Below are 111,072 nucleotides of genomic sequence, written 5' to 3' on the forward strand. Positions count from 1 at the left end.
TAAGCCTGACAGCGCCGATGGTACTGCAACCGAAGGGTTGTGGGAGAGTAGGACACCGCCGGACTAAAATTAAAGAATAAAGGGGCCCAGGTCGGTCGAGAACCCAGAGTTCTCCCGACCTGGGCCCTTTTCTCATGTCTCCAAACCCGTCACACGCGTGCCTGAACCCGGGACATGCGTGCTCAGAGACGGAACACCCCTGATCACGCGAGTTCCGGCTCTGAGCACGTGAGTTCCGCGTTCAGGCACGCGAGTGACGGGGCTGGGCACGTGAGGGGCGGGGCGGCCGGACGCATTCAGAGGACTAATTGCGGGAGCGGACGAGGGCGGGGAGGGATTCGGCGAGGGGGCCGCGGACGACAGCCGTCGCCATGGAGTCGTAGGGTGTCTCGGAGCCGTTGCAGATCACCACGTCGGCCCCGGCCCGGGAAGCGACACTCACCAGCGAGGCCGCCGGCTGCACGCTCAACGAGGACCCGGCGACGAGCAGGAGATCACCGGAGGACACCGCGGCCCGTGCGGCCCGGAGCAAATCCTGGTCCAGGTGCTGGCCGAAAGAGACGGTGGCCGACTTCAGGATGCCGCCGCACATCAGACAGGGCGGATCGGCCTCACCCGCCCGGACGCGTTCCAGCGTCGACCACATGTCCCGATGATCGTCGCAGGACAGGCAAACGGACTCGAACATCGTCCCGTGCAGTTCCAGCACCTGCTCCGGTGGGGAGCCCGCCTTTTGGTGCAGCCGGTCGATGTTCTGGGTGACGATGTGAGTCGGAGAGAGGCGCTCGAGCGCGTAGTGCGCCGCGTTCGGTACCGCGTCCCAGCCGGGGTGCACCAGCCGCGCCTGCCAAGTCCGTTCCCGGACTTCGCGGCTGCTTCGATACGCCTGGAGGTTGGACATCTTCTCCGCGCCCGGATCGCGGGTCCACAGGCCCTGCGGACCGCGGAAGTCCGGGATCCCCGAATCGGTGGAGATCCCGGCGCCGGTCAGAGCGACGATCCGGCCGGCGCCAGCCACGAGTGAGCGGGCCGTGCTCAGGGTGCTGGTCACCGGCCCATCATGCCGCTATTTGAGCGCGCTGCCCGCCTGCCAGTCCGCCCACGACTTCGACCAGTCGCCGTAGAGGTCCCACACCGGAAGCTGCGGGCCACCGGAGTTGGTCACCTCGACTACGTCGCCGAGCCCCAAGTTCTGGAAGAACCACTGGGCGTTGGCGGCGTTGAGGTTGATGCAGCCGTGCGACACGTTCGAGCTGCCCTGCGCGCCGACGCTGTTCGGGTTCTCGTGGACGAACTCACCGTCGTTGGAGATGCGGAGCGACCACTTCTCGTTCGACTTGTAGTACCCCGGCTGGCCCTGGCAGACGCCGTAGGTGCACGAGTCCATCGTGTAATTCTCGTGTTTGTCCGAAATGACGTGCGCGCCCAAATGCGTCGGCGTGGCGTCCTTGCCCATGGAAATGGGCATCGACTTCACCATCTGGCCGTTGTGGAAGATCTGCATCTGCTCGGTGTTGCCGTCGGCCTTCGCGACCCAGGAATCGTGCACTTTGTACGTTTCGGTGCGGTCGGTCGCGCCGTACACGCCATTGCCGAAATCGACGCCGTAGATCATCGCCGACACCTTGAGTGTCGTCCCCGGCTGCCAGTACACCTTGGGGCGGTAATGAACGTTCTTGTCGTCGATCCAGTACCAGGAGCCCTCCTGTTTCGGCGTGGACTCCACGGACAGCTTCTTCTCCACCTCGGCCTTGTTCTTCACCGGCTGACCGAAAGCGAACACGATCGGCTGCCCGACGCCGACACCACCGGAGGCGACGGCTGACGGAGCCGGGATGAGGTTCGGGTTCGCCTGCTGCTTCGGGCTCAGCGTGGAGACCCTGCTCTGCTGCTCGACAGGCTTCCCGTCGGCGCCCTGGGCATGCGCCACGATCTTGTAAGTGCTGCCGTAGCCGAGCGGTTCGGTGGTCTTCCAGCTGAGCCCGTCGCCCGCCAGTTCGCCCTTGACCTTGGTGCCTTTGTCGGCGTTGCTGACCGTGACGTCGATCAGCTTGCCGTGCTCGGCCTTGACCACCACGGGGGTCGCCGGATTGACGTTCGCCCCGCCCGCCGGATCAATGGTCACCGAAACCTGGCTTTTGTCCGATCCCGCACTGGTGCTGGATGAATTCGGAGTACCAGGGTCGCCCGAGGACGAGCAGGCCGAGATCAGCAGTATCGCGGCGAGTATTCCGGCAGTCGAAAGTAATGTCTTCTTGGGAAACATGAGGTTCTCTCTTTAAAAGTAACCAGTTACGTCGCTCGATCTCCGGAATGTTCTCTCTTTCAAAACTACGCGAGGAAGAAGACGTGACCGATGCCGGATGGTTGCTTGTCACGCCACGACGAGACCGGGGGCACCATAAAGACCGGGGCCGTCGACGCTCAATTCACCCAAATAGGTCTTCGCGGCATGGTAGGCCTCGGCGGTCAGCGTCGTGGTGTGGCTGAAGTCCAGCGGGCTGACCCGCACCGGCTTCGGCCCCGGCACGTACACCACGGGCACTTCGGCCGCGGCGATCGGAGCCTCCAGGACCGCCTGGTTCCGCATGCTGATCATCGCGGTGAACATCATCACCTCGGCGAAGGTCTGCGGGGTGCCGGGCATCTTGCCGGGGAAGGCGCAGTCGAGGACGACGAGCGACTTCGCGCCCATGGCGAGCGCCTGGCGCATCGGCACGTTGGCGACCAGGCCGCCGTCGTACAGCATGCGCTCCCCGAAGGGCACCGGCGGATAGATCCCCGGAATCGCGCAGCTGGCCAGCAGGGGCGCCAGAACGGGCCCTGAGCGGATGAGGAGCGGCTCGGCGGTGTCGACGTCCGTCGCGACGACGCCCAGCGGCAGCGCGAGATCCTCGAACCGGGCACCGTCGCCGATGTGCTCGTCGACGATCGCGGCGAGACCGGTGTTGGGAAACAGGTTGGTCTTGCTGTGCCGGAGGGTCCGCACCTGGCTGAGCACGCCGCCGGGGAACGCCTCGTGCCGCGTCATCCGCGACCAGATCCGGTCCAGCCGGTCACCCGCTTCGCCGCCGAGCGCGAGGACGGCGGCGTTCAGTGAACCCACCGAGGTGCCGACGACGAGGTCGGGGGTGATCCCGGCTTCCGTGAGCGCCCGCAGCATCCCGACCTGCATGGCCCCGAGACTGCCGCCACCACCGAGGACGAAACCGATCGGCTGGGGCAGGTTCAGGGCGGCCATGCCCGGAATCTAGTCTGCCGCGCCGATCTTCGCCGGGGTGGCTTCCTCGGCCGTGACGGCGAGCGCCTTCTTCTTTTTGTAGCGCAGCAGGAAGAACACGGCGACGCCGACGAGCACGCCGACGATGACCAGACCACCGGTGTTGAGCGCGCCTTCGACCTTCTTGGCGGCCTCACCGAGGGCGGCGCCGATGCCGATGTGGATGGCCGACCAGCAGGCCGCGCCCGCCGCGGCGGCGGGCAGGAACTTGCGGAACGGCAGGCCCGAGGTCCCGGACGCCGCCGGGGTCAGCGTGCGGATCACCGGGAGGAACCGCGCGAAGAACACCGCCCACGCGCCTCGTCGTTCGAGTACACCCGTCGCCTTGTCCCAGGCGTCGAGGCCGTATTTGCGGATCAACTTCGTCTCGCGCAGACGCGGACCGAAGCGTTTGCCGATCGCGTAGCCGAGCGAGTCACCGAGTGCGGCGCAGACCGTCACGACGGCCCATAGGGTCAGGAAGCGCGAGACCGACGTCGCCGTCGTGGCCGCGACCAGCAGCCCCGATTCACCGGGGGCGATGAAGCCGAGCCCGATGGTGCATTCGGCGAACACCAGTCCGCCGGTCGCCGCGACCAGTCCCGGTTCCGGGAGTCCTTGCAGCCAAGTGAGAAGATCGGTTACCAACGCCACCAGGTCACTTTACTGATCCGTGACCTGGTGGGTGGCGATGTCGCGAAGAGGGTGACCGGAGTCACCGGGCCAGCAGTGAGCTGGCTTCCTGGGCCGCGGGGCCTTCGGCGGCGAGGTGGGCCAGGTTCTCCGACAGCGGTTCGCCGCGGTGAGCCTTCGTCTGCGCGAACAGCCGTCCGGCACGGTACGAGGAGCGTACGAGCGGCCCGGCCATGACGCCGGCGAAACCCATCGCTTCGGCGGCTTTCGAGTGCTCGACGAACTCTTCGGGCTTGACCCACCGATCCACCGGATGATGCCTCGGCGAAGGCCGCAGGTACTGGGTGATCGTCAGGATCTCGCAGCCCGCGTCGACCAGGTCCTTCATGGCGGGTGCGACCTCGTCGGGGGTCTCGCCCATGCCGAGGATGAGGTTCGACTTCGTCACCAGACCGGCCTCACGGGCCTTCGTGATGACCTCCAGCGACCGCGCGTAGCGGAAACCGGGCCGGATGCGCTTGAAGATCCGCGGCACCGTCTCCACGTTGTGCGCCAGCACCTCGGGGCGGGAACCGAAGACTTCGGCGAGCTGCTCCGGATCCGCGTTGAAGTCCGGGATCAGCAACTCGACACCGGTGCCGGGGTTCAGCGCGTGAATCTGCCGGACGGTCTCCGCGTACAACCACGCACCACCGTCTTCGAGATCGTCACGGGCGACGCCGGTTACCGTGGAGTAGCGCAGGCCCATCGCCTGGACGCTCTCGGCGACCTTGCGCGGCTCGGTGCGGTCCAGCTCGGCGGGCTTGCCCGTGTCGATCTGGCAGAAGTCGCATCGGCGCGTGCACTGGTCGCCACCGATCAGGAACGTCGCCTCACGGTCTTCCCAGCATTCGTAGATGTTGGGACAGCCGGCTTCTTCGCAGACGGTGTGGAGGCCTTCGCGGCGCACCAGGCCTTTGAGTTCGGTGAACTCCGGACCCATCCGGGCGCGCGTCTTGATCCACGACGGCTTCTTTTCGATGGGAGTCTGGGAATTCCGGACCTCGAGCCGCAACAACTTGCGGCCATCTGGGGCAGCACTCACACCGCCACCCTACGCCCGCCGGAGTAGTGGTCGCCGCTCACGCGGGGTCGGGGGTGACGCCCGTCAACTTGGTGGTCACGTCCCATAACGCGGCGCCGAGCGATTCGCTTCTCGCGGGGGCCAGAGGGCGCACCTTGACCGGGGCACCGCGAAGTCCGCCGAGCCCGCGCGGGCCGATGTAATCGCCGCCTTCGACCTCGGGGGAGGTCGCCGCGAACAGCTGCGGGAGCGTGCCCTGGCGGGTGTTCTGCGCGATGAAGATCTCGCCGATTCGGTTGCCCGCGGCGATGAGCGTGCGCACCACCGGGTTGCGGTACGAGCGGGCCATCCCCGAACCGAGTCCGGTCCACGTGTAGCCGGGGTGCGCCGCCACGCTGATGACGTCCTCGCCCGCGGCGCGCAGTCTGCGGTCGAGTTCGAGCGCGAACACCTGATTGGCGAGTTTCGACTGGCCGTAGGCCGAGCCCGGGTTGTACATCCGGCGTTCGAAGTTCGGGTCGGCGACGTCGATGCGCGCGCCTGTCGCCGCGACGCTCGACAAGGTGACGACACGCGCCCCCGAGCCGTTGCGCAGTGACGGCATCAGCAGCCAGGTCAGCACCGCGTGCCCGAGATGGTTCGTGCCGAACTGGGTTTCGAAGCCGTCCATGGTGTGGCCGCGCGGGGTCGCCATCACGCCCGCGTTGTTGACCAGGAGGTCGAGCTTGCCGCCCGACAACTCCTGGACCTTCTTCGCGGCTTCGCGGACCGAGTCGAGGTCGGCGAGGTCCAGCGGGACGAGTTCGGGCGCTTCCCCGGTCGCGGCCGCACGCACCTGCTCCAGCGCCTTGGCGCCGCGCTCCGGCGACCGGCAGCCGAGCAGCACGCGGGCCCCCTTGCCCGCGAGTACCTCGGACATCCGCAGCCCGAGTCCCGAGTTCGCCCCGGTGACGAACACGGTCCGGCCGGTCTGATCCGGGATGTCGGCCTCGGTCCAGCGCGCGTGAGCAGCCATGCCGGTCACCTAACTACATAGTCGGCTGTGCCGCTACGCCCACGTCAGGCGCTCGGCGCGAGCAATCGGAGCAGGTGCCCCATCGGGCTGCGGCGGCGGGCGGGCTTCGCGTGCCGTCCGTGCCGGAGCAGGGTGGCGAACGCGCTGCCGACCTTGGTGATCTCGTCGGCCGGTTCCTTGCCGTCGGCCAGCCCCGCCGTCAGCGCGAGAGTGCGCAGTTCGGCTTCGTGCGACGGGATCAGCGCGGGGCACCGTTCGAGGGCCGCGTCGAGAACGGCGCGGAGCGTCTCGTGTTCGGCGATGGCGCTGTTCCAGGCGCGGGTGACGGCTTCGACCCTGTCGAGCGCGAGGTCCTGGTCGGCGTAGTCCGGATCGGTCATCTCGGCGCGGAGGCGACCGGCGAACACCTGGTTCCACTTGTACTGAAGCGCGACCAGAAGCTCGTCTTCGGTCGCGAAGTACTTGGTGGCCCCGGGGATTTCTTCGAGTGAGATCGCGTCCGACGGGTGGTGACCCGCCTGGCGCAGTGCGGCTTCGAGGATGTCGCGCCGCTGGTAGAAGTCGTTCCAGCTCATGATGTGGGCTCCCCTCCGTGACCCGGTTCATACCGCAGGTTTGCGGCATACTCCCGGTACGGACCTGACAGCAGCCAACATACCATGGGTATGGAGTGGGACCGGCGGCGTAAAGTTGTGAAGGTGGCGACAATGAGGTCAAGGCGGCTGGACTATTCCGAGTCCACCCGGTCGGCACTCGTCGAGAGTGCCGTGGAGCTGTTCACCAAACGCGGGTACGCCGGCACGTCTCTCGACGAGATCGCCAAGCGGGCCAGGGTGACGAAAGGCGCGCTCTACCACCATTTCAGTGGGAAACAGGCGCTGTTCGAGGCTGCCTTCGACACGGTCGAGAGCCACGTCTTCGACAGGCTCGAAAAGATCATGAACGGCCCGGCCTCACCGTGGGAGCGGGCGCTCGCCGGGTTGCGCGGCTTCCTGCAGAGCTGCCTCGACCCGGCGTACCAGCGCATCGCGATCCACGAGGCGCCGGTGGTGATGGGCTGGGAGCGCTGGCGCGAGGCGGAGGAACGGTGCAGCTTCGGCCTGGTCCGCACCGGGATCCAGTCGCTCATCGAGGTCGGCGAGGTCGACGACGTCCCGGTGGACGTCACCGCGCGGCTGCTGTTCGGCGCGCTGTCGAGCGCCGCGATCGAGATCGCGAGTTCGCCGGAACCGAAGAAGGTCAGCGCCCAGGTCGAAGAGGTCCTGGTGCGGTTGCTGGTCGGTTTCCGCCGCGTTCCGCCCGCTGAGCACGGGAAAGCGAGCTGACGGAGCCGCGTCTATAGAGTGGCTTCGTGGACCTCAGGATCTTTACCGAGCCCCAGCAGGGGGCCAGTTACGAAGACCTGCTCCGGGTGGCGAAGGCCACCGAGGACGCGGGCTACGACGCCTTCTTCCGCAGCGATCACTACTTGAAGATGGGTTCGGCGACCGGGCTGCCGGGGCCGACAGATGCGTGGATCACCCTCGCGGGTCTCGCCCGTGAGACCCGCCGTGTCCGGCTGGGCACTCTTGTCACCGCTGCCACGTTCCGGCATCCGTCGGTGCTCGCGATCTCGGTCGCGCAGGTGGACCAGATGTCCGGTGGCCGCGTCGAACTCGGCCTTGGTTCGGGCTGGTACGACGACGAGCACACCGCCTACGGCCTCGACCTGCCGCCGATCAAGGAGCGCTTCGACCGCTACGCCGAGCAGCTCGCCGTCGTCACCGGGCTGTGGGAGACGCCGGAAGGGGAGACGTTCTCCTTCGACGGCGAACACTACAAGCTCGCCGACTCGCCCGGCCTGCCGAAGCCGGCGCAGCGGCCCCGGCCGCCGGTGATCATCGGAGGTGGCGGCAAGAAGCGCACTCCGGCGCTCGCCGCTCGCTACGCGGATGAGTTCAACCTGCCCTTCGTGGGCACGGAGTTCGCCGCCGAGCAGTTCGGCCGCGTCGACGACGCCGCGCGCGAGATCGGCCGCGACCCCAAGGAGATCATCCGCTCGGCCGCGCTCGTCGTCGCCGTGGGCCGTGACGAGGCCGAGGTCGCGAAGCGCGCTTCGGTGATCGGGCGCGAGGTTTCCGAGCTGCGGGAGAACGGGCTCGCGGGGACGCCGTCGGAGGTCGTGGAGAAGATCGGGCAGTGGCGGGAGAAGACCGGGATCACCCGGCTCTACCTGCAGCTACTGGACCTCTCGGATCTGGACCAGATCGACCTGATCGCGTCCGAGATCGCGCCTCAGCTGGACTGAAGTACATGAAGGCCCCCTTCCTTGCGCCAGGCGCAAGGAAGGGGGCCTTCATGTACTGGCGGGTCACTCGATCTCGACGCCGATGTCCAGGATCTTCGCCGGCCAGGTGATGGTGAGGTGGGACTCCGCCCCGTGGACTGCCCATTCGCCCAGCGCGTTGCCGCAGACCGGGCTGCAGTTGTACGCGGTCACCCGGTACCTGTGGTCGCCGTACGCGGTGCAGCTCGCCCAGGCATACTTCGCCCCGTCGTGGCCGCCGGTGCAGCCGGGCGGTGGCGTGGCCGACGCCGCCGCGGGCAGACTCACCGAAGCGGCGACCGCGATACCGGCCGCCGCCAGAACGCGCGAAAACTTGCGCATGACTTCCTCCCAGTACGACCACCGGCGTTTCCGGCGGTCTTACCGGTGATCTTCGCAGAGGTCAGTTCCGCAGGGCGAACGTGACGCCCGGCGCCGCGGGGGCCTCGGGGCGCGGCAGCCAGCGCTCGTCGCTCACCGGCAGGTCGCCTTCCAGCGCCGCGAGCACGGCTTCGCGCGCCATCGGCAGCACCGACGCCACGGTGACCTCGCGGTCGAGCTCGTAGGAAAGCGACGTCACGCCCGCGTCCCGGATGCCGCACGGGACGATCTTGTCGAAGGCGCCCAGGTCGGCGTTGCAGTTCAGCTCGAAACCGTGCATGGTCACGCCGCGCTGGACGCGGATGCCGATCGCGGCGATCTTCCGCTCCACGCCGCGATCGTCGGCGGGGATCCAGACGCCGCTGCGGCCCTCGACCCGGCCGGTGTGCACGCCGAGCTGGTCGCAGACGGTGATCAGGGCCTCTTCGAGACGCCGCACGTAGTGCACGACGTCGATCGGGTCGGCGAGTTTGATGATCGGGTAACCGACCAGCTGGCCGGGTCCGTGCCAGGTGATCTTGCCGCCGCGGTCGACGTCGATCACCGGGGTGCCGTCGGTCGGCCTGTCCTCCGCTTCGGTGCGCTTGCCCGCGGTGTACACCGACGGGTGCTCCAGCAGCAGCATGGTGTCGGGGCCTTCGCCGTCGGCACGGGCTGTCACGTGCCGTCGCTGGAGTTCCCAGGCTTCGGTGTAGTCGATCGTCCCGATCTCACGGACGTCGACGGGCTCGGTGGCGGCACGGCATGACGTGGTCGAAGAGCTCACGTCAGCGACACTACGCCGGGTCTTTCGGCAGGGGGAGCAGGCCCAGCCCGGCCGCCGAAATCAGGCCGACGCCGCCCACCGCGAGCACGGATCCCGCGGTGTCGGTCAGCCAGTGCACGCCCAGCACGATGCGGCAGAGGGCGCCGATCACCGTCGCCGCGGTGACGATCGTGATCGCGAGGCGCGTGAGGTGCGGGCGGGTCCACGCGCACAGCAGTACCGCGACGAACCCGGTGCACGCGACGGCGACCACGTGTCCGCTCGGATAGCTCAGATCGGGGAATTCGCGAGGCCGCTCCCGGTAGAAGGCCGGTTTCGCGATCAGGCTGGTCATGCGGCACAGCAGCAGGACGACGGCCAGCTTGACGCACAACACGGTCAGGTCCCGGCGGCGCCAGGCGATCACCACCAGCACCGCGCCCAGCGCGAACGGCAGGACCGGGCCGAGGACGTTCGTGATCAGGCCCGCCACCTGCCCGGCGGGCCGGGTGTGCTGGTCGCGGAACGCGTCGGCGAGGGCGACGTCCACCGGTGGCGGCCGCTCGTCGACGAACAGCCCGAGTGTGACGAAGCCGACCAGCAGCAGTAATCCGGCAAGGGTGTACAGGCCGCGCCGCAAGGTCATGTCGCGGCGGCCAGGGCGTCCTCGAGGGTCGGATGGCGGAACGCGTATCCCGCCTCCTCCAGTGCACGGGGTATGGCACGCTGCCCGAACAGCGCCATCTCCTCGGCCGCCTGTCCGAGGGCGATCTTCATGGCGAACCCCGGTACCTGCCAGATCGCCGGCCGGTGCACGGCGTGGCCCAGTGCCTTCGTGAACGCGGCGTTCGTGGCGGGCTGCGGTCCCGAGAGGTTCACCGCGCCCGACAGCGATTCGTTCTCCAGCGCGAACACGATCGCGCCGACCTCGTCGTCGAGCGAGATCCAGGGCATGTACTGCTTGCCGTCGCCGAGTTTCCCGCCGAGGCCCAAGCGGAACAGCGGCCGCAACACGTCCAGGAGCCCGCCCTCGCGCGCGAGCACCAGCCCGGTGCGGATTCGCACGACACGGGCACCCGCGGTGGCCGCGGTCTCGGTGGCGCCTTCCCACGCGGTGCAGAGTTCGGCGAGGAAACCGCGTCCCGCCGGACTCGTCTCGTCCACAAGGGACGGACCGGGATCGCCGTAGTAGCCGACGGCGGACGCGTTGACCAGCACGGGGATCCCGTGTTCGGCGACGGCTTCCGCCAGCACCTCCGTCGGTTCGACCCGGCTGTCGAGGAGGACCTGTTTGCGGGCCGCGCTCCAGCGTCCGGGCAGCAGTGGCGCGCCCGCGAGGTTCACCACGCCGTCGACGCCGTCGAGCGCGCCGTCGGCGATCTCCCCGGCGGGAGGATCCCAGCGGCGCTCGTCGCTGCTTCGCTCCTCTCGGCGCACCAGGCGGACCACTTCGTGTCCGGAGCCGCGCAGCCGCTTCGTCAGGGAGGTGCCGATCAGTCCGCTCGCGCCCGCGATCAGAACTCGCATGATCCGATCGTGTCCTATCCGCGATCCGGCCGCACGCTCAGGTTCTTCAGTGGCCCGGCGACGTCCGATGCGGGTTCGATGGCGGGGCGAGGGTGGCGAGTGCCCAGTGGTTGCGGGTCCGGGTGCTCGCCGTACCGCAAGCAGGTGACGAATTGCGGGGGGAGAAAGGCGAAGGCCCCCGCCCCGCCGAAGCGGGACGAGGGCCTTCACGGACTACCGGAGGATCAGAGACCGAGCTCGTCCTCGAAGTTGCCCTCTTCCAGACGCTGCTTGATCGTCGTGACGAAGCGGCCCGCGTCGGCCCCGTCCACCAGGCGGTGGTCGTAGGTCAGCGGCAGGAACGCCATCGACCGGACGGCGATCGTGTCGTTGCCGTCGGCGTCCGCGATCACGACCGGGCGCTTCACGACCGCGCCGGTACCGAGCATGCCGGACTGCGGCTGCACGATGATCGGCGTGTCGAACAGGGCGCCGTTGGAGCCGATGTTCGTGATCGTGAAGGTGCCGCCCGACAGCTCGTCCGGCTTGATCTGGCCCGAACGCGCGCGGCCGGCCAGGTCGGCGATGCGGTGCGCGAGACCGGCGAGGCTGAGCTCACCCGCGTCGTGGATGACCACCGACAGCAGACCCTTTTCGGTGTCCACCGCGATCCCCAGGTGCACCGCACCGTGGTAGGTGATCTCCTTCGTGTCCTCGTTGTAGGACGCGTTGACGTTCGGGTGCTGCTTGAGCGCTTCGACGGTGGCCTTCGCGAAGAACGGCAGGAACGTCAGGTTGACGCCCTCGCGCTCCTTGAAGGCCGCCTTCGCCCGCTGGCGGAGCTTGGCGATCTTCGTGACGTCCACCTCGTGGACCTGCGTGAGCTGCGCGGAAACCTGCAGCGACTCGCGGGTCTTCGTGGCGGTGATCTGCCGGATCCGGCTGGCCTTCTGCACGGTGCCGCGCAGGGCCGCGAGCTCCGGCGAAACCGCGGCCTTGCGCGGAGCCGACGGGGCGGCGGCCGGGGCGGCGGCGGGCTGGGCGGCGGGCTGCTCGGCGGGAGCCGGGGCGGCCTTCTGCTTGGCCTCGGCGGCCGCGAGCACGTCCTGCTTGCGGATGCGGCCACCGACACCGCTGCCGGTCAGCGACGACAGGTCGATGCCGTGCTCCGAAGCGAGCTTGCGGACCAGCGGCGTCACGTACGGCGCGTTGTCCGAGCCGTTGTCGCTGCTCGCCGCGGCGGGCTTCGGCGCGGGCTGGGCGGCGGGCTTCGGCGCCTCGGCGGGCTTCGGCGCGGGAGCGGCTTCGGCCTTGGGCTCGGGCTTCGGTTCCGGCTTGGGTTCCGGCTTCGGCTCGGGCTTGGGTTCCGGCTTGGGCTCGGCCTTCGGGGCCGGAGCGGAACCGGCGGCACCGATCACCGCGAGCACGCCGCCGACCTCGACGGTTTCGTCCTCACCGGCGCGGATCTCCAGCACGGTGCCGGCGACCGGGGACGGGACCTCGGTGTCGACCTTGTCCGTGGAGATCTCGAGCAGCGGCTCGTCGACCTCGACGCTCTCGCCGACCTGCTTGAGCCACCGGGTGACGGTGCCCTCGGTGACGCTCTCGCCCAGCTCGGGCAGCTTCACCTCGGTGCCCTCGCCGCCCGAAGCCGGCGCGGTGTCCGGCTGGGACGGCGCGGAGGCCTGCTCCTGCGCGGGCTCCGGCTCCGGCTCGGGCTGCGCCTCTTCGGCGGCCGGCTCGGCGGAACCGGAGGACTCCGGCACCCCGCCGGTCCCGTCGTCGATGACGGCGAGCTCGCCGCCGACCTCGACGGTCTCGTCTTCCTGAGCGCTGATCTTCACGACCTTGCCGGCCACCGGGGACGGGACCTCGGTGTCGACCTTGTCCGTGGAGATCTCGAGCAACGGCTCGTCGACCTCGACGGTGTCGCCCTCCTGCTTCAACCACCGGGTGACGGTGCCCTCGGTGACGCTCTCACCGAGCTCCGGCAACGTGACGGAGTAGGCCATCGTTCGCTGACTCCCTTGATATGTCTTGCTTGGTCTGGTTCTTCGACGGTGAGACGTCAGCTGTGGACGTGCAGCGGCTTGCCCGCCAGGGCGAGGAACGCTTCACCGAGGGCCTCGGTCTGGGTGGGGTGCGCGTGGATGAGCGGGGCGACGTCCTCGGGGAACGCCTCCCAGCTGTAGATCAACTGCGCTTCGCCGATCAGCTCGCCGACGCGGTCGCCCACCATGTGCACGCCCACCACCGGCCCTTCCGGAGCCTTGATCAGCTTGACCCCGCCGGAGGTCTTGAGGATCTGGCTCTTGCCGTTGCCGCCGAGGTCGTAGGTGAAGGTGGTGACGTCGGAGCCGTACTTCTCCTTCGCCTGCGACTCGGTCAGGCCGACCGAAGCGACCTCGGGGTGCGAGTAGGTGACGCGCGGGATGCCGCTCTCGTCGATCACGCGCGGCTCCTGACCGGCGATCTCTTCCGCGACGAAGATGCCCTGCTGGAACCCGCGGTGCGCGAGCTGCAGGCCGGGGACGATGTCACCGACGGCGTAGACGTTCGGCAGGTTGGTGCGCAGGCGGTCGTCGGTCAGGACGAAGCCGCGCTCCATCTTGACGCCGGCCTCCTCGTACCCGTGCCCGGCCGAGTTCGGGCCGCGGCCCACGGCGACCAGCATCAGGTCGGCTTCGAGCGTCTCGCCGGACTCCAGCGACACGCTGACGCCGTTGTCGTCCTGCTTGGCGCCGGTGAACCGGACGCCGGTCTTGAACGCGATCTTGCGACGGCGGAAAGCGCGCTCGAGCTGCTTGGACGCGTACTCGTCCTCGTTCGGGACCAGGCGGGGCAGCGCCTCCACGATGGTGACGTCGACGCCGAAGGACGCCCAGACGGACGCGAATTCGACACCGATGACACCACCGCCGAGGACGATGGCCTTCTTCGGGATGTAGTCCAGCGAAAGCGCCTGCTCGCTCGCGATGATGCGGCCGCCCAGCTCCAGGCCGGGCAGCGTCTTCGAGTACGAGCCGGTGGCGAGGATGACGTTCTTGCCGGTGTAGCGGGTGCCGTCGACCTCGACGGTCGTGCCGCCGACGAACGTCCCGGTGCCCTCGACGAGGTTCACCTTGTGCGCCTTGGCCAGGCCCTGGAGGCCCTTGTACAGGCGCGAGATGATCCCGTCCTTGTACTTGTTGACGCCGGCGATGTCGATGCCTTCCAGCACGGCCTTGACACCGAAGGTCTCGGCGTCGCGGGTCTCGTCGGCGACCTCCGCCGCGTGCAGGAGGGCCTTGGTCGGGATGCAGCCTCGGTGGAGGCACGTCCCGCCAAGCTTGTCCTTTTCGATCAGGGTGACGGAAAGGCCCAGCTCGGCCGCGCGGAACGCGGCGGCGTAGCCGCCCGATCCGCCACCCAGGATCACAAGGTCGGCGGAGGTGTCGGTCACTTCAATAACTCCTCGGCAAGCGGTAGGGGTGGTGCTCTGGCGCCGCTTCGCGCGGTATACGCGCGCGCGGACACTCGCCATCTTGTCACTACGTGCGGAGAGGCTGCGACCTAGGCCGCGTCGTGTGACCCACGGGACACGGCCTGCCCGGGTCGCCACGGTGAGCACACGCCGGAGTCGGGATAATGGACATTGGACGCGAGTGGGAAGTGAGGTGGTCGGGGTGGGTCTGTTCGACTCGCTGCGCCGGCGCTCTAAAGGCGGGCAAAAGCCCGGTACGCTGCGGAAAGCCTCGTCAAACGACTTCAAGCATCTCGAAGAGTGGGCCTCTTCACGGACCGGTGTCGAGGCCTACGTGGAGCCCAAGACCAACGTCACGGAGACCACTGTCGTCCTCATCGCCCATGACGGTGAGTGGACCCGGCGCCGGATCGAGAGCCTGGACGCGGCGCAGCAGTTCGGCCACAAACGGTCGATCCCCGTGTACGAGGTGGCGCGGGTCGGCTACCCGAAGCGGATGCGGGAGTACACCGAGCGGAAGAAGCGAGGCGAAGCCTGACGTCTCGTGAGTGGTGAGGACGGTTCTGGCGGACCGGTATTCGCTTACCTGCTGGGCCTGACCTCGTCTTGGTGCCGTGGTGGAGCTGGTGCGGGTGGGGGTGTCGGCCGCCGGGTTTGAGCGGCACAGCCTTGATCAACGGAGGATTCGGGACGGTGAGCGTCCCGGATCTTCCGTTGATCAAGGTCCGGGGCGGGGGTCACCTCGCGTTGATGAAGGAATCGGGACGTTGAGTGTCCTGATTCCTTCATGGACGATCCCCATACCCGCTGGGATCGTCGCCCTCGTGCAGGTCAGCAGCAGGTAGGCAAACACCGGTCCGTTCTAACCGTCCTCACCACTCACGAGACCGGACCGATGCGCGCCCGGCGGATTTCACGCGGATTGCGCCAGAAGGAGCAGGTGCCGCTCCAGCAGTGCCCGGAACGTCGGATGCACCGTCGTCCCCAGTGCCGGGTCGATCTCGACCGTCCGCCACTGCTCGCCGGCGGCCGTCAGCAGCACGACGGCCGGGTCCGCGATCACGACGACGCCGCCTTCCGCGCGCAGTTCCGCCGTGCCGAGCAGACGGGGGAAGACGACGTCGGCGGGCAGACCGTCGCAGGTCAGGAGAAACTCGCGGTAGTCGTCGGGCAGCCGGAGCCCGAGTCGTGCCTCGGCCGCGCCGATGGTGCGGAGTGACGCCGCCGGGGGAGCGGTGCCTCCGCCGCGCAGCCGGAGAATGCCCGCGATCATCTCGCGCCAGGAGCCGGTTTCGGGTGGATAGCGCTCGTACAGCGCCGCGACCAGCGCCCCGGCGCACAGTTCCGTCCAGCCGCCGAGCCCGAGTGGGTCGGCTCCCGCGATCAGGCGTGGCGCGAGGCGTCTCGACGCGGCCGGCACGGCGACGTCCGGGCGGCCCTGTCGGGCGGCGATCCCGGCCCAGGCGTCGAGGTCGCCTCGTGCGACGGCCTCGCGCAGCCGATCCGGGCGCGACGGCCCGAGGTGGGAGACGGCCTCGCCGATCGGGGAGCCGCCGAGCAGACCGTCGAGATCGGACACCCGCCGGGTGAGGTAGTCCTCGTGGGCGCGCTCCTCGGCGTCGAGATCGAGCGGAGTCAGCGCCGCGGCCCACTCCGGCCGCGCCCCTCGCGCTTCGAAGAGCATCGCCCACGCGCGGGCCTGCACGGCGCCGGGGACGAGCGCGGTGACGGGACGTTCGGTGAGCGCGTGCCAATGCGTGATCAGCCTGTCGGCCTCCGGCATCGCGCCGGACGCGGCGAACAGCAGCGCCGCGTGCCCGATCCGGTCGTCGAGCGTCGCGTCGTCACCGCTCAGCACATCCCTGATCGCGCCTTCGAGATACGCGTCCCTGTCCACGGAATCGACCTTGCCACACCGGGTTCTTCTCCGGCGCGCACCACGGTGTCCGGCCATTTTCCCGCACGGCGACCTGCATGTCACGCGCACCGGGACACCGCCGCTCAAGGTTTCCTTCCACGCTCAGGTGTGTTCGGCTTTCTTGCACCGCACAAACCGGTCGGGCAGCGATTCGACGGACTGCCTTCGATCAATCCGGCGACGGAGATGGTCACTCCTGGGGATCCGGGTGTCCACCTGTTCCAGGTCCGCTGGGGCAACGTCCATCCGGTCGGGCGACTTCGGTGTCGTGGTCAGCGGCTGGGGTGAGCTTTCCCTGTGGCGGAGGGGTTTTCGCCGTCGTCGTGAAGTACATGAAGGCCTCCTTCCTTGCGCCTGGCGCAAGGAAGGAGGCCTTCATGTACTTGGGGCCTTTGCGAGCAGGTCAGCCGTTCGCCGCGATGTCCGCGAGGACCGCGGCGATGGTACGGACCGGGACGCCGGTGCCGCCCTTGCCGGTGTAGCCCCACGGGCCGGCGGTGTTGAACGACGGGCCCGCGATGTCGATGTGCGCCCAGGGCAGGCCCTCGGTGACGAACTCGCGCAGGAAGATGCCCGCGGCGAGCATGCCGCCCCAGCGGTGCCCGGTGACGTTGGCCAGGTCGGCGAGGCGCGAATCGAGGTCGGCGCGCAGTTCCTCCGGCAGCGGCATGGCCCAGCCGCCCTCACCGGTGGCCTGCGCGATGGAGGCGACGCGGTCACGGAACTCGTCCGAGCCCATGACACCCGCGGTGCGGTTGCCCAGCGCGACCACCTGCGCGCCGGTCAGCGTGGAGGTCTCGATCAGGTAGTCGGGGTTCTCCTCGCCCGCGCGCACGATCGCGTCGGCCAGCACGAGGCGGCCTTCGGCGTCGGTGTTGAGCACCTCGACGGTCTTGCCGCCGTACATGCTGAGCACGTCGCCCGGCCGGTACGAGGTGGCCGAGGGCAGGTTCTCCGCCAGCGGGATGTGCGCGACGACCTCGAGCGGGTACTTCAGCTTCGCGGCCAGCACCACGGAGGCGAGCACGGCGGCCGCGCCCGACATGTCCGAGGTCATGTGGTCCATGTTCGCGGCGGGCTTGATCGAGATGCCGCCCGAGTCGAAGGTGATGCCCTTGCCGACCAGCGCGACCTTCTTCGAAGCCTTCGACGGCTTGTAGGCGACGCGCAGCAGGCGCGGCTGCCGCGACGAACCGCCGCCGACGCCGAGGATGCCACCGAAGCCCTTGCGCTTGAGAGCCTTCTCGTCGAGGACCTCGAAGTCGAGGTTGTTCGCCTCGGCCAGGGTCTTCGCGCGGTCGGCGAAGGAGGCCGGGAACAGGTCGTTCGGCGGGGTGTTGATCAGGTCGCGGGCGATGATCACCGACTCCGCGATCAGGCCGGCGGCCTTCAGCGTCGCCTTGTGGTCCTTGGCGGTGCCCTCCTCGGGGCTCACGAAGTCGACCTTGGCGACCGGGCCGTCACCCTTCTCGGAGCGGTACTCGGTGAAGTCGTAGGCGCCGAGCGCGGTGCCCTCGACGGCGGCCTGCAGGTCGATCGCCGACAGCGTGACGAACGCGCGGTCGGTTCCGCTCAGCGCCCGCGCGGCGGCACCGGCGCCCCGGCGGACCTGCTCGGCGGTGACGCCGTCCGCGCCGGCCTTGCCGAGGCCGACGGCGAGCACGACACCGGCGGACAGTTTGCCCAGCGTCGGTACCTTGACGATCTCGTCGGCCTTGCCGGACGCGCCGAGCGTGCCGAGGACCTCGGCGAGCTTGCCGTCGAAGGCGGCGTCGGCGACGGAGGAACCGGCGGCGAGGGCCAGACCGTCCTCGCCCTCACACGTGCCGATGACGACGACGTCGGCGCGCGTCTTGGCAAGCGCCGCTTCGGCGTTCTCGGTCAGGGCAAGCTTCGGCACGGTCACTTCTGGCTCCTCGCGCGTTCGCGGTGGTACCGGGCGGCCGCCCGGTTGGATCGTGAGCCATGCTAATGACAGCAGGACCTGGGGGAACAGCGGGGCCGACGGGGTCACTCGGTGTACAGGAAGGGAGACGGCGTGCGGCTGGCGGGCGGTCTGCTCATCGCGCTGGCGGTGGGCACCTCCGGAGCGGATTACTGGGTACTGCTCGCCGCCGTGGTCGCGGTCGTGCTCGCCGTCGCGGCCGAGGCAGTGCTGCCGCCGGTGGGAGACACCCGGCCCGAGCGGATCGCGGGCTCCGTTTCACGGCTGGGCCTGGTCCTGGTTTTCGCGGCGACGTTCGGGCAATACCTCTTCCCCTCGGCCCCGGGACTCGCCGCCGCGGTTTTCGTCGTCGTGGTCGCGGTCGCCGACCTGGCCGGGGTCCGCCTCGGCGACTACGCCGCCCGCTGGGTCACCGGCCTGCTTCTGGCCGCGGCCGCGTCCCTGATCGCGATCTGTGTCGGCATCCCGCCCTTGGCGCAGTTCATCGCGCCGGATCCGCCGTCCGTACCCGGTCTCGGCCTCGCCGTGCTGGTGCTGCTGCCGTTCCTGCTGCCCCGCCGTCCCGGCGCGGGCCGCGCGGCCGCGGTGGGCGCGGTGGCCGTGGCGATCACCGCCGTCGCCCTCTACCAGCTGGGACCGATCCGGCTGGGGCTCTCGGCGACGTCGTTCCGTGAACTCCTCGCCGCGGCCGACGCGGTCTCGCTGCTGCCGGTGCTGACCGTGGTGGTCGCCGTGGCGACCGTGCCGGTCGCGGTGGACGCCTTCACCGACGGCCGGGAGCGGCTTTCCCCGGAACGTCCGAAGGCGACACTCGCTTGTGGACTGATCGTGGCCGTCGCCGCGGCCTTCGCTGGGCCGGTCGTGGCCCTCGGGCTCGCGGGAGTGGGAACGCTCGCCGAACTGGTTCTGCGGGTCCGCGCCCGTCGGTACCGTGCAAGGCGTGCGTGATCCTCTCTGGACCCCGGGCGACACGGTCGTCGAACGCTTCCTGCGACCGGACGGCTCGATCGGCCAGCATCACCCGCTGCGTGTCATCGCCGACGACGGCACCGTGCTGCTCGGCTGGCTGCCCGCGGACACCCCGATCGTCGGCAGCAGGCTCGCCGACGGGCGGCTCTTCCGTGAGGCGCCGCTCGAGGAGAGGTTCCGGGTGCCGAGGGTGCGGGTGGCCGACTTCTGGCGCGACACCTCGACGCTGCGCCGCATCGCCGACGACGAATGGTCGTCGGTCTGGTGGTTCTTCGACGCCGACGGCCACTTCCTGAACTGGTACGTCAACCTCGAGGTCCCGCTGGGGCGCACGCGGTCGGGACCCGACCGGATCGACGGCATCCTCGACGTGGCCGTCGAGCCCGGCGGACGCTGGCAGTGGAAGGACGAGGACGAGGCCGAGGAGGCCGTCCTCGCCGGCCGCATCACCGCCGGTCAGCTCGAGCGACTGCGCGCCGAGGGCGAGCGGATCGGGGCGCTCGCGGACGCCGGGCGTTTCCCCTTCGACGGGACGTGGACCGACTTCCGGCCCGACCCGGACTGGCCCGCGCCCGGTCTGCCCGACGGGTTGCTCTAGCTCACCTGCAGAAGCAGGAGCAGCACCAGCACGACGTTGATCACCGTGAGGATGACAACCGATTTGGTGGACAGCTCGCGCGGGAACACCTTGCCGTGAATGCTCTTCCACCAGAAGATGCCGAAGAAACCGGCGATCAGGCCGAGAAACGCGCCGAAGCCGCTGTCGAGCAGGGCCCACCCGTCCATCATCAGCACGCCGGTGCCGAAGGTGAGCAGCACGGCCGTCACGAACGTCTTCACGTCGGCCCCCGCGCCGGGGGTGGCGGGCTGGGCCGGGTGGGCGGGCTGCATCTGGTTGTACGTCACGCCGCCATCCTAGGGGCGCGAGGTCTCTCGTGTTCGTCGCAACGGACAGTTCGAAGGCGGTAAAGATATGCGGACGTCCGACTAACGTGGGTCCGACCAAGCGTTATCGTCTAACCATGACGACCTCGACGCAGTTCACCCATCTCCCGCACCCGAGCCCCGCGAGCCCGGAACGCGTCGCGGACGTATTGGCCGCACCCGGTTTCGGGCTGCACTTCACCGATCACATGGTGACCGTGAAGTGGAGCGCCGAGAAGGGCTGGCACGACGCGACCGTCGGGCCGTACGCGCCGTTGACGCTCGACCCGGCGACTTCCGTGCTGCACTACGGCCAGGCGATCTTCGAGGGCCTCAAAGCCTACCGCCAGCCCGACGGCACGATCGCGGCGTTCCGGCCCGACGCGAACGCGATCCGGTTCCGCAACTCGGCCGAGCGCCTCGCCATGCCGCAGCTGCCGGTCGAGGTCTTCCTCGACTCGATCCGCGAGCTCCTCGCGGTCGACAGCCGTTGGGTCCCGACGAAGCCGGGCGAGTCGCTGTACCTGCGGCCGTTCATGATCTCCACCGAAGCCGGGCTCGGCGTCAACCGGCCCGCGAACGAGTACCTCTACGCGCTGATCGGCTCGCCCGCCGGCTCGTACTTCTCCGGCGGCGTCAAGCCGGTGAGCGTGTGGCTCTCGACCGAGTACGTGCGCGCCGTCCCCGGCGGCACCGGCGAGGCGAAGTGCGCGGGCAACTACGCGGCGTCCTTCGTCGCGCAGGCGCAGGCCGTGGAGAAGGGCTGCGACCAGGTCGTGTGGCTCGACGCGGTCGAGCGGCGCTGGGTCGAGGAGATGGGCGGGATGAACCTGTTCTTCGTCTTCGGCTCCGGTGACGAGGCCCGCGTCGTGACCCCGGAACTGACCGGTTCGCTGCTGCCGGGCGTGACCCGCAAGTCGCTGCTGGAGCTGGCGAAGTCCTTCGGGCACCAGGTCGAGGAGCGGCGCATCTCCACCGACGAGTGGGAGAAGGCGGCGGCTTCCGGCGAACTGACCGAGGTGTTCGCCTGCGGGACCGCGGCGGTCATCACGCCGGTCGGGCACGTGAAGCACGCGGGTGGCGAATTCTCCGTCGCGGGCGGGCGGCCGGGTGAGCTGACGATGAAGCTGCGCGAGGCGCTGACCGGGATCCAGGAAGGCACCAGGCCCGCTCCGGAAGGTTGGATGTACCCGCTGGGCTGAGCCTTCGGCCCGGAAAGTCCGACAAGTCCGTGAAGGCCTCCTTGAGGGACCCAGAGTCCCTCAAGGAGGCCTTCACGGACTTCCGCATTTAGAAGACTAAATGCGGTGGGGTCAGGAAGGGGGTGCCTCGATCAGTGGCCCGCTCACCCCGGCCTGCTCGTGCGTGGCCATCTCCGCGAGCACCCGCGTCGCCATGAACACCAGCGGCAGCGCGGCGACCGCGCCCGTCCCCTCACCGAGGCGCACGTCCAGATCCAGGATCGGCTCCAGGTCGAGGTGCTCCAGCGCCAGCGCGTGCGCGGGTTCGCCGCCGCGCTGGCCGGCGGTCCACCACTGCCGCGCGCCCGGCACGAGTTCCTCGGCGACCAGCGCGGCCGCTGAGGCGACCAGGCCGTCCAGGATCACCGGCGTCTTCCGGAGCGAGGCCTGCGCGAGGAAGCCCGCCATCGCGGCGATGTCGGCGCCGGCGGCGGTGCGCAGCAGCGCGACCGGGTCGGCCAGCACGGTCCTCGCCCGACGCAGCGCGTCGCGGACCGCCGCGGCCTTGCGCATCCAGGCGTTGTCGTCGATCCCCGAACCGCGGCCGACGACGGCCACCGGTTCGCTGCCGGTCAGCGCCGCGACCAGGACCGAGGCCGGGGTGCTGTTCCCGATCCCGAGGTCGCCCGCGATGAGCAGGTCGGCCCCGCCGTCGACCTCGGCGTCGGCGATCGCCCGGCCCGCGCGGACGGCGGCGCGCGCCTCGTCGTCGGTCAGCGCGTCCTCGACGTCGATGGAGCCGGACCCGCGCCGCACCTTGAACTCGCCGATCGACCGCGTCGCGGGGGCGTCGCTGTCGACGGCCATGTCGACGACCCGGACGCTCGCGCCCGCCGAAGCCGCCAGGACGTTGATGGCCGCGCCACCGGTCAGCATGCTGCCGACGAGTTGCGCGGTGACTTCGCCCGGGTACGCCGAGACGCCCTTCGCGGCGACGCCGTGGTCCCCGGCGAACACCACGACCCGAGGCCGCGTGAACGGACGCGGCGGCGACTGGCCCTGGCAGGCCGCGACCCACACACCCAGTTCTTCGAGCCTGCCCAGCGAACCGGCCGGTTTGATCAGTTTCGAGTGCAGGGCGATCGCCGCCGAACGCGCGTGTTCATCAGGCTGCTCGACTTCGGCGAACTCGAGGATTTCGTCGTCCAACGCCTTGCCCCTTCGGATCACTTTGGTGGCCGGGCCCAACCTACCCACCCGCCTGTGCCAGAGTTGCCTGTGGCTCAGACGAAGGCCGCCGGGGTGGTGCTCGCGAGCGGAGCGGGTACCCGGGTCGGCGCCAAGCTCAACAAGGTCTACCTGCCGGTGGCGGGCAAACGGGTCGTCGCGTGGTCGCTCGACGCCTTCGCCCGGGTGCCCGGAATCGACGTGCTCGTGCTGGTCATCCGGCCGCAGGACACCGAACTCGCGCGGGAGGTGCTCGCCGCGCGGCCGGGCGAGGTCGAACTCGTCCACGGCGGCGCGACGCGCCAGGGTTCGGAGCTGAACGCCTTGCGCCACTTGGCTTCCCGCATCAAGAGCGGCGAGATCGACGCGGTACTGCTGCACGACGCGGCCCGTCCGCTCGTCACGCCGGAACTGATCGCGGACGTCCTCGCCGACACACGGCGCCACGGGGGAGCGGTGCCCGGGGTCGCGGCCGACGACATCGTGCGTGTCGACGGCGACACCGTTTCCGGCGCGCTGCCCGGTGCGATCAGGGTGCAGACACCGCAGGGTTTCCGCGCCGCCCCGTTGCTGGAGGCGTACGAAACGGCCGAGCGTGAGGGTTTCGTCGGCACGGACACGTCTTCGTGCATGGAAAGGTTCTCCGCGCTGCCGGTGCGGTGGGTTCCGGGCAGCGCGGAGAACCTCAAGATCACCTACCCGCACGACCTCGTTGTCGCCGAGCAGGTGATCGGCCGAGGTTAGGGATCTCCCTGGTCGGCCTTGGCCGGTATGGCGGGCAGGATGGTGACCGGACGGCGCGCTTCCATCGGGATCACGCAGTCCGGATGTGGTTGCAGCAGCTGGATCGGCGCGGCGGACTCGCCGGGAGCCGGGATGGTGAGCACGGCGCGCAGGGTCCAGTCGGCCGTGGAGTGGTACTGCCACGAGACGAGTGCCGGCCGGAAGACATCCGTGTCGGCGGCCGTGGCGACGCGGAAGGCGCTCGCCCGTTCCTCGCCGCGGAGGATGAGGACGTCGGCGCAGGTGTCCCACTGGAACACCGCGGCCCAGACCTCCGGTTCCTCCCGAGGGCCGAAGATGTAGACGACCCACCGGCGTCTTCGAAGCTCTTCGAGCAGTTCGTCGATGCTCAGATGGTTCATCGAGCCCCCCAACGGGTTTCGGGAACTCTGCGGAGAGTAACAGGTGTACTAGAGCACAGTCCAGAATGTGTACTAGTACGTAATAATGGTGTGTGAGCAGGATCCTTGGTGCTCGCCCATTGGTGTGCTAGAACGCTTGTGCGCACCGCGCGACCTTGTGAGGAGTCACCTTGCCCGCCGTCGATCGACCCGAACCGCCGTATCTCCAGATCGCGGGGAACATTCGCGACGACATCGTTTCGGGCAAGCTCAAGGAAGGCGACACGGTCCCGTCCGCGCGTGAGATCGCCAGGAACTGGAACGTCGCGATGGCGACGGCGATGAAGGTGCTGTCGACGCTTCGCGCCGAAGGTCTGGTCCGCGCGGTACGCGGGGTCGGGACAGTGGTGCAGACCAGGTCGCTGCACCGCTCCGCGCACGATCGGACGATCTCGATCGCGCGAACCGGCAAGGTCTATCCGCCGGGCCACTACGCGAAAATCCGCGAAGCCGGCCTCATGCCGGCGCCGGACAGGGTGGCGGGCGCGCTCGGAATCGATGAAGGCGCCCCGGTGATCCGGCGGCGACGGACCACGTACGCGAGCGAAGGCCGACCGGTGTCGACATCGGTCTCGTGGTTCGACGGCGCTGTCGCGTCGAAAGCTCCTTTGCTGTTCGAGCCGGTGCGGATCGTCGAAGGCACGGTCAAATACGTGGCGGACCGGACAGACCGGGTTCTGACCTCGACTCATTCTCAGCACGCCGCGGGGCTGGCGGGTGCCGAGGAGGCGACGGAACTCGGCGTGGCCGAAGGTTCGGCGATTCTGTTGAGTCGCAACAGGTTCTTGTCCGCCGAGGGTGACGTACTCGAGTACGGCGAATCGGCGGCCTTGCCGGACCACTGGATTTTCTACGAATACAACATCGAGGACGGGGAATGAAGCACATTCACGCGGGTAAGGTCCGGGACCTTTACGAAATCGACGGCGACATTCTGCTCGTCGCGTCGGATCGCGTTTCGGTCTACGACGTCTCGCTGCCGACCCCGATCCCGGACAAGGGCGCGCTGCTGAACCAGCTTTCCGCCTGGTGGTTCGAAAAGATGGCCGACGTGGTGCCGAACCACGTCGTTTCCACGACGGACGTCCCCGCCGAATTCGCGGGCCGCGCCATGCGCTGCAAGCCGCTGAAGATGATCCAGGTCGAGTGCATCGCGCGCGGATATCTCACCGGTCTCGGAATGCGCGAGTACCGGCGCGACGGCAAGGTCTCCGGTGTCGAACTGCCCGCCGGTCTCGTCGAGGCCGACAAGCTGCCCGAGCCGATCTTCACGCCCACCACGAAGATCTCCGACACCGGCCACGACGAGTTCATGACCTTCGCCGACGTCGTGAACGAGATCGGCCAGGAGACCGCGGACCGCATCCGTGACCTGACACTGGAGGTCTATACCAAGGGCGCGGAGCACGCGGCGAAGAACGGCATCATCATCGCCGACACCAAGCTCGAATTCGGTTTCGACGCCGACGGTGTGCTGACGCTCGGGGACGAGGTCCTCACGTCGGACTCGTCGCGTTTCTGGCCCGCCGACGAGTACGAGCCGGGCCGGACGCAGCACGCGTTCGACAAGCAGTTCGTCCGCGACTGGTCCACGACCACCGGCTGGGACAAGACGCCGCCCGGCCCGGCCATCCCGGACGAGATCGTCGAGGCGACCCGCAAGCGCTACACCGAGGTTTACGAGAGGATCACCGGGAAGACCTGGGTTCCCGGCGGTGGGCATGCCTGAACAGCAGGTCTACGACCCGTACCGGCTGATCGACGACGTCGAGGGCCTGCTGATCCAGCGGGGCCACCGGCCGGAGCGGCTCGACGGCCGGACCGGTGACCGGGTCGCCGGCGCGAGCAGGTTGTTGCGGGGCTTGGGAATCGATCCCTTGCGCGCCCCTGGTGACGCCCTCGACCTCGACGGTCAGATCGCGTACCAGTCCCGTCTGCACGGAGACTGACGCAAGTAGGTGACTAATTGCGGGAAAAGCGCCCGCGATTAGTCACCTACTTGCGAGGGATCAGGGGGAGCGGGTGAGAGTGGGGTCGGTCTCGGCGACGCCGTCGAGGGCCTCGTCGATCGCGGCGAGCAGATCCGCGTCCAGCTTCACGCCGGCCGCCTTTACGTTCTCGTGCACCTGCTCCGGCCGCGAGGCGCCGATGATCGCCGAGGCGACGTTCGGGTTCTGCAGCACCCACGCCACGGACAGCTGGGCCATCGTCAGGCCCGCCTTGTCCGCGATCGGCCGCAGCCGCTGGACGCGCTCGAGGACGTCGTCGTTGAGGAAGCGGGCGACCATGTTGGCGCCGCCCTTCTCGTCGGTCGCGCGGGAGCCCTCGGGAAGCGGCTGACCGGGCTGATACTTCCCGGTCAGCACGCCCTGCGCGATCGGCGACCAGACGATCTGGCTGAGCCCCTCGCGTTCGGAAGCCGGGATGACCTGAGCCTCGATGACCCGCCACAGCGCGTTGTACTGCGGCTGGTTCGAGATGAGGGGCACCTTCAGCTCGCGTGCGATCGCCGCGCCCTGCGTGATCTGCTCGGCGGTCCACTCGGAGACGCCGACGTAGAGCACCTTGCCCTGGCGGACGAGGTCGGCGAAGGCGAGGAACGTCTCTTCGAGCGGGACGGTCCGGTCGAACCGGTGCGCCTGGTAGAGGTCGACGTAGTCGGTGCCGAGCCGCTTCAGCGAAGCGTTCGCCGACTCCATGATGTGCTTGCGGCCGAGGCCCTGGTCGTTGGGCCCCTTGGGGCCGGTCGGCCAGTAGACCTTGGTGAAGATCTCCAGGCTTTCGCGGCGCAGGCCCTTCAGGCCGCGGCCGAGCACCGATTCGGCGGCCGTGTTCGCGTAGACGTCGGCGGTGTCGAACGTGGTGATGCCGGCGTCGAGCGCCGCCTTGATGCAGGCCTGGGCCTGGTCCTCTTCCACCTGGGACCCGTGGGTGAGCCAGTTGCCGTACGAGATCTCACTGACATTGAGGCCGCTGCGGCCCAGTCGTCGAAACTCCATGGGCGCGACTCTACCCCAGACCGTTAGGCTGGCTAACGACCTGGGTTTCGCCTGCTCAGACCTTGTCGCCGGGGCTGACCCGCGGCTTGGGGACCCGCAGTTTGCGGATCTGGCTCGCCCGGATGAAGGAGTACCAGCCGACGGAGGTGCCCTTGATCGTCTCGTTCGGGAACTTCAGGCGGACCATCTTCGCGATCCGGCGGCCGCTGAGCACACCCTCGACGATCATGCCGAGCAGCATCACGGTGCACAGCAGCGTCGCGTACCGCTGGACCTCCGGGTACGGCAGGATCAGCGCGACGAACACCAGGATCGCCAGCGGCATGAACAGGCCGAGCAGGTTGCGCCGCGAGTCGACCAGGTCGCGGATGTAGGCCTTGACCGGGCCGCGGTCACGGGGGAGCAGGTACTTGTCCTCGCCCGCCATCATCCGCTCACGGCGTTCCTTGGCGGCGTTGCGCTGCTTCTGCTTGTACTCCGGGTCGGCCTTCGCGGACTTGCGGAGCTCCTTGTTGCGCTTCATCGCCTCACGCATGGTGGTCGGCGGGGGCGCCACCGGGCCGCGGCGCTTGGCCTCGGCCTCACGCCGCTTCGGCGTGGCCTTGCCCTTCCCCGGCGTATACGCCTTGGCCTGGACCTCGACGGCCTGGGTGTCGGGCGTCTCGGTGTCCGTCGTGGCGGAGTCTGTGGTGCTACGGCGCAGGAACCTCACCTCACCAGGGTAGTTGCAGGCGTCACGGTGCCACGCACCAGGCCGAGCGATATGTCACCATGGAGGGGAACAGATCGGGACTCCGACGTGTTGGACCATATGCAAGACGAGTACCCGCAGCGAGTTCGACCAGAGGGAGAACCATGACGACCGCTGAGCAGGCAGCCGCAGCTCAGGCCGAAACCGCCGAGGAGACCCACGGCGTCACGTTGACCGACGCCGCCGCCGCCAAGGCGAAGGCCCTGCTCGAGCAGGAGGGCCGTGACGACATGCACCTGCGCATCGCCGTCCAGCCCGGTGGGTGCGCTGGCCTGCGCTACCAGCTGTTCTTCGACGAGCGCACGCTCGACGGCGACCTGTTCCGTGACTTCGACGGGCTCCGCGTGGCCGTCGACCGGATGAGCGCGCCGTACGTGTCGAGCGCCGTGATCGACTTCGTCGACTCGATCGAGAAGCAGGGCTTCACGATCGACAACCCCAACGCGACCGGCAGCTGCGCCTGCGGCGACAGCTTCCACTGATCCGCGTCGAGGCATGAAGAAGGGCCGCGAACCTCACAGGTCGCGGCCCTTCTCCATGCCGGGACGGGATCAGACGTAGGCGTCCAGATCGGCGACCTGTGCGAGACAGTGCTCGTCCACGGTCCAGGGTGGAGCGATCTGCCGGGGCAGCGGCAGGTTCTCGGCCTGGAGGGACGACGGGATACCGGCACAGTCGGCGATGAGCTCGCCGATCGATTCCGGTTCGAGGTGATACGCGGAAGTGGTCACGAACGACAAGCTAATGACCGAGGTTGGAGTAGGACACCACTACCAACCGGTAGTGTTGATGGCCGTGCCTGAAGCAACCCATATGGGGCATGACCTGCGGGTAACTTAGCCGTCCTCGCCTCGGCGGGGCCGACCGATCAAGGAGAACCGGTGGCAGACAGCGCCAGGATCGCAGTATCCGGCAGTATCGCAACCGACCACCTCATGCACTTCCCGGGAAGGTTCGCCGAGCAGCTCATCGCCGAGCAGCTGCACCGGGTGTCCCTGAGCTTCCTGGCCGACGATCTCGTCGTCCGGCGGGGCGGGATCGGCGCGAACATCGCCTTCGGCCTCGGTGTGCTGGGCAAGCGCCCGATCCTGGTCGGCGCGGTGGGCTCCGACTTCGCCGACTACCGCTCATGGCTCGAGCGGCACGGCGTCGACACCGCCGGTGTGCTGGTTTCCGAGATCGCGCACACCGCCCGCTTCGTCTGTACCACCGACGAGGACCTCTGCCAGATCGCCACCTTCTACGCCGGCGCGATGGCCGAATCCCGCAACATCGAACTCGCGCCGGTCGCCGCGCACGCCGGTGAGCTGTCGCTCGTGCTGATCAGCCCGGACGACCCCGAAGGCATGGTCCGGCATGCCGAGGAGTGCCGCCAGCGCGGCTACACCTTCGCCGTCGACCCCTCACAGCAGCTGGCCAGGATGGACGGCGCGCAGGTGCGTGCCTTCATCGAGGGCGCGAAGTATCTGTTCAGCAACGACTACGAATGGGAACTGCTGCTGCAGAAGACCGGCTGGTCGGAGGCCGAGGTCCTCGAGCGCGTCGGCATGCGGATCACCACGCTCGGGGAGAAGGGCGTCGAGATCATCGGCAAGGACGGCCTCGCGCTGCAGATCGGCGCCGTCCCGGAACGCGGCAAGGTCGACCCGACCGGTGTCGGCGACGGTTTCCGCGCCGGGTTCATCGCCGGTATCGAGGGTGGGCTGGGCCTGGAGCGCTCGGCGCAGCTGGGCTCGCTGATCGCCGTACTGGTCCTGGAGACCGTGGGCACGCAGGAATGGTCCTTCGACCGCGCTGACGTCCTCGGCCGTCTCAAGGAGGCCTTCGGCCCGGAGGCCGCCGAGGAGATCGCGGCGATTCTGCCCGCGTGAGCCTCCGGTAAGTCCGTGAAGGCCTCCTTGAGGGACTCTGAGTCCCTCAAGGAGGCCTTCACGGACTTTTACGCAGAACGCCGTGAACCGGTCAGGATCCCGGAGATCTCGGCCGGCCGGGACATGTGCGGACAGTGTCCGGCGTCGATCTCGATCGCGGTGACGCCGAGCCGCTCCCGGGCGGCCCGGCGCATCCAGTCCGGCCGAAGCGTGCGGTCGCGGGTGGAAACGATCACCGTCGACGGGATCTCCGGCGCGGCTCCTGCCGGATGCGACGCAAGCACCGCGGGGTCGAACAGCCGCAGACTGTCCAGCGCCAGCCGTTCGGTCTCGGGATCGCAGTCGTGGAAGAGGAATTCCGACGCCTTCGCGGGATCGGCTGCCGGGTCCACACCGATCCAGTCCGGTTCGAGCAAGGCCGGTGCCTCGTCCCGCAGGCTTCGCCCACCGGCGAAGTCGGGAATGTAGGCGGCGACCCACACCATCGCCCGCGCGTCGAGCGCTTCGGCGATCGCGGGAAGCAGGACCCCGGCTCCGGAGTGGGCCACGACCACCGGCCGCTCGCCGTCGTACTGGTCTCGCGCGTGCTGCACGTAGCCTTCGAACTGCAGACCCGCCGGAGTCAGCAGGTCCACCGCGATCGGCCGGTGCCCGGCGGCGGTGAGCAACTTGGCCACCCGGCCCCAGCCCGCCGGGCTCTGCGTCGTGCCGTGCACGAGGACGAAGTCCATCCCTCCATGCTGGCCTTCACCGGGTGAACGGTGAAGGCCGGCATGGGGAGTCGTGACTAGAGCTTCACCGGGTAGACGGGTTCCGGCACCTCGGGCTTGATGCGGTTCTCCACGAAGATGCCGTGCCACAGCATGAACACCAGCAGCGCCCACAGCTGACGGCTGCGGTCGAGCTGACCGGCCTTGTGCTCTTCGAGCAGCGCCAGGACGGCCTTCTTGTCGAGCAGCGCGTCGGTCCGCGAGTCCGAGATGATGCCCTTGGCCCAGTCGTACATCTCGTTGCGCAGCCACAGCCGGATCGGCACCGGGAAGCCCAGCTTGCGCCGGTTCAGCACGTGTCCCGGGATGATCTTCGCCAGCGCCTGGCGCAGCGCGTACTTCGTGGTGCCGTGCGCGAGCTTCTGGTCGAGCGGGATGGTCGACGCGACCTTGAACACCTCGGCGTCGAGGAACGGCACCCGCAGTTCCAGCGAGTTCGCCATGGTCACCTTGTCGGCCTTGACCAGGATGTCGCCGCGCAGCCAGGTGTAGAGGTCGACGTGCTGCATCCGCGCGACCGGGTCCCAGTTCTCCGAGATCTTGTACCAAGGAGCGGTGACGTCCTTGAAGCCGATCCCGTCCTCGTACGTGCGCAGCACCTTGCGGAGCTGGTCGTCGCGGAAGTTGCGGGCGTTGCCGTAGTAGCGGTCCTCCAGCGGCAGCGCCCCGCGCCGCAGCAGGTCCTTGCCCCGGGTGCCCTCCGGGATCTTCGTGGAGACCTTGCCGATGATCTTCCGCATCCCGCCCGGGATCTTCTCGAACGGCGCCAGCGAGATCGGCTCGTTGTAGATCGTGTAGCCGCAGAAGAGCTCGTCGGCGCCTTCACCGGACAGCACCGCCTTGACGTGCTTACGTGCTTCGCGGGCGATGAACCACAGCGGCACGAGCGCCGGGTCGGCCACCGGGTCGTCGAGGTACCAGACGATGAGCGGCAGAGCCTCCATCATCTCGTCCGCCGACACGGTGCGGACCACGTGCTTCACGCCGATCGCGGCGGCCGATTCGGCGGCGACGTCGACCTCGGAGTAGCCCTCGCGCTCGAACCCGGTGGTGAACGCGATCAGGTTCGGGTTGTGCTCCTTGGCCAGCGTCGCGGTCGCCGTGGAGTCGATGCCGCCGGAGAGGAACGCGCCGACCGTGACGTCCGGGTCGGAGATCATGTGCTTGCCGACCGAGTCGCGCATCACATCGGCGATGCGCTCGTACAGCTCGTCGGCCTCGGCCTGGCTGTTCACCGGCTTCGCGTTGAACTGCGGGTGGAAGTAGCGCGTGAACCGCACGTCACCGCCGGGCACCACCCGGAACGACGTGCCGGACTCGACGCGGCGGATTCCGGTGTGCATCGACTCGGGTTCCGGCACGTACTGCAGCACCAGGTAGTGCTGCAGGGCCGTCTTGTCCAGCTTCTCCTCGACCCCGAGCACGCCCGAGAGCTCCAGCAGGCTCTTCTTCTCGCTCGAGAAGGCGACCTTGCCGGGACCGGCGGAGTAGAACAGCGGCTTGATGCCGAACGGGTCGCGCGCGCCGAAGACGACCTTCTCCTGGGAGTCCCAGATCATGAAGGCGAACATGCCGCGCAGCTTCTTCACCGCGTCGTCGCCGAGGTAGTGGTACGCCGCGACGATCGCCTCGCCGTCACCCTCTGTGGCGAATTTCGCACCGTGCTCGGCGGCCAGCTCCTCACGCAGCTCTTTGTAGTTGTAGATCTCGCCGTTGAAGTTCAGCGTGTAGCGCTCGGGCGCCTCCGGCGGGCCCCACACCAGCGGCTGGTGGGCGTGGTCGACGTCGATGAAGGCCAGCCGGTTGAAGCCGTAGACCACCTCGGCGTCGGCCCAGGTGTCGTGCTCGTCGGGGCCGCGGTGCCGCTGGCAGCGCATGGCCGCGTCGACGGCGTCACGGGCGCTCGCAGCGTCGGCTTCGGTCGAACAGATCAGTCCAAGCAGGCCGCACACGTCTAGTTCACACACCTCTTGTTGGCCGAGCGGGGAGAAGTGCCCAGTATGCCGGTGGGTGTGTACACCCGGATGTGGTGGGGGATACGCGTGTTGGGGTTACCCCTTAGTCAGCGCGGCGCCGCAACTCGGCTAGGCTCCGGCTGTCACAAAGATCGGTCGAGGAGGCTCTGGGTGAAAGGGCAAGGCGCAGTGGGAAATCCAGAGCGCATCCCGGTTAAGCGGGCTGGTCGCGTCGCAGCGCTCGCCGCGCTGGTGATGCTGACCGCGACGGGCTGTTCCGGGGACGAGATCCTCCGCTTCGGCTGGCCGGTCGGGGTGACCCCGCAGGCGCACGACATGCGCACCCTGTGGACGTGGACGGTCGTCGCGGCGCTGGCCGTCGGTGTCATCGTCTGGGCGCTGATCTTCTGGACCGCGATCTTCCACCGCAAGAAGAAGACCGCCGACGGCGCGGAAGAGGAACTGCCCCGTCAGTTCCAGTACAACATCCCGCTGGAGATCTTCACGGTCGTCGTCCCGACGATCATGGTCTGCGTGCTGTTCTTCTTCACCGCGACCACCGAGAACCGCGTGCTCGCCGAGACGGACAACCCGGACGTCACGGTCGACATCGTCGCGTTCCAGTGGAACTGGGAGTTCAAGTACAAGAGCGACTCCAAGAACCACGACGACCCCGAGATCACCACGGTCGGCAGCTCGACCGAGATCCCGCTGCTCGTCCTGCCGACGAACAAGACGATCCAGTACAACCTGCGGTCGGCCGACGTCATCCACTCGTTCTGGGTGCCGGAGTTCCACTTCAAGCGGGACGTCATGCCGGACCCGGAGAAGAACAACCAGGACTTCACCTTCCAGAACTCGATCGACAAGGAAGGTTCGTTCGTCGGCCGCTGCGCCGAACTGTGCGGCACCTACCACTCGGGGATGAACTTCGAGGTCAGGGCGTTGTCGCCGGACAAGTACGCGCAGTACATCCAGCTCCGTGGCACGGTGAACCCGAAGAGCGGCAAGCCGAACACGGCTTCCGAGGCGCTGACGGCGATGAACTGCGGCGAGCTGTGCGCGCCCTACGCCGTCACCACCACCCCGTTCAACACCGACCGCACCGCGCGGGTCGCGTCCAACTGACCCGGCTGTTCGAGCCCGAAACAGGAGTGAGGCAACGTCCATGAAGGTCGAAGGACGGATTTTCTTCCTCGTCGCGGTCTTCTCCGTCGTCGTGGCGGGTATCTACGCGTACATGACCGGAACGATGACCCGGGACGGCGTCGAGCCGGTCGGTGTGGTGGCCCTGATCCTCACCGGTGGCCTGGCCTTCCTGGCCGGGAGCTACCTGCAGTTCGTGGCGCGGCGCATCGAGCCGCGGCCGGAGGACCGGGAAGACGCCGAGATCAGCGATGGCGCCGGTGAGCTGGGCTTCTTCAGCCCGGGCAGCTACTGGCCGATCGGTCTCGCGGCGGCCGCCGCGCTGACCGGTGTCGCGCTCGCGTTCTTCCACGTCTGGCTGCTCATCATCGCGCTGGGCCTGGTCATCGTCGCCATCGGCGGGCTGGTGTTCGAGTACCACACCGGTCCGAACCACGAGTGACGTTCTGACGCCGAAGCGGCGCCTTGCTCCGGGAACGGAGTGGGGCGCCGCTTTCGTCTGTGCCGGCCCTCGTGAGTGGTAAGGATGGTTCTAACCGTCTTTACCACTCACGAGGCTGGGGCGGACGGTCACTGCCGCCTTCTCCGCTCCGGGGGCCGCTGCCCGCTTCGGGGCCAGCGCCGCCACCAGGACGGCCAGCATCCCCAGGCCCTCCGGCCACGTCGGCCGGTGCCCGTAGGCGAGGACGTCCACCACCACCGCGACCACCGGATAGACGTAGGACAGCAGCGCCACCGTCGTGGTCGGCAGCTTCCCGATGCTCGCGTACATCAGGACGTACATCAGCGCGGTGTGCACGGTCCCGAGCAGAACCAGCCACAGCAGCCCTGAGGTGTCCGCGGGCAGCGGCGTGACGAGCAAGGCGGGTGCGAGCACGATCGTGCCGGTCACCAGCTGTACGGCCGCCAGGACGTGCGGGCGCAGGTGCTTGAGCTGCTTCGCGACGAACGAGGCGCCGGAGTAGAGCGCGGCCGCGCCGAGGGCGAGTGCGATGCCTTCCAGGCGCACGGCCTTGCCGTCGGCGCCGTGCGCGGACAGTGAGATGAGCGTCACGCCGCCGAACGCGATCAGCGCCCGGACCAGCTGGCTCTTCGCCATCTTCTCACCGAGGAACGCGGCGGCGAGACCGACCAGCATCAGTGGCTGTGTGTGGTACACGACCGTGCTGACCGAGATCGACGACAGCGCGTACGAAGCGAACAGCAGCACCCAGTTCCCGACCAGGAACAGCCCGCCGAGGACGGCGAGCAGCAGGTCGCGGCGGGTGAGTGTCCACGGGCGGAGCCAGCCGCGAGCCGCGCTCCACACCAGGAGCAGCAGGCCGCCGACGAGGCTCCTCGCGAACGCCACGGCGGGCGCGTCGGCACCGCTTTCGAGGACGACGGCGCCGATGGTGCCGGAGAGTGCCATCGCGGCGGTCCACTGGAGCAGGGGGTTGTTCTTGTTCATGGCGACCACTTTCTGCCTCGCCTGCCGGACCGGCCAGTGTCAGAGATGACATCGACCGCAAAACTTGTGACACACTGCCCGGATGGACGTGAAGAAGGTCGCAGTGGTGCTCGCCGATCAGGTCTCGCCTTTCGAGCTGGGCGTCGCGTGCGAGGTCTTCGGCACCGATCGCAGCGCCGACGGCATCGAGGGCTGGGACTTCGCGGTCTGCTCACCCGGTGGCGAGAACGTCCTGAGCTGGTCCGGATTCGGGCTCGACGGCCTGGAGAGCCTGGACTTCGCGGCGTCCGCCGACCTGCTGATCGTCCCGACCTGCGCGCCGCGCAGTGCGAGCCCGCCGGAACCGGTGCTCGAGGTCCTGCGTGACGCGGCGAGCCGGGGCGCCTGGGTCGCGGGCTTCTGCGCGGGCGTCTTCTCGCTCGGTTACGCGGGGCTGCTCGACGGGCGCGACTGCACCGTCCACTGGGTCTACGAGCAGGAGTTCCGGTCGCGCTTCCCGGCGGCGAAGGTCGATCCGAAGGCGTTGTACGTCGACGATGACGGCGTCCTCACCAGCGCCGGCACCGTCGCCGCCGTCGACCTGTGCCTGCATCTGGTGCGGGAACTGCGCGGTGTCGCCGCGGCCACCACGCTGGCCAGGCGGATGGTCGCGGCCCCGCACCGGGCCGGCGGGCAGGCGCAGTTCGTGCAGGCGCCGGTGCCCGAGACCGCCGCGCCGGACGACACCGTGCTCGCCGAGGCGCTCGAATGGATCGAGCGGCGACTGGACCGGCCGTTCACCGTCGCGGAACTCGCCCGGCGCAGCGGATTGGGGGAGCGCACGTTCCTGCGCCGGTTCTCGGCGGCCACCGGTACGACGCCGCACCGGTGGCTCACCGAACGCCGCCTCGACCGCGCGCAGTCGCTGCTCGAGGAAGGTCGTCTGTCCATCGAGGACATCGCGGTCGCCTGCGGATACGCCTCCGCCGCGGCGCTGCGGCACCAGTTCGGCAAGCTGCGCGGGACCAGCCCGAGCGCTTACCGGAAGACGTTTTCCGTTGGCTAGAGGGAGATTTCCTGCCCGACGGTGACCTGGACATGGTCGGGGACCTCGTCGTGCTCGTCACCGACGGAGAGCGTTCCGGTCGGCTCGAACAGCAGAAGCGACGCACCGTCCACTGAGGACGGTTTGTGGTACGTCCCGCGCGGGACGACGAACACCGAGCCGCGCGGCAGGGTGACGACCCGTTCGCCGCCGTCCTCGCGCAACGCGATGGCCAAGGTGCCGTCGAGGACGAGGAAGAACTCGTCGGTGTTCTCGTGGACGTGCCAGACGTGCTCGCCCGCGACCTTGGCGAGACGGACGTCGTAGTCGTTGACGTGGGCGACGATCCGCGGGCTCCAGATCTCGTCGAACGCGGCCAGCGCGGTTTCCAGGTCGATCGGCTGCTTGCTCATGATCCGATCCTGGCCGCTGGACCACGGGAGGCGTGAGTGCTAGGAATCGCATATGCCGCATGATTTCTCGCACGAGGTCGCCGTCCTGGTCGACGAGGGGTCCAACCCCTTCGAAATGGGCGTCGCGACCGAGCTGTTCGGACTGCGGCGGCCGGAACTCGATCGGCCTTGGTACGGCTTCACACTGTGTGCCGCCGAGTCGTCCGTGCGCATGCACCTGGGCATGTTCACCCTCACCGGGGTCGCCGGGCTCGAAGCCGTGGAGGCCGCCGACACGGTGATCGTGCCCAACCGGCCCGATCCGGAGCGTCCGGCCAAGGAGCCGGTGCTGGAGGCCATCCGCGCCGCGGCCGCGCGGGGTGCGCGGCTGGTGAGCTTCTGCACCGGTGCCTTCACGCTCGCGCAGGCCGGTGTCCTGGACGGACGGCGCGCGACGACGCACTGGAAATGGGCGGGGCTTTTCCGAGAGTCGTATCCCGGCGTGCTGCTGGAGCCGGATGTTCTCTTCGTCGACGACGGTGACGTCCTGACCGCGGCCGGCAGCGCGGCGGCGCTCGATCTGGGGCTGCACCTGATCAGCCGCGACCACGGCGCCGAGATCGCCAACGCGGTGAGCAGGCGGCTGGTGTTCGCCGGGCACCGCGATGGCGGCCAACGGCAGTTCGTCGAGCGCCCGCTGCCGCCGGTTCCGGACACCTCGCTGGCGCCGGTGCTCGCATGGGCGCGTGAACGGTTGGACCGCCCGCTCACCGTCGCCGACCTCGCCGCGCGGGCGGCGGCCAGCCAGGCGACGCTGCACCGGCGGTTCCGCGCCGAACTGGGGACCACGCCGCTGGCGTGGCTCACGACGGAACGGATCGCGCTGGCGTGCCGGCTGATCGAGCGCGGTGAGCAGCGGCTCGACCAGGTGGCGCGGGCTTCGGGGTTCGGTACCGCGGCGAACCTGCGGACCCGGCTTCGCCGGGCTACGGGGCTGACTCCTACGGCTTACCGGGCGCGGTTCAGCACGGCTTCGTAGGGCTGGTCGCCAGTGCTAAGCGAAGGCGATCCACCGGTTCAGCAGGTCGGCCGCCGCACCCGAGTCGATGGCCGAGGCGGCCCGCGCCAGCCCGGCCGCCAGATCGTCTTCCAGCGACCCGGAGAACCCGGCGAAAGCCGCCAGCGCGGCCGCCGAGTTGAGCAGCACCGCGTCCCGCACCGGCCCGGTCTTCCCGGCCATCACCTGGTGGAACACGCCGGCGTTGTGCGCGGCGTCCCCGCCGCGCAGGTCCTCCGCGGTCGCCCTGGCGATGTCCAGCGACGCGGGATCGAAGCTCCGCTCGATGATCTCGCCATCGGAGACCACCCACACCGAACTCGTGGTCGTGGTGGTGATCTCGTCCAGCCCGTCGTCGCCGCGCACGAGCAGCACGGTCATCCCGCGCCGTGCGAACACCTCGGCCAGCACGCGCGTCTTGTCTTCGTACGCGCAGCCGATCAGCGAACTGCGTGGTTGCGCGGGGTTGGTGAGCGGACCCAGCAGGTTGAACGTCGTCGGCACGCCGAGTTCGCCGCGTGTCGGGCCGGCGTGGCGCAGAGCGGGGTGGAACTTCGGCGCGAAGCAGAAGCCGATGCCCAGTTCGTTCACGCTGCGCTGGACCGTCTCGGGCGGCAGGTCGATGGTGACGCCCAGCTCCTCCAGCACGTCGGCCGCGCCGGACTTCGACGACGCGCTCCGGTTGCCGTGCTTGGCCACCGGGGCACCGGCCGCGGCCGTCACCACCGTGGCCATGGTGGAGATGTTGACCGAGTTGGACCGGTCGCCGCCGGTGCCGACGATGTCCACCGACGGCCTGTCGATGGTCACCCGTCTGGCGTGCGCCAGCATGGCGTCGGCCATGCCGGAGATCTCCGCCGGTGTCTCACCCTTCGCGCGCAGCGCGACGGCGAACCCGGCGATCTGGGAGGGCGTCGCCGCCCCGCTCATGATCTGGTCCATCGCCCACGCGGTGTCCTCCTCGGACAGGTCCGCGCGCGCGATGAGCTGGTTGAGCAGGGACGGCCAGGTCTTAGTGGTCACCATCGGAAGTCCTCCGGGGATCTCGACGGCCCAGCTTCCCGCTGGACGCACGGGCCGCGAGATCCGAGTACAGCGCCGGTACGAGGACCTCGCGGCCGCACGCCCAGCGGAAACCTGGATCCGCCGAATACCCCCGAAGGGCTTCCGATGGCAACCACTTGGTGGCCGCGCTCATCGGTTCAGCCGTGCACGGCCGGCACCCGCCGGGCGCGCAGCACGTCGGCGACGGTCTCGGCGGCGGTCAGCGGGTCGAGCGGGTGGACCAGCACCGCGTCGGCCTGCGACCAGGTCGCGAGCCAGCGGTCGTCCTTGCGCCGGACCGAAACCACGATCGGCGGGCAATCCTCGATCTCGTTCTTCAGCTGACGGGTCAGCCCGATGCCGCCGGTCGGCTGCGCCTCGCCGTCGAGGATGGCCAGGTCCACGTTGCCCGCGTCCATCTCGACGAGGACCTCGGAGATGCCGGACGCCTCGATGTAGTCCACCCGGCCGAGGTCGGCGGCGGGCCTGCGGCCGACGGCGTTGATGATCGCCTCGCGCACCTCCGCCTTGTGGCTGAACACCAGGATCCGCATCGCCTGCTCGCCCATGAGCGCGCCTCCGCCTCGTCTAGTCATGTCGACCCCGCGATGTTATCCGCCATGACCGACATCACGTGGACGCACCCGACGGCTGGAGCGCGTCCCAGCCCAGCGAATCCCCGCCGAGCCGCTGCGCGAGTCCCGCCATCCGTGACCGTTCCTGCGCGCAGTGCAGCGCGTCGAGGGTCTGGACGCGCACCGCGTGCGCGAGGGCGAAATCGCCGTCAGGACCCTGTTCTCGCAGCTCCCAGCCGTCCTGAGCGAGGATCGAGGTCGCCTCCGCCACCTTTTCGGGCGGAAGCTTCAAGTGATGGCGCAGGATCGCGGGCGCTTCGGCGACCCAAGCGGGTGATCTCGCCAACGCCGAAGAATCCGCCTCTGCCGGATCGAAGGCCTCGACGACGATCTCCACGCCGGGCGTGTCGACCGTCAAGCCCGGGACGGCAGGCTTCCTGACCAGGTCACGAAGCCGATCTAGTAAACCCATGAGTAGCCCGGTTCCCACTTTCGTTCAGATGTGACCCGACACGCACGCGACCCGCCGTGGACCCACCCGGCGGGCCCCGTGCATGAGAGGACATAATGCGACGCGTGACAACGGCAGCTCCCACCATCAGCCAGCGGGTCCACTCGCTGAACCGGCCGAACATGGTCAGTGTCGGCACCATCGTGTGGCTGTCCAGCGAACTGATGTTCTTCGCCGGACTGTTCGCCATGTTCTTCACCGTGAAGGCGCAGAACGCGACCGGCCAGTGGCCGCCGCCGCTGCACGGTGAGCCCTTCGCGTTGAACGTCGGCCTGGCGATCCCGTTCACGGTGATCCTCGTGGCCTCCTCGTTCACCTGCCAGTTCGGCGTGTTCGCCGCCGAAAAGGGCGACGTCTTCGGCCTTCGACGCTGGTACATCATCACGTTGATCATGGGCGCGATCTTCGTCGGCGGCCAGGGTTACGAGTACCTCCACCTGATCGACGAGGGGATGACGATCCCGTCCGGCCCGTTCGGCACGGTCTTCTTCCTCGCGACCGGGTTCCACGGCCTGCACGTCATCGGCGGGCTCATCGCGTTCGTGTACCTGCTCATCCGCACCAAGCTGAGCAAGTTCACCCCGGCCCAGGCCACCTCGGCGATCGTCGTGTCGTACTACTGGCACTTCGTCGACATCGTGTGGGTGGGTCTGTTCGCGGTGATCTACATCCTTCCGTGAACGAAGCCGCCACCACGACCTATCGGCCTGAACTGACAGCAAGGGTTGCCGCAAGATGACCTCCAGCAAGAACAACACGGAGCGCCGCTTCCGCAAGCGGTCGAAGGCTCGCAGGCGGTTCGCCGGCGCGCTGGCGCTCGGGATCGCGCTGCTCAGCGTGGGCGGGTTGTACGCCATGTTCGCCCCGGAGCCGCAGACCGCGCAGGCGCAGGGCGAATCCGCCCTCCTGCGCGAGGGCGAGAAGCTCTACAACAACACGTGTATCGAATGTCACGGGCCGAAGCTCGAGGGTGTCACCGACCGTGGCCCGAGCCTCATCGGCATCGGCGACGCGGCCGTGTACTTCCAGACCTCCACCGGCCGTATGCCCGCGGTGCGTCAGGAAGCCCAGGCGCAGCGGAAGCCGCCGAAGCTGTCCGAGGCCGAGATCAACGCGCTGGGCGCCTACATCCAGGCCAACGGCGGCGGCGCGCAGCGTCCCGCCGAGAAGGGTGACGCGCTGCGCGGCAAGGACGTCGCGCGCGGCAGCGAGCTCTTCCGCCTGAACTGCGCCTCTTGTCACAGCTTCACCGGTCGCGGTGGCGCGCTCTCCTCGGGCAAGTTCGCCCCGAACCTGGACCCGGCCACGGAAGAGCAGATCTACACCGCGATGCTCACCGGGCCGCAGAACATGCCCAAGTTCTCCGACCGGCAGCTGTCGCCGGAGGAGAAGAAGGACATCATCGCGTTCGTGAAGTCCGTGAGTCACGGGAACAACTCACCCGGCGGTAACTCGCTCGGCGGTCTTGGCCCGGCCTCGGAGGGCGCGATCGCGTGGATCGTCGGGATCGCCGCGCTGATCGGCGTGACGTTGTGGATTGGATCGAAGGCATGAGCGCCGAAGGGCCGAAGCCGCCGACAGAGGCGGAGTTGGCGGACATGGATCGCGACCAGCTGGTCAAGCTGGGTACCGCGCTCGACGGTGTCGAGATCGTGGAGTACCCGAAGCCGTGGCCGGTCGAGGGGACGAGGGCGGAGAAGCGCGCCGAGCGTGCTGTCGCCCTCTGGTTCGTGCTGGCCGCGCTGTCCGGCCTCGCGTTCGTGGTCCTCATCGCGTGGCCGCACTGGTTCGAGTACAAGGAGCCGGGTACGACCGGCTACACCAAGTACACGCTGTACACGCCGCTGCTCGGGATCACCCTCGGGCTCGCGGTGCTCAGCCTCGGTGTCGGTGTGATCCTCTACACCAAGAAGTTCATCCCGGCCGAGGTCGCGGTCCAGGAGCGTGGGGACGGCGGGTCGAAAGAGGTCGACAAGGCCACGATCCTCGCCCAGCTGGCCGACTCGGGTAGCCGCAGCACCATCGCGCGCCGTTCGATGATCAAGCGGTCCGCGGGCGCCGGTGCCGGCGTGCTCGGCCTCGCCGTCGCGGCGCTGCCGGTCGCGTCCTTCATCAAGGACCCGTGGAAGGACACCGAGAACCGCGACTCGCTGTGGCACTCGGGCTGGAAGAAGAACTTCCCGGAAGAGAAGGTCTACCTGCGCCGCAACACCGGCCGTCCGCACGAGATCTCCCTGGTCAAGGCCGAGGACCTCGACGCGGGCGCGATGGAGACGGTGTTCCCGTACCGCGAGTCCGAGAAGGACGACGAGCACGCGCTGTCGGCCGCCTTCAAGCGGGTCGACAACCCGGTCATGCTGATCCGTCTCCGCCCGACCGACGCCGCCAAGGTCGTCAAGCGTCAGGGCCAGGAAGACTACAACTTCGGCGACTACTACGCGTACACGAAGATCTGCAGTCACGTCGGCTGCCCGACCTCCCTGTACGAGCAGCGGACCAACCGCATCCTCTGCCCCTGCCACCAGTCCCAGTTCGACGCGCTCCACTACGCCAAGCCGATTTTCGGGCCGGCGACCCGGCCCTTGGCCCAGCTTCCGATTACAGTGGACTCTGAGGGCTACCTGATCGCGCGCGGAGACTTCAACGAGGCCGTCGGACCGGCCTTTTGGGAGCGTAAGTCATGAGTTCACTCACCACCCCGACGAAGGGGACGAACCCGGTCGAGAAGGCCGCGGGTGCTGGTGCGAAGTGGGCCGACGACCGGTATCACCTGGCCAAGGGTATGCGGCACCAGTTGAACAAGGTGTTCCCGACGCACTGGTCGTTCCTGCTCGGCGAGATCGCGCTGTACAGCTTCATCATCTTGTTGCTGTCGGGTGTGTATCTGACGTTGTTCTTCGATCCTTCCATGGAGGAGGTCGTCTACAACGGCAGTTACACCGGGTTGCAGGGTGTGGAGATGTCGCGGGCGTTCGCGACCACGCTGGACATCTCGTTCGACGTCCGTGGTGGGTTGTTCGTGCGCCAGTTGCATCACTGGGCGGCGCTGATTTTCGTGGCGTCGATGATGGTGCACATGTTCCGGATCTTCTTCACCGGCGCGTTCCGGCGTCCGCGTGAGGCGAACTGGGTCATCGGTGCGTTGCTGCTGGTGCTGGGGATGTTCGAGGGTTTCTTCGGTTACTCGCTTCCGGATGATCTGCTGTCCGGTACCGGTATCCGCGCGACCTTGTCGGGCATCGTGCTGTCGGTGCCGGTGATGGGCACCTGGATCCATTGGGCGTTGTTCGGTGGGGAGTTCCCCGGCAACGAGATCATCCCGCGTCTGTACACGATTCACATCCTGCTGCTGCCGGGCATCATGCTCGGTCTGGTGGCCGCGCACCTCGCGCTGGTCTGGTATCAGAAGCACACGCAGTTCCCGGGTGTGCGGCGTAAGGAGACCAACGTCGTCGGCGTCCGTATCATGCCGGTGTTCGCGCTCAAGGGTGGTGCGTTCTTCGCGCTGGTCACCGGCATCATCGCGTTGATGTCGGGGCTGTTCCAGATCAACCCGATCTGGAACATCGGCCCGTACAACGCCGCGCAGGTTTCGGCGGGTTCGCAGCCGGACTGGTACATGGCCTGGGCCGACGGCATGCTGCGGATCTGGCCCGCGTGGGAGCTCTACCTCGGGAACTACACGGTCCCGGCGGTGTTCTTCCCCGGCGCGGTCGGGATGCCGCTGCTGATCGGGTTGCTGGTGATGTATCCCTGGATCGAGCGAAAGCTGTCCAAGGACACCGCGCACCACAACCTGCTGCAGCGTCCGCGCGACGTCCCGGTCCGGACCTCGCTGGGCATCATGGCCCTGACGTTCTTCGCGGTCATCATGCTGTCGGGCTTCAACGACATCATCGCGTTCGCCTTCGACATCTCGCTGAACGCGACGACGTGGGCGGGCCGGATCGGTGTCCTGCTGCTGCCGCCGATCGCGTACTACATCACCTACCGGATCTGCCTCGGTCTGCAGCGGGCCGACCGCGAAGTGCTGGAGCACGGTGTCGAAACCGGCATCATCAAGCGCCTGCCGCACGGTGAGTTCATCGAGATCCACCAGCCGCTCGGCCCGGTGGACGACCACGGCCACCCGATCCCGCTCGAGTACCAGGGCGCGTCGGTGCCGAAGAAGATGAACAAGCTCGGCTCGGCCGGACACGCCGTCGCCGGTTCGACCTGGTCCCCGGACCCGGTCGAGGAGACGATCGCGCTGGAGCGCGCCCGGGCAGGCGGGCACGGCAACGGCAAGGTCGACGACATCGGCGGCGAGCCCTCGGCGGACCGCAAGGAGATCACCTCCGGGCACTAGCTCGTCACAAGTACATGAAGGCCCCCTTCCTTGCGCCAGGCGCAAGGAAGGGGGCCTTCATGTACTTGGGGGAGGCTGCTCAGGCGCCCTCGACGCCGATGTCGAACGCGGACTCGCTGTCGGCCTTCGAGTACGAGCGGAACGCGATGTGCGTGACCGTGCTCAGCACGCCGGGGACCTTGCCGATCTTCGCCGGGATCAGATCCGCGAGGTCTTCGTGGGCCGCGACGCGGACCGAGGCGATCAGGTCGACGTCACCCGCGCAGGAGTAGACCTCGCGGACGCCCTCGATGTCCGCGATCGCCTGTGCCGCCTCGGGAATGGCATCGGCTTCGACCTGGACCAGCACGATCGCGGTGATCACTACAGCGCCTCCTACATCAGTGAATCCGGTGCCGGAATCCTAGCCCGCCACGTGCTCCAGTGCCGTCGCGCTCGCCACCAGGTCGAGCCACTCCTGCCAGCCGCCCGCCACGGCGGCAGGCTCCGCCCAGGGGTGCGTGGTGCGCACGAGCCGGACGCCCGGGCGGGTCAGCCAGCGCAGGAGGATGCCGATCTCCTCCGGGATCGCGCCGAAGAGCGGGCCGGGCCCCGGGATCACCGTCTCGGCCGACGCCACGAGCATCTCGACGACCGGCATCGGCGGCACCCCGCGCCGCGCGACACCCGCCGACGCGAGCCTGCCGTACCGGATCACCGCCAGTTCCCAGCCGCCGTTCCCGTCCGGCCCGGCGGCGATCAGCTCCGGGATGCCCGCCAGCGCCGACTGCCGGTGCGCCCGGCCGACCGCGCGGATCAGCCCGGCCAGCTGATCGCGATGCTGGGCGGCCTGTTCGTAATGCTCCGCCGCGGAGAGCCGGGCCAGCTGATCGGCGGCGGCCCGCAGCGGACGCCCGTCCGTCCCGGCGATGAGGCCGGACACCGCCAGCACTCCCGGCCGGTACGCCTCGACCGTCTGCTGACCGGCGCACGGCGCTCCGCAGCGGCCGAGTTCGGCGAGGACGCAGGGCTTCCCGCTCGGCGCGGTGGCCGAGATGCGCTGGGTGCACGTCCGCAGGCCCGAGGCGCCGGCGAGGGTGTCCGCGGCGGACCTGGCGTCGGCCTGGGTGCGAAAGGGCCCCAGCATCCCTTCTCGCGGCACGCGGACCACCGACAGGCGCGGGAACGCCTCCTCGGTCAACGCGACCCACCACGCGTGCCGTGGGTTCTTGGAACGGCGGTTGTACATGGGACGGTGGGCGGCGATCAGCCGAAGCTCCCGGACGGCGGCCTCCAGCGCGTGCGCGCATTCGACCGCGTCGACCCGCTCGGCCAGCGCGACCATCTCCCGGATCCGCCCGCGGCTCTCCGAACCGGTGAAGTACTGCCGGACCCGGCGGCGCAGATCGGACGACGTGCCGACGTAGAGGACCTCGTCGCTCGGGCCGCGGAACAGGTAGACGCCGGGCCTCGACGGCAGATGCTCGGCCAGCGACCGTTTACGGCGCTGGGCCGCGGTCACCTCGGGCAGGTAGTCCAGCAACTCCTCGAGGGTGTGGACGCCGAGGTTGCCCACCCGTTCGAGCAGTGCGTGCAGGACGTCGACGGTGGCGCGCGCGTCCGCGAGCGCGCGGTGGTTGGGCGTCGTACGCGCCCCGAACAACGCGGCCAGCGCGGAAAGCCGGTAGCTGGGCGTCTCGTCACGGGAGATGACCCGGCGGGCGAGCCGGACCGTGCAGACGACGGCCGTCTTGGGCCAGTGGTAGCCGTGGCCTTCACAGGCCGCGCGCATGAAGCCCGTGTCGAAGGCGGCGTTGTGCGCCACGAGCACGGCGCCGGAGATGAATTCCAGGAAAGCGGGCAGTACGCGTTCGATCCGGGGAGCGTCGTAGACCATCGCGCCGGTGATGCCGGTCAGCTCGACGATCTGCGGCGGAATCGGCATCCCGGGATTGACGAAGGTGGCGAACTCGCCGACGACCTCGCCGGCCCGGATCTTGACCGCGCCGATCTCGGTGATTCCGTCCGGACCCGGTTTCGTGCCGGTGGTCTCCAGGTCGAATACGACGAAAGTGGTGTCCCGCAAAGGAGTTCCCAGCTCGTCGAAGGCGAGTTGCGCCGCGCCGGGCCGCCGTCCGGTGTCCATGGTCGGGCACAGTAGGGGCGGGCACCGACAATCCCAGGATCCGCACACGCCGTCCCATCGAGCGCGCCCCGAGGGCATGGGGCCTACGCTGGAGCGATGCAACCGCAGCCCGCAGTGCCCGAATTGCCCGAGGACGCCACCGGCGGCCCCTCGGGTGTCGTGGCGTCGGCTGGCGAGCAGGAGACGTCCGAGGAGGTGCCGGCCGAAGGCTGGACGGCCTTGCCGGAGACCGTGCGCGAGCGGATCGCCGAGCTGGCGGCCGCCGCCGTCGGCAAGCTGCCGGTCGCCGACGTGCCGAGGCAGCTGCGCCCGGTCGCGAAGTTCGCGCCTGCGAAGCGCGCGAAACTCGGCGGGACAGCGTTGCTTGCCGCGCTGGGGGAGTCATCGCAGTTCCGGGTCGCGGTCACCGAATGGCTGCGTGACCACCGCAAAGACGCCCTCGACCCGAACGCCCCCGATTCCGTCGCCGCCGCGGCCGCCGCCGTGCTCCTCGGCGAGGCGGGCGCGGCCGGACGGGTCCGGCTGGTGGCGAAGAACGCCGAGGAGACGGCGTTGCGCGCCGAACGCGACGCCGCGCTGGCCCGCAACCAGCGGCTCGAGACCGAACTGGCCCAGCTGCGTGAAGAGTTGCGCGAAGCGAAGGAGATCGCCGGTAATGCGCGGGGAGAACGCGACGCCGAGGTCGAGAAACTGTTGAAGCGCTTGCGGGAACAAGGTGTCCAGCTGCGCCAGGCCAAGGACGCCGTCGCCGAGGCTCACGCTCGGCTGGAGAGCGGAGGCGCTGAGAGCGCCGAGGAGATCAAAGCGCTGAAGGCCCAGTTGGACCGCGAGAGGCAGCGTGTCGCGACAGAGCGGGCGCGGGCGGAGAAGGCCGTCACGGACGCCGAGATCGCCCGTCAGTCCGCCCGCGAGGCGCGCCAGGCCGACGAGGTGAGGCTCGGGCTGCTGCTGGACACGATCGAAGGCGCCGTCGGCGGGCTGCGCCGGGAACTTTCGGTGAGCGCGCGGGGTCAGCGTCCGGCGGACATGGTCCGCGGCGCGACGTCGGGGCTCGGGTCGGGCGGCAAGATCCAGGACGTCACCGCGCTCGACCGGCATCTCGCGCTGCCCAACGTGCACCTGATCGTCGACGGCTACAACGTCACGAAGACCGGATATCCGGAGCTGGCGCTTTCCGACCAGCGCGACAGGCTGATCCACCAGCTCTCCGCGCTCGCCGCGCGGACTTCGGCCGAGGTCACCGTGGTGTTCGACGGCGCCGGCGTGCTCTCCGTGCCCGCGGCGGTGCCGCGCGGGGTGCGAGTGCTGTTCTCCGAACGCGGCGTGCTCGCGGACGACGTCATCCGGTCCCTGGTCGCGGCCGAGCCGCCCGGGCGGCCGATGGTGGTCGCGAGCACGGACCGGGCGGTGGCGGACTCGGTGCGGCGCAAGGGCGCGCATCCGGTGCCGTCCGCCGTGCTGGTGTCGCGGCTCAGCCGGGTCTAGACGGTGACGGCAGGCCGTGGGCCTCGTGAGTGGTTAGGACGGTTCTAAGCGTCCTAACCACTCACGAGCACCTCGGGCATGGGGCGCGCTCGGTCGCCGGTCGCCATCCCTCCCGGATGAGGACCGCGCGGACCTCGGCCGCGACCTGGCACGGCGAATTCCGGACGTCTTGCCAGCCGTAGACCAGACGTGCCCGGCCGGCGAGTTCGGCGGCGTTGTCCCGTCGACGGTCCCGGAACGCGACGGAGGCCATCGCGTGGGTCGCCCGCCCGTCCAGCCGGACGGTCAGCGTCGCTCCGCGTGAGTCGTAGGTGACGTCCTCCCACAACGTCTTCCCGTCGACTTCGACCGCTGTCTGCCGGTCCCCCGGCGGTAGACCGTGTCTTTCCTCGACCTGTTCCTTGAACTCCACCTCGAGTGCCGACATGAGGCCTCCGGCCACCAGTTCGAGACCTCGCTGGATCTCGGCGCGGAAACGGAAAGGCGGACGCAGCAAGACGCAGTCACGCATCGCGAACACCGGGACTTCGCTCCGGCTCACCAGATCGACCACGACGTTCACCGCGTCTCGTGCGGTGGGCTGGGAGACCGCCAGATCGACGATCGTGTCCGTGGGCTTGGTGCGAGGCGGCCATGCCTCGGCCGTGGAGTACGGGAGCGCCCGCGATCGGTGCACCTTCACCAGGGGTGACTGGGAAATCGCCGAACTGGAATAGGGCACGGTGATCTCGATCGGTCCCTCCTCGACCGGAAGGAGACGCCATTCCTCCGCCGCCGTGCGATGACTCAATACCGCGTGCCCGCCTCCATAACGGAGGGCGGCGTGAATTCTCGCCGCCCTCGGGAGAAGGCCCGTGAAGGTCGCGTAGACCCGAGGCAGCACACGCTGCCAGCGCCCGGCGTCCAGATTGGCGACGATGTCGGCCTTGGTGTGTCCGTAGGCGAGGAGCTGGGCTCTGGTCACGATCCCGTGCTGCTCCCGCAGCAGGACCGGCCAGCTCGGCCGTTGTTCGGCCGGGATGACTTCCTCCGACCAGCGTTTGTGTAGAGGCACACCTTCACAGTCGCCCGAGAGAGGCGGCCAAAGGGCACGGCGGGCGAAAATTGTGGATGGAGGAGGCGGTTGTGGACAACTCACGCCTCGTGAGTTGGTTAGGACGGTTCTAACCGTCCTAACCACTCACGAGGCCCGAAACTGTCGGTGGTCGCTCTTAATGTGCACCTCACCACTGAAAGTGAGGAGCCGAAATGGACGACAAGGCCATCGCCGATATAGCGGACATAGAGACGCTCGTCATCGATTGCGACCGGTGCGCGGTCTGCGGTGACGCATGTCATGACTGTGTCGTCAGTGTCCTCCTCGGCGCGCCGCTCGCGCTCGAATGGGACGCCGACGAGCGGAAAGCGGTCGACGCGCTCGCGGAAGCCGGGATGGTCCCGCGTCTCCGGATGGTCGAGATCGTGGAGCAGGAGTGTCGGAAGTCGGCCTGAGACACGCCGCGACCGGGACATTCGACGAGTGGTCGATCCGATCAGGTGAACGGTAGGTAGTCGCGATCAGTCCCAGGATGTAACGCCCGTCACAACTTTCCACTCATGCTGGTCCGAAGGTGTTTCGGCGCATCACGGAGAGTTTTTGAGGCGGGCATGGTGGACGCGGTGGCCCCTGTTTCGTAACCTGTCCGAGATCTCGTGGCCGGAAGTCGTCGCCAGACGGCGACACGGGATCGCCACCGAAGCAGCTTTGTCGGGGAGTTGCGTCAGAACCATCCGTGCGCCAAACCTGTTGCGATAGCACCCGGCCAGGCGCAAGGCGGGAACGCGGGGGACCGCGCGGGCCTCACGGTCGGCGTCGCGGCCTCGCCGAAGAGGGCCCCCGACCTCTTCGTCCCGGTTCCGAGTCGGTGGCCGACAGCAAAGGAGACACGCGCGACCGTGCAGTCGCATCCAGTCAAGCGCGTGGTGTCAGGAGCTTTGGCCGCGGCCGCGGTGATCACCGCCGTGACAGTCGCCCAGCCTTCCGCCACCGCTGCCCCAGGCCCCGCCCTCCAACAGCCCCCGTCCGGCTCGGACGCGCTCGCCAAGTACCGCGACCTCGCGGCACAGGCGGAGAAAGCGAACGAAGACCTTCTCAAGGCGAAGGACGACCTCGCCGCGAAGCAGGGTGAGCTCGACAAGGCGACCGCCGACGCCGCCGCCGCCAAGGAACTCGGTGTCAAGGCGGCCGGTGACGAGAAGACGTTCCAGGCAGAGGTGAACAAGTTCGCCGGCGCCTCCTTCACCAGCGGTGTGCAGCTGAACAAGCTGTCGTCGCTGCTGTCGGGCGCGTCGACCCAGGACTTCCTGGATCGCTCCTCGGCGCTCGAGGTCCTCGCCGCGAACAAGAACACCGCCCTGAACAACCTGAGCGGTGCCGTCGCCCAGGCCGCGGCCGCGGCGAAGCAGGCGGCGGACGCCCAGAACGCGGCCACCGCCGCCCGTGACACGGCCGCCAAGCTGACCACGGACATCGAGGCGCGCCAGAAGACGCTGAACGACCAGATCGCGGAGATCCAGCGGGCCAGCGGCAACCTCAGCGCCTCGGATCGCAACGCCCAGAAGGACAAGGGCGGCGCGTTCCCCAACGTCCCCGCTCCGGGTCCCGCCGCGGCGAGCGCCCTCGCGGCCGCGAAGAGCAAGCTCGGCAGCCCGTACGGCTGGGGCGACGTCGGTCCGTCGTCCTTCGACTGCTCCGGTCTGATGCTGTGGGCGTACAAGCAGGCGGGGCTCACCCTGCCGCGGTCCAGCCGTCAGCAGTCGACCTTCGGCGCCGCTGTGCAGCGTTCACAGCTCCAGCCGGGCGACCTGGTGTTCTACAACTCGCCGGTCTCGCACGTCGGCATGTACGTCGGCAACGGCATGATGGTGCACGCGCCGACCACCGGTGACGTCGTCAAGGTGTCGCCGCTGCAGAACAACTACGTCGGCGCCCGTCGCCCGACGGCCTGACGAACAGACGAAAAGGGGCGGTACCGCGCAGGCGGTGCCGCCCCTTTCGCGTGCCCGGGGCCAAGTAGCCTGCAGGGGTGCTGAGGACCCTGCTGGTGACCAACGACTTCCCGCCCCGGCCAGGCGGCATCCAGAACTACCTGAACTCGCTGGCCACCCGCCTTCCCGCCGACGACCTGGTCGTCTACGCCCCGTCCTGGGAATCGAGCACCGGCTCGCACGGCGAGTTCGACGCCGCCGCCCCGTTCGAGGTGGTGCGCCATCCGACGTCGCTGATGCTGCCGACCCCGGACGTGCTCAAGCGGGCGAAGGAGATCATGCGTGCCCGCGAGTGCGAGGCCGTCTGGTTCGGCGCCGCGGCGCCGCTGGCGTTGCTGGGGCACCCGCTGCGGTCCGCGGGCGCCCGCCGGGTGCTGGCGTCGACACACGGCCACGAGGTCGGCTGGTCGATGCTGCCGGGTTCCCGGCAGGCGTTGCGGCGGATCGGCGACACCGTCGACGTGATCACGTACGTCAGCAAGTACACGCGCTCCCGGTTTTCGGCCGCTTTCGGCCCGATGGCGGGGCTGGAGATGCTCCCGTGCGGCGTGGACACCGCGCTCTACCGGCCGGACCCGGCCGCGGGCAAGGAGATCCGCGAGCGGCACGGTCTCGGCGACCGTCCGACGATCGTCTGCGTTTCGCGGCTGGTACCGCGAAAAGGCCAGGACAGGCTGATCAAGATCCTGCCCGAGCTCCGCAAACGGATCCCGGACGTGGCGCTGCTGCTCGTCGGCGGCGGCCCGTACCGCAAGACGCTCACCGGGCTCGTCGAGGCGCTGGGCGTGGAAGACAGCGTCGTCATCACCGGATCGGTGCCGTGGAAGGAGCTGCCCGCGCACTACAACGCGGGCGACGTCTTCGCGATGCCGGCGCGGACGCGCGGGAAGGGGCTCGACGTCGAGGGCCTGGGCATCGTGTACCTGGAGGCCTCGGCGACCGGGCTGCCGGTCGTCGCCGGAAATTCCGGTGGTGCGCCGGAAACGGTGCTGGACGAGGTCACCGGGCACGTCGTCGACGGCCGTGACGAGCAGCAGTTGAGGGAGACGCTGGCCGCGTTGCTCGCCGATCCGGTGCGGGCGCGGCGCATGGGGGCCGCCGGTCGCGAATGGGTCGGCGAGAACTGGCGGTGGGACACCATGGCGAGCAGGCTTTCCGGGCTTCTTGACGGCGACTCCTTCGCGGCGGTGCGCTGACCGTCAGGGTTCGTAGCGCGCCGGATGCTTCGGATCGTCGACGCGGATCACCACGTCGGACAGCGCCGAAGGGTCGACTTCCCGTTCGTAGCGTTCGTAAGCCGGGAGCGCCCATGCGTCGGGCACTCGCCGCTTGAGCGCGGCGGGCGAGAGCCACAGGTGCACGCTCAGGTCGAAAGCGAGCCCCGCGCCGAACAGGAACTCGCCGTCCAGCAGGACGACGCCGCCCTCGGGCAGTTCGACGCGTTCGGCTCGGGTGGCGCGATCGCGGACCGGGTCCCACAGCGACGGCAGGACAAGACCGCTGCCGTCGTCGGCGAGCGGGTCGAGCACCTCGCGGCGCAGGGCGCCGAGATCGAGCCAGTCGCTGTAGCGCGAGTCCGGATCCTCTTTGCCGCGTTCGAAGCGCAACGACGCGGGGCGGAGGAAGTCGTTCGCCGAGATCCGCAACGCCGCGTGACCGGCGACCCGCAGGGGATCGACCAGGGCGTCGGCGAGTTCTGTGGTGTTGGTCGCACCGGCCGCGCCGTCGACGGCGACCGCGATCCGGCGGCGGCCCGTGATCGCCGTGATGCGTTCGGTCAGTTCGGAGACCAGCAGGGCGGGAGAAATCGGACGGTAGCGCACGGAAAGAGATCCTCCACCCGGACCGGTGACTGTCGCACGGTACACCCGATGGGATGATGGCCCGGTGACCAAAGCATCGGCCAAAACAGCCGGAAGTGGTTGGCAGGTAGGCGTTTCCCAGACGGTGCCGTACACCAGCACCCAGGTGTGGGACTTCCTGGTCGGACGCGAGGGCGTGGGGATCTGGCTCGGTCCGGGCGCCGAACTCGGCCGTGAGGTGGGCGCGGCGTACGAGACGGCCAACGGGACGACCGGCGAGATCCGCGGTCGCTCCGAGGGCGACAAGCTTCGGCTGACCTGGCGTCCGAAGGACTGGGACCACGACTCGACGCTGCAGATCACGGTGAGCGGTACCGATCAGAAGACCACGCTCCGTTTCCACCAGGAGTGGCTCGCGGGCGCCGACGAACGTGAAGAACAGCGGGCATACTGGACCGAAGTGACCGAGCGAGTGGTGGCCGCGCTGGCCGAACGCTGACCAGCGCGCTGGGAGGTGGGCCGATGCGGGCGTCTGACGATCCGAAGGATCTGGGCGAGGAGCTCATCCAAGAGCCGCACAGGATCTCTTCGCTGCTGCGAGAAGGCGGCCCGGTCCGGAAGGTGCGCATGCCTCGCGGCCTGGACGTATGGATCGTCACCGGGCACGCCGAGGCCCGCGCGGTGCTGTCGGATTCCCGGATGGCCAAGGATCGGAAAGCGATCCGGCGGCTCTTCGAACGCTTCGGCTTCGAATCCGCGGGCGACAACGCCACCCGGTCACTCAGCGCGCATATGCTCAACCTGGATCCGCCGGACCACACGCGGCTGCGCAAACTGGTCAACCAGGCCTTCACTTCGCGGACCGTTTCCCGGCTGCGGCCGAGGGTCGAACAGATCACCGCGGACCTGCTGGACGGCATCGGCGACGCCGAGCACACCGATCTGCTGCCCACCTTCGCCGTTCCGCTCCCGATCCGGGTGATCTGCGAACTGCTCGGTGTGCACGCGGGCGATCAGCCCGCGTTCGTCAAGTGGTCGAACACGATGGGCTCCTGGTCGACGCCGGAGGAACTGCGTACCGCGGCGGCGAAGATGCGCGCTTATCTCGTCGACCTCATCGCGTCGAAACGCGTCGAGCCCGCCGATGACCTGCTTTCGGGTCTGATCCAGGCCGGCGACGAGAACGACTCGCTCTCCGGGGACGAACTGCTTTCGATGGCGTTCCTTCTGCTGTCCGCCGGATTCGAGACGACGGTCAACTTGATCGCCAACAGCGTGTTCGCGCTGCTTCGCGATCCGGAGCAGCTGGCCGCGCTGCGCGCCGATCCCGCGTTGCTGCCCGGCGCGATCGAGGAGTTCCTGCGCTACGACGGCCCGATCCACCTGGCGACCCTGCGGTTCACCACCGAGAGCGTCCCGATGGGCGACGTCGAGATCCCGGCGGGGGAGTTCGTGCTCGTCTCCCTGCTCGGCGCGAACCGGGACGCGGAGCGCTTCGGCGACCCCGACCGGCTGGACGTCACCCGCGCGGCGTCCGGGCATCTCGCGTTCGGGCACGGGATCCACTACTGCGTGGGCGCCCCGCTGGCCAGGCTGGAGGCAGAGATCGCCCTGGGTGCCCTGCTGAGGCGGTTCCCCGGCCTGAGCCTCGACGCCGATCCGGAAACCTTGCGATGGCGGGAAAGCACGCTCATCCACGGCCTCGAAACCCTCCCTGTGCGCCTGCGCTGAGCGGGGTGTGTCGTAGGGTCGCCGGATGGACGCCGCCGAACTTCTCGCCCTCGACGCGGAACACGTCTGGCACCCGTACGGGCCGATGCCGAGCCCAATCGACTCCCTGCTGGTCCGCGAGGCGAGCGGGGTCCGGCTCACCCTCGACGACGGCCGCGAGCTGGTGGACGGCATGTCGTCCTGGTGGGCGGCGATCCACGGCTACCGGAACCCGGTGCTGGACGCGGCGCTGGCCGAGCAGGCGGGCCGGATGAGTCACGTGATGTTCGGCGGGCTCACCCACGAACCGGCCATCAGGCTGGCGAAGACGCTGGTCGACCTCGCGCCGGACGGCCTGCGGCACGTCTTCCTGTGCGACTCCGGCTCGGTGTCGGTCGAGGTCGCAGTCAAGATGTGCCTGCAGTACTGGCAGTCGTTGGGGCGCAAGGAAAAGCGGCGCCTGATGACCTGGCGCGGCGGCTACCACGGCGACACGTTCACGCCGATGAGCGTCTGCGACCCTGAGGGCGGGATGCACTCGCTGTGGCGTGGGATCCTGCCGGACCAGCTGTTCCTGCCCAAGCCTCCCGGCGGTTTCGCCGACGAGCCGGATCAGGACTATCTCGAGTTGCTCGCGACCGAGATCGAGCGGCACGCGGGCGAACTGGCCGCGATCATCGTCGAACCGGTCGTGCAGGGCGCCGGCGGTATGCGGTTCCACCCGCCCGCGTACCTGCGCGCGCTGCGCGAGATCACCGAGGCCAACGACGTTTTGCTCATCTTCGACGAGATCGCCACCGGTTTCGGCCGCACCGGCAGGATGTTCGCCGCCGAGCACGCGGGGGTCACGCCGGACGTCCTGTGCCTCGGCAAGGCGCTGACCGGTGGTTACCTGACGATGGCGGCGGCGTTGTGCACGCCGGAGATAGCCGACGGGATCTCGCGCGGTGAACTGCCGGTGCTGGCGCACGGCCCGACGTTCATGGCGAATCCGCTGTCCTCGGCCGTCGCCAACGCCTCGCTGGGGATCCTGGCCGAAGGCGGCTGGAAGTCCGACGTCCCGCGGATCGAGGCGGCGTTGAGGGCAGGGCTCGAACCGGCTCGCGAGCTGTCTTCGGTCGCCGACGTGCGGGTGCTCGGCGCCATCGGCGTGGTGGAGCTGGACCATCCCGTGGACATGGCGGTGGCGACCGAGATCCTCACGGCGAACGGGGTCTGGCTGCGCCCGTTCCGGAACCTGATCTACACGATGCCGCCCTACATCTCCGAGGCGGAGGACCTCGCGACGATCACATCCGCAATGATCTCGGCCGCACGAAAAGCGTAAAAACGGCAAATTCATCCCAAAGGGTGTGACAGCGGCCACAGCAATCAGGAAAGGCCACGCTGAGTACAGAGCGTGGTCACGAGTTGATCTTGGTCAGGCGAACGGGCGAGTCCGATCGAGGCCCTTCTCGGGTGCTTTGTCGCGAAAGTGTGTTATATCCTAGTTCTTCGGCGCACAAGCAAACCTGAGAAACCTTTGCGTAGCGGACTTTTGCGCGCCGATCGGGTTTCCTGCCCCCATGATCGACATCGTTGGTGACGAGCACGACACCGGGCCCCCGGGCCGCCGCAATCCCGCATCGACCCTCCTGAAGAACCTTCGCCACGACCTCCCGGCTTCGGTCGTCGTCTTCCTCGTGGCCGTCCCGCTCTCGCTCGGCGTCGCACACGCCGCCGGGGCCCCCTTGCTCGCCGGACTCATCTCCGCCATCGTCGGCGGACTCGTCGCGAGCCTCTTCGGCGCCTCCGCCCTGCAAGTCAGCGGTCCCTCCGCCGCGCTGACCATCGTCATCGCGGAGACCATCGCCACCTTCGGCTGGGCCGCCACCTGCGCGATCACCGCCGCGGCAGGCGTGGTCCAAATCCTCTTCGGCGTCAGCCGCGTCGCACGGGCGACACTGGCGATCTCGCCCGCCATCGTGCACGGCCTGCTCGCCGGGATCGGCCTGATCCTCGTCCTCGGCCAGTTGCACGTCGTGCTCGGCGGTGTGGCGCGAAGTTCCACGATCGCGAACATCCTCGCGCTGCCGGGCCGGATCGTCGGGCACCACGACCAGGCCGCGCTGGTCGGCGTGGTCACCGTCGGCGTTCTGCTGGCCTGGACCCGGATGCCGCGTTCGGTGCGCCGCGTCCCCGGACCGCTCGCCGCCGTCGCGCTGGCCACCGGCCTCTCCATCGCGGCGGGGATGGACCTGCCGCGCGTCGACCTCCCTAACGGCCTGCCGGGGCTGGGTTTCGTCCCCGAGGCGCCGTCCGGGTCCTGGGCGGCGATCATCGCCGCCGTCCTCTCCATCGCGCTCATCGCCAGCCTGGAGAGCCTGCTTTCCGCCGTCGCCATCGACAAACTCCGCGACGGGCCGCGCACCGACCTCAACCGCGAACTGATCGGCCAGGGCCTGGCGAACGTCGCCGCCGGGTCGCTCGGCGGATTCCCGGTCACCGGCGTCGTCGTGCGCACCATGACCAACTTCGAAGCGGGCGCCCGTACCCGGATGTCGGCGATCCTGCACAGCGCCTGGATCCTCGGCTGCTGCCTGTTCCTGGCCGGCGCGCTGCGGCTGATCCCGCTCGCCGCGCTCGCCGGTCTCCTCGTCTACGTCGGTGCCAAACTGGTCAACCTCACCAACCTCCGTGAGGTCCGCCGTCACGGCGACTTGCCGGTCTATCTAGCGACCCTGCTCGGCGCCGTCGCCGTCAACCTGCTCACCGGCGTCGCCGCGGGGATCGCGGTGGCGCTCGCGCTGATGCTGCGCCGGATGCTGTTCTCCGGGATCCACGTCGAACGGGACGGCCCGCGGACCCGCGTCGTCATCGAAGGCGCACTCACTTTCCTTTCCGTGCCGAGGCTCACGACCGTCCTGGCCGAAGTCCCCGAGCGTTCGGAGGTGACGCTGGAACTGTTCGTCGACTACCTCGACCACGCCGCTTTCGACTGCCTGCGCGGCTGGCAGCGCGCGTACGAACGCGCCGGGGGAACCGTGATCGTCGACGAGATCGGGCACCCGTGGTTCGAACGCGGCAAGGCGGGTGTGCCGACCGTGCGTCGCGGCGTCGCTTCCCGGGTGGTGCCGCGCTGGCTCGCGCCGTGGTCGGAATGGCAGGCCGAACACCTCGAACTGCCGAGCCAGCGCGGCGGCAGCGTCCCGTTGTGCCGTGGCGCTTCGGAGTTCCAGCGCCGGACGGCGCCGCTGCTGCGGAACACCTGGGACGGGCTGGCCAACGGGCAGCAGCCGCATACGCTGTTCGTCACCTGCGGCGACGCGCGGATCGTGCCGAACCTGATCACCACCAGCGGGCCGGGGGACCTGTTCACCGTGCGGAACATCGGAAACCTCGTCCCGCACGCCGATGCCGAAGCGGACTTCTCGGTGGGGGCGGCGATCGAGTACGCCGTCGGTCTGCTGCGTGTGCGGGAAGTGGTGGTGTGCGGGCATTCCGGCTGCGGAGCGATGAAGGCGCTGCTCGGGGACGCGCCGGCCGGGCTCGCGCACCTCGGCGGCTGGCTGCGCCACGGCGAGGCGACGCTGCGGCGCGGGGCAACCGAAGGGCCGGTGCTGCTCGACGGCGTCCGTCCGGCGCACGAAGGCGATCGGCTCGCCCTGCACAACGTGGTGCAGCAGCTGGAAAACCTGCGTTCGTACCCGGTGGTCGAGGACGCGCTGGCCCGAGGCGAACTCCGGCTGACGGGGATGTACTTCGACGTCGGGAAGGCGAACGTGTACCTGCTCGACGAAGCGCTGCGGTCGTTCACGTCGGCGGCGACCCCGGTCAAGTCCTGAGGTAAGGCGACCACGCGTGCTTGGAGACCGATCTCGCGTGCTTGAAGGCGGAACTCGCGTGCTTGAAGGCGGAACTCGCCGGTCGCGTGAGTTCCGCCCCGAAGCACGCGAGATCCGGCTTCAGGCACGCGAGATCCGGCTTCGTGTTCGGGGCGTGGGTTGACCGGGCGCCCAACCGATATTTCCCAGGATTCGGGACCAGGCAAGGCTTTTCGCAACGCGGGAGACATCTCCAGGCAACGAGTCGGGCCGAAAGTGGGCCACGCCACCCGTCCGCAGGGTGATATTCACTCGATCAGGTGGTGCATAACGGACAATTCACCAGTTTCCTGGTGACCATGACGGTGATCAGCAAAAAGCCTCTAGCCGTGCTCCGGCACGACCTGCCCGCCTCGTTGGTGGTGTTCCTCGTCGCCGTCCCGCTCTCACTCGGGATCGCTCTCGCGTCAGGGGCGCCGATCGTCGCGGGGCTGATCGCGGCCGTGGTGGGAGGTGTGGTCGCCGGAGCCCTCGGCGGCTCCCCGCTTCAGGTCAGCGGCCCGGCCGCCGGCCTCACGGTGATCATGGCCGAAACCATCGCGACCTTCGGCTGGGCGACCACCTGCGCGATCACCGTCGCCGCGGGCGCGCTCCAGATCCTGCTCGGGCTGAGCCGGATCGCCCGCGCGGCGCTCGCGATCTCTCCGGCCATCGTCCACGGCATGCTCGCCGGTATCGGCGTCACGATCGTCCTCGGCCAGCTCCACGTCGTGCTGGGCGGAACGGCCCAGAGTTCGGCGCTCGAGAACATCGCCGAACTGCCCGCGCAGATCGTCGGCCACCACGACACCGCCGCGTTGATCGGCGTGCTCACCATCGGCATCCTGCTGCTGTGGCCGCGGCTGCCCGGGTCCGTCCGCAAGGTGCCCGGCCCGCTCGCCGCGATCGCGCTGGTGACCGTGCTGTCCGTCGCCGCCGGGATGACCCTGCCCCGCGTCGAACTGCCCGGTGACCTGCTCAACATCCGCTTCGCACCCGAATTCCCGGACGCGGGCTGGGGCGCGTTCGCCGTCGCGGTCATCACCATCGCCCTGATCGCCAGCGTGGAAAGCCTGCTTTCGGCCGTCGCCGTCGACAAGATGCACACCGGGCCGCGGTCGAACCTCGACCGCGAACTGATCGGGCAGGGCGCCGCGAACATGACCTCCGGCGCGCTGGGCGGCCTCCCGGTCACCGGGGTGATCGTCCGCAGCTCGACCAACGTCGCCGCCGGCGCCCGCACCCGTGTGTCCGCGGTCTTGCACGGCGTCTGGATCCTGGTGTTCGTCGCCGCGTTCGCCGGGCTGATCCAGAACATCCCGCTCGCCGCGCTGGCGGGCCTGCTCGTCCACGTCGGCGCGAAACTGGTGAACCCCGGCCACATGAAGCAGGTCCTCAAGCACGGAGACCTGGGGCTGTACCTGGTGACGCTCGCCGGTGTCGTCGTCTTCGACCTGCTCACCGGCGTCCTGCTCGGTATCGCGCTTTCGGTGCTGCTGATGCTGCGGCGCACGGTGTGGTCCGGGATCCACGCCGAACGCGACGGTGACGAATGGCGCGTCGTCGTCGAAGGCGTCCTGACATTCCTCTCGGTGCCGAGGCTCAGCCGGGTGCTCGCGACCGTGCCCGGCGGCGCGAAGGTGACCCTGGAACTGGTCGTCGACTACCTCGACCACGCCGCCTTCGAGAGCCTGTCGAACTGGCAGCAGGGCCACGAACGCGCCGGCGGGAAGGTGATCGTCGACGAGGTCGGGCACCCGTGGTTCGCCAAGGGCAAGTCCGGTGATCCCACGCTGACCCGGACGGACGCGGTGCGTTCGGTGCCGCGGTTCCTCGCGCCGTGGTCCGACTGGCAGGCCAAGGACATCGAACTGCCCGGCCAGCGCGGCGGGCCCACCCTGCGCGGGGCGACCGAGTTCCAGCGGCGCACCGCCGCGCTCATGCAGCCCGCGCTCAGCAGGCTGGCGGGCGGCCAGTCGCCGCACACCCTGTTCATCACCTGCGGCGACGCGCGGATCGTGCCGAACATGATCACCACGAGCGGTCCCGGCGACCTGTTCACCGTCCGCAACATCGGGAACCTGGTGCCCGCCCGCCGGGCGGATCCGTCGATGGGGGCCACCGTCGAGTTCGCCGTCGGTGTGCTGAAGGTGCGCGAGATCGTGGTCTGCGGGCATTCCGGCTGCGGTGCGATGCAGGCACTGGCCACCGGCGCTCCGGACGGCGCGCCGATGCTGGCCTCCTGGCTGCGGCACGCCGAGCCGAGCGCGAACCGCGAGGTCCCGGTGACCCTGGACGGCGAACGCCCGGACACCGAGGTCAACCGGCTGGCGCTGCAGAACGTGCTGCAGCAGCTGGAACACCTGCGCCACTACCCGCTGATCGCCGAGGCGGAGGCACGCGGCGAACTGCACCTGACCGGGATGTACTTCGACGTCGGGGCGGCGCAGGTCTACCTGTCGGACGAGGGAAGCCCGTCGTTCACGCCCGTCGGTGCCGTCACCGCTTCAGGGGGCTGAAGGACGCCTTCCCCGCATGCCATGGGTGAAAGCGTCCTTCACCCGATCGCATGCGGGGATGGTCCCCTTCAGCCTCCCTCCAGCGCGACCCACTAAGTTGTTCTCACGTGAGCATGCTGGTCATGACCGGCACCGGTACGGGTGTCGGCAAGACGATCTCCACCGCCGCCATCGCCGCTCTGGCCGCCGGTCAGGGCCAGCGTGTCGCCGTGCTGAAACCGGCGCAGACCGGAGTGGGCCCGGACGAGCCCGGCGACCTGGCCGACGTCCTCCGTCTCGCCGGTCCGGTCACCACCCGTGAGCTGCGGAGATATCCGGATCCGCTGTCGCCGGAGGCGGCGGCCAGGCTCTCGGGACTGCCGACGCTGGCCCCGAGCGAGATCGCCGCCGCGGCGAGCGACCTCGACGGCGAGCACGACCTCACCCTGATCGAGGGCGCGGGCGGCCTGCTGGTCCGGTTCGACGCCGACGGGGCCACGCTGGCCGACGTCGCGTGGTCGCTGGGCGCGCTGGTCATCATCGTCGCCGAGGCCGGGCTGGGCACGCTCAACGCGACCGCCCTGACCGCCGAGGTCGCGACCAAACGCGGGCTCACCGTGGCCGGGGTGATCATCGGATCGTGGCCAGCCGAGCCGGATCTGGCGGCGGTGTCGAATCTGCGGGACCTGCCGGTCGCCGCCGGTGCCCCGCTGCTGGGAGTGCTGCCCGCCGGGCTGGGCACGGCCGGGCCCGAGGAGTTCGCCGAGCGGGCCAGGGCCGGTCTCTCGCCGTGGTTCGGCGGGGAGTTCGACCCGGAATGCTTCGCCGGCCGCGCGTCTGCCCAGAAGTGACCTGCGTCGCTGTGGCCGAGGCGCCCGGTCGTGCACGATGATGTGCCTTTGCTTCACCGCCCCACCCCGAACAGGAGCCGCCTCGTGACCACTGCCCCGGAGACCGTCGACATCCTCACCGTGGCGCGTGAACAGGTCCTCGAGCGCGGTGTCGGGCTCGGTGAAGAGCAGATCCTCGAAGTCCTGCGGCTCGACGACGACCACCTGACCGATCTGCTGGCGCTGGCCCACGAGGTCCGGATGCGCTGGTGCGGCCCCGAGGTCGAGGTCGAGGGCATCATCAGCCTCAAGACCGGCGGCTGCCCGGAGGACTGCCACTTCTGCTCGCAGTCCGGCCGCTTCCCGACGCCGGTGCGTTCGGCGTGGCTGGACATCCCGGGCCTGGTCAAGGCCGCCCGTCAGACCGCCGAGACCGGCGCGACCGAGTTCTGCATCGTCGCCGCCGTCCGCGGCCCTGACAAGCGGCTGCTCTCGCAGGTCCGCGAGGGGATCAAGGCCATCCGCGAGGACGGCAACGACATCCAGATCGCCTGCTCGCTCGGCATGCTCACCCAGGAGCAGGTCGACGAACTCGTCGAGATGGGCGTGCACCGCTACAACCACAACCTGGAGACCGCGCGCTCGCACTTCGCGAACGTCGTCACCACGCACACGTGGGAAGAGCGCTGGGAGACCCTGCGCATGATCCGCGAGGCGGGCATGGAGGTCTGCTGCGGCGGCATCATCGGAATGGGGGAGAGCATCGAGCAGCGCGCCGAATTCGCCGCGCAGCTGGCCGAGCTGAACCCGGACGAGTGCACGATGAACTTCCTCATCCCGCAGCCGGGTACGCCGTACGAGGGGTACGAGGTCGTCGAGGGCAAGGACGCGCTGCGCACCGTGGCCGCGTTCCGGCTGGCGATGCCCCGTCCGCTGCTCCGCTTCTCCGGTGGTCGTGAGCTGACCTTCGGCGACCTGGGCACCAAGCAGGGCATGCTCGGCGGCATCAACGCGATCATCGTCGGCAACTACCTGACCAACCTCGGCCGCCCGGCCACCGCGGACCTGGAGATGCTCGACGAGCTGAAGATGCCGGTGAAGGCGATCAGTGACGTCCTCTGACCAACCGGCGTTCTGCGTCCACTGTGGACAGCCGTCCGACGGCGGCGCGGAACATCCGGCTTGCCACAACCCGAGAACGGCACTCGAACCGCCGCGCTACTGCGCGTACTGCGCGCGGCGGATGGTCGTCCAGATCACCCCGGTGGGCTGGACGGCCCGGTGCAGCCGTCACGGTGAACTCACCGGCTGACGCCTTTCCGCGATTCGGTGCCGGGTCGCGTGCGCTGCGGGCGTCATTGGTTACGCTCTGCACAAGCAGCTCGAGGGAGGAGTCCGGGGTTGGGCGAGACGACGGGTAAACCGGCGCACCTGTCTTCCAGTGTGCCCGACCCCTGGTCGGTACCTGTGCTGCCGAAGCCGCGCCGTCCGCACCCCAAGGTCGTCGTCAAGGCCGATCTGCTGCCGGCGGTCAGCGTCCTGTCCACGGCGGGGCTGCTCGGCTTCCCGCTGGCCTGGCTGTGGTCGCGGCTCGCGCCGCCACAGCGGATGCGGGTGATCAACGACCGCGGCGGACTCGCCTCGCTGGAGCTGGAGAGCTGGCACCGCTTCGACGACCTCGCCGTCTACGGCTTCCTCGCACTCGGCGCCGGGCTGCTGATCGGCATCGTGACCTGGCTGCTGCGGGAGCGTCGCGGCCCGGTCGTGCTGATCGCCGCGACCGGCGGCGCGACCCTCGCGGGCTGGCTGGGGACGACGATGGGCGTCTCGTTCGCCAACAGCCGCTACGAGATCGCCGCGGCGCCCGCCGTCGGCGACGTCATCGCGAAGGCGCCGCAGATCGAATCGCCCTGGATCCTGCTCGCCGCGCCTCTGATGACCACGCTGGCCTACACCTTGCTGACCGCGTGGAACGGACGGGAAGACCTGGGTCGCCGCCTCGGCTGACGAATTTCCTCTAGGGTGGGCGGCAACTTCTCTGGATTCAATACTGGGCGCGAGCGCCTCCGTTGAGGGTGGTGGCGGGGGCAAGGGGGGACTTTCTCTTGACCGACGACATCGAGGTTTCCCGGCACAACGCCGTCCGCTTCCCGGGTATCAGCCCGCGCGCGTATGAACACCCCGTCGACCGCGGCGCACTGGCCACGCTGCGCGCCGTTCCCGGGTTCGCGCAGGTCGTGAAGGCGGTTTCGGGCTTCTACGCCGAACGCGGCGAGCGGCTCATGGCACTCGCGTCCGCGATCCGCGTCGGCCCGAAGCAGTATCCGGAGCTGGACAGGCTGCGCAACGAATGCGCCGAAACACTCGATCTCGACCGCGTGCCGAACCTGTTCGTCGCCCGCAGTCCCGAGGTCAACGCGCAGACGATCGGGATGGACGAGCCGTTCATCGTGCTCAACACCGCGGCCGTCGAGGCGATGGACCTCGCGTCGCTGCGGTTCGTGATCGGGCACGAGATGGGGCACGTGCTGTCCGGGCACGCGGTGTACCGCACGATCATGATCCGGCTGATCGGCCTGCAGATGTCGATGTCGTGGACGCCGGTGAGCGCGATCGGCATCCGCGTCGTCATCGCCGCGCTGCGCGAGTGGTACCGCAAGGCCGAACTGTCCTGTGACCGCGCGGGGCTGCTGTGCTCGCAGGACCCGACGGCCGCGCTGCGTTCGCAGATCCTGGTCGCGGGCGGGATCGACCCGTCGAAGATCGACATCCCGGCTTTCCTGCAGCAGGCGTCGGAGTACGAGTCGGTGGAGGACATCCGCGACAGCTACCTCAAGCTGCGCTACGTCGAGACGATGTCGCATCCGCTGGCCGTCGTGCGCGCCGCGCAACTGCAGAAGTGGGCCGCGTCGGAGGAGTACCGGGGGATCCTGGCCGGCGAGTACCCGCGCCGTGACGAGGACGCGCCGTCGTCCAACTGGACCGACGACCTGAAATCGGCCGCGAAGTCGTACAAGGACTCCTGGAACAGCTCGGCCGATCCGCTGACGAAGGTGTTCAGCGACGTCGGCGAGGCGGTGTCCGGGGCGGCGGGCAAGGTGTGGAGCAAGTTCGGTACTGAGAAGGGACCGGAGTCCGGCAAGTAGTGGGTCTCGTGAGTGGTAAGGACGGTTCTAACCGTCCTTACCACTCACGACGTCATCAGTTCAGGTTCGAGGGGCGCGTGAACTCGCCGAGTTCCCCCGGCGGCATCGGTACCGCGCCGAGTGTGCTGAGGAACCCGGCCTCCCGCGTCAGCAGCCGGCACGCGATCCGCAACCGTCGCAGCGGGTTGGTCTCCTCCAGCAGGCGCTGGCGGTCTTCCAGCGGGAGCAGGCAGTCCGCGGTGAGCCGGTACGCGAGCGCCGCGATGTCACCGTCCTCGGGTGGTGTGGTCCAGTCGTCGGCGTTCCAGGCGGACTCGCAGTAGCGCCGGTGCGCGGCCTTGGCGACGTCGGCGAGCCTGGCCACGGTGTCGCCGTGCACCGAGGCGACCCGGTCGTCGGGCACCCACTCGACCGAGGCGATCAGGTACGGCGCGGAAACGCGGTCGATCTCCAGCAGCCGGAACCGGCGCCGAGCGGTGGTGACGACGTCGAATCTGCCGTCCGGCAGCCGCTTCGCCTCGCGCAGCACAGTGCTGCAGCCGACTTCGTGGACGTGCTCGGGCCCGCTGACCTCCCTGATCATCGCCGAACGCAGCGCGATGACCCCGAACTCGCGGTCCGGGACCACCTCGCCGACGAGGTCGGCGATGAGCTGCCGGTACCGCGGTTCGAAGATGTGCAACGGGAGGTGTGTTCCGGGCAGAAGCACGGTCTGTAGCGGGAACAGCGGCAAGATCGCCTTCCCGGTGGACTCCTCGCTCGGCTCGGTCACCCGTTCAAGGTACGGGGGCCGGGAGGACTTCGCAGGACGGTCACTTCCCGGCGGGCGGACGGAACACCGCGAACGGGTCGGTGATCTGCATCCCCTTGCCCGCGAAGGAGAAGAGCGCCGCCGGACGTCCGCCACTGCGCCCGGGCGGGGCGGTGTGGCCGGTGGGGAGGAGAAGCCCGCGCCGGGACAGCACACGCTGCAGGTTCGTCGCGGACACCCGGTAACCCAGCGCAGCCGAGTACAGCCCCCGCAACGCCGAAACGGTGAACTCTTCCGGGGCGAGCGCGAACCCGAGATTCGTGTAGCAGAGCTTCGAGCGGAGCCGGTCCCGCGCGCGCAGGATGATCGACTCGTGGTCGAACGCCGTCCGCGGTAGCTCGGACACGTCGTGCCACTGGGTGTCTTCCGGGATCTCCGGGTCCACATCGGACGGAACGAGGCCGAGGAACGCGGTCGCGACGACGCGCGGGCCCGGCACCCGGTCCGGCGCGCTGAAGACCGCCAGTTGCTCCACATGCTTCAACTGGCGTACGTCGACCTTCTCTGCGAGCTGCCGCCGGATGGACGCCTCGACGTCTTCATCCGGACGAAGCCTGCCGCCGGGAAGGGACCAGCGGCCCAGATGGGGATCGAGCGCGCGCCGCCACAGCAGGACCCGGAGTGTGTCCGAGCGCACTTGCAGGACCGCTCCCAAAACCTCGTGGGCGAGGGGGGTCTGGGTGTTAAGATGACTTCGCACGGTTTTCGATTGTAAGGCGAAAACCGGGAGTGGACAAATCGGTCCGGAGGGCCAGAACGATGACGATCACGTTTGAGAACGACCTGACTCCCTACGGTGGCGTCGTCGCCGACGCGGCTTGGGCGGAGGAGGTGCGGAGCCTCGCTCGCAAGCGTGACGCCGTCCTGCTCGCGCACAACTACCAGGTCCCCGAGATTCAGGACATCGCCGATTTCACCGGCGATTCCCTCGCGCTCAGCCGGATCGCGGCGAGCAGCGACGCGTCCACCATCGTCTTCTGCGGTGTGCACTTCATGGCCGAGACGGCGAAGATCCTGGCGCCGGAGAAGACGGTCCTGATCCCGGACGCGCGGGCCGGTTGTTCGCTCGCGGACTCGATCACCGGCGCCGAACTGCGCGCTTGGAAGGCCGAGCACCCCGGCGCGGTCGTCGTGTCCTACGTGAACACCACGGCCGAGGTCAAGGCGGAGACCGACATCTGCTGCACCTCGTCGAACGCCGTCGACGTGGTCGCCTCCATCCCCGCTGACCAGGAAGTCCTGTTCCTTCCGGACCAGTTCCTCGGCGCGCACGTCAAGCGGGTGACCGGCCGGGAGAACATGCACGTCTGGGCCGGGGAGTGTCACGTGCACGCCGGGATCAACGGTGCCGAGCTGGCCGAGCGGGCCTCGGAGAACCCGGACGCGGACCTGTTCATCCACCCGGAATGCGGCTGCGCGACGTCGGCGCTGTACCTCGCGGGCGAGGGCGCCGTCGCCCCCGAGCGGGTCAAGATCCTCTCGACCGGCGACATGGTCCACGCCGCTCGCGACACCAAGGCGACGTCGGTGCTCGTGGCCACCGAGATCGGGATGATCCACCAGTTGCGCAAGGCCGCGCCGGAGATCGACTTCCGCGCGGTGAACGACAGGGCGTCATGCCGGTACATGAAGATGATCACGCCCGCCGCCCTGCTGCGGTCGCTGCGCGAGGGGGCCGACGAGGTCCACGTCGACGCCGGGACCGCCGCCCGTGCCCGCGCTTCCGTGCAGCGCATGATCGAGATCGGGCAGCCTGGCGGCGGAGAATGACCGGCCCGGTTACCGCCCTTCAGGCGAAAACCAACCCTGTTTGGGAGGCCGCCGCCGATCTCGTGGTGATCGGCAGCGGAGTGGCCGGGCTCACCGCCGCGCTGCGCGCCCAGGAACTCGGACTGCACGTCCTGGTGGTCACCAAGGCGGCGGTCTCCGACGGGAACACCCGCTGGGCCCAGGGCGGGGTCGCGGTCGTGCTGGAGGGTGAACACGAGCGGGGCGACTCGGTCGGCAGGCACGCCGAGGACACGCTCACCGCCGGTGCCGGGCTCTGCGACGAGGACGCCGTCCGCTCGATCATCGCGGGCGGACCGGCCGCGGTGGCCAGGCTGCGCGCCCAGGGCGCCCGCTTCGACCCGGTGGCCGAAGGGCGGACCGAACTCGCCCGCACGCGGGAAGGCGGGCACAGCGCGTTCCGCGTCATTCACGCCGGTGGCGACGCGACCGGCGCGGAGGTCGAGCGGACGCTGGTCGCGAAGGCCGGTGGCCATCGGATCCCGGTGCTGGAGCACCACATCGCCGTCGACGCGATCCGCACGCCTTCGGGCGAGGTCGTCGGCGTGACCGTCCTGGACCACAACGGTGTGCCGGGGGCCGTCCGGGCGCCGGCGGTGCTGCTGGCCAGTGGCGGGCTGGGGCAGCTCTACCAGGCGACGTCGAACCCCGAGATCGCCACAGGGGACGGGCTGGCGCTCGCGTTGCGCGCGGGGGCACAGATCGCGGACGTCGAGTTCGTCCAGTTCCATCCGACGGTCCTGTTCACTCCCGGCGCGCGCGGCCGCCTCCCGCTGGTCACCGAGGCGGTGCGCGGCGAGGGCGCGACCCTGCACGACGCGACGGGCGCTTCGGTGATGAGTGGGGTTCACCCGCTCGGTGATCTCGCGCCCAGGGACGTCGTTTCGGCGGCGATCACGCGCCGGATGGCGCAGCTGCCCGGCGGCGTCGACGATCATGTTTTCCTTGACGCCACAGGGATCTCCGGGTTCGCGAAGCGGTTCCCGACCGTGCACGCGGCGTGCGCCGCGCTCGGGCTCGACCCGGCGAAGGATCCGATCCCGGTCACGCCCGCGGCGCATTTCGCCTGCGGTGGTGTGGTGACCACTGTGGACGGACGGTCCGGTGTTCGTGGTCTCTACGCGGCGGGCGAGGTCGCGAGGACCGGCCTGCACGGGGCGAATCGCCTGGCCTCCAACAGTTTGCTCGAAGGCCTGGTCGTCGGGCGGCGGGTGGCCGAGGCGGTCGCCGCGGACCTCGCCACCGGACAGCTCGGTGATCCTCGCCGTGGTGTGCTCGCGCACCGGGCGACCGTCCCGGTGGCCGACCGTGACGCGCTGCAGCGGGCGATGAGCCGCTACGCCGCGATCGGCCGGGACGCGGAAGGTCTGGCGGTCGTCGGCTCGGTGCTGGATCTTTCGGTGGTCGAGAGTCCTTTGTGGACGCCCCGGATCGTCGAGGACGCGGCGCTCACGCTGGTGGCGGAGGCACTGGTCGCGGCGGCCGCGCGCCGGACGGAGTCCCGGGGCTGCCACGTGCGGACCGATTTCCCCGAACGCGACGACAACGTCTGGCAACGCGGCCAGCTCATCCGGCTCAGCCCGTCGGGGCAGCCGGTGCTGGCCGATCCGATCGCTTTGGAGGGTGTGGCATGAGCGAATTCTCCCCGTGGGTCACCAAGGCGCTGGCCGATCACGGCCTCGACGTCGCCGATGCGCACCGTGTCGTCACGACGGCGTTGGCCGAGGATCTGCGGTACGGGCCCGACGCGACGACGAACGCCACGGTGCCCGAATCCGCTCGCGCGCTGGCCGAACTCACGCCGAGGACGGCCGGTGTGGTCACCGGGATCCCGGTGGCGCTGGCGGTGTTCGACGTCGTGCTCGGCTCGAACCTGGAGATCCTGGCCGCCCGTGACGACGGCGACCGGCTGACCGCCGGCGAGCCCGCGCTGGTCGTCCGCGGTCCGGTCCGGGGCCTGCTCACCGCCGAACGCACCGCGCTGAACCTGCTGTGCCACCTGTCCGGCATCGCCACCGCGACCGCCGCCTGGGTGGCCGCCGTGGAGGGAACCGGTTGCCGGGTCAGGGATTCCCGCAAGACCCTGCCCGGACTGCGGTTGCTGGAGAAGTACGCCGTCCGCGCGGGCGGCGGGGTCAATCACCGGCTCGGGCTCGGCGACGCGGTGCTGATCAAGGACAACCACGTGGTCGCCGCCGGTTCGGTGACCGCCGCGCTCGCGGCCGCGCGCGAGCACGCGCCCGAACTGCACTGCGAGGTCGAGGTCGACGACCTGGCCCAGTTGGAGGAGGCGCTCACCGCGGGCGCCGACGAGGTGCTGCTGGACAACTTCACGCCCGACGAATGCGCGAAGGCCGTCGACAGGCGCGACGAGGTTTCGCCGAAGACCAGGCTGGAATCCTCGGGCGGTCTGCGGCTGGACGTCGCGCGGGCGTACGCGGAGTCCGGTGTGGACTTCCTCGCCGTCGGGGCGCTCACCCATTCCTCGCCCGCGCTCGACCTCGGGATGGACCTGCGCTGACCTCCGGCATTAGAATTCCCTTGTGTGACAAGGGGATTCTGGAGGAATGGTGGGCTTTGCCGGTAAAAGTGCCGTCGCGGGATGCGTGGCCTTCATGGCACTGCTCGGCACTCCCGTCCCGTCGACGGCGGTCGCCGAGCAGTGCGCGAACCCGACGGGCACCTACACCGCGGCCGTCCCGTGGGGACAGCGGCTGATCGATCCCGTGCGGATCTGGCCGCTGTCCCGCGGCACCGGCCAGCTGGTCGCGGTGATCGGCACCGGCGTCGACCGCGGCAACGGCCAGTTCGCGCCCGGTCAGCTCGTCGGCGGGCAGGGCACCGAGACCGAGGACTGCGACGGCCGCGGCACTATCGCCGCCGGGATCGTCGGCGCGCAGCCGGATCCGTCCACGACGTTCACCGGCATCGCACCCGGCGCCAAGATCCTGCCGATCCGCTACACCCAGGTGAACGGCGGTGGTGATCCCGGGCAGCTCGCGGCCGCCATCGAAACGGCGCTGAACCGCGGCGCCGGGATCATGCTCATCGCCGTCCCGGCCGCTTCCGACAGCCCCGCGCTGACCGGTGCCGTCTCACGCGCCAAGGAGAAAGGCGCGCTGATCATCTCTCCGGCCGCGGGGACACAGCAGGGCCAGACGTCCTACCCGACCGCGACCCCTGGTGTGCTCGCCGTGGGTTCGACCAACCAGACCGGCCAGGCGGTGCAGACGGAATCCGGTGCCTACGTGGGGATTTCCGCGCCCGGTGCCGAACTGGTCAGCACGTCCGCGGGCGCGGGCGGGACCGTGGCGCACCGGTGGCCGGTGAGCGACCCGAGCCTGGCCGCCGCGCACGTCGCCGGTGTCGCCGCGCTCGTGCGCGCGTATCACCCGGAGCTGTCGCCGGAGCAGGTCGTCGCCCGGCTGACGCTGACCGCGCACCGGGGCCCGGGCGGCGGTCACGATCCCCGGCGGGGCTGGGGCGCGATCGACGCCTACGCCGCCGTTTCCGCCTCGATTCCGGCCGATACGCCCGGCCCGGGAGGACCGCCGAGCGCCGGCCCGGACACCTTCGTCGTCCCGGCGGCGGCGCCTGCTCCCACCGGGGCGGACAAGGTTTCCGGCGTTCTCGCCATCGTCGGGGTGGCCGTCGCCATCGCGGCGGGCGTGGTGGTGGCCGCGGTCCGGCGGGGCAAGCGCCGGGGCTGGAAGCCTTCGCGGTTCCGCGCCTCGTGAGCGGCAGCGATGTACTGGGGGACACCACTGCCGCTCACGAGGTCTTTCGCGACCCCCTGGGGGTAAGTGTCCTGCGTCGGAAATCCGGCGCGTATCTCGGCGGCCCAGCTTCCTGACGGCTGCGTTGCCGGTCCGCCCGAGTACAACCCGGTACGAGGACGAACCGGCGCCTTGCCGTCAGAAACCTGGATCCACCGATATACGCACCGCATTTCCGACGCAGGACACTAGGGGACGGATACGCAGGCCGTCGAGCCCACGATGGCCACGCCGTCGCCGGCGCGGGAGACATGCACGTTGAAGTCGGCGCCGTCGCGGCTGAACTGCGCGATCAGCTCACGCGGGTTGCTGCGGTCTCGCGTCCGCCAGCCCTGGCTTTCCAGCAGGGGAAGGACGACGTCGACGAGTTTGCGGATCGCGTCGGACGCGTCGTCCACGCGGAGGCCGTACTGCCAGCAGAGCAACCGGCCCGGCTGGGTCGGGTCGCAGTCCAGTTCGCCCTCCACGGTGCGTTCCGCGGTGGAGCCGAAGGTGCCCGCGACGCCGTCGATGACCGCTGCCAGGTCTTCGGCCAGCGGGTCGAGTTCGGTGTTCCTGGTGATCATCACAAACCCCTCACAAGCCTCGGCCGACGCCTTCGATGACCATCTCGCGCAGCGAGCCGCCGGTGAAGCCCTCATGCGTCACCGCGCCGCCCGTGATCACACCGTAGATGTTGTTCCAGGAATCGGAACCCGGCTTGAGCACACCGCTGTGGGAATCGAAGCCCCACTGCAGATCGCCGTTCGCGTCACGGCCGGTTTCCAGTTCGACGACGCCGGGGAAGCGGTCGGGGTCCGCTCCGTGCCCGGCGCCGAGCCATTCGATGAGGCCCGCGTTGCCCTGCGCGACCACGATCGGGTCGAAGGGGGCCGTCATGGAGTACCGCTGCACACCGGCCTGGCTGGCCGGGAGGTCGCTCGGGCTCCAGATCCCGTGTCCCATGCCCGCGGACTCGACGTGCAGCACCTGATCGGCCTTGAGCCCGAGTTGCTCGGCGAGCCCCACGGTCGCGCCGCCGTAGCTGTGCCCGACGGCGGTGACCACGACACCCGGACCGGCGTGGCTGTCGATCTGGCCGCGCAGTTCGTCGCCGAACGCCTTGAGATCGGGCGCCATCGTCTGCGCGTAGTGCGCGGCCGGACCTTCGGTGACGACGTTCTGGGGGAAGACCCCGTCGGCCCAGACCACCATCGCGGTCCGCCCGGTGGCGTCCGCGGCGACCAGGCTCTTGCCGAGGTCGGCGTAGCTCTGGAAGTTGTCGAACGAGGTGTTGACGCCGGGGACGAACAACCCGACGTTGCGGGTGCCCGGCTCGATGCGGCCGACCAGTTCGACGATGCGCCCGTTACCGGACGGGTCGAACCGCAGGATCTGCCGGTCGTTGGCGAGGATGTCCTCGTACAGCGCGATCCGGGTGCGCGCGCTCGCGATGTCGTCGGCTTTTCCGCCGTGTGCCAGGAGGTTCGCCAGCCGCTCGCGTTCGGAGGTCAGCGCGTCGGTGACCTTCGTGCGGTTCTCGGCGATCGCGGTGGCCCATGAGCCGGTGTCGGCCGCGCCGCCGACGCCGGACGGATTCCCGGCCTTGGGCAACGGGTTCTCCGGCATCAGCGACCGGTACGAGGCGGCGACCTGGACGTCGGCGCGCCGGTAGCCACCGCCCGCGGCCGTCAGGCCTTGGTGGATCACCGTCGCCTTGGTGATCTGGCCGTCGAGTTTGCCCGCGACGTCCTTGATCGTCTTGGTGTACGTCGCCGAAGCCGCGCTGGAAGCCGAAACCTGGCCGAACGCGGTGGCGGGGACGTTCTCACCCGCCAGCGCGGTCTGCGCGGTCTTGAGCACGCCGGCACGCTGTTCGAGTTCGGCCGCCGCCGCTTCGAGCCTGGCGGGGGCGACTCGGTAACCGCCCGCACTGGATGCCATCACCGAGCCGCCTCTCCTGTTCAGAAAAGAAAAATCAGTACTGTTCGGGTTCTTCGCCGAGCACGGCGGGAGCGACCGGGGACGACTGACCCCAGACGTTCTCGGTCTCCACGAGCCACGGCGGGATCCGCCGTCCGGAGCCGAGGTCGCCGCCCGCGCCCATGCCCATCGGCATCATGGGCATCATCGGCATCGCGCCCTTGGCCGCCGCCGCGCCCGCGGCACCGGCCGCGCCGCCCGCGAGCCCGCTCATCGCGCTGCCCGAGCCGCCGTCACCCGCCAGCCCGGAGAACGCGGCCGGTGCCTCACCGGGACCGGAGAACCCGCCACCGGCGCCGATCGCACCACCGTCCAGTGACGGCGCGCCGCCACCGCCGATCGGGATGCCGCCGCCCGCGCCACCGGCGGTCGCGCCGGCCGCACCGGCACCCCCGCCCACGGGCTCGCCGTTCTTGTCCTTGCCGTCGTTCTTGCCGTTCGCCCACGCGGGCACCCGCGGCATGATCGAGCCGAACCGGCCGAACGCGGCGGCCGAGGCCGCGGCGAGACCGGCGGTGAACATGTCGCCGAACAGCGGGTTCGACTTGGGGACCTGGCCCGGCTGTCCGGAGGTGGGCGGGGTCGAGCCGTCCGAAGGCAGCGGATGCGTGTTGTCGCCCGGAACGACACCGACACCGGGCGTTCCGCCGATGTTGTTGCCGATCGAGCCGCCCGGAGCCGAGCCACCACCGGTGACCGGCGGCGGGGCGACGGCGTTCGGCGAGGCCGGGATGGACTCCTCCGCGGAGGTGTACTCACCCGCGAGCTGGGTCATCACCACGATGGCCTTGCTGTGCGCCGCACTGGCCGCGCTCGCGGCCTGCTGCTGCGCTTCGACGTTCGCGATGGCCTGCTGCCGCTGCTGGGCGGCGTTGATGATCGTCGCCTGCGACGAATCCGAGGGCAGCAGCGGCGGGTTGACGGCCAGCGCCAGGTCCGCGGGGGAGACGTCCGGCACCGCGACCGGCGGCGGCATCTCCTTCTTGGCCTTCACCAGCGCGTCCGCGGCGTCCTCGAGGAGGTTGTTCATCGCGTGCGCGGTCTGGGCGACCTTGCGGATGCCGCCCACCAGGTCGGTGATCATCGTGTGGTACTTGTCGGCGGCGCCGCCGGTCCAGCTGCCCGAGAAGTCCTTCAACTCGCCGGTCAGGTTCTCGGCCTGCTCGAACAGCCCGGAGCCGGTGGACTGCCATTTGTGGGCCGCGTGGCGCGCCGTGTTGGGGTCGCCCGCCTGCAGCATCGCGTAGAGCTGCTGGTGCGAATACGCGGCGAAGTTCGTGTGCGCGGTGTCGGTCATCCCTTGTGCCCCCCGCCGTTCGAGCCGCTGTTACCGCCCAGCACGCCCCCGAGGACGTTGAGCAGCGGATCGAGCAGCCCGGTCTGCTGACTCGAGTGGTTCATGTCGCCCGCCACCGAGTCGTCGGCCGCCGCGTAGCCGTCGGCGACGGTCGTCGTGACGTCCTGCGCGAAGGTGATCGCGCCCTTGACCTGGTCCAGCAGGCCCTGCATCTCGGCGACGGCCGCCTGGTGCGCCTTGTTGAGTGAACCCGCTTCCCCGAACTCGCCGAACAGCAGCGGCTGTTCGCTCAGGGTCAGCAGGAAGTCGTTCGGCTTGGACATCGCGTGGATCTGGGTCTCCAGTTCCCGCACGAAGTCCTTCAGTGATTCCAGATGGACGTAGTACGACTGGTCTTGCATTGATCCCGGCTCTCTCGTGATCGGCCATGCCTACAAGGGACGACTACGCGCAAAGCCGGCCGGCCGGTGCCGAGGGGGGTGAAAGCACCGGCCGGCCGACGGATGGGGATCAGCCGGCGAACAGGCCCTGGTTGCGGTTCTCCAGGCTGTGCTGGAGATCGTGGGCGTCGCCGACCTTGCCACCGAACTGCGCGATGATCGCCACGATGTCCGCGGTGGCCTGGCGCAGGCGGGTCTCAGACGCACGGGCGGCCTCACCGGCGGAGCTGCCGGAGGCGTACCAGGTCTGGGTGATCGGCTGCAGGTTGGTGTGCAGCTGTTCGAGCTGGGACGTGAGCGCCTTGGCCTTGGCGGCCAGCGAGGCCGAGCTGTGCTGCAGCGCGGCGAAGTTGATTTCGACGACGTCAGCCATGATTGGTGGTCCTCTCGCGGATCAGGGGTTCAGCCGGTGGATCACGGTCTGGTCGACGACTCCGCTGACCCCGGTGAGGCTTTCCCGGACCTGCTCGTCACCCGAGTTGTAGTTCCGGTTGCTCTCGTGCACGAGGCGCGACATCGTGTTGAGCTCGTTCACGGCGATGGTCATCTTCTCCTGCAGACGGCGCTGCAGGTCCCAGAACGCGACCGCCTGGTCACCCTTGTAGTTGTGCAGGGTCTGGGTCAGCTCGCTCTCCAAGCTGGCCATCGTGGTCTTGGCGTTCGACGCGGTTTCCTCGAACCCCTGGACGGCGCGCGCCATCGCAGCTGCGTCTGCCTGATATCCCGTACCGGTCATTGATGGGCCACCTCCTCTCATCTCGCTGGAAATCCCGGTGAGCACCAGGGGACGCCCTGTCTGCTCTTGTGAAGGACACGCTAGAAAAGAGGGGAGTGCGGTCAAACGGCACAACTGCCGGTCGCGGTGACGGCACTATTACCCACAGGTCCGCGGTAGGGCTTTCCCCACCTTCGATCCGGGGGAGTACTCCAGTGTCCGGGCCGGTGCTTCCCGGCACGCTCGAACCCATGGTGGACAACGGATCCAGGACAGTACCGCATCGTCCGTTGATGATCTTGGCCGTGGCGATGGCGGTACTCGGGGTGATCGCGCTCGGCGGCCTCGTCTTCGACGATCGCAGCCTCGTCAACGCGCCCATTTGGCTCAAGCCGCTCAAGTTCACGATCTCCGTGGGGCTCTACGCGGTGACACTGGCCTGGCTGATCGGGCAGCTGACCAAGGGGCGCCGGATCGGCTGGTGGCTCGGGACGGTGTTCGCGGTCGGCCTCGGCATGGACATGGCGCTGTTGTTCTGGCAGATCATCGTCCGCGGCCGGACCCTGCACTTCAATCGGGAGACCCCGGCCGACCAGTGGATCAACAACATGGTCGCGAACGGCGCCTTCACCGGCTGGGCGGTGACGGCGGCCATCGCGGTTCTCCTGCTGTTCCAACGTCTTCCCGACCGGGCGATGAATTCCGCGTTACGCGCGGGTGCGGCGTTGTCGGTCGCCGGCATCGGGATCGCGCTGCTGATGTTCAGCCCGAACGAACAGCAGATGGCCCAGTTCCGCTCCGGCGAACGGCCGTCGATCGTCGGTGCTCACGCGGTCGGCGTGCCCGATGGCGGCCCGGGGCTGCCGGTGCTGGGGTGGAGCACCGTGGGCGGTGACATGCGGATCCCGCACTTCTTCGGGATCCACACGATCCAGGTGCTGCCACTGATCGCTTTCGGGCTGCTCAGGCTCGCCCGGCGGTATCCGGTGCTCGAATCGGAATTCGTGCGGCGGAATCTGGTGCGGACGGCTTCGGTGGGCTTCGCGGGGCTGCTCGTACTGCTCACCTGGCAGGCTCAGCGAGGGCAGTCCATCGTGCACCCCGATTTCTGGACGCTGGTCGCGGGCGCCGGGATCATCGCCGTCGTGGCCGCCGGTTCGGCTCTCGCGCTTCGGGCTTCGAGGCCGATGCACCAGCTGACGTGACCTTCGGTGAAATCCACTCGCCCTCGCGGGGGTGCTGATCGTGCCGACACCGGCGTCCACTTTGGATGGTTGTACCGATTTCCCCTACGCCGGCGGTCCGGCACCTGACCCGGCGCGCCAAGGACAAGAAGGTGTTCGCGGACGCGGCACAGGCGTCGGCTGATCTGGCCGTCAAAAGGGAGGCGAGGGACAAGACTTCCAGGTGCCCGACGAGTTCACCGTGGACGGGTGACAAGGTCGGTTCGGTGTCGATGATCGGCCCGAAGTCGAAGTGCGCCCGACTCGGACGCGGCAGGCGGAAAGGGACCGTTCGGTGTGAACGGTCCCTTTCCGTTCAGGTCAGACTCCCGCGGTGGTGCGGATCCAGTCGCGGCTCGCCGCGACGCTGGCGTAGTTCTGGGTGCCCTGCGGGTTCGTGCCGGAGTTGCTGCCCGTCGAACAGACACCGACCTGGACGCCGTTCGAAAGCTGCGGGCCGCCCGAGTCGCCGTGCCACGCCGAACCGTCGATGCCGACGCTGGCGATGGCCTGACCGCCGTACGCGTCGCTGCTGGTTCCGGTGATGCGGACGTTGGCGGTCTTCAGGACGCTCGAGGGCGGGTTGCTGCCCTGCGTGCGGCCCCAGCCGTAGATCTGGTTCGTGGTGCCGTTGGCCGGGTTCGCGGTGCCGAGCTTCATGTACGTCGTGTTGACCGCGGTCGTGAGGTGCAGCAGGGCGATGTCGCCGCTCGGGGCGGCTTTCTGCTGGTCGACGTCGGCCTCGGTGCCCTGGTTCAGGTTGACGTTGCCTACCTTGACGTGCATGCCGGGAGCGTTGAGGCAGTGCTTCGCGGTGAGGACCCACTGCGGGGCGATGATCGTGCCGGAGCAGTTGAAGCCGCCGTACGCGGTGGCGTCGTCCCAGTAGATCTGGGCACCCCACGGCGCGGAGCTCACGGTGCCGCCGCCGATGATGTCCTGGCCCGCGTTCGCGGCGGGGGTGGCGGCAAGGGTCAGCGCCGCGGCGGCGCCTGCCACCGTTGCGACGATCTTGGACATACGCATGAATACGCCCTTCGGCCTGCGTCGGGGAGTTCGCTTCGAGCTGAAACGATTTCACCAAGTTATGCGGCGGTAAGGGTTTTTGTAACCTACCGAAGTCGGTAAGCGTTGCGAGGAAAGTATTGGGCCGTCCGAGTGGGATAGTCGGTTGTGGACATCGGTGAACGGCTGGCGGACGTCCGCTTTCGGCCTTCTGTGTATGGGATCGCGACGTTTCGGGACGCTTGCGTGTTCCTGTGCGGATTCGACGCGGCTTCGGAAAACCGGGTCTTGCGGGGATTTCAGAACTGGGTGGATCCGGGTTCTTTGGTGTCGACGTCCGTTGTATCCGGTTTGCTGGAAGAGCGTGACCCTGGATTTCCCGGCCGCGGTGGCGGGGAGCAGGTGACCGCCCTGGTCGATCTGGTCGCGGAGTTCCTCGCGGAGCGAGGTGACCCCCTGCCCGGGCCGCCCGAGCCCTAGGGTGTTCGCGTGACGACCAGGGTGATCGTGCTGAACGGCGGCTCCAGTTCTGGCAAGTCGGGGATCGCCCGGTGTCTGCAGGCGGTGCTGCCGGATCCTTGGCTCACGCTCGGCGTGGACACCTTGATCGACGCCATGCCGGCCGCTGTCGACGAGGGGATCCATTTCGCGGCGGACGGTGGCGTGGACGTGGGGTCCGGTTTCCGGCGGCTGGAGAACGCGTGGATGGCCGGTGTCGCGGCGATGGTGCGGGCCGGGGCCCGGGTCGTCGTCGACGACGCGTTCCTCGGTGGCGCCGCGTCACAACAGCGGTGGCGTGACGCGTTGGACGGACTCGAGGTGCTGTGGGTCGGGGTCCGGTGCGATGGCGTCGTGGCCGCTGGGCGGGAGATGGCGCGGGGGGACCGGGTCAGGGGAATGGCGGAGGCTCAGGCCGAGATCGTGCACCGGGGCGTGGTTTACGACTTCGAGGTGGACACGGGAGTGAATGAGGCGCTGGTCTGCGCACGGGAGATCGCCGCGCGGCTCGAGTGATCTGGACGGACGCCGAGACCGCGCGGCAGGGTCGCGTCCGTCTTTCGAGCTGACGCGTACACGCCACGGATGCTTGAAGTCGCGCCGAAGCCGGGGGAGAGCACGAGGTCGCCGCAAGCGCATGGCTTTCGGAGGCCTGGCTTGTTCCGCGCTCGTGAGCGAGCGTTGAAGTGTGTGAAGCCGCTACATCGAGCAAGGAGCCTCAGCGGTCATGGTCGAGCCACGAAGGTGGCCTCTTGATCACCTTCGTCGAAGTCGGCGGTGCCTTTCAGAAGGGTGGGGTGTCGTCCTCTGGTTCCGGTCGTGGGTCGTGGAGTGGTTCGGGGGTTGCGGTGTAGGTGCGGCCGGTGGGGGTGGTGATGATCGTGCCCCCGTTGCCGGTGGGTTCGGCGGTCCAGCCGGGTTCTTCCTTGAGGAGGTTGTGGATCTTGCAGGCGGCATGGCAGTTGTGGTGGTCGGTGATGCCGTCGCGTGCCCAGTTGGTGATGTGGTCGACTTCGGAAAATTCGGCGGGACGGTGGCAGCCTGGATGGGTGCATTGCCGGTCGCGGGCTTTGATGAGGCGGGCGAGTGAGGCCGGGGGCCGGTAAGTGCCGGGGCCGGCCTCGAGGATTTGTCCGGTGGTGGGGTCGGTGATCAGCCGGGACCAGGTGGAGCCGGGGTCGGCTGCGATTTCGCGGACGAGCCAGCCGGGGATGGGGCCGTAGCCGGCCAAGGTGGCGGGATCCTCGCGCGCACCGGTCAGGGTGAGGAGGTCGACGTAGACGTGGATGTGCGCACGAGGTTTACCGTGCCCGTCTTCGGCCAGCAATCGTTCGGCGAAGATGTCGGCGCGGTGCTGATCCAGCGTCCTGGCCTTGTCCCGGGCGCGACGAGTCTGGGCGGCGCGGCTGATCGACGCGTAGATCGAGCCGGCGATCTCCGATGGCAGAGAGCCTGACACCTTCGACATGGTCTCGTCCTCGTGTTCCAGTGAGATATGGCGTAACGCGCGTTTCTTCACAGCCCGATCCCGGTAGCCGTCGGGGTCGAACTTCTGCACCGCGTAACTCACCGATTTGCCGATCGCCCTGGGGTCCCGTCCGGCGAGCCGCCCGGCCAAGAACCCGTCCACCAGCGCGGCGACCTCGTCCGAGACTTCGCGAGTCAGCCGGCTGACCTTCGACGCCTTGAACAGATCGATATCACCCTGCTCCAGCGCCGCCAACGTGTTCGGCAACCGCGTCACCAGAGCGCAGGAGGTTTCCACCAGCAAGAACGCGTGGTTGCGAGAGACCGAGAAGGCCAAAGCGACCTCCTCGGTCACCGATCTTCGCGAACCGCCCGCCGTGGCGAACCCGGCTATGGAACGCACCTGCCGCCCCTGCGCCCGGCGAAGCGAAAGTTCTTCGTCAATGGCGGCATCCAAAAAACGAGCGGCTTTCGGGTTAAAAGCAAGAGATGTGGTCATACCCATGACAATACTCGAACGTGAGTTCGATCACCACTGAATCTGCAGGGTGGGTTCAAGGAGTCAGTGCGCCACCTGATTCCAGCAGCAGCTTGTTGAAGACTTCGGCAGGTTTGAGTCATCCGAGAGTCTCGCGTGGGCGGTCGTTGAGTTCGTCTGCGACGGCATCGAGCTCGTCGCGCGAAGATCCTGAAAGATCGGTTCCCTTGGGGAAGTGTCGGCGAAAAGTTCCTTGGTGTCCTCGTAGCTACCAGAACGAATGCGGGCACGGAAGTGGACACGCATGTCGTGGCGATGCCGACATCGGCGTGGCGAAAACCGGAATCCGCCAGAAATGCGACGCGCCCCTTGCGGCCACCGTCATTCTCCCGAATGACATCCCGGCTTGATCCCAGTGCGATCGAGGCGCGCCACAGTAAGAGCGTGTCTCACTTGGGTTCCGGTCGAAGTGCGGGCATGATCATGACCTGTGACCGACGAGTTGTCGCGGAGACTTGTACCCGACGAGTTGTGGGCGCTGGTGGAACCGCTGATCCCGCCGGGCAAGACACGCCCGCAAGGTGGCGGAATGTCTCGGGTGGACGATCGGGCGGTGTTCACTGCGATCGTCTTCGTGCTGACCAGCGGCTGCGCGTGGCGCCATCTGCCACCGAGTTTCGGGGTCACCGTGCCGACGGCGCATCGTCGGTTCACCGAGTGGACCGAGGCCGGGCTGTGGCGGCAGGTGCACCAGGCGGTGCTGGACGAACTGGGTGGCCGGGGGTTGATCGACTGGTCGCGCGTGGTCCTCGACGGTGCATCCGTCAGGGCCAAAAGGGGGGCGGTCTGACCGGTCCGAGCCCGGTCGACCGCGGCAAACCCGGCTCGAAGATCCACGCTCTCTCCGATCGAGCCGGGCTGCCGTTGACCGTCGGGGTCTCCGCGGCCAACACTCACGACAGTCACGCACTCAAGCCGCTGGTCAACGCTCTCCCGGCTATCCGCTCCCGCCGAGGGCCACGACGACGAAAACCGGCGAAACTCCACGCGGACAAGGCCTATGACATCCCGGCCCTGCGTGACTGGCTACGCAGGCGCGGGATCATTCCGCGCATTGCCCGCAAAGGCATCGAATCCGCCGACAAACTCGGCCGGCACCGCTGGGTCATCGAACGAACCATCGCCTGGCTGACCGGCTACCGCCGCCTGATCATCCGCTACGAACGCAAACCCAGCCACTACCTCGCCTTCCTCGTCCTCGGCGCCACCATCACCTGCTACAAGAAACTCGCCAAATGAGACAAGCTCTAAGCACCAATCACTCTCCAAGCGATATCACTGTGCCGGGGCGCGCCGTGACCGGTCACCTCACGACAGGAGCGGCACGCGAAACAGCACGAACGAGTTCCTCGACGCCTTGACCCCAACGGAAACGATGACGGCGTCACGATCGGGGTCGACCCGGAGCAGGTGCTGATCGGCGTTGCCGCGCGCGAACCGGCCGCTCGGCGGCGGAGATCCAGAGCCCGGCCTCCCCAGTACGCGCCACCGCTGACCACCGGGACGGTCTCGCCGAGCGGGCCGAGGACATGTTCGTCCAGCACCGAGGGCCGTCCAGCCGGGCCGGTTCGCCCCAGAGGTCTCCGTCCCATGCGCTGGTCTGCCGCAGCAGGTGATGCCAGGTGAACCGTGGTCGCGGCCAACCCCGGCAGGTCGAGAGTGCCCGCCACGGGCCGGTGCGGGTCCGGGATCATTCCCTCGTCGAAGGCGGCGATGCGCTCTCCGCGGTGGAGGAGCACCCCACTGATTCCGGCCGCCGGTGACAGCGGCCCCAGGACCTCGCCAGGTACGCGCTCATGGCGTCGATGCCCGGCGTGACGCGCTCGGCCTGCGCCGCCGCGGCGGCGTGAACAGCGGGCAGATCCAGTGCCATGACACCGAACCTCCCCGGTCGGCGAATTCGGGATGACCCCGCGCTCAGTCCTCCACCGGTTTCGTCCAAGCCACCTGCACCAGCCCCGTCCCGTGCCGCCGCGAGACCAGCACACCCCGCCCGGCGGGCTGAGGCCCCGGCTTCACGTCTCCGAGCAGCGCCCCTTCGTCCCGCGACCCGGACATCACGAGGCCGGGGGAACCCAGCTCCCGGATCCGTTGCAGTACAGGTTCGAACAGGGAACGCCCGGCGCCACCGCTCCCGCGCGCGATGACGAGGTGGAGCCCGATGTCCCGCGCCTGCGGCAGGAATTCCAGCAGCGGCTGCAAGGGGTTCCGGCCCACGGTCGCGACCATTTCGTAGTCGTCGACGAGCACGAACAGATCCGGGCCCCGCCACCACGACCGGTTGCGCAGCTGGTCCGGCGTGACGTCCGGGCCGGGCAAGCGGTTCCGCATCGCTTGCCGGCACTGGTCGATCAGCCCGCTCAGCACGCTTTCCGAACCCGCGTAGCCGAGCAGATGCGAGTCCGGTACCGCACCCAGCATCCCGCGCCGGTAGTCGGCGACCACGATCGCCGCTTCCTCCGGGGAGTACTTCGCGGTGATGCCTTGCGCGATCGCGCGCAGAAGCGAACTCTTGCCGGATTCCACGTCGCCGAAGGCCAGGAAATGCGGTTCGGTGGCGAAGTCGAGGTGCACCGGCCGCAGGTTCGATTCCGCGATGCCGAGCGTGACCTGCTTGCGGGGTCCGGCTTCCAGCGAGTCCAACGGGACCTCGGCGGGGAGCAGGCGCACGGCGGGCGCGGGATTTCCCTTCCAGGCCGCGGAAATCCGGCGGTTCAGGTCCAGGCCACCGGCGCCGACGGTGTCCGGCCGCTGGTCCGAGTCGATACGCGGGAGCGCCGCGAGGAAGTGCAGTTTGTCCGCGGTCAGCCCGCGGCCCGGCCGGTCCGCCGGGACGTTCTGCGCGATCTTGCGGTCGATCAGCGAGTCCGCCGGCTCACCGAGCCGCAGTTCGAACTTCGTGCCGATCGCGTCCCGCAACGGCGCCCGCATGCCCATCCACTGGTTGATCGAGACGACGACGTGGATGCCGAAACCGAGCCCGCGTGACGCGAGGCTGGTGATCTGCTCCTCCAGCTGCTCGTATTCCTGGCGGATCGTGGTCCAGTTGTCCACGAACAGGAAGACGTCGCCGAATTCGCGGCCTTCGGTGCTCTCCCGGAACTCCGAACGTCGTTGGCGGAACGTCGTGATCGACTCGATCCCGTTGGCGGAGAAGAACTCCTCGCGTTGTTCGAGCAGGGTCGTCAGTTCCGCCACCACCCGGCGGCAGCGCTGGGCGTCGCGCCGTGTCGCGTAGCCGGACACGTGGGGCAGCCCGGCGATCGGCGCCAGCGCGCCACCACCCATGTCCAGCACGAACAGCTGGACCTCTTCCGGCGTGTGGGTGAGCGCGAGCATCGCGGCGATGTCGCGCATCAGTGTGCTCTTGCCGCTCTGTGGTGCCCCGACGATCAGCGCGTGTCCGGCGGCACCGGAGAAATCGGCCCACAGCATGTCGCGCCGCTGTTCGAAGGGCTTGTCCACCAGGGCGACCGGGATCATCAGCTTGCCGTTGCCGCCCCAGCCCAGCGGGCACAAACCCCGTGACGGGTCTTCGCCGAGCGGCGGCAGCAGCTGGTCCAGGGTGGGCGGTTCGGCCAGCGGCGGCAACCAGATCTGGTGCGCCTCCGGGCCTTTGCCTTCGATCCGCGAGATCATCGCGCCGATGATCGTCTCGCCGGTGCCCTTTTCCACCGGCTCCTCGGCTTCGACGGTCACCGGGATCTCCACCGGCGCCAGCGTGAACGGCATCAGACCGAGGGTCTGGCCGTCCTTGCGCACGATCTTGCTGCGAGGCGGCAGTTCCCCCGAGACGTACGCGGCCTTGAGCCGGATGAGAGTGTCGTTGTCGGACTTCAGATACGCCGAACCCGGTACGGGCGGGAGCTGGTAGGCATCCGCGACACCGAGCACCGCGCGGCTCTCCGACGCGGAGAAGGTCCGCAGGCCGATCCGGTACGACAGGTGCGAATCCAGCCCGCGCAGCCGTCCCTCCTCCAGCCGCTGTGAGGCGAGCAGCAGGTGGATCCCGAGACTCCGGCCCAGCCGCCCGATCGCGACGAACAGGTCGATGAACTCCGGCCGGGATGACAGCAGTTCGCTGAATTCGTCGATGATCACCAGCAGCGACGGCAACGGCCGCAGGTTGGCCCCCGCTTCCCTGGCCTTTTCGTAATCCCGCACCGACGCGTAGTTCCCGGCGGCGTGCAGGAGCTCCTGACGCCGCAGCAGTTCGCCGTTCAGTGCGTCCGCCATGCGATCGACCAGCGCGAGATCGTCGGACAGGTTGGTGATGACGGCGCAGGTGTGCGGCAGTCCGGTCATCCCGGCGAAGGTCGCGCCACCCTTGAAGTCGATCAGCGCGAGGTTGAGCTTCTCCGACGAATGCGTGACGGCGAGCGCGGTGACCAACGTCCGCAGCAGCTCGCTCTTGCCGGACCCGGTCGCGCCGATGACCAGCCCGTGCGGGCCCATCCCGCCCTCGGCCGATTCCTTGAGGTCGAGGTCGACCGGCCTGCCCTCGGGGTTGACGCCCAGCGGGATCCGCAACCGGTCCCGCGCCGAACGCGGTGCCCAGGTGACCTCGGTGTCGGTGTCGCGCGGATCGCCGATGCCGAGCAGCCCGGCCAGTCCGAACGTCGCCGACATCGGCGCCTCGCTGACCACCGCCGCTCCCTGGAACAGCGGCGTCAGCATCCGGGACAGCGCCTCGGCGGCCCCGCGGTCCAAGGTGTCCGGCTTGCCGAGGAAACCGAGCCGCTGCTCCGTCCCGTCGCCGACGACCATCCCGAGCTGCTCCGGGCTCATGTGCAGGCTCAGCAGCCGTTCCGACGAGACCGACCGCGGCTGCTCGGTGCCGATCTCCACCACGGTGACGCCGAGCCTGCCCTCTTCGGCGACGAGCCGCGTGTCGCCGAGGGTGTGCCCGCCGTCCACGATCACGACGACATGCGGCAGGTCCAGCCGGGCGTCCGGCCGCCGGGTGAACGCGGGCCGGTCACCGAGGTCCGGGCCGAGGAGGTCGGCGAGCTTCCCGGAGTCGGCGTCGACGAGCCGCCGCGGACCGGCGGCGTCGGCGGCGGTGGAGGCGACGTGCGGCAGCCACTTCGCCCACTCCCAGTCGTGCAGCCGGTCGTTCTTGACGCATAACGCGATCCGCAGGTCGCCGGGCGAGTGGAAGGTCGCGAGCTGGGTCAGCAGCGCCCGCGCCGTCCCGAGCGTGTCCGGGCGGCGGCCGGACAGGATGACCTGCGCGAACGACCGCAGCGAGACCGCGACCGGGAGTCCGTCGACCGTCGAATAGGTCCGGATGAAGTGCTTGAGGTTCGTCGAGCACACCGGGTCGAGGTCCTCCAGCGGCACGGTCTGCGGCGCCTTCAACGGTGTCGCCAGCCGCTGCGGTCCCGTCCCGATCCGCACCTGCCCGAACTGCGAGTCGGACCGGCGGCGATCCCACAGCTTCCCCGTCTCGATATAGGCCCACAGATCCGCCGGGTCGGGCTGCAGCGCCGCCATCGCCGCGCGCTGGTTGTCCGCGATCTCACGGACCTGGCCGCGCAAACCGGTCAGATACCGCTGGTAGTCCCGGCGTTCCTCGTTGATCTGCGCCTTCTTCGCCGCACCGCCGCGGCCGAGCGACATCACGACCATGCCCACCATCGCGGTGAGGAACAACGCGCCGAAGATGTACGTCATCACCCCGCCGTCGCGTCCGATGTAGACGAACGACATGGCGCCCATGCCCAGCATCATCGGCATGAACATCAGCAGCTGCATGGCTCCGCCTGAGGAGCCCTTCGGCAGCATCGGCGGGGACTGCAGGACGATTTCACCGGGCTGCTCGCCCAGGGCCGGCAGGCGGTCGCGAATGGCGCTCATCAGGGTCTTTCTGGCCGCTTGTGGGTAATCCTGCCGATCATTCTGGCCACTCGTGCCGCCCTTGCGGTGGGTACTTTTGCCGTCCGCCCACGTCTGGTGGCGAACTTACGCTGCTGGAACAGGCGCAGACGTGGGGGAACGAGAGAAGGAGAGCCATGGTCGGCACGGGCGAGTACCGGGCGGAGCCCGAGGCCATGCGCTCGGCGGTCGGGAACCTGGGCGGCATCATCATGCAGGGCATCAACGTCGTCGCAGACCTCGAACGCACCGTCCTGCAGCCGATGTCGTTCGCCACGTTCGGCAGCGCGGTGGCGGCGGCCAACACGGCCATGCAGAGCCAGCAGGTGGTCGCGGTCCGCACGCTCCTGCAGCTGCTGCAGCAGATCAACGGCTTCATCAAGAGCAGTGCCGACGCCTACCAGGCCGCCGACGAGGCGGTCGCGGGCGGATACGGCGGCCGTCCCGGCGGCGGCGCGGGGTCGACGTCTTCGTCGATCTGGGGGAACTCGCACGCCTCCGAGCTGGCGACACTGGCCATCAACGACAGCGCGGGCGGCAGCGGCGAACCGTCGTCGGTCGGCAACGTGCTGCGCTACCTGGGGGACGCGCGGCTGGGGCAGCTCGGCGACCACCCGATCACCGACACGCGGTTCCACGGCGTCTCGGACTTCAACGACTGGCTGGCCGGTGACGCCGACAACCAGGCGCGGGTCGGGGTCATCGAGGTCTACGCCGGTACGGCGCGCAACTTCGGCGACGTGCCGGGCGGGGTGCACAGCGGCGACGTCGTCGTGGTCGAACCGCTCCTGTTCTCCGACAACAAGCCGATCATCGCCATCGCCGGAGAGGGCGGGCTGCTCTACAACCACGGAATCGTCGAAGCGGACATCAACGGCCTGGCGAAGGTCAGCGTCTACCGCCCGGCTTCCGTCTGACTTCCGGCCTGAGGAGCGACCATGCTGACTTACCCCAATTCCAGCGCGATGGACGCCACGGCGTCTTCGGGCGGGCCGATCACCATCCTGCCGCAGATCCTCACCGGACAGCCGGAGCAGATCGCGAAGCACGTACTCGAGGTGCTCAAGAAGGCCAACGAGTTCCTCACCATGTACAACGAGGTGACGAAGGCCGCCGAGCAGCTCGGCAAGATCTGGTCCGGCGGCGCGTCGGACTCCGCGCTGAAGAAGATCACCGACTCCCTGAACTCGCTGACCAAGATCATCCAGGTCGTGCAGAAGGGCGCCGAACTGCTCGGCATCGCCGGGACGCTGATCAAGACCGCGCAGACCGCTTACAAGGCGGTGGTCTCGGCGGTGAACCCGACGGTCGCGGGCCTGATGTCGAATCCGTGGACCTACGGCGCCGCCGTCGCGCTTTCCACCGCCACCAGTGCTTCGCTGCGCGCGTTCATCACCGCGATCGGCGCGCTGCTGAAGGCGCTCGGCGTGGTCGACCTCGCCAACCAGATCACCCAGATCGCCACCATCATCGGTGAGGTCCAGAAACTGTTCGGGCACAACGACGCCGGTGACAACGGCGCGGCGGGCAACTCGGCGGTCTCCGGCACCCCGGTCACCAACCCGCAGGCGCCGGGCTCGGTCGCCAGTGGTTCGGGACAGGCCGCGATCGGCGGCTCCGGCGGCGGTGCGGGCGGTGGTTCGACGCCGGGCGAGACGCCGCCGTTCACCCAGTACCGGCCGCCCGCGCTGGGTGGCAACGGATCCCAGGGGAACTGGCCGGGCGGCGCGGACGCCTGGATCCCGGTGGACAGACCGGCGGGCGGCGGCGCGGGTTCCGGCTCCAACGGCGGGGCGCTGCCTGGCGCGGGTGCGGGCAACGGGAACACGGTCACCATCACCACCGACCTGAGCACCGGGAAGTCCACCGTGCAGGCACCGGGTGGTCAGGACATCGACATCGACATCGACATGAACTTCGGCGGCAAGCACTTCGAGCAGCACATCGACATCGACGCAGGGGCTGACTCACCGGCGAAGGGCAGGTAAACCGTGTGGGGGAACGGTGTGGTCGACGCGTCGGGCGTCGTCAGCTCGATCCTGTCGAATTACCGGCGGCTCGTGGTCGAGTACCAGCGGCGGGTCACCGGTGACCCCTCGGCGCTGAGCGCGGCAGGTCAGCGGTGCGGCGATCGGGCGTCGACGGTTTCGGGCCGGGCGGACGAGATCGGCAAGGCGGCGAAGGCGCTCAACGCGTCCTGGGAAGGTGACGCCTACATCGCGTTCTCCACCTCCGCCACGAAACTGAGTCAGGAACTCGGCGAGCTCGGCGCGAAACTGAGCGACCAGTCGAACCGGCTGCGGGCGGGCGCGCAGGCCTTGCAGGGCGCCAAGTCCTGTGTGGACTCGATCCTCGCCCAGTTCGACCAGTACGCCGCGCAGCTCACCAGCCAGGCGCGGACGGCGAACGCGAACGCGGTCAACGCGTTCATCTCCGCCGCCCGTCAGCTCGGCGAACGTGCCGCGCAGGCGGCGCAGGAGATCGCCGACGAGCTGAGCGAAGAACTCGCGCGGCTGTTCCCGCCCGAGGGCGCCGGCCGGATCGAGCACGAACTCGGCAAATGGGGCCGTGGCCCGTTGTACTGGCTCAATGGTGAAGCGCTCGACGGCCGCAAGCGCCCACGGTCGCATCCTTCCTGGTTCGGTAACTCCGGCTGGAAGAAACTCACCTGGGACGGTCTCGAAGGCACACGCGCCCCGCGTGCCGGCGACACCCCGTTCGGCAGGCCGAAGCCCGAAGGCCTGCGCGACAAGGCCTGGAACAGCACCGAGATCACGTATGCCAAGTGGAAGCAGGAGCAGGACGGCTTCACCCCGGGGTGGGACGCCAAGGTCTCCTCACAGGGCTGGGACGTCAAGGCCTCCGGGCACGCCGAATTGGCCGCCTTCAAGGAAGAACTCGAAGGAAAGAAGGAATGGGGCGTCGCTTCGGGCAGCGCCAAGGGGACCGCGTTCGTCGGCGGTGAGGTGAACGGTTCCCTCCAGGCGGGCGCGCACGGTGTCGGCGTGCACGCAGGAGCCTTCGTCGGCGGCAAGATCGAAGGCGAACTCGCGGCGGACGTCGCCGGGGTGGGCGTCGGCGCGAGCGGCACCCTCCAATACGGACTCGGCGCGCAGCTCGACGGCCAGGCCGTCTACGACGCCGGGCACATCAAGGTCAACTTCAAGGCGGGTGTCGCGCTCGGTCTCGGTGCCGGGATCGGCGCGAAGATCGACATCGACCTGCCGAAGATCGCGGACACCGTCGGCGAGTACGGCGGCGCGGCCGTCGACGCGGTGAGCGGCGCGGCCGGCCAGGCGGCGGACGCCGTCGGCGAGGCGTGGGACGACGCGATCTCCTACGTGGGCACGTGGTGACGGGGATGAGTGACATGGCGACGCGGGACCGGGTCTCCCTCCCGCTCGGATTCGACATCCCCGACGGCTGGGTCCCGGTCGAGCCGGCGTCCGTCGGCGCCGAGGGCGCCGTCTTCGTGGCGGTGCACCCCGGAACGGATGCGGAGTTCACCCCGAACATCACCCTGAGCGTCGGGCAGCGACCGGACCAGGCACGGATCACCGACATCGCCGACGAGGCCGTCGAACGCCTCGGCCGGTCCATGGCCGCGCTCGAAGTGGTGCGGCGCAAGGTGATCGGCACTCCGATCGCGCCGGGGGTGACGCAGGTGCTGCGCCTCCGCACCGCCGAAGGACAGGATCTCGTACAGACGCAGGTGCAGCTGACCGTGCCGGGGGCGAGCCCTGCCGAGCGGCTGATCCTCGAGATCGCCTGCACCGCGACGCCCGAGGCGGCCCGCGGCCTCGGCGACGACTTCCGGCGGTTCGTGGGCAGTGTCCACGTCCGGCGGGATTTCACCGCAGATGAAGGAGAAGACTCGTGACCACCGACCCCTACGCCATGCCGGACATGGACGAGTTGCTGGAACAGGTCCGCAAGCAGACCGAAGAGGTGCAGCGCATCCAGCGCTCGGTCGAGGCGATGGAGGTCAAGGCGCACTCGCGGCAGAACGAGGTCACCGTCGTGCTGCGCGGTGACGGCCGGTTCACCTCGATCGACATCGACCCGCGCGCGGTGCGTCAGTACGACGCGCGCAACCTGTCGGAGATCGTGCTGGAGGCGGTCAACAACGGGCTGCAGAAACTGGCCGAGGCCAGCAGCGCCAAGTTCGCCCCGGTCATCGAGTCCGCCAAGTCGATCGAAGCATGACGGCCGCGATCGCGGGCTCCACCCGGCGCGTCACGGTGGTGACACCGCGGGCGCGCGTCGACGTGGCGCTGCCGCAGCAGAGCACGTTCGCCGAACTCGTCCCGCAGCTCGTGCGACTCGCGGGCGCTTCGGGACAGGCGTCGGCCGAGCATCCCGGCTGGGTGCTGTCCCGGCTCGGCGGTGCTCCGCTCGCGCTCGGGCTCACGGTCGCCGCGGCACAGGTACGCGACGGCGAAGTCCTCCATCTGACCCCGCGGGAACGCCCGCGGGGTCCGCTGCTGTTCGACGACGTCGTCGACTCGATCGCCAGCGTCGCCGAGGCGGGCACCGGCCGGTGGGGACCGTCGGTGGCGCGCAAGGCGGGCATCGTCGCGTCCGTGGTGCTGCTGCTCGCCGGTGGACTGCTGGTGCAGGCCGCGGCGTCCGGCAGTGTGCTGGCGCCGATCGGGACCGGGCTGCTCGCGCTGGTACTGGTGCTGGGGGGCGGTGCGCTAAGCCGCGCGTACGGCGACGCGGAGGCCGGTGCCGCCGGCGCGTTCGCCGGGGTCGGGGCGGCACTGCTGGCCGGGATGTCGATCCTGCCACCGCATCCGCTGTTCTCCCTGTCGGCCGGACCGCTGGCCGCCGGGCTCGCCGTGGTGACCGTGTACGGCGTGATCGCGGCCGTTTCGGTGGCGGACCGGCTGCCGTGGTTCGTGGCGGTGACCGTTTCGGCCGGGCTCGGCGCGATCACCACCGCGGTCGTCCTGCTGGCCGACGTGCGCCCGGTTTCGGCGGCCGCCGTGGTCGCCGTCGTGGCGACGGCACTCGCCGCGGTGGCGCCGATGCTGGCGCTGCGGCTCGGCAGGCTGCCACTGCCCCGGGTGCCCGACGACATGGACGCGTTCCGCGCCGACGAGAACCCTTCGCTCGGCGAGGACATGGTCGGCGGCACGACCTACGCGCAGGCGTTGCTCACCGGGCTGCTTGTCGCGCTCGGGCTCGTCGTGGTCTCGGCCTCGGTGGTCCTGTCGTCTTCGGGCGGGGCTTGGGAAGCGGGCTTGAGCGCCCTGCTGGGGCTGGCGCTGATGTTGCGTTCGCGCGCCTTCGCCGGCCGCTCGCAGCGGCTCGTGCTCGTCGGTTTCGGCGCGGCGGCCTTGGCGGCGGCCGGGTTCTGGCTCGCCGCGAGCGGGCCGCGTTCGTTCGTCTTCGCCGCGGGCTGCGCCGTCGTCGTGGCGGCGGGCGTCTGTCTCACCTACGCGACACGGGTCGCGAAGGGACGTCGTTCTCCCTACTGGGCAAGGACTCTCGACATCGTCGAGTTCCTGGTGCTGCTCTCGCTGGTCCCCTTCGTCGGCATGATCGCCGGCGTCTACGAGGCCGTGCGGGGCTGATCCCCCCACCGCAAGTAGATGACTACTTGCGTGGAAGTTACGTCCGTGGAGGACTCCTTTCCTACCCTCAGTGAGGAAAGGAGTCCTCCACGGACAGTCCCCTCAGTTCTCCAGTGCCAGCGGCAGGGTCCGCCGGACCGCCTCCGCGTGCCGTCCGTGCAGCGGGGTCAGCGCGATCCCGCCGGGCCGCACCGTCTCCGCTCCCGGTCGTCCGCCGACCCGGATGGTCACCTCGGACTTCTCGCGTCCGCCAGGTGAGCGGTACAGCGTGTACGAAGTCGCGGTGAACGCCGAGCCGGGGACGTGAAGATCCAGTGTCCGCGCGAGATCCCGCTCCGACCCGGGCCGGTAGCAAACCTGCGACGCGCCGCCCCAGTCCCAGGAACGCCAGCCGTTCACCGGCGCGTCCTGGCCGCTGCCGAGCGCGACGCGCAGGTTTTCCGCCACTTCACCGGCTTCGAGGACGGTGCTCTCGAATCCGGCTTCGGCAAGCGCGCCCATCAGCGACAGTGCCGCGCAGGCGGTGCTCCGCAGCGCGCCGAGTTCTCCGCCACCCCGGGCGAGCGCCGCGATCGGCGCGTCCTCGGGCCGGTACCGGACGGTGAGCCAGCGGACCCGGAGCACCGACTGTCCATTGGGGACGGTCCAGGTCAGCAGTTGCGCGCTGGACAAGGGGATTCCGGTGCTCGTGTACGCCTCGCGCAAGATGGCGACGAGTGTGTCCGGCGTGGGCGCCACGGCGCCGGGGGTGAGCCGCACGATGGCGCTCCACCCGTCGCCGACCTCGGCGACACCGAATCGGTTGCCCGCGCGGTCGACGTGCTGACGCACCCGGACGGGACCGGCGAGCCGGTGCAGCGGATCGGGGACTTCTTGCTTGTCGTGGCGCTTCAGCCGGTAATCGGCCCAGGTGAGCAACCAGCCCGCGGCGTGGCGTCCGGCGAAGCGGACCGAAGTCGTCAGCACGAGGACACCGGCGACGGCGGTGATACTGATCCGCGCGGCCTGGGGGATCCCGTCGACGGTGAAGGCCAGCAGGATCGCGATCCCGGCGATCTCCCAGAGCGCCGCCTGCAGCGGGCGGATCGGCAGCAGCCAGGGCAGCGGCGCCGCGCCCGCGACACCGCGCGCGGGGGCCTGTTCCGGGGCCGGGCGGGGTGTCCCCACCGCCGGGGCTTCAACCGACAATGAATTCCCCTCCTCCGTGTACGCGCCCGACGGTAACCCCGCCCCGCGCGGGGGAGGGGCGTAAAAAATACCCTCACCGCGAACCGGGGCCGGAACCTAACGTGAGCACCCTCGAAAAGGTGGGCACGAACGGCGGGGGACGGGAGCGTGTGGACGCAGCGGGACCAGATCCAGGCCTACCAATTCCTCCGCAGGAGACTGGTTTCGGCACTGGTCTCGGCTGACGCCAACCATCCGGTCGCCCCGAGCCGCAGGCTCGTCATCGGAACCCTGTGCGGGCTCGGCGTGGCGCTGCTGGTCACCGCGGTCTTCGGCGTGATCGGCCTGCTGAATCCTTCCGGCGGCAAGGATTGGCTGGCGGGCGGCAAGGTGATCGTCGAGGAGGGCACCGGCGCGCGTTACATCCTCGGCCAGGACGGCGCGCTGCACCCAGTGCTCAACTACGCCTCCGCACGGCTGATGGCCGGCGGCAACGGCGAGGCCACGGTGACCGTCCCGTCGGACAAGCTCGCGAAGGCGCCGCGGGGTTCACAGATCGGCATTCCCGGCGCCCCCGATTCGCTGCCCGCGGCGGCCGCGCTGGTGAACACCCCGTGGACGAGCTGCTCGCGGACGACCCAGGACGCGCCCGCGTCGGCCGAACCGGAGACGACGGTGCTCCTCGGCGCGCCCGCGGCCGGAATCGACCTGCCGAGGGATCAGGCCGTCGTGGTCCGGGTCCCCGAGGGTGAGCGCTACCTCGTGACCGCCGGGCGCCGCTACAAGCTCACCCCGGAGGCCGCCACGGCGCTGCAGTTCGACACCTACCCGGTGATCGCGGTGTCCTCCCGGTGGATCGGCACCGTCGCCGCCGGACGCGATCTGGCCTACCGCGCGGTCGAAGACGCCGGGCGGCCCGGCCCGAAGGTCGGCGGCGCCGCGACGAAGGTCGGTTCGGTGCTCGGCGTCATCGACGCGATGGCGTCGCCCGGCGACGCGACGTCCTACTACCTCGTCCGTGCCGAAGGGCTCGAACCGATCGGCCAGACCGAGGCGAGCCTGCTGATCAACACCCCGCAGAACGCGGACGCCTACACCGGCGTCCCGGCGCCCGTCGCGGTGCGCGCGGCCGACGTCGCCGCGGTGCCGAAGGTCGGCACGGCGAGGGCGGGCGGGGCCGATCCCGCGGAGTATCCGGACCGGATCCCGCGAAAAGCGCCCGTTACCGGACAGTCCGTGACGTTATGCGCACAGGGTTCTCGAATCGTTATCTCCGCACAGGTCCCGTTGCCGCAAGGTGCGAAGGCGATCCCGGTGACGGCGCGATCGGACGCGCTGGTCGCCGACGCCGTCTTCGTGCCTCCGTCGGGAGGCGCGGTGGTGGCGGAATCCGGTTCCGGCACGGTCTACGTCGTCACCGACACGGGCCTGAAGTATCCGGTGGCGAGCACTGAGGCACTCGCTTCCCTCGGGTACGGCCAAGCCGAACGGCAACCGGTTCCGAATGGATTGCTGGCGCTGGTGCCGCGCGGGCCCGCGCTGGATCCGGCGCAGGCAGGCCGTGCGGTGTCCGCGGCGGGTGGGACGGGGTGATCGGGAACGTGCAGATGACTGAAGACAGGCCGGAGACCGACCGGGTCGACGTCGCGGTGATCGAAGACCATCCGTTGTACCGGCACGCCATGGTCCGGGTCCTCACGGAGGCCGAAGGGATCGAACTGGGCGCGGTGGTCGATTCGGTCGCCCGGTTCCACGTCCATCCGCAGCCGCCCGGCAGCGTGGTGCTGCTCGACCTCGGCCTGCCGGGGATCGCCGGGGCGGCGGCCGTGCTCCAGGTGTGCGAACTGGGACATCACGTGCTCGTGGTGTCGGCGCAGGCCGAGCCCGAGCAGGTGCTCGGCGCGATCGCCGCCGGCGCCAAGGGATTCCTGTCCAAGGACGTCGACGTCGACGAACTGCTGACCGCGATCAGGACGGTCGCGCGGGGCCGGGCCTACGTTTCCGCGGTGGTGGCCGGAATGATCATCAAGGACAACGCCGACCGTCCCGTGCCGGCTCCGGACGTCGCGCTCTCCGCGCGGGAGAAGCAGGTGCTGAGACTGGTCGCGGCCGGTGAACGCGACGTCGACATCGCCCGCATCCTGGGCATCGGAGTCCGGACGGTCCGCGGTTACCTGGACCGGATCCGTGACAAACTCGGAGAGAGAAGGCGGGCCGGTCTGGTCCGCAAGGCCATCCAGCTCGGGCTCGCGTCTCCGCCGGAGGTGCCCGGCCCGTCTCGGCCGGTCGCGCCCCGCACCGACGCGGGCGGATTCGAAGGACGCCGGTGAACGCAGACGAGCAGCAGCCGAAACGGACCATGCCGATCAACGTCGGGGTGATCGAAGATCATCCGCTGTACCGGGACGCCGTCGCGCGCGTCCTCACCGAAGCGCCCGATATCGCGCTGGGCGCCGTCGCCGATTCCGTCGCGCGGTTCGCCGTCCAGGAACAGCCTCCGGGCAGTGTCGTCGTCCTCGACCTCAAGCTGCGCGGTGTCCAGGACGCCGCCGCGGTGCTCGAAGTGGGACAGATGGGGCACAAGGTGCTCGTGGTGTCCGCGCACGCCGAACAGCCCGAAGTGCTGGGCGCCATGCAGGCCGGGGCGAAGGGCTTCCTGTCCAAGGACGTCGACGGCGACGAACTCCTGCGTGCCATCCGCACCATCGCCGACGACAACGCGTACGTGTCGCCGACGCTGGCCGGAATGATCATCCAGGACAGCGAGGACCGCCACGCCGGGCCCAAGATCGTCCTGTCCGAGCGGGAGAAGCAGGTCCTGCGGCTGGTCGCGGCGGGCGAGCGGGACGTCGACGTGGCGGAGATCCTGAACATCAGCGTGCGGACGGTGCGGTCCTATCTCGACCGTATCCGGGACAAGACCGGTGAGCGGCGGCGAGCCGGATTCGTGCGGGTGGCGATCCGGGAAGGCCTGCTGCGCTAGAACCACTTCCCGCCTCGTGAGTGGTAAAGACGGTTAGAACCGTCCTTACCACTCACGAGCGTGGCCCCGAGAAGTTCACCCGCAGCGTGTAGACCGAACTGGACGCGGTGATGAACAGGTCGTTCCGCCGCGGACCGCCGAAGGTCAGGTTCGAACAGACCTCCGGCACGCGCAGCTTCCCGATCCGCGTGCCGTCGGGCGCGAAGCAGTGCAGCCCGTCGTGCGCGGCGGCCCAGACCCGCCCGGCGGCGTCCAGGCGCACCCCGTCGAAACCACCGGCGTCGCAGGGCGCGAAGATCTCCCCGCCGGACAACGTGGCCCCGTCGACCCGGAAAACCCTGATGTGACTGGGGTTCTGTCGCGTGTCCACGATGTAGAGCAGTGACTCGTCCAAAGAGAACGCGAGGCCGTTCGGGCGCGAGAAGTCGTCCGCGACGATCCGCACGGAACCGTCCACCGGGTCGGCGCGGTAGACGTGGCAGGCGCCGATCTCGCTTTCCGCCTGATGGCCTTCGTAGTCACTGTCGATCCCGTAACTGGGGTCGGTGAACCAGATCGCGCCGTCCGAGGACTCGACGACGTCGTTGGGACTGTTGAACCTCTTGCCCTGATAGGTCTCCGCGAGGACGGTGATCGTGCCGTCGTGCTCGGTGCGCGTCACCCGGCGGCCGCCCTGTTCGCAGCTGACGAGCCTGCCCTGGCGGTCGACGGTGTGCCCGTTGTGGAATCCGGCGGGCTCGCGGAACACGCCGACCGCGCCCGTGGTCTCGTCCCAGCGCAGGACGCGGTCGTTCGGGATGTCGCTGAACACCAGATACCGGCCGGCGGGGAAGTAGGCGGGCCCCTCGGTCCACCGGCAGCCGGTGTGCAGGCGTCGCATCCACTCGTCCCCGTTGGCCCGGGCGAACCGCTCGTCGAGGACCTCGAAGTGTGCCTTGACCTTGTCCATGAAAACCCCAGTGCTCTGAATGAAATATTGAGTTCATCATGAAACGCCGAACTTGATATGGTCAATCCATGGATGACGTAGATCGCATGTTGCTCACCGAGTTGCAGCAGGACGCGACCCAGGCGTACGCGGCGCTCGGCAAGGCGGTCGGTTTGTCCGCGGGCGCCGCGCACGAGCGGGTCCGCAAACTGCGCGAACAAGGCGTCATCCGGCGCACGACCGTCGACGTCGACCCGGCGGCGGTCGGCCGGGGGGTGATGGCGTTCGTGCTGGTCGAGGCGGGCTCGTGGATGGGCGATCCGCCGACCAAGGCCGCGTTGGAGGCGTTGCCGGAGGTCGTGGAGGCGCACATCATCGCGGGCCCGGCCTCGCTGCTGGTGAAGGTGCGCACGCCGACCACCGAGGAGCTGCAGGCATCACTGCGCAGGCTGTACGCGATCGAGGGCGTCACCGGGACGCAGACGATCGTGGTGCTCGAATCCTTCTTCGAACGGTCCGTGGATGCTAGAGGCGACGGTTCGCCAGAACCCCCGTCGCCGCCCGCGCCTTCCCGCTGACGGCGGGATCGATGTCGACGACCACCAGTTCCGCCCCGGCGCCCAGCTGGGTGTGGACGCGGCCGAAACCGTCGGACACCGTGGAGTAGCCGATCCCGGTCGGCGCCTTCGGGTTCACCGGGGTCGAGGTCGTGGCCGGATCGGCCTGCCCGCAGCCCAGGACCCAGCAGCCGGAGTCGAGCGCGCGGGCGCGCACCAGCACCTCCCACTGCTCGCGTTTGCCCTCGCCCGCGCCCCACGACGTCGGCACGAGGACGATGTCGGCGCCGTCGTCGGCCAGCTTCCGGAACAGTTCGGGAAAGCGGATGTCGTAGCAGGTCGCGACGCCGAACATGATCCCGTCGACCTCGAAGGTGACCGGTGCGGTGCCAGGGGCGACCGTGTCGGACTCGGCGAACCCGAAGGCGTCGTACAGATGGATCTTGTCGTAGCCGAAGTGATGCCCGCCGCCGGTGACGAGCAGGGTGTTGCTCACGCGCCCGTCGGGTGACGGCGTGAACATGCCCGCGACGACCACGACGCCGTGCTCTTCGGCGAGTGCGGCCACTGTGGACGCCCATGGTCCGTCCAAAGGTTGCGCGACGGGTCCGAGCGGGATGCCGAAGCGCGCCATCGCCGCCTCGGGGAACACCACGATCCGCGCGCCCTCGGCCGCCGCGGCCGCCACGCCTTCGCGAATCAGCTTCAGGTTCGTTTCGGGATCCTCGGCGGCCGTGAGCTGGCACAACCCGATTCGCGGCACGGAGGCCTCCCTCATCGTGGGATCGCTGGTCACCACCCCAGTGTGCCTGCTCGGGGCGATCCGGCCACCTCGTACCCTTGACCCATGCTGAACCGTACCGACCTGCGTGGACAGGTCCCGTCCGTTGCCGAGCTCAGGAGCACGCTGCCGCGTGCCGAGTACGACGTGGACGCGGCGCTGCATCACGTACGGCCGGTGGTCGAGGCGGTCCGCGATCGAGGCGTCGAAGCGGTTCTCGAGTACACCGAGAAGTTCGACAAGGTCCGTCCCGGCGGCGTCCGCGTGGCCGCCGCGGAGCTCACCAGCGCGCTCGAGAACCTCGATCCGGCCGTACGCGAGGCGCTGGAGGAGGCCATCGTCCGCGCCCGCAAGGTCCACGGCGACCAGCGCCGTCAGGACGTCACGACCGAGGTCGTCGACGGCGGCACCGTCACCGAACGCTGGATCCCGGTCGAGCGCGTCGGGCTGTACGCGCCGGGCGGGCTCGCGGTGTACCCCTCGACCGTGGTGATGAACGTCGTCCCGGCGCAGATCGCCGGCGTCGGCACGCTCGTGCTGTGCTCGCCGCCGCAGGCCGCGTTCGGCGGGCTCCCGCACCCGACGATCCTGGCCGCCGCCGAACTGCTCGGCGTCGACGAGGTCTGGGCCGTCGGCGGGGCGCAGGCCGTCGCGCTGCTCGCGTACGGCGGCACTGACACCGACGGCGCGACACTGGAGCCTGTCGACATCGTCACCGGGCCCGGCAACATCTACCTCACCGCGGCCAAGCGGCTGCTGCGCGGCATCATCGGGATCGACTCCGAGGCGGGCCCGACCGAGATCGCGATCCTCGCCGACGAGACCGCCGACCCGGTGCACGTCGCCGCCGACCTGATCAGCCAGGCCGAGCACGACCCGCTCGCCGCGAGTGTGCTGGTCACCACGTCCGAGGAGCTCGCGGACGCCGTCGACAAGGAGCTGACCGGCCGCGTGGCCGCGACCAAGCACTCCGAGCGCGTGACGGAGGCTTTGAGCGGCAAGCAGTCCGGCATCATCCTGGTGTCAGGAGTGGACGACGGGATCCGCGTCGTCGACGCGTACGCCGCGGAGCACCTGGAGATCCAGACCGCGGACGCGCGTTCGGTGGCGGCCCGCGTGCGCAACGCCGGCGCGATCTTCGTCGGGGCGTACGCGCCGGTATCGCTCGGCGACTACTGCGCCGGGTCCAACCACGTCCTGCCCACCGGCGGATTCGCGCGGCACTCGTCCGGGCTTTCGGTGCAGAGCTTCCTCAAGGGCGTGCACGTCGTCGACTACAGCCAGGACGCGCTGCGCGAGATCGCCGGCCGCGTCGTCGCGCTGGCCAACGCCGAGGACCTGCCCGCGCACGGTGAGGCCATCACGGCGCGGTTCGAAGGGGAGCGGTCATGAGCATCGGCGAGGAGATCACGCTCGACGCGCTTCCGCTGCGGGAGGACCTGCGGGGCAAGACCCCGTACGGCGCACCGCAGCTCGACGTGCCGATCCGGCTCAACACCAACGAAAACCCGTACCCGCCGCCGGACGCGCTGGTGGCCGACGTCGCCGAGGCCGTCCGCGCCGAGGCCGCTTCGCTGCACCGCTATCCGGATCGCGACGCCGTCGCGCTGCGCCAGGACCTCGCGGACTACCTCGCGGTGTCCACCGGCGTGCTGGTGTCGGAGTCGAACGTGTGGGCCGCCAACGGGTCCAACGAGATCCTGCAGCAGGTCCTGCAGGCCTTCGGCGGCCCGGGCCGGTCGGCGCTGGGCTTCGAACCGTCGTACTCGATGCACCCGATCATCTCGGCGGGCACCCGCACAGACTGGCTGCCGGTGCCGCGCCGCGACGATTTCACGCTCGACACCGGGAAGGCGGCCGCGCTGGTGCGCGAACGCCGTCCGGACATCGTGTTCGTGACCAGCCCGAACAACCCGACCGGCGGGTCGATCCCGTTCGACGAGTTGCGCGAGTTGCTCGAAGCGGCTCCGGGCATCGTGGTGGTCGACGAGGCGTACGCGGAGTTCTCGTCGCAGCCGAGCGCCGTCGAGCTGATCGAGGAGTACCCGGCGAAGCTGATCGTGTCACGCACGATGAGCAAGGCGTTCGCCTTCGCGGGCGGACGGCTCGGCTACCTGGCGGCCGCGCCCGCGATCGTCGACGCGCTGCAGCTGGTGCGGCTGCCGTACCACCTCTCGAAGCTCACACAGGCCGCCGCCCGCGCCGCGCTGCGGCACGCGGACGCCACACTCGCCTCGGTCGCCAAACTCGCGGCCGAACGCGACCGCGTGGTGGAATCATTGCTGGGATTGGGATTCACGCCGGTCCCGAGCGACGCGAACTTCGTCCTCTTCGGACGGTTCGCGGACGCGCCCGCCACCTGGAAGTCCTATTTGGACAACGGCGTGCTGATCAGGGACGTCGGCATCGAAGGGCATCTGCGGGTGACCATCGGGACGCCGGAAGAGAACGACGCCTTTCTCGAGGCCAGCAAGGAGGTGCCGCGATGAGTCGCGTCGGCAAGGTGGATCGCACCACGAAGGAATCGTCCATTTCGGTCCAGCTCGACCTGGACGGCACGGGACAGGTGGAGATCGACACCGGTGTCCCGTTCTACGACCACATGCTCACCGCGTTCGGTGTGCACGGCTCGCTCGACCTCAAGGTGCAGGCGACCGGTGACGTGCACATCGACGCGCACCACACCGTCGAGGACACCGCGATCGTGCTCGGCCAGGCGCTGCGGCAGGCGCTCGGCGACAAGAGCGGTATCCGCCGGTTCGGCGACGCGTGGATCCCGATGGACGAAACCCTCGCGCACGCCGCGATCGACGTCTCCGGGCGGCCGTACTGCGTGCACCTCGGCGAGCCGGAGCAGTTCAACAGCTTCACCATCGGCGGGAACTACCCGTTCGTGCTGACACGGCACGTGTTCGACTCGCTGTCGTTCCACGCGCAGATCGCGCTGCACGTGCGGGTGCTGCACGGCCGGGACCCGCACCACATCGCGGAGGCCGAGTACAAGGCCGTCGCGCGTGCGCTGCGCGCCGCCACCGAGCCGGACCCGCGGGCGGGCGGGATCCCCTCGACCAAGGGCGTCCTCTAGCCCCGCAATTGGTCACCTGGATGCGCGAATGTCGCATCCAGGTGACCAATTGCGCTAGGTGGTCTTCAGCGGTCCGGCGGGTTTGTAGGTATTGAGGAGGACACCGGACGGGGTCGTCGTGGTGCCGGCGAGTTCCAAGGACCGTGCCGGGGTTCCTGCGGCGAAGAAACGCTTGCCTGTGCCCAAAAGGATCGGGTAGACGGCCAGCAGGACCTCGTCCGCCAGTCCGTTTTCGAGCAGCGTCGAGGTCAGCGTGGAACTGCCCGAGAGGACGAGGTCCGGGCCATCCTGTGCCTTGACGCGGCGAACGCCTTCGACGATGTCCGGGCCGACACCCTCGAACGGGCCCCATTTCAGGCTTTCCGGCCGATGGGTGACGACGAACTTCTTCGCCGCCTTGAGCCGGTCCGCGAGCGGATCGCTCGGCGCCTCCGGCCAGTAGTCCGACCAGATGTCGTAGGTGCGGCGGCCGAGCAACAGGTCGAAGCTTTCGGTGTGCGCGGCCATGATGGCCTCCCGGCCGGCGGGGGTCCGGTAGGGCATGTTCCAGCCGCTGTACGGGAAGTCGTTCTCGTCGGCGGAATGCTGGATCACGCCGTCGAGCGAGATGTGCTCGATGACCTTGAGTTTTCTCATCGTGCTTCAGTCCTCCGTGTCTCGTTCGGTCAGCAGTGCGTCGAGCTGGGGCATCGCCGCGCGGAACCCCTCTTCCATGCCGGGGATCGTCTTCTCCATGGCATCGACGCTGGAAAACCGGGTCACATGGGTCATCCGTGATCCCGTGGGTGTCGTCTCGAAGGTGAAAGTCATCGAGGTGGGCATGTTCTCGTCGTCGGCGTTGTCCTCACCGTCGTGCACCTCGAACGAGTCGATGGGGTTCACCGCGGTGAACTTCCAGGAGTCGGCCCACTTTTCCCCGTCAGGCCCGGACAGGAAGTACTCGGCGCGACCGCCTGCCCGGAAATCGTGATGGGTGAAGGTGGCGGGTGCGAACGGTGGTCCCCAGAAGCGCTCGAGTTGCCGTGGATCGGCCCAAGCTTCCCAAAGGCGTTTCCGTGGAACGGGAAAGTCCGCCACGACGGTGAGGTGGAGTCTCTCGGGGTCTTTGGTGACAGAGGTGATCGGCATCGTCATTTCCCTTCCCGCAGGACATCGTCGAGCTGCGCCACCCGCCGGCGCCAAAGGACTTCGTAGGAGTCGAGAAGTTCACCGGCGCGCTGGAGTCGCTCACGGTCGGTCGAGACCAGTTGCTCGCGGCCGTTGGCGCGCTTCCGGACGAGACCCGCGCGCTGCAGTACGGCGACGTGTTTCTGCACGGCGGCGAAGCTCATCTCGTAGCGCGCGGCGAGATCGGACACCGACGGCGCTTCCGTGATCGCCCGCGCCAGGATGTCGCGGCGGGTGCCATCGGCCAAGGCGCGGAAGAGCTGGTTGAGCGACTCCTCGCTCTCCTCTCGAAGTACAACCATGTGGTTGTACGTTAGCCGTGTCCGGTCACGGGGGCAAGGCCCGGGCCCGGCGCGGTCGCGGTGGCGGACGTGTGGCAGGGTGGCGGTCGTGAGTAACACGACCATCGCTGTGCTGCTGTTCGCGCTCGGCGGCTTCCTGATCGGCGGCGTCTACGCGACCTGGAAGAGCGTCAAGTTCATGGCCGTCGTGCTGGGGATCGGCGCGCTGCTGGCGATCGGCGGTGCCATCGCCTGGCTGGCCTGAGCGCCGCCCGGTAAATCGGCTGCGCGCCGCGACGACGGCGAGCATGCTGTCCGGCATGTCCGGAAACCCGCGCTCGGTCGCCGAGGTCGTCCGGCTCCAGCGATCCGGGAGCCGCGTCAAGTTCCTCTTCTTCTGGGGCCATCAACCCCGGCGTGACGGCACGATCGGGCCGGAATGCTTCAGCCAGTGGTGGCCCGCCAGGTTCACCGCCGACGGCGAGACCTTCTCGACCGCCGAGCACTACATGATGTGGCGCAAAGCGGTCCTGTTCGACGACGCCGAGAGCGCGGCGCGGATCCTCGGCTCGCGCGGCGCTCGTCTGAGTACGTGATGGCCCCCTTCACTGCGTCTAGCGCAATGAAGGGGGCCATCACGTACTTGCTACTTCGAGGCGTCGACCAGCTCCCGCTCGTCAGAAGCGTCGAGCTGCTTCGCGAGCTTCTCGCCTTCGACGTCCACATCGGGCAGTACGCGATCCAGCCACTTCGGCAGCCACCAGGCACCGCGTCCGAGCAGTGACATCAGCGCCGGCACGATGGTCATCCGGATCACGAACGCGTCCACCAGCACCCCGAAGGCCAGCGCGAACCCGATCGACTGGATCAGTGACGACTCCGCGAGGACGAACCCGGCGAACACGCTGATCATGATCAGCGCGGCGGCCACCACGACGCGGGAGCCGTGCCGGAAGCCGGTGACCATCGCCTGCTGCGGGTCGGCGCCGTGGACGTACTCCTCTCGCATCCGCGTCACCAGGAACACCTGGTAGTCCATCGCGAGCCCGAACAGCACGCCGATCAGCAGGATCGGCAGCATGCTCATGATCGGCCCGGTCGTCTTCACCCCGAGCAGGTCGGTGAGCCAGCCCCACTGGAACACCGCCACCACGGCGCCGAACGTCGCGACCACCGAGCCGAGGAAGCCCAGCGTCGCCTTCAGCGGGACCACGATCGACCGGAAGACCAGCATCAGCAGCAGGAACGCGAGCCCGACGATCAGCGCGAGATAGGGCAGCATCGCGTCGGCGAGTTTCTCCGAGACGTCGATGTTGGCCGCGGTCTGGCCGGTCACCGCCAGCGAAGCGCCGGTGGCCGAACCCAGTCCCGCGTTCAGGCCGCGGATGTCGCTGACCAGGTCTTCGGTCGCGGTGCTGCTCGGACCGCTCTTCGGGATGACGGTCAGCAGCGCCAGGTCACCGTCCCGGTTGGTCTTGGGCGGAGTGACGATCGGGCGTTCGGGGAGTCCGCCGATGCCCGCGGCCGCCTGCTGGAGCGCGGCCTGCCGGTCGGTGCTGCCGGCGAGATCGACGACGATCACCAGCGGGCCGTTGGCGCCCTCGCCGAAGCTGCGGCTGACCGTGTCATAGGCCTTGCGCTGGGTGGTGTCCGGCGCGGCGGTGCTGTCGTTCGGCAGGCCGAGCTGCATGCTCGCGGCCGGGATCGCGACGATCGCGAGACCGGCGATCGCGGCGATCAGCACCGGGATCCGGTGGCGGGCCACGAAACGTGCCCAGCGCTCACCGTGCGTCGTCGCGCTTTCCTTGCGGCGCAAGCGGATCTTGCCGCCCGCCAGTTTGCCGCCCGCGAACCCGAGGATGGCGGGCAGCAGGGTGAGCGCGATGACGACCGCGATGGCGACGGTGATCGCCGCGGCGATGCCCATCTCGCCGAGGAACGGGATGCCGACGACGGTCAGGCCCGCCAGCGCGATGATCACGGTCAGCCCGGCGAACACCACCGCGGAACCCGCCGTGCCGGTGGCGCGTCCGGCGGCCTCCTCCGGATCGCGGCCGATCGTGAGTTCGTGCCGGTAGCGGGAAACGATGAAGAGCGCGTAGTCGATGCCGACGGCGAGGCCGATCATCAGCGCGAGCACGGGTGTGTTCGTGTTCAGTTCGAGGAAGCCGGACGCCGTCGTGATGCCCGCCATGCCGATGCCGACGCCGATGAGCGCGGTCAGCAGCGGGATCCCGGCCGCGAGCAGCGAGCCGAAGGTGATGATCAGGACGACCGCGGCGACGGCGACGCCGAGGCCTTCGGTGGCGTTCGTGGCGGGCATCGCCTGGACGGCGTCACCACCGAACTCCACGGTGTACCCGGCGGCCTTGGCCGAATCCCCGGCGGCCATCAGGCCCTCGCGGTCGGCGTCGGTGAGCTCGAAGCCCGGCACGCGATAACTGACCTGCGCCAGCGCGACGTGCTTGTCGGGCGAGATCGCCTGAACCTGCAGCGGGTTGACCACGCCGGCGACCTTCGGCGCGTTTTGGAGTCCGGTGACGATGCCCGCGATGGCCGCCTGCCCGGCCTTGTCGGTGATGTCGCCGGGCGTCGAGATGACGACGCGTGCCGTCGCGCCACCGGCGGCGGCTTCCGGGAACCGGTCGGCGAGCTGGTCGATCGCCTTCTGCGACTCGGTGCCGGGGATGGTCACCGAGTTCGAAAGCTGACCGGACAAGGTCAGCGCCCCCGCGCCGAGGGCCACCAGGACGGCGGCCCACACCGCCGTCACCAGTGCCCGGCGCCGGAACGAGAACCGGCCCAGGCGGTACAGGAAGCTGGCCACAAACGTCTCCCGTTCACTCGATCAGGTTCATTCCAAGCTAGCCGATCGGCTAGGGGCCTACAAGCCGATCGGCAAGTGTGTGACTAGCCGCACGGCTAGTACTCGTTTGGTCCGGCGGGCACGATTGACGTAATCTCCGACGGCTGAACGAGGAGGGAACATGGACGTCGTCCACGCGGAGGACACCCGCACGCGACTACTGGGCACGGCGTTGCGGTTGTTCACCGAACACGGCGTGGAAGGCACCTCGCTGCAGATGATCGCGGACGCCCTCGGCGTCACGAAGGCCGCCGTCTACTACCACTTCAAGACGAAGGCGGAGATCACCGAATCCGTCGCCGAACCCGTGCTGCGCGAGCTGGAAGGGATCGTCGACGACGCCCGCGCCCAGCGCACCCGTGGCGCGCAGATCGACCATCTGCTCGACGGATTCGTCGACCTCGTGGTGCGGCACCGTTCGCTGGTCGCCCTGTTCTCCAGCGACCCCGGGATCGCCCGCGCGATCGAGAAGTCCGTGCACAGCTCGGAGAGCTTCAAGAACCGGCTGCTGGAGATCCTGGTCGGCCCGGATCCGGATCTCACCGCGATCGTGACCGCGCAGGTGCTGCTGGCGGGGATCGCCATCGCCGGCGGCTCGCCCGAGGTCGCCGCGCTCGACGACGAGACGCTGCGCGAGACGCTGCTCAGCGTCGGCCGCAAGCTCTACAACCGCCCGCGCCGCCGCTCGTGACCGATGTGTTCAAGACGGGCGCCGCGATCCGCGCGACCCTGTCGGCATGAACATCGATCTGAAGACGGCGGCCGCCTTCATGGCCACCCAGGCCCGGCTTCTCGACAGGCGGCGCTTCGAAGTCCTTTTCCGCGACGGTGACCCGGCGGCGGCGCTCGCCGCGCTGGAGGCGTACCGCAACCCCGACGGCGGCTACGGCCACGGACTCGAACCCGACTGCCGCTCGGCGACCAGCCAGCCCGGTGGCGCGCTGCACGCTTTCGAGGTCTTCGCCGACATCGGTCCGGCGACCAGTCCGCGCGCGGCCGAACTCTGCGACTGGCTCACCTCGATCTCCCTGCCGGACGGCGGGATCCCGTTCGGGCTGCCGATGCCGGATCCGTTCGGCAGCGCGCCGTTCTGGGCGGGCGCGGACCCGTCGGTCTCCTCGCTGCAGATCACCGCGATCGTCGCGGTCACCGCATATCGCGTCGCGGCGCACGATCCCGCGGTCGCCGCGCATCCCTGGCCGGCGAAGGCCACACGCTTTTGCCTGGACGAGATCGAAAAGCTCGACGAGGCACCGCACGCGCTCGTGCTCGCCTTCGCGATGAAGCTGGTGGACGCGCTGGGTGACACGCGTCTGGTCGAGAGGCTCGGCCGGTTCGTCCCGGACGACGGTGTGGTCGCCGTCGGCGGCGGGATCGAGGGCGAGTCCATGCGCCCACTCGATTTCGCCCCGAGACCGGACGGTCCGGCGCGGAAGCTCTTCCGGCCGGAGGTCATCGACGCGGATCTGCGGCGGGTGGCGGCCGGGCAGCACGACGACGGTGGCTGGCGGGTCGACTACACCAGCTATTCACCCGCGGCCGCCCTGGAGTGGAACGGGCTGTCCACCGTGAACACGTTGTCGCTCCTGCGGAACAACGGGCTGGTCTAGGGGAGACGGCGCAGGAACTCCGGTGGAACGGCGGCGGTGAGCCAGACGCCGTTCGCGCTCACCTGGAATTCGTGCCCGGCGGCGGTCATCTCCCGCGCGTCCACGGCGAGCAGGACCGGGACGCCGCGCCGGGCCCCGACGGTTCGCGCGGTGTCCACGGTCGCCGAGAGATGCACGGCGTGCCGCTTCATCGGCCGGAGGCCCTCGTGCATGATCGCGCCGAGGAACCGGGACACGGTGCCGTGGTAGAGCACGTCCGGCGGGATGGCGGCGGGCAGTGCGAGGTCGACGTCGACACTGTGGCCCTGGCTGGCGCGGATCCGCCGCCCGTCCTCGTCGAAGGCGAAGCGCCTCTTGTCGTTGTCCTCGACCACTTCGTCGAGTTCGGCGCGGGTGAGGGCAAAGCCGTTGCGCCGCAGGGCGGCCAAGAGCGTGTCGACTTCGGCCCAGCCGTCAGGGGTGAGGGTGATCCCGATGTCGCCGGGTGCGTGCCGCAGATGCCGGGAGAGCCGTTTCGAGGCCCGGATGAGGTGTTTCTTGTCCATTTCGCGTCCCAGTGACGCACATCCGGCCCCCGCGTGGCAACGGAATTCAGATGCCGCCCTCGGAGGCCGGGCGCAGTTTCCCCGCGCCGGGGCCGAAACGGGACATCTGGTCGTCAGCGTTGTAGAGCCCGCAGCTGCGCAGGGAAAGGCAGCCGCAGCCGACACACCCGGTCAGCCTGTCGCGCAGCCGCTGCAACGCGTCGATCCGCGCGTCGAGTTCGTCCTGCCAGCCCCGCGAAAGGCGGGCCCAGTCGGCCTTGGTGGGGGCGTGGTCCCTGGGTAAGGTCTCCAGTGCCGAGCTGATGTCGTCCAGACTGAGGCCGACACGCTGCGCGGCACGGATGAAGGCGATCCGGCGCAGCACCGAACGCTGGTACCGCCGCTGGTTGCCGGCGGAGCGCTCGGAGCTGATCAGCCCTTTGTCCTCGTAGAAACGCAAAGCCGTATGGGGCACGCCGCTGCGGTCGGCGACCTGTCCGATGCTCAGGTGTTCAGCCAGTCTCGTCACGACGCCAGGCTAGCCTTGACTTCGACTTAAGTCGAGGTTGCAACCTCGGTTCATGACCACTGACATCAAGACCGGCTACGAAGATCTGCCGCGGCTGATCTCGCTGATGACCGGGGACGAGAAGCATCAGGCGGCCGCGGAGTCCACTGTGGACGTCTTGTGGGTGCTCTACGACCGTGTGCTCGACATCACCCCGGAGAACGTCCGTGACCCCGGCCGCGATCGCTTTCTGCTGTCGAAGGGCCACGGCCCGATGGCCTACTACGCGGTGCTGGCGAAGAAGGGCTTCATCCGCGAGGAGGAACTCGCCGGCTGGACTTCGGCCGAGTCCCGGCTCGGTCACCATCCCGATCGGGCCAGGCTGCCCGCGGCCGAAATCTCCAGCGGTTCGCTCGGGCACGGGCTCCCGCTGGCCATCGGTACCGTGTTCGGCCTGCGCGCCAAGGGATTCCGTGACGCCAAGGTCGTCACCCTCGTCGGCGACGCGGAACTCGACGAGGGCTCCAACCAAGAGGCCATCGCGATCGCCGGCCGCGTCGGCATGCCGCAGCTGACCGCCGTCGTCGTCGACAACTCCTCGGCCACGCACGGCTGGCCCGGCGGGATCGCGCGCCGGTTCGAGGTCGAGGGCTGGACGACCCGCACCGTCGACGGCCGCGATCACGACGCCCTCCACGAAGCCTTCACCGCACCCCACCCGGACCGGCCGCTCGCCGTGGTCGCGACCGTCGAGCGAAAGGTGTGAATCCGTGAACATGCGTGAAACGTTCCTCAGCGCCACCGCCGAGGTACTCGACACCGACCCGAACGTCGCCGTCGTGCTCGCCGACATCTCCGCGGCACAACTCGCCTTCGCCGCGCGGAAACACCCCGACCGGGTGCTCAACGTCGGCATCCGCGAACAGCTGATGATGAGCACCGCGGGCGGACTGGCGCTGGCCGGGATGCGCCCGATCGTCCACACCTTCTCGTCGTTCCTCGTGGAGCGTGCGTTCGAGCAGGTCAAACTCGACCTCGGGCACCAGGACGTCGGCGCCGTGCTGGTGTCCTCGGGCGCCTCCTACGACATGCCGACCGCCGGGCGGACACATCAGGCGCCCGGGGACGTCGCCCTCATCGGCACGTTGCCGGGCTGGACCGTGCACGTGCCGGGGCATCCGGAGGAGGCGCGGCGGCTGTTGCTCGAATCCATCCCGGGCGACGGGCGCGTCTATCTCCGGCTTTCCGCACAGGAGAACGCGGAACCGCATCTGGGCGCGGGCCTGCAGACACTGCGCGAAGGCGGGCGAGGTGTGGTGGTGGCCGTCGGGCCGATGCTCGACAGGGTGCTGGAAGCGACCGCCGATCTCGACGTGACCGTGCTCTACACCTCGACCATCCGGCCGTTCGACGCCGGCGGGCTGCGCTCGGCCGTCGAAGCCGCCGGGACCACCGACATCGTGCTGATCGAGCCCTACCTCGCGGGCACATCGGCGCACGCGGTGTCGGACGCTTTGCCCGGAACGCCGCACCGGCTGCTCTCACTCGGCGTGCGGCGCGACGCGGAAGTACGGATCTACGGCGAAATGGCCGATCACGACCTCGCGCACGGCCTCGACGCCGGTTCGATCACCTTGTCCGTCAAGGAATTCCTCCGCTAGCGTCACCAGGATGACGAAGATCCGCCCGCTCGCGCTCGGAGTCATCCGCCGCGGCGAAGACGTTCTCGTGTTCGAAGGCCGTGACAACACCAAAGGCGTGACCTATCACCGGCCCCTCGGCGGCGGAATCGAGTTCGGGGAGACCGCCGCCGAGGCGCTGCACCGCGAATTCCAGGAGGAACTCGCGGCGGAGCTGACCTCGGTCGAGCAGATCGCCGTGCTGGAGAACGTGTACACCTTCGAGGGCAGGCCGGGGCACGAGATCGTGTTCCTGTTCACCGCCGACCTGACCGACAAGGCGTTCTATGAGCGCGACGAGGTCGGTGTGGTGCTCGACGACGGCGCGCGCGTGCACTGGCTGCCGATGGCCGACGTGGCGAGCGGCAAGGCGATCCTGTACCCGGACGGGCTCGCGGACCTCCTTTCAGCGCAGGACTGACCGCGCGGTCGGCGTCAGTTCCAGTTGCTGCCATGGACGTTCGAGCCTGCCTTCGAGTGCGGCACCCGTCCGGTCGAGGAGCTCACGGCGCGCGGCCAGCTCACCGGCGTCGGCGAACTTCGAGAACCAGACGAACACCGTCTCGTTCTCCCTCACGGGCAGACGGGGGAAGGTGTTCTCGGCCGGTTCCGTCTCGAAATGGCCGAACGTCTCCACACCGGACTCCCGTAGCGCGGGAGCCACGGTTTCCGCGAAGTACTCGGAGAACTCCTTGACCGGACCGACCGGATGGCACACCGTCACCAGCACCCGGGAATCCCCGGCACCGCCGTGAGCGGGGAAGCCCGGCCCGGACGGCCGCAGCAACAGGACGTCGGAAGCGTCGATCATCGTCTCGTTCGCCGCCGGTCCGTGTTCCTCCCACACGGGCCCGTAGTAGAACGATTCGAGTGCGGCCCGCCTGGTCTCCATGTCCCGGAAACCGCGCAGCCACACGAACCTGTCCGGCTCCGCCGGTTCGCGGAACAGACCGAACAGGCGCATGCCGCAGGCTTCCTGGCTCTCCACGAACTCGCGCTCGAAGAGCTCGACCAGCTCGTCCCGGCGGCCGGGGTGCAGGGTGTACCGGCGCAGCTCGACGACGGACTGGAACTCGGTGGAATCGGTCATGCGCGGACCCTAGAGGCCCGCACCGACAGTTTTCGGCGGCTCGGCTTTTCGACGGCTCAGCGGAAGGCGGCGAGACCGGTGACCGACTGGCCGAGCGAGAGCGCGTGCATCTCTTCGGTGCCCTCGTAGGTCAACACGGTTTCGAGGTTCGACATATGCCGCATCACCGGATACTCCAGTGAGATCCCGTTGGCTCCGAGCATGGCGCGCGCGGTCCTGGCGACCTCCAGCGCGGAGCGGACGTTGGCGAGCTTGCCGAAGCTGACGTGGTTGTGGTGCAGTGTCCCGGCGTCCTTGAGGCGTCCGATCCGCAGCGCGACCAGCCCGGCGCGGTTGACCTCGACGACGAGGTCGGCGAGCTTGCGCTGGGTGAGCTGGAACCCGGCCAGCGGTTTGCCGAACTGTTCCCGGCTCAGCGTGTACTCCAGCGCGGATTCGTAGCAGGAACGAGCGGCGCCGACGACGCCGAACAGGATCCCGTAGCGCGCCTCGTTCAAGCAGGACAGCGGCCCGCGTAGCCCCCTGACCTCGGGGAACGCCGCGGAATCCGGCAGGCGGACGCCGTCGAGCACGAGTTCCGCGGTCAGCGAGGCCCGCAGCGACAGCTTGTGCTTGACCTCGTTCGCGGTGAAGCCCGGCGTGTTCGTGGGGACGACGAAGCCGCGCACGCCTTCGTCGGTCTGCGCCCAGACGACCGCGACGTCGGCCACGGTTCCGTTGGTGATCCACATCTTCGTGCCGCTCAGCACCCAGTCCGAGCCGTCGCGCACCGCGCGGGTCCGCATGCTGCCGGG

117 protein-coding genes and 1 pseudogene (1 of these 118 only partly in view) are annotated in these 111,072 nt (G+C 69.1%); 62 read left to right on the forward strand and 56 right to left on the reverse strand.

Translation table 11 applies throughout. The features are described 5' to 3' along the window. Positions 1-304: 304 nt before the first annotated feature. The 7 genes from H074_RS09630 to H074_RS09660 form a co-directional block, all read right to left on the reverse strand. Positions 305-1,051, reverse strand: coding sequence for an SIR2 family NAD-dependent protein deacylase (locus H074_RS09630; protein WP_007029831.1), 747 nt, complete (start codon positions 1,049-1,051; stop codon positions 305-307). A 15-nt stretch (positions 1,052-1,066) separates the two neighbouring features. Continuing rightward, positions 1,067-2,266: a L,D-transpeptidase gene (locus H074_RS09635; RefSeq protein WP_039921988.1), complete on the reverse strand. Its 1,200-nt coding sequence runs from the start codon at positions 2,264-2,266 to the stop codon at positions 1,067-1,069. 108 nt (positions 2,267-2,374) lie between these two features. After that, positions 2,375-3,241 carry a patatin-like phospholipase family protein gene (locus H074_RS09640; protein WP_007029833.1) on the reverse strand — a complete coding sequence of 289 codons (867 nt, stop codon included), beginning with the start codon at positions 3,239-3,241 and terminating at the stop codon, positions 2,375-2,377. Positions 3,242-3,250: 9 nt separating this feature from the next. Then, complete coding sequence (locus H074_RS09645; protein ID WP_007029834.1) at positions 3,251-3,913, reverse strand: DedA family protein; 663 nt, start codon at positions 3,911-3,913, stop codon at positions 3,251-3,253. A 61-nt stretch (positions 3,914-3,974) separates the two neighbouring features. Continuing rightward, positions 3,975-4,976 carry a lipoyl synthase gene (gene lipA / locus H074_RS09650; RefSeq protein WP_007029835.1) on the reverse strand — a complete coding sequence of 334 codons (1,002 nt, stop codon included), beginning with the start codon at positions 4,974-4,976 and terminating at the stop codon, positions 3,975-3,977. A 37-nt stretch (positions 4,977-5,013) separates the two neighbouring features. Beyond that, positions 5,014-5,970 (reverse strand): oxidoreductase, encoded by a 957-nt coding sequence (locus H074_RS09655; RefSeq protein ID WP_007029836.1) that lies wholly within the window; start codon positions 5,968-5,970, stop codon positions 5,014-5,016. Between the two features lie 44 nt (positions 5,971-6,014). Next, positions 6,015-6,545 carry a hypothetical protein gene (locus tag H074_RS09660; RefSeq protein ID WP_007029837.1) on the reverse strand — a complete coding sequence of 177 codons (531 nt, stop codon included), beginning with the start codon at positions 6,543-6,545 and terminating at the stop codon, positions 6,015-6,017. A gap of 132 nt (positions 6,546-6,677) precedes the next feature. On the opposite strand from H074_RS09660, the gene H074_RS09665 reads away from it, so the two are divergent. Then, on the forward strand, positions 6,678-7,295 hold the full coding sequence (locus H074_RS09665; RefSeq protein WP_039921991.1) for a TetR/AcrR family transcriptional regulator: 618 nt from the start codon (positions 6,678-6,680) through the stop codon (positions 7,293-7,295). Between the two features lie 26 nt (positions 7,296-7,321). Continuing rightward, complete coding sequence (locus tag H074_RS09670; RefSeq protein WP_007029839.1) at positions 7,322-8,257, forward strand: LLM class F420-dependent oxidoreductase; 936 nt, start codon at positions 7,322-7,324, stop codon at positions 8,255-8,257. Positions 8,258-8,320: 63 nt separating this feature from the next. On the opposite strand, the gene H074_RS09675 is transcribed toward H074_RS09670, so the two are convergent. From H074_RS09675 to lpdA, 6 genes are all read right to left on the reverse strand, one after another. Continuing rightward, positions 8,321-8,617: a hypothetical protein gene (locus H074_RS09675; protein WP_007029840.1), complete on the reverse strand. Its 297-nt coding sequence runs from the start codon at positions 8,615-8,617 to the stop codon at positions 8,321-8,323. Positions 8,618-8,678: 61 nt separating this feature from the next. Then, positions 8,679-9,422, reverse strand: a complete 744-nt coding sequence (lipB, locus tag H074_RS09680; protein ID WP_007029841.1) for a lipoyl(octanoyl) transferase LipB — start codon at positions 9,420-9,422, stop codon at positions 8,679-8,681. Between the two features lie 10 nt (positions 9,423-9,432). Beyond that, positions 9,433-10,047 (reverse strand): phosphatase PAP2 family protein, encoded by a 615-nt coding sequence (locus H074_RS09685; protein ID WP_007029842.1) that lies wholly within the window; start codon positions 10,045-10,047, stop codon positions 9,433-9,435. Next, a complete protein-coding gene (locus H074_RS09690) occupies positions 10,044-10,928 on the reverse strand; it encodes a TIGR01777 family oxidoreductase (protein WP_007029843.1) in 885 nt (294 codons plus the stop codon). The genes H074_RS09685 and H074_RS09690 overlap by 4 nt, the downstream gene beginning before the upstream one ends. Positions 10,929-11,152: 224 nt before the next feature. Next, a complete protein-coding gene (gene sucB, locus H074_RS09695; protein ID WP_039921993.1) occupies positions 11,153-12,919 on the reverse strand; it encodes a 2-oxoglutarate dehydrogenase, E2 component, dihydrolipoamide succinyltransferase in 1,767 nt (588 codons plus the stop codon). A gap of 56 nt (positions 12,920-12,975) precedes the next feature. After that, a complete protein-coding gene (lpdA, locus tag H074_RS09700) occupies positions 12,976-14,349 on the reverse strand; it encodes a dihydrolipoyl dehydrogenase (RefSeq protein WP_007029845.1) in 1,374 nt (457 codons plus the stop codon). Between the two features lie 214 nt (positions 14,350-14,563). Between lpdA and H074_RS09705 the strand changes: the two genes are divergently transcribed. Beyond that, on the forward strand, positions 14,564-14,908 hold the full coding sequence (locus tag H074_RS09705; protein ID WP_020630431.1) for a hypothetical protein: 345 nt from the start codon (positions 14,564-14,566) through the stop codon (positions 14,906-14,908). Between the two features lie 375 nt (positions 14,909-15,283). Here the strand turns inward: H074_RS09705 and H074_RS09710 are convergent, their stop codons facing one another. Both H074_RS09710 and H074_RS09715 read right to left on the reverse strand, forming a co-directional pair. Continuing rightward, positions 15,284-16,267, reverse strand: a complete 984-nt coding sequence (locus tag H074_RS09710) for an SMI1/KNR4 family protein (RefSeq protein WP_007029847.1) — start codon at positions 16,265-16,267, stop codon at positions 15,284-15,286. A gap of 424 nt (positions 16,268-16,691) precedes the next feature. Then, positions 16,692-18,194 carry a leucyl aminopeptidase gene (locus tag H074_RS09715; protein WP_007029848.1) on the reverse strand — a complete coding sequence of 501 codons (1,503 nt, stop codon included), beginning with the start codon at positions 18,192-18,194 and terminating at the stop codon, positions 16,692-16,694. Positions 18,195-18,305: 111 nt separating this feature from the next. On the opposite strand from H074_RS09715, the gene H074_RS09720 reads away from it, so the two are divergent. Both H074_RS09720 and H074_RS09725 read left to right on the forward strand, forming a co-directional pair. Then, positions 18,306-19,181, forward strand: a complete 876-nt coding sequence (locus tag H074_RS09720) for a hypothetical protein (RefSeq protein WP_235096714.1) — start codon at positions 18,306-18,308, stop codon at positions 19,179-19,181. Further along, positions 19,174-19,800, forward strand: coding sequence for a ribonuclease FAU-1 family protein (locus tag H074_RS09725; protein ID WP_007029850.1), 627 nt, complete (start codon positions 19,174-19,176; stop codon positions 19,798-19,800). Before H074_RS09720 ends, H074_RS09725 begins: the two co-directional genes overlap by 8 nt. Here H074_RS09725 and H074_RS09730 read toward each other — a convergent pair. Then, entirely contained in the window at positions 19,797-20,108 is a 312-nt protein-coding gene (locus H074_RS09730) for a hypothetical protein (RefSeq protein WP_007029851.1), read from the reverse strand. The genes H074_RS09725 and H074_RS09730 overlap by 4 nt on opposite strands. Before the next feature lie 116 nt (positions 20,109-20,224). On the opposite strand from H074_RS09730, the gene H074_RS09735 reads away from it, so the two are divergent. Then, positions 20,225-21,328 (forward strand): branched-chain amino acid aminotransferase, encoded by a 1,104-nt coding sequence (locus H074_RS09735; protein ID WP_007029852.1) that lies wholly within the window; start codon positions 20,225-20,227, stop codon positions 21,326-21,328. Positions 21,329-21,439: 111 nt separating this feature from the next. Here the strand turns inward: H074_RS09735 and cobT are convergent, their stop codons facing one another. Then, positions 21,440-22,516 (reverse strand): nicotinate-nucleotide--dimethylbenzimidazole phosphoribosyltransferase, encoded by a 1,077-nt coding sequence (gene cobT / locus H074_RS09740; protein ID WP_039921995.1) that lies wholly within the window; start codon positions 22,514-22,516, stop codon positions 21,440-21,442. A 93-nt stretch (positions 22,517-22,609) separates the two neighbouring features. Here cobT and H074_RS09745 point away from each other — a divergent pair, with 93 nt between their 5' ends. After that, positions 22,610-23,278: an IspD/TarI family cytidylyltransferase gene (locus H074_RS09745; protein ID WP_007029854.1), complete on the forward strand. Its 669-nt coding sequence runs from the start codon at positions 22,610-22,612 to the stop codon at positions 23,276-23,278. Here the strand turns inward: H074_RS09745 and H074_RS09750 are convergent. Further along, positions 23,275-23,679, reverse strand: a complete 405-nt coding sequence (locus tag H074_RS09750) for a hypothetical protein (RefSeq protein WP_007029855.1) — start codon at positions 23,677-23,679, stop codon at positions 23,275-23,277. The genes H074_RS09745 and H074_RS09750 overlap by 4 nt on opposite strands. Positions 23,680-23,849: 170 nt before the next feature. Between H074_RS09750 and H074_RS09755 the strand changes: the two genes are divergently transcribed. Genes H074_RS09755 through H074_RS09765 form a run of 3 tightly spaced genes read left to right on the forward strand, consistent with a single transcriptional unit; the run spans position 23,850 to position 25,667 of the window. After that, a complete protein-coding gene (locus H074_RS09755) occupies positions 23,850-24,599 on the forward strand; it encodes a GntR family transcriptional regulator (RefSeq protein WP_007029856.1) in 750 nt (249 codons plus the stop codon). Beyond that, on the forward strand, positions 24,596-25,447 hold the full coding sequence (locus H074_RS09760) for a phosphoribosylaminoimidazolesuccinocarboxamide synthase (RefSeq protein ID WP_007029857.1): 852 nt from the start codon (positions 24,596-24,598) through the stop codon (positions 25,445-25,447). Before H074_RS09755 ends, H074_RS09760 begins: the two co-directional genes overlap by 4 nt. Further along, positions 25,440-25,667 (forward strand): hypothetical protein, encoded by a 228-nt coding sequence (locus tag H074_RS09765; RefSeq protein WP_039922099.1) that lies wholly within the window; start codon positions 25,440-25,442, stop codon positions 25,665-25,667. Before H074_RS09760 ends, H074_RS09765 begins: the two co-directional genes overlap by 8 nt. Positions 25,668-25,727: 60 nt before the next feature. Here the strand turns inward: H074_RS09765 and H074_RS09770 are convergent, their stop codons facing one another. Together H074_RS09770 and H074_RS09775 are read right to left on the reverse strand one after the other, a co-directional pair. After that, positions 25,728-26,717, reverse strand: a complete 990-nt coding sequence (locus H074_RS09770; RefSeq protein WP_007029859.1) for an aldo/keto reductase family protein — start codon at positions 26,715-26,717, stop codon at positions 25,728-25,730. Positions 26,718-26,772: 55 nt separating this feature from the next. Further along, positions 26,773-27,429, reverse strand: a complete 657-nt coding sequence (locus H074_RS09775; RefSeq protein WP_007029860.1) for a DUF3043 domain-containing protein — start codon at positions 27,427-27,429, stop codon at positions 26,773-26,775. A 143-nt stretch (positions 27,430-27,572) separates the two neighbouring features. Here H074_RS09775 and H074_RS09780 point away from each other — a divergent pair, with 143 nt between their 5' ends. Next, complete coding sequence (locus H074_RS09780; protein ID WP_007029861.1) at positions 27,573-27,950, forward strand: HesB/IscA family protein; 378 nt, start codon at positions 27,573-27,575, stop codon at positions 27,948-27,950. A gap of 69 nt (positions 27,951-28,019) precedes the next feature. Here the strand turns inward: H074_RS09780 and H074_RS09785 are convergent, their stop codons facing one another. Next, positions 28,020-28,208 (reverse strand): hypothetical protein, encoded by a 189-nt coding sequence (locus tag H074_RS09785; protein ID WP_007029862.1) that lies wholly within the window; start codon positions 28,206-28,208, stop codon positions 28,020-28,022. A 141-nt stretch (positions 28,209-28,349) separates the two neighbouring features. On the opposite strand from H074_RS09785, the gene H074_RS09790 reads away from it, so the two are divergent. Continuing rightward, positions 28,350-29,339 (forward strand): carbohydrate kinase family protein, encoded by a 990-nt coding sequence (locus tag H074_RS09790; protein ID WP_085940913.1) that lies wholly within the window; start codon positions 28,350-28,352, stop codon positions 29,337-29,339. A 68-nt stretch (positions 29,340-29,407) separates the two neighbouring features. Here the strand turns inward: H074_RS09790 and H074_RS09795 are convergent, their stop codons facing one another. Both H074_RS09795 and asnB read right to left on the reverse strand, forming a co-directional pair. Next, positions 29,408-30,070 carry an alpha/beta fold hydrolase gene (locus H074_RS09795; protein WP_007029864.1) on the reverse strand — a complete coding sequence of 221 codons (663 nt, stop codon included), beginning with the start codon at positions 30,068-30,070 and terminating at the stop codon, positions 29,408-29,410. Positions 30,071-30,126: 56 nt separating this feature from the next. Next, positions 30,127-32,061 carry an asparagine synthase (glutamine-hydrolyzing) gene (gene asnB / locus H074_RS09800; RefSeq protein WP_007029865.1) on the reverse strand — a complete coding sequence of 645 codons (1,935 nt, stop codon included), beginning with the start codon at positions 32,059-32,061 and terminating at the stop codon, positions 30,127-30,129. 192 nt (positions 32,062-32,253) lie between these two features. Here asnB and ctaC point away from each other — a divergent pair, with 192 nt between their 5' ends. Together ctaC and H074_RS09810 are read left to right on the forward strand one after the other, a co-directional pair. Next, the gene (gene ctaC, locus H074_RS09805; protein ID WP_039921999.1) at positions 32,254-33,192 is read left to right on the forward strand and encodes an aa3-type cytochrome oxidase subunit II; all 939 of its coding nucleotides are present in this window, start codon (positions 32,254-32,256) and stop codon (positions 33,190-33,192) included. 40 nt (positions 33,193-33,232) lie between these two features. Then, positions 33,233-33,652: a cytochrome c oxidase subunit 4 gene (locus tag H074_RS09810; protein WP_007029867.1), complete on the forward strand. Its 420-nt coding sequence runs from the start codon at positions 33,233-33,235 to the stop codon at positions 33,650-33,652. 90 nt (positions 33,653-33,742) lie between these two features. Here the strand turns inward: H074_RS09810 and H074_RS09815 are convergent, their stop codons facing one another. Then, on the reverse strand, positions 33,743-34,660 hold the full coding sequence (locus H074_RS09815) for a DMT family transporter (RefSeq protein ID WP_007029868.1): 918 nt from the start codon (positions 34,658-34,660) through the stop codon (positions 33,743-33,745). An 82-nt stretch (positions 34,661-34,742) separates the two neighbouring features. On the opposite strand from H074_RS09815, the gene H074_RS09820 reads away from it, so the two are divergent. Beyond that, positions 34,743-35,705, forward strand: coding sequence for a GlxA family transcriptional regulator (locus tag H074_RS09820; protein WP_007029869.1), 963 nt, complete (start codon positions 34,743-34,745; stop codon positions 35,703-35,705). On the opposite strand, the gene H074_RS09825 is transcribed toward H074_RS09820, so the two are convergent. Next, the gene (locus tag H074_RS09825) at positions 35,702-36,097 is read right to left on the reverse strand and encodes a cupin domain-containing protein (protein WP_007029870.1); all 396 of its coding nucleotides are present in this window, start codon (positions 36,095-36,097) and stop codon (positions 35,702-35,704) included. The two genes, H074_RS09820 and H074_RS09825, sit on opposite strands and share 4 nt — an antisense overlap. A gap of 52 nt (positions 36,098-36,149) precedes the next feature. Here H074_RS09825 and H074_RS09830 point away from each other — a divergent pair, with 52 nt between their 5' ends. Then, positions 36,150-37,115 carry a helix-turn-helix domain-containing protein gene (locus tag H074_RS09830; RefSeq protein ID WP_007029871.1) on the forward strand — a complete coding sequence of 322 codons (966 nt, stop codon included), beginning with the start codon at positions 36,150-36,152 and terminating at the stop codon, positions 37,113-37,115. Positions 37,116-37,130: 15 nt separating this feature from the next. Here the strand turns inward: H074_RS09830 and trpD are convergent, their stop codons facing one another. The 3 genes from trpD to H074_RS09845 form a co-directional block, all read right to left on the reverse strand. Beyond that, entirely contained in the window at positions 37,131-38,159 is a 1,029-nt protein-coding gene (gene trpD / locus H074_RS09835) for an anthranilate phosphoribosyltransferase (protein WP_007029872.1), read from the reverse strand. Positions 38,160-38,335: 176 nt separating this feature from the next. After that, on the reverse strand, positions 38,336-38,746 hold the full coding sequence (locus tag H074_RS09840) for a hypothetical protein (protein WP_007029873.1): 411 nt from the start codon (positions 38,744-38,746) through the stop codon (positions 38,336-38,338). Positions 38,747-38,807: 61 nt separating this feature from the next. Further along, the gene (locus tag H074_RS09845) at positions 38,808-39,224 is read right to left on the reverse strand and encodes a hypothetical protein (RefSeq protein ID WP_039922003.1); all 417 of its coding nucleotides are present in this window, start codon (positions 39,222-39,224) and stop codon (positions 38,808-38,810) included. Positions 39,225-39,319: 95 nt separating this feature from the next. Between H074_RS09845 and ctaE the strand changes: the two genes are divergently transcribed. Genes ctaE through qcrB form a run of 4 tightly spaced genes read left to right on the forward strand, consistent with a single transcriptional unit; the run spans position 39,320 to position 43,611 of the window. Further along, on the forward strand, positions 39,320-39,943 hold the full coding sequence (ctaE, locus tag H074_RS09850) for an aa3-type cytochrome oxidase subunit III (RefSeq protein WP_083920396.1): 624 nt from the start codon (positions 39,320-39,322) through the stop codon (positions 39,941-39,943). A gap of 55 nt (positions 39,944-39,998) precedes the next feature. Then, positions 39,999-40,817: a cytochrome bc1 complex diheme cytochrome c subunit gene (gene qcrC, locus H074_RS09855; protein WP_007029876.1), complete on the forward strand. Its 819-nt coding sequence runs from the start codon at positions 39,999-40,001 to the stop codon at positions 40,815-40,817. Continuing rightward, complete coding sequence (qcrA, locus tag H074_RS09860; RefSeq protein ID WP_007029877.1) at positions 40,814-41,947, forward strand: cytochrome bc1 complex Rieske iron-sulfur subunit; 1,134 nt, start codon at positions 40,814-40,816, stop codon at positions 41,945-41,947. The genes qcrC and qcrA overlap by 4 nt, the downstream gene beginning before the upstream one ends. Beyond that, positions 41,944-43,611 (forward strand): cytochrome bc1 complex cytochrome b subunit, encoded by a 1,668-nt coding sequence (qcrB, locus tag H074_RS09865; RefSeq protein WP_007029878.1) that lies wholly within the window; start codon positions 41,944-41,946, stop codon positions 43,609-43,611. The genes qcrA and qcrB overlap by 4 nt, the downstream gene beginning before the upstream one ends. Before the next feature lie 79 nt (positions 43,612-43,690). On the opposite strand, the gene H074_RS09870 is transcribed toward qcrB, so the two are convergent. Then, complete coding sequence (locus H074_RS09870) at positions 43,691-43,975, reverse strand: Lrp/AsnC family transcriptional regulator (protein ID WP_007029879.1); 285 nt, start codon at positions 43,973-43,975, stop codon at positions 43,691-43,693. Between the two features lie 39 nt (positions 43,976-44,014). Beyond that, the gene (locus H074_RS09875) at positions 44,015-45,736 is read right to left on the reverse strand and encodes a DEDD exonuclease domain-containing protein (protein ID WP_007029880.1); all 1,722 of its coding nucleotides are present in this window, start codon (positions 45,734-45,736) and stop codon (positions 44,015-44,017) included. A gap of 96 nt (positions 45,737-45,832) precedes the next feature. On the opposite strand from H074_RS09875, the gene H074_RS09880 reads away from it, so the two are divergent. Then, entirely contained in the window at positions 45,833-47,221 is a 1,389-nt protein-coding gene (locus tag H074_RS09880) for an NYN domain-containing protein (RefSeq protein WP_039922007.1), read from the forward strand. Positions 47,222-47,282: 61 nt separating this feature from the next. Here the strand turns inward: H074_RS09880 and H074_RS09885 are convergent, their stop codons facing one another. Beyond that, on the reverse strand, positions 47,283-48,275 hold the full coding sequence (locus H074_RS09885; protein ID WP_007029882.1) for a hypothetical protein: 993 nt from the start codon (positions 48,273-48,275) through the stop codon (positions 47,283-47,285). A 194-nt stretch (positions 48,276-48,469) separates the two neighbouring features. Here H074_RS09885 and H074_RS09890 point away from each other — a divergent pair, with 194 nt between their 5' ends. The 3 genes from H074_RS09890 (at position 48,470) to H074_RS09900 (ending at position 51,444) form a co-directional block, all read left to right on the forward strand. Then, complete coding sequence (locus H074_RS09890; protein ID WP_007029883.1) at positions 48,470-48,712, forward strand: hypothetical protein; 243 nt, start codon at positions 48,470-48,472, stop codon at positions 48,710-48,712. A gap of 444 nt (positions 48,713-49,156) precedes the next feature. Continuing rightward, the gene (locus H074_RS09895) at positions 49,157-50,209 is read left to right on the forward strand and encodes a C40 family peptidase (RefSeq protein ID WP_200865759.1); all 1,053 of its coding nucleotides are present in this window, start codon (positions 49,157-49,159) and stop codon (positions 50,207-50,209) included. Positions 50,210-50,286: 77 nt separating this feature from the next. Next, positions 50,287-51,444 (forward strand): glycosyltransferase family 4 protein, encoded by a 1,158-nt coding sequence (locus H074_RS09900; RefSeq protein WP_007029885.1) that lies wholly within the window; start codon positions 50,287-50,289, stop codon positions 51,442-51,444. A gap of 3 nt (positions 51,445-51,447) precedes the next feature. On the opposite strand, the gene H074_RS09905 is transcribed toward H074_RS09900, so the two are convergent. Further along, the gene (locus tag H074_RS09905; protein ID WP_007029886.1) at positions 51,448-52,071 is read right to left on the reverse strand and encodes a nucleoside/nucleotide kinase family protein; all 624 of its coding nucleotides are present in this window, start codon (positions 52,069-52,071) and stop codon (positions 51,448-51,450) included. A 124-nt stretch (positions 52,072-52,195) separates the two neighbouring features. Between H074_RS09905 and H074_RS09910 the strand changes: the two genes are divergently transcribed. The 10 genes from H074_RS09910 to H074_RS09955 all read left to right on the forward strand — a co-directional run bounded on the left by H074_RS09910 (position 52,196) and on the right by H074_RS09955 (position 64,076). After that, entirely contained in the window at positions 52,196-52,549 is a 354-nt protein-coding gene (locus H074_RS09910) for an SRPBCC domain-containing protein (RefSeq protein ID WP_007029887.1), read from the forward strand. A 23-nt stretch (positions 52,550-52,572) separates the two neighbouring features. After that, positions 52,573-53,781: a cytochrome P450 family protein gene (locus H074_RS09915; RefSeq protein WP_007029888.1), complete on the forward strand. Its 1,209-nt coding sequence runs from the start codon at positions 52,573-52,575 to the stop codon at positions 53,779-53,781. 25 nt (positions 53,782-53,806) lie between these two features. Continuing rightward, positions 53,807-55,087 carry an adenosylmethionine--8-amino-7-oxononanoate transaminase gene (locus H074_RS09920; protein ID WP_007029889.1) on the forward strand — a complete coding sequence of 427 codons (1,281 nt, stop codon included), beginning with the start codon at positions 53,807-53,809 and terminating at the stop codon, positions 55,085-55,087. A gap of 238 nt (positions 55,088-55,325) precedes the next feature. Further along, complete coding sequence (locus H074_RS09925; protein ID WP_007029890.1) at positions 55,326-57,584, forward strand: bifunctional SulP family inorganic anion transporter/carbonic anhydrase; 2,259 nt, start codon at positions 55,326-55,328, stop codon at positions 57,582-57,584. A 338-nt stretch (positions 57,585-57,922) separates the two neighbouring features. Then, a complete protein-coding gene (locus H074_RS09930; protein WP_200865760.1) occupies positions 57,923-60,121 on the forward strand; it encodes a SulP family inorganic anion transporter in 2,199 nt (732 codons plus the stop codon). 107 nt (positions 60,122-60,228) lie between these two features. Next, positions 60,229-60,951, forward strand: a complete 723-nt coding sequence (gene bioD, locus H074_RS09935) for a dethiobiotin synthase (protein WP_007029892.1) — start codon at positions 60,229-60,231, stop codon at positions 60,949-60,951. Between the two features lie 84 nt (positions 60,952-61,035). Continuing rightward, complete coding sequence (gene bioB / locus H074_RS09940; RefSeq protein ID WP_007029893.1) at positions 61,036-62,052, forward strand: biotin synthase BioB; 1,017 nt, start codon at positions 61,036-61,038, stop codon at positions 62,050-62,052. Next, a complete protein-coding gene (gene bsaP, locus H074_RS09945; protein WP_039922013.1) occupies positions 62,039-62,242 on the forward strand; it encodes a biotin synthase auxiliary protein BsaP in 204 nt (67 codons plus the stop codon). The genes bioB and bsaP overlap by 14 nt, the downstream gene beginning before the upstream one ends. Positions 62,243-62,331: 89 nt before the next feature. Continuing rightward, positions 62,332-62,937, forward strand: a complete 606-nt coding sequence (locus H074_RS09950) for a DUF2567 domain-containing protein (protein WP_007029894.1) — start codon at positions 62,332-62,334, stop codon at positions 62,935-62,937. 98 nt (positions 62,938-63,035) lie between these two features. Continuing rightward, a complete protein-coding gene (locus H074_RS09955; protein WP_007029895.1) occupies positions 63,036-64,076 on the forward strand; it encodes a M48 family metallopeptidase in 1,041 nt (346 codons plus the stop codon). Positions 64,077-64,131: 55 nt separating this feature from the next. Here the strand turns inward: H074_RS09955 and H074_RS09960 are convergent, their stop codons facing one another. Both H074_RS09960 and H074_RS09965 read right to left on the reverse strand, forming a co-directional pair. Beyond that, a complete protein-coding gene (locus H074_RS09960; RefSeq protein WP_007029896.1) occupies positions 64,132-64,848 on the reverse strand; it encodes an LON peptidase substrate-binding domain-containing protein in 717 nt (238 codons plus the stop codon). A gap of 40 nt (positions 64,849-64,888) precedes the next feature. Beyond that, positions 64,889-65,524 carry an NUDIX hydrolase gene (locus H074_RS09965; RefSeq protein ID WP_007029897.1) on the reverse strand — a complete coding sequence of 212 codons (636 nt, stop codon included), beginning with the start codon at positions 65,522-65,524 and terminating at the stop codon, positions 64,889-64,891. Positions 65,525-65,646: 122 nt separating this feature from the next. On the opposite strand from H074_RS09965, the gene nadA reads away from it, so the two are divergent. Genes nadA through H074_RS09985 form a run of 4 tightly spaced genes read left to right on the forward strand, consistent with a single transcriptional unit; the run spans position 65,647 to position 70,412 of the window. Beyond that, complete coding sequence (nadA, locus tag H074_RS09970; protein ID WP_007029898.1) at positions 65,647-66,657, forward strand: quinolinate synthase NadA; 1,011 nt, start codon at positions 65,647-65,649, stop codon at positions 66,655-66,657. Next, positions 66,654-68,309: an L-aspartate oxidase gene (locus H074_RS09975; RefSeq protein ID WP_007029899.1), complete on the forward strand. Its 1,656-nt coding sequence runs from the start codon at positions 66,654-66,656 to the stop codon at positions 68,307-68,309. The genes nadA and H074_RS09975 overlap by 4 nt, the downstream gene beginning before the upstream one ends. Then, entirely contained in the window at positions 68,306-69,196 is an 891-nt protein-coding gene (nadC, locus tag H074_RS09980) for a carboxylating nicotinate-nucleotide diphosphorylase (protein ID WP_007029900.1), read from the forward strand. The genes H074_RS09975 and nadC overlap by 4 nt, the downstream gene beginning before the upstream one ends. 46 nt (positions 69,197-69,242) lie before the next feature. Continuing rightward, a complete protein-coding gene (locus H074_RS09985; RefSeq protein ID WP_039922015.1) occupies positions 69,243-70,412 on the forward strand; it encodes a S8 family serine peptidase in 1,170 nt (389 codons plus the stop codon). A 227-nt stretch (positions 70,413-70,639) separates the two neighbouring features. Here the strand turns inward: H074_RS09985 and H074_RS09990 are convergent, their stop codons facing one another. From H074_RS09990 to H074_RS10015, 6 genes are all read right to left on the reverse strand, one after another. Continuing rightward, positions 70,640-71,017: a hypothetical protein gene (locus H074_RS09990; RefSeq protein WP_007029902.1), complete on the reverse strand. Its 378-nt coding sequence runs from the start codon at positions 71,015-71,017 to the stop codon at positions 70,640-70,642. Between the two features lie 10 nt (positions 71,018-71,027). Continuing rightward, the gene (locus H074_RS09995; RefSeq protein ID WP_007029903.1) at positions 71,028-72,374 is read right to left on the reverse strand and encodes an alpha/beta hydrolase; all 1,347 of its coding nucleotides are present in this window, start codon (positions 72,372-72,374) and stop codon (positions 71,028-71,030) included. A 34-nt stretch (positions 72,375-72,408) separates the two neighbouring features. Beyond that, positions 72,409-73,710 (reverse strand): WXG100 family type VII secretion target, encoded by a 1,302-nt coding sequence (locus H074_RS10000; RefSeq protein ID WP_007029904.1) that lies wholly within the window; start codon positions 73,708-73,710, stop codon positions 72,409-72,411. Next, complete coding sequence (locus H074_RS10005; protein WP_007029905.1) at positions 73,707-74,111, reverse strand: hypothetical protein; 405 nt, start codon at positions 74,109-74,111, stop codon at positions 73,707-73,709. The genes H074_RS10000 and H074_RS10005 overlap by 4 nt, the downstream gene beginning before the upstream one ends. Before the next feature lie 109 nt (positions 74,112-74,220). Further along, positions 74,221-74,523 (reverse strand): hypothetical protein, encoded by a 303-nt coding sequence (locus H074_RS10010; protein WP_005155348.1) that lies wholly within the window; start codon positions 74,521-74,523, stop codon positions 74,221-74,223. 21 nt (positions 74,524-74,544) lie between these two features. After that, complete coding sequence (locus H074_RS10015; RefSeq protein ID WP_076153289.1) at positions 74,545-74,886, reverse strand: WXG100 family type VII secretion target; 342 nt, start codon at positions 74,884-74,886, stop codon at positions 74,545-74,547. 230 nt (positions 74,887-75,116) lie between these two features. On the opposite strand from H074_RS10015, the gene H074_RS10020 reads away from it, so the two are divergent. Beyond that, on the forward strand, positions 75,117-76,070 hold the full coding sequence (locus H074_RS10020) for a hypothetical protein (protein ID WP_039922106.1): 954 nt from the start codon (positions 75,117-75,119) through the stop codon (positions 76,068-76,070). Positions 76,071-76,409: 339 nt separating this feature from the next. Here the strand turns inward: H074_RS10020 and H074_RS10025 are convergent, their stop codons facing one another. Continuing rightward, positions 76,410-77,108: a S1 family peptidase gene (locus H074_RS10025; RefSeq protein WP_007029908.1), complete on the reverse strand. Its 699-nt coding sequence runs from the start codon at positions 77,106-77,108 to the stop codon at positions 76,410-76,412. 312 nt (positions 77,109-77,420) lie between these two features. On the opposite strand from H074_RS10025, the gene H074_RS41455 reads away from it, so the two are divergent. Continuing rightward, on the forward strand, positions 77,421-77,573 hold the full coding sequence (locus H074_RS41455; protein ID WP_235096715.1) for a hypothetical protein: 153 nt from the start codon (positions 77,421-77,423) through the stop codon (positions 77,571-77,573). 9 nt (positions 77,574-77,582) lie between these two features. Further along, positions 77,583-78,107, forward strand: a complete 525-nt coding sequence (gene cpt / locus H074_RS10035; protein ID WP_007029910.1) for a chloramphenicol phosphotransferase CPT — start codon at positions 77,583-77,585, stop codon at positions 78,105-78,107. A gap of 268 nt (positions 78,108-78,375) precedes the next feature. Here cpt and H074_RS10040 read toward each other — a convergent pair whose 3' ends face one another. Next, a complete protein-coding gene (locus H074_RS10040) occupies positions 78,376-79,413 on the reverse strand; it encodes an HNH endonuclease signature motif containing protein (RefSeq protein ID WP_007029911.1) in 1,038 nt (345 codons plus the stop codon). 262 nt (positions 79,414-79,675) lie between these two features. Continuing rightward, a pseudogene (locus tag H074_RS41460) lies at positions 79,676-79,789 on the reverse strand (IS30 family transposase); the annotation flags it as partial. A gap of 249 nt (positions 79,790-80,038) precedes the next feature. Here H074_RS41460 and H074_RS39160 point away from each other — a divergent pair. Continuing rightward, positions 80,039-80,835, forward strand: a protein-coding gene (locus tag H074_RS39160; protein WP_161630676.1) for an IS5 family transposase whose coding sequence is annotated in 2 segments (ribosomal slippage) — positions 80,039-80,369 and positions 80,369-80,835 — 798 coding nt in all. Because the reading frame shifts where the segments join, the coding sequence is not laid out codon by codon here. Positions 80,836-81,286: 451 nt separating this feature from the next. On the opposite strand, the gene H074_RS40710 is transcribed toward H074_RS39160, so the two are convergent. Continuing rightward, positions 81,287-81,469: a hypothetical protein gene (locus H074_RS40710; protein WP_161630673.1), complete on the reverse strand. Its 183-nt coding sequence runs from the start codon at positions 81,467-81,469 to the stop codon at positions 81,287-81,289. Positions 81,470-81,513: 44 nt separating this feature from the next. Then, positions 81,514-85,455, reverse strand: coding sequence for a type VII secretion protein EccCa (gene eccCa, locus H074_RS10055; protein WP_007029914.1), 3,942 nt, complete (start codon positions 85,453-85,455; stop codon positions 81,514-81,516). A gap of 155 nt (positions 85,456-85,610) precedes the next feature. Between eccCa and H074_RS10060 the strand changes: the two genes are divergently transcribed. From H074_RS10060 to eccD, 6 genes are read left to right on the forward strand one after another with little or no spacing between them, the layout of a single operon-like run. Continuing rightward, positions 85,611-86,390: a WXG100 family type VII secretion target gene (locus tag H074_RS10060; RefSeq protein ID WP_007029915.1), complete on the forward strand. Its 780-nt coding sequence runs from the start codon at positions 85,611-85,613 to the stop codon at positions 86,388-86,390. A gap of 21 nt (positions 86,391-86,411) precedes the next feature. Further along, positions 86,412-87,461 carry a hypothetical protein gene (locus H074_RS10065; protein WP_007029916.1) on the forward strand — a complete coding sequence of 350 codons (1,050 nt, stop codon included), beginning with the start codon at positions 86,412-86,414 and terminating at the stop codon, positions 87,459-87,461. A gap of 18 nt (positions 87,462-87,479) precedes the next feature. Beyond that, a complete protein-coding gene (locus H074_RS10070; RefSeq protein WP_007029917.1) occupies positions 87,480-88,829 on the forward strand; it encodes a WXG100 family type VII secretion target in 1,350 nt (449 codons plus the stop codon). Positions 88,830-88,843: 14 nt separating this feature from the next. Beyond that, on the forward strand, positions 88,844-89,353 hold the full coding sequence (locus tag H074_RS10075) for a hypothetical protein (protein WP_007029918.1): 510 nt from the start codon (positions 88,844-88,846) through the stop codon (positions 89,351-89,353). Next, positions 89,350-89,679 (forward strand): YbaB/EbfC family nucleoid-associated protein, encoded by a 330-nt coding sequence (locus H074_RS10080; protein ID WP_007029919.1) that lies wholly within the window; start codon positions 89,350-89,352, stop codon positions 89,677-89,679. The genes H074_RS10075 and H074_RS10080 overlap by 4 nt, the downstream gene beginning before the upstream one ends. Further along, entirely contained in the window at positions 89,676-91,052 is a 1,377-nt protein-coding gene (eccD, locus tag H074_RS10085) for a type VII secretion integral membrane protein EccD (protein ID WP_007029920.1), read from the forward strand. The genes H074_RS10080 and eccD overlap by 4 nt, the downstream gene beginning before the upstream one ends. A 102-nt stretch (positions 91,053-91,154) precedes the next feature. Here eccD and H074_RS10090 read toward each other — a convergent pair whose 3' ends face one another. Continuing rightward, entirely contained in the window at positions 91,155-92,240 is a 1,086-nt protein-coding gene (locus H074_RS10090) for a type VII secretion protein EccE (RefSeq protein WP_007029921.1), read from the reverse strand. 147 nt (positions 92,241-92,387) lie between these two features. On the opposite strand from H074_RS10090, the gene eccB reads away from it, so the two are divergent. Genes eccB through H074_RS10105 form a run of 3 tightly spaced genes read left to right on the forward strand, consistent with a single transcriptional unit; the run spans position 92,388 to position 95,202 of the window. Continuing rightward, positions 92,388-93,812, forward strand: coding sequence for a type VII secretion protein EccB (gene eccB, locus H074_RS10095; protein ID WP_007029922.1), 1,425 nt, complete (start codon positions 92,388-92,390; stop codon positions 93,810-93,812). Between the two features lie 14 nt (positions 93,813-93,826). Continuing rightward, positions 93,827-94,549: a response regulator transcription factor gene (locus H074_RS10100; RefSeq protein ID WP_235096716.1), complete on the forward strand. Its 723-nt coding sequence runs from the start codon at positions 93,827-93,829 to the stop codon at positions 94,547-94,549. 29 nt (positions 94,550-94,578) lie between these two features. After that, entirely contained in the window at positions 94,579-95,202 is a 624-nt protein-coding gene (locus tag H074_RS10105) for a response regulator (protein WP_039922113.1), read from the forward strand. 52 nt (positions 95,203-95,254) lie between these two features. Here H074_RS10105 and H074_RS10110 read toward each other — a convergent pair whose 3' ends face one another. After that, positions 95,255-96,151: an SMP-30/gluconolactonase/LRE family protein gene (locus H074_RS10110; protein ID WP_007029925.1), complete on the reverse strand. Its 897-nt coding sequence runs from the start codon at positions 96,149-96,151 to the stop codon at positions 95,255-95,257. Between the two features lie 68 nt (positions 96,152-96,219). On the opposite strand from H074_RS10110, the gene H074_RS10115 reads away from it, so the two are divergent. Further along, positions 96,220-96,708 (forward strand): Lrp/AsnC family transcriptional regulator, encoded by a 489-nt coding sequence (locus H074_RS10115; RefSeq protein WP_039922025.1) that lies wholly within the window; start codon positions 96,220-96,222, stop codon positions 96,706-96,708. On the opposite strand, the gene H074_RS10120 is transcribed toward H074_RS10115, so the two are convergent. Then, complete coding sequence (locus H074_RS10120) at positions 96,656-97,450, reverse strand: carbon-nitrogen hydrolase family protein (RefSeq protein ID WP_039922115.1); 795 nt, start codon at positions 97,448-97,450, stop codon at positions 96,656-96,658. The genes H074_RS10115 and H074_RS10120 overlap by 53 nt on opposite strands. An 84-nt stretch (positions 97,451-97,534) precedes the next feature. Between H074_RS10120 and hisD the strand changes: the two genes are divergently transcribed. Genes hisD through hisB form a run of 3 tightly spaced genes read left to right on the forward strand, consistent with a single transcriptional unit; the run spans position 97,535 to position 100,553 of the window. After that, positions 97,535-98,860, forward strand: coding sequence for a histidinol dehydrogenase (gene hisD, locus H074_RS10125; RefSeq protein WP_007029928.1), 1,326 nt, complete (start codon positions 97,535-97,537; stop codon positions 98,858-98,860). Continuing rightward, on the forward strand, positions 98,857-99,957 hold the full coding sequence (locus tag H074_RS10130) for a histidinol-phosphate transaminase (RefSeq protein WP_007029929.1): 1,101 nt from the start codon (positions 98,857-98,859) through the stop codon (positions 99,955-99,957). Before hisD ends, H074_RS10130 begins: the two co-directional genes overlap by 4 nt. Continuing rightward, positions 99,954-100,553 (forward strand): imidazoleglycerol-phosphate dehydratase HisB, encoded by a 600-nt coding sequence (gene hisB, locus H074_RS10135; RefSeq protein ID WP_007029930.1) that lies wholly within the window; start codon positions 99,954-99,956, stop codon positions 100,551-100,553. Before H074_RS10130 ends, hisB begins: the two co-directional genes overlap by 4 nt. Before the next feature lie 54 nt (positions 100,554-100,607). On the opposite strand, the gene H074_RS10140 is transcribed toward hisB, so the two are convergent. The 3 genes from H074_RS10140 to H074_RS10150 are packed head-to-tail and all read right to left on the reverse strand — an operon-like array spanning position 100,608 to position 102,022. Next, positions 100,608-101,189, reverse strand: a complete 582-nt coding sequence (locus H074_RS10140; protein WP_007029931.1) for a dihydrofolate reductase family protein — start codon at positions 101,187-101,189, stop codon at positions 100,608-100,610. Between the two features lie 6 nt (positions 101,190-101,195). Next, a complete protein-coding gene (locus H074_RS10145; protein WP_235096717.1) occupies positions 101,196-101,681 on the reverse strand; it encodes an SRPBCC family protein in 486 nt (161 codons plus the stop codon). A gap of 2 nt (positions 101,682-101,683) precedes the next feature. Beyond that, the gene (locus H074_RS10150) at positions 101,684-102,022 is read right to left on the reverse strand and encodes an ArsR/SmtB family transcription factor (RefSeq protein WP_007029933.1); all 339 of its coding nucleotides are present in this window, start codon (positions 102,020-102,022) and stop codon (positions 101,684-101,686) included. 88 nt (positions 102,023-102,110) lie between these two features. On the opposite strand from H074_RS10150, the gene H074_RS40945 reads away from it, so the two are divergent. Together H074_RS40945 and H074_RS10155 are read left to right on the forward strand one after the other, a co-directional pair. Next, the gene (locus H074_RS40945) at positions 102,111-102,266 is read left to right on the forward strand and encodes a hypothetical protein (protein WP_016335988.1); all 156 of its coding nucleotides are present in this window, start codon (positions 102,111-102,113) and stop codon (positions 102,264-102,266) included. Positions 102,267-102,321: 55 nt separating this feature from the next. Then, on the forward strand, positions 102,322-102,597 hold the full coding sequence (locus H074_RS10155) for an NADAR family protein (RefSeq protein ID WP_235096718.1): 276 nt from the start codon (positions 102,322-102,324) through the stop codon (positions 102,595-102,597). A gap of 50 nt (positions 102,598-102,647) precedes the next feature. Here H074_RS10155 and H074_RS10160 read toward each other — a convergent pair whose 3' ends face one another. Further along, positions 102,648-104,828 (reverse strand): MMPL family transporter, encoded by a 2,181-nt coding sequence (locus tag H074_RS10160; protein ID WP_007029936.1) that lies wholly within the window; start codon positions 104,826-104,828, stop codon positions 102,648-102,650. Positions 104,829-104,988: 160 nt separating this feature from the next. Between H074_RS10160 and H074_RS10165 the strand changes: the two genes are divergently transcribed. Continuing rightward, on the forward strand, positions 104,989-105,558 hold the full coding sequence (locus H074_RS10165; protein WP_007029937.1) for a TetR/AcrR family transcriptional regulator: 570 nt from the start codon (positions 104,989-104,991) through the stop codon (positions 105,556-105,558). A gap of 46 nt (positions 105,559-105,604) precedes the next feature. Beyond that, positions 105,605-106,477: a hypothetical protein gene (locus H074_RS10170; RefSeq protein ID WP_007029938.1), complete on the forward strand. Its 873-nt coding sequence runs from the start codon at positions 105,605-105,607 to the stop codon at positions 106,475-106,477. Here the strand turns inward: H074_RS10170 and H074_RS10175 are convergent. Together H074_RS10175 and soxR are read right to left on the reverse strand one after the other, a co-directional pair. After that, on the reverse strand, positions 106,474-107,022 hold the full coding sequence (locus H074_RS10175; RefSeq protein ID WP_007029939.1) for an RNA 2'-phosphotransferase: 549 nt from the start codon (positions 107,020-107,022) through the stop codon (positions 106,474-106,476). The genes H074_RS10170 and H074_RS10175 overlap by 4 nt on opposite strands. 46 nt (positions 107,023-107,068) lie before the next feature. Next, the gene (gene soxR / locus H074_RS10180; protein WP_007029940.1) at positions 107,069-107,530 is read right to left on the reverse strand and encodes a redox-sensitive transcriptional activator SoxR; all 462 of its coding nucleotides are present in this window, start codon (positions 107,528-107,530) and stop codon (positions 107,069-107,071) included. Between the two features lie 52 nt (positions 107,531-107,582). Here soxR and H074_RS10185 point away from each other — a divergent pair, with 52 nt between their 5' ends. The 3 genes from H074_RS10185 to H074_RS10195 are packed head-to-tail and all read left to right on the forward strand — an operon-like array spanning position 107,583 to position 109,609. Beyond that, a complete protein-coding gene (locus H074_RS10185; protein WP_007029941.1) occupies positions 107,583-108,275 on the forward strand; it encodes a thiamine pyrophosphate-dependent enzyme in 693 nt (230 codons plus the stop codon). 4 nt (positions 108,276-108,279) lie between these two features. Next, complete coding sequence (locus H074_RS10190) at positions 108,280-109,170, forward strand: transketolase family protein (RefSeq protein WP_007029942.1); 891 nt, start codon at positions 108,280-108,282, stop codon at positions 109,168-109,170. A 10-nt stretch (positions 109,171-109,180) separates the two neighbouring features. After that, positions 109,181-109,609 carry an NUDIX hydrolase gene (locus tag H074_RS10195; RefSeq protein WP_007029943.1) on the forward strand — a complete coding sequence of 143 codons (429 nt, stop codon included), beginning with the start codon at positions 109,181-109,183 and terminating at the stop codon, positions 109,607-109,609. Here H074_RS10195 and H074_RS10200 read toward each other — a convergent pair. Next, positions 109,595-110,278 carry an NIPSNAP family protein gene (locus H074_RS10200; RefSeq protein ID WP_007029944.1) on the reverse strand — a complete coding sequence of 228 codons (684 nt, stop codon included), beginning with the start codon at positions 110,276-110,278 and terminating at the stop codon, positions 109,595-109,597. The two genes, H074_RS10195 and H074_RS10200, sit on opposite strands and share 15 nt — an antisense overlap. 56 nt (positions 110,279-110,334) lie before the next feature. Next, positions 110,335-111,072, reverse strand: partial view of an acyl-CoA dehydrogenase family protein gene (locus H074_RS10205; protein WP_007029945.1) — the 3' portion only. 435 nt of this gene lie beyond the right edge of the window; only the last 738 of its 1,173 coding nucleotides appear in the window; the start codon falls outside the window, past its right edge; its stop codon occupies positions 110,335-110,337.

Source organism: Amycolatopsis decaplanina DSM 44594 (assembly GCF_000342005.1).
Lineage (GTDB): Bacteria > Actinomycetota > Actinomycetes > Mycobacteriales > Pseudonocardiaceae > Amycolatopsis > Amycolatopsis decaplanina.

What these genes read in the sequence shown, in the direction of transcription:
- H074_RS10175 (WP_007029939.1), bottom strand. Translation starts at nt 107,022, where the DNA reads ATGGACAAGAAACACCTCATCCGGGCCTCGAAACGGCTCTCCCGGCAT.
- H074_RS09985 (WP_039922015.1), top strand. Translation starts at nt 69,243, where the DNA reads ATGGTGGGCTTTGCCGGTAAAAGTGCCGTCGCGGGATGCGTGGCCTTC.
- ctaE (WP_083920396.1), top strand. Translation starts at nt 39,320, where the DNA reads ATGCGACGCGTGACAACGGCAGCTCCCACCATCAGCCAGCGGGTCCAC.
- qcrB (WP_007029878.1), top strand. Translation starts at nt 41,944, where the DNA reads ATGAGTTCACTCACCACCCCGACGAAGGGGACGAACCCGGTCGAGAAG.
- H074_RS10025 (WP_007029908.1), bottom strand. Translation starts at nt 77,108, where the DNA reads ATGTCCAAGATCGTCGCAACGGTGGCAGGCGCCGCCGCGGCGCTGACC.
- H074_RS10065 (WP_007029916.1), top strand. Translation starts at nt 86,412, where the DNA reads ATGCTGACTTACCCCAATTCCAGCGCGATGGACGCCACGGCGTCTTCG.
- H074_RS09815 (WP_007029868.1), bottom strand. Translation starts at nt 34,660, where the DNA reads ATGAACAAGAACAACCCCCTGCTCCAGTGGACCGCCGCGATGGCACTC.
- sucB (WP_039921993.1), bottom strand. Translation starts at nt 12,919, where the DNA reads ATGGCCTACTCCGTCACGTTGCCGGAGCTCGGTGAGAGCGTCACCGAG.
- H074_RS10010 (WP_005155348.1), bottom strand. Translation starts at nt 74,523, where the DNA reads ATGGCTGACGTCGTCGAAATCAACTTCGCCGCGCTGCAGCACAGCTCG.
- H074_RS10185 (WP_007029941.1), top strand. Translation starts at nt 107,583, where the DNA reads ATGACCACTGACATCAAGACCGGCTACGAAGATCTGCCGCGGCTGATC.
- qcrC (WP_007029876.1), top strand. Translation starts at nt 39,999, where the DNA reads ATGACCTCCAGCAAGAACAACACGGAGCGCCGCTTCCGCAAGCGGTCG.
- H074_RS10115 (WP_039922025.1), top strand. Translation starts at nt 96,220, where the DNA reads ATGGATGACGTAGATCGCATGTTGCTCACCGAGTTGCAGCAGGACGCG.
- H074_RS09915 (WP_007029888.1), top strand. Translation starts at nt 52,573, where the DNA reads ATGCGGGCGTCTGACGATCCGAAGGATCTGGGCGAGGAGCTCATCCAA.
- H074_RS09660 (WP_007029837.1), bottom strand. Translation starts at nt 6,545, where the DNA reads ATGAGCTGGAACGACTTCTACCAGCGGCGCGACATCCTCGAAGCCGCA.
- H074_RS09770 (WP_007029859.1), bottom strand. Translation starts at nt 26,717, where the DNA reads ATGGAGTTTCGACGACTGGGCCGCAGCGGCCTCAATGTCAGTGAGATC.
- H074_RS09640 (WP_007029833.1), bottom strand. Translation starts at nt 3,241, where the DNA reads ATGGCCGCCCTGAACCTGCCCCAGCCGATCGGTTTCGTCCTCGGTGGT.
- trpD (WP_007029872.1), bottom strand. Translation starts at nt 38,159, where the DNA reads ATGGTGACCACTAAGACCTGGCCGTCCCTGCTCAACCAGCTCATCGCG.
- H074_RS10110 (WP_007029925.1), bottom strand. Translation starts at nt 96,151, where the DNA reads ATGGACAAGGTCAAGGCACACTTCGAGGTCCTCGACGAGCGGTTCGCC.
- H074_RS09690 (WP_007029843.1), bottom strand. Translation starts at nt 10,928, where the DNA reads ATGCGAGTTCTGATCGCGGGCGCGAGCGGACTGATCGGCACCTCCCTG.
- H074_RS09750 (WP_007029855.1), bottom strand. Translation starts at nt 23,679, where the DNA reads ATGAACCATCTGAGCATCGACGAACTGCTCGAAGAGCTTCGAAGACGC.
- H074_RS10020 (WP_039922106.1), top strand. Translation starts at nt 75,117, where the DNA reads ATGGTGGACAACGGATCCAGGACAGTACCGCATCGTCCGTTGATGATC.
- H074_RS09685 (WP_007029842.1), bottom strand. Translation starts at nt 10,047, where the DNA reads ATGACCTTGCGGCGCGGCCTGTACACCCTTGCCGGATTACTGCTGCTG.
- H074_RS10165 (WP_007029937.1), top strand. Translation starts at nt 104,989, where the DNA reads ATGGACGTCGTCCACGCGGAGGACACCCGCACGCGACTACTGGGCACG.
- H074_RS09975 (WP_007029899.1), top strand. Translation starts at nt 66,654, where the DNA reads ATGACCGGCCCGGTTACCGCCCTTCAGGCGAAAACCAACCCTGTTTGG.
- H074_RS09780 (WP_007029861.1), top strand. Translation starts at nt 27,573, where the DNA reads ATGACGACCGCTGAGCAGGCAGCCGCAGCTCAGGCCGAAACCGCCGAG.
- H074_RS09820 (WP_007029869.1), top strand. Translation starts at nt 34,743, where the DNA reads ATGGACGTGAAGAAGGTCGCAGTGGTGCTCGCCGATCAGGTCTCGCCT.
- H074_RS09665 (WP_039921991.1), top strand. Translation starts at nt 6,678, where the DNA reads ATGAGGTCAAGGCGGCTGGACTATTCCGAGTCCACCCGGTCGGCACTC.
- H074_RS10200 (WP_007029944.1), bottom strand. Translation starts at nt 110,278, where the DNA reads ATGACCGATTCCACCGAGTTCCAGTCCGTCGTCGAGCTGCGCCGGTAC.
- H074_RS09655 (WP_007029836.1), bottom strand. Translation starts at nt 5,970, where the DNA reads ATGGCTGCTCACGCGCGCTGGACCGAGGCCGACATCCCGGATCAGACC.
- H074_RS09890 (WP_007029883.1), top strand. Translation starts at nt 48,470, where the DNA reads ATGGACGACAAGGCCATCGCCGATATAGCGGACATAGAGACGCTCGTC.
- H074_RS10170 (WP_007029938.1), top strand. Translation starts at nt 105,605, where the DNA reads ATGAACATCGATCTGAAGACGGCGGCCGCCTTCATGGCCACCCAGGCC.
- H074_RS09925 (WP_007029890.1), top strand. Translation starts at nt 55,326, where the DNA reads ATGATCGACATCGTTGGTGACGAGCACGACACCGGGCCCCCGGGCCGC.
- H074_RS10145 (WP_235096717.1), bottom strand. Translation starts at nt 101,681, where the DNA reads ATGCCGATCACCTCTGTCACCAAAGACCCCGAGAGACTCCACCTCACC.
- H074_RS09880 (WP_039922007.1), top strand. Translation starts at nt 45,833, where the DNA reads ATGCAACCGCAGCCCGCAGTGCCCGAATTGCCCGAGGACGCCACCGGC.
- nadA (WP_007029898.1), top strand. Translation starts at nt 65,647, where the DNA reads ATGACGATCACGTTTGAGAACGACCTGACTCCCTACGGTGGCGTCGTC.
- H074_RS10150 (WP_007029933.1), bottom strand. Translation starts at nt 102,022, where the DNA reads ATGGTTGTACTTCGAGAGGAGAGCGAGGAGTCGCTCAACCAGCTCTTC.
- H074_RS10060 (WP_007029915.1), top strand. Translation starts at nt 85,611, where the DNA reads ATGGTCGGCACGGGCGAGTACCGGGCGGAGCCCGAGGCCATGCGCTCG.
- H074_RS10155 (WP_235096718.1), top strand. Translation starts at nt 102,322, where the DNA reads ATGTCCGGAAACCCGCGCTCGGTCGCCGAGGTCGTCCGGCTCCAGCGA.
- H074_RS10075 (WP_007029918.1), top strand. Translation starts at nt 88,844, where the DNA reads ATGGCGACGCGGGACCGGGTCTCCCTCCCGCTCGGATTCGACATCCCC.
- H074_RS09995 (WP_007029903.1), bottom strand. Translation starts at nt 72,374, where the DNA reads ATGGCATCCAGTGCGGGCGGTTACCGAGTCGCCCCCGCCAGGCTCGAA.
- H074_RS10140 (WP_007029931.1), bottom strand. Translation starts at nt 101,189, where the DNA reads ATGAGAAAACTCAAGGTCATCGAGCACATCTCGCTCGACGGCGTGATC.
- H074_RS40710 (WP_161630673.1), bottom strand. Translation starts at nt 81,469, where the DNA reads ATGGCACTGGATCTGCCCGCTGTTCACGCCGCCGCGGCGGCGCAGGCC.
- eccCa (WP_007029914.1), bottom strand. Translation starts at nt 85,455, where the DNA reads ATGAGCGCCATTCGCGACCGCCTGCCGGCCCTGGGCGAGCAGCCCGGT.
- H074_RS10100 (WP_235096716.1), top strand. Translation starts at nt 93,827, where the DNA reads ATGACTGAAGACAGGCCGGAGACCGACCGGGTCGACGTCGCGGTGATC.
- H074_RS09735 (WP_007029852.1), top strand. Translation starts at nt 20,225, where the DNA reads ATGACGACCTCGACGCAGTTCACCCATCTCCCGCACCCGAGCCCCGCG.
- H074_RS09845 (WP_039922003.1), bottom strand. Translation starts at nt 39,224, where the DNA reads ATGGGTTTACTAGATCGGCTTCGTGACCTGGTCAGGAAGCCTGCCGTC.
- H074_RS09875 (WP_007029880.1), bottom strand. Translation starts at nt 45,736, where the DNA reads ATGGACACCGGACGGCGGCCCGGCGCGGCGCAACTCGCCTTCGACGAG.
- H074_RS10005 (WP_007029905.1), bottom strand. Translation starts at nt 74,111, where the DNA reads ATGCAAGACCAGTCGTACTACGTCCATCTGGAATCACTGAAGGACTTC.
- H074_RS09795 (WP_007029864.1), bottom strand. Translation starts at nt 30,070, where the DNA reads ATGGACTTCGTCCTCGTGCACGGCACGACGCAGAGCCCGGCGGGCTGG.
- H074_RS10195 (WP_007029943.1), top strand. Translation starts at nt 109,181, where the DNA reads ATGACGAAGATCCGCCCGCTCGCGCTCGGAGTCATCCGCCGCGGCGAA.
- H074_RS10130 (WP_007029929.1), top strand. Translation starts at nt 98,857, where the DNA reads ATGAGCATCGGCGAGGAGATCACGCTCGACGCGCTTCCGCTGCGGGAG.
- H074_RS09840 (WP_007029873.1), bottom strand. Translation starts at nt 38,746, where the DNA reads ATGGGCGAGCAGGCGATGCGGATCCTGGTGTTCAGCCACAAGGCGGAG.
- hisB (WP_007029930.1), top strand. Translation starts at nt 99,954, where the DNA reads ATGAGTCGCGTCGGCAAGGTGGATCGCACCACGAAGGAATCGTCCATT.
- H074_RS09675 (WP_007029840.1), bottom strand. Translation starts at nt 8,617, where the DNA reads ATGCGCAAGTTTTCGCGCGTTCTGGCGGCGGCCGGTATCGCGGTCGCC.
- H074_RS09765 (WP_039922099.1), top strand. Translation starts at nt 25,440, where the DNA reads ATGCCTGAACAGCAGGTCTACGACCCGTACCGGCTGATCGACGACGTC.
- hisD (WP_007029928.1), top strand. Translation starts at nt 97,535, where the DNA reads ATGCTGAACCGTACCGACCTGCGTGGACAGGTCCCGTCCGTTGCCGAG.
- qcrA (WP_007029877.1), top strand. Translation starts at nt 40,814, where the DNA reads ATGAGCGCCGAAGGGCCGAAGCCGCCGACAGAGGCGGAGTTGGCGGAC.
- eccD (WP_007029920.1), top strand. Translation starts at nt 89,676, where the DNA reads ATGACGGCCGCGATCGCGGGCTCCACCCGGCGCGTCACGGTGGTGACA.
- H074_RS09830 (WP_007029871.1), top strand. Translation starts at nt 36,150, where the DNA reads ATGCCGCATGATTTCTCGCACGAGGTCGCCGTCCTGGTCGACGAGGGG.
- H074_RS09760 (WP_007029857.1), top strand. Translation starts at nt 24,596, where the DNA reads ATGAAGCACATTCACGCGGGTAAGGTCCGGGACCTTTACGAAATCGAC.
- H074_RS09810 (WP_007029867.1), top strand. Translation starts at nt 33,233, where the DNA reads ATGAAGGTCGAAGGACGGATTTTCTTCCTCGTCGCGGTCTTCTCCGTC.
- H074_RS09990 (WP_007029902.1), bottom strand. Translation starts at nt 71,017, where the DNA reads ATGATCACCAGGAACACCGAACTCGACCCGCTGGCCGAAGACCTGGCA.
- nadC (WP_007029900.1), top strand. Translation starts at nt 68,306, where the DNA reads ATGAGCGAATTCTCCCCGTGGGTCACCAAGGCGCTGGCCGATCACGGC.
- H074_RS10015 (WP_076153289.1), bottom strand. Translation starts at nt 74,886, where the DNA reads ATGACCGGTACGGGATATCAGGCAGACGCAGCTGCGATGGCGCGCGCC.
- H074_RS09825 (WP_007029870.1), bottom strand. Translation starts at nt 36,097, where the DNA reads ATGAGCAAGCAGCCGATCGACCTGGAAACCGCGCTGGCCGCGTTCGAC.
- H074_RS09920 (WP_007029889.1), top strand. Translation starts at nt 53,807, where the DNA reads ATGGACGCCGCCGAACTTCTCGCCCTCGACGCGGAACACGTCTGGCAC.
- H074_RS10105 (WP_039922113.1), top strand. Translation starts at nt 94,579, where the DNA reads ATGCCGATCAACGTCGGGGTGATCGAAGATCATCCGCTGTACCGGGAC.
- H074_RS09930 (WP_200865760.1), top strand. Translation starts at nt 57,923, where the DNA reads ATGACGGTGATCAGCAAAAAGCCTCTAGCCGTGCTCCGGCACGACCTG.
- H074_RS10000 (WP_007029904.1), bottom strand. Translation starts at nt 73,710, where the DNA reads ATGACCGACACCGCGCACACGAACTTCGCCGCGTATTCGCACCAGCAG.
- H074_RS09635 (WP_039921988.1), bottom strand. Translation starts at nt 2,266, where the DNA reads ATGTTTCCCAAGAAGACATTACTTTCGACTGCCGGAATACTCGCCGCG.